At 30.7% G+C, this 115,343-nt stretch carries 109 protein-coding genes, 5 tRNA genes, 3 rRNA genes and 1 riboswitch (2 of these 118 running past the window's edge); of the genes, 59 read left to right on the top strand and 58 right to left on the bottom strand.

Annotated elements, in window-relative coordinates:
• The 3 genes from ACULEV_RS04425 to ACULEV_RS04415 form a co-directional block, all read left to right on the top strand.
• On the top strand, positions 1–173 hold the end of the coding sequence (locus tag ACULEV_RS04425) for a GNAT family N-acetyltransferase (protein WP_445457460.1). It extends 346 nt beyond the left edge of the window; 173 of the gene's 519 nt are visible here — the last part of the coding sequence; its start codon lies off the left edge, out of view; the stop codon is at positions 171–173.
• Between the two features lie 143 nt (positions 174–316).
• Entirely contained in the window at positions 317–1,135 is an 819-nt protein-coding gene (locus tag ACULEV_RS04420; protein WP_445457459.1) for a peptidoglycan-binding protein, read from the top strand.
• Between the two features lie 131 nt (positions 1,136–1,266).
• The gene (locus tag ACULEV_RS04415; protein ID WP_445457458.1) at positions 1,267–1,911 is read left to right on the top strand and encodes an alpha/beta hydrolase; all 645 of its coding nucleotides are present in this window, start codon (positions 1,267–1,269) and stop codon (positions 1,909–1,911) included.
• A 301-nt stretch (positions 1,912–2,212) separates the two neighbouring features.
• On the opposite strand, the gene ACULEV_RS04410 is transcribed toward ACULEV_RS04415, so the two are convergent.
• Positions 2,213–2,782 (bottom strand): fasciclin domain-containing protein, encoded by a 570-nt coding sequence (locus ACULEV_RS04410; protein ID WP_445457457.1) that lies wholly within the window; start codon positions 2,780–2,782, stop codon positions 2,213–2,215.
• A gap of 154 nt (positions 2,783–2,936) precedes the next feature.
• Here ACULEV_RS04410 and tpx point away from each other — a divergent pair, with 154 nt between their 5' ends.
• The 6 genes from tpx to ribB are packed head-to-tail and all read left to right on the top strand — an operon-like array spanning position 2,937 to position 9,549.
• On the top strand, positions 2,937–3,434 hold the full coding sequence (gene tpx, locus ACULEV_RS04405; protein WP_445457456.1) for a thiol peroxidase: 498 nt from the start codon (positions 2,937–2,939) through the stop codon (positions 3,432–3,434).
• Between the two features lie 8 nt (positions 3,435–3,442).
• Entirely contained in the window at positions 3,443–3,817 is a 375-nt protein-coding gene (locus ACULEV_RS04400; RefSeq protein WP_445457455.1) for a diacylglycerol kinase, read from the top strand.
• Between the two features lie 32 nt (positions 3,818–3,849).
• A complete protein-coding gene (locus tag ACULEV_RS04395) occupies positions 3,850–6,321 on the top strand; it encodes a DNA translocase FtsK (protein WP_445457454.1) in 2,472 nt (823 codons plus the stop codon).
• 5 nt (positions 6,322–6,326) lie between these two features.
• The gene (locus tag ACULEV_RS04390) at positions 6,327–6,971 is read left to right on the top strand and encodes a LolA family protein (RefSeq protein WP_445457453.1); all 645 of its coding nucleotides are present in this window, start codon (positions 6,327–6,329) and stop codon (positions 6,969–6,971) included.
• Positions 6,972–6,974: 3 nt separating this feature from the next.
• Complete coding sequence (locus tag ACULEV_RS04385; RefSeq protein ID WP_445457452.1) at positions 6,975–8,408, top strand: LptF/LptG family permease; 1,434 nt, start codon at positions 6,975–6,977, stop codon at positions 8,406–8,408.
• A gap of 7 nt (positions 8,409–8,415) precedes the next feature.
• The gene (ribB, locus tag ACULEV_RS04380; RefSeq protein ID WP_445457451.1) at positions 8,416–9,549 is read left to right on the top strand and encodes a 3,4-dihydroxy-2-butanone-4-phosphate synthase; all 1,134 of its coding nucleotides are present in this window, start codon (positions 8,416–8,418) and stop codon (positions 9,547–9,549) included.
• Here ribB and ACULEV_RS04375 read toward each other — a convergent pair whose 3' ends face one another.
• Complete coding sequence (locus ACULEV_RS04375) at positions 9,550–10,302, bottom strand: sulfite exporter TauE/SafE family protein (RefSeq protein ID WP_445457450.1); 753 nt, start codon at positions 10,300–10,302, stop codon at positions 9,550–9,552.
• 170 nt (positions 10,303–10,472) lie between these two features.
• On the opposite strand from ACULEV_RS04375, the gene ACULEV_RS04370 reads away from it, so the two are divergent.
• Together ACULEV_RS04370 and gloA2 are read left to right on the top strand one after the other, a co-directional pair.
• Complete coding sequence (locus ACULEV_RS04370; protein WP_445457449.1) at positions 10,473–11,495, top strand: M28 family metallopeptidase; 1,023 nt, start codon at positions 10,473–10,475, stop codon at positions 11,493–11,495.
• Positions 11,496–11,567: 72 nt separating this feature from the next.
• Positions 11,568–11,957, top strand: a complete 390-nt coding sequence (gene gloA2, locus ACULEV_RS04365) for an SMU1112c/YaeR family gloxylase I-like metalloprotein (RefSeq protein ID WP_445457448.1) — start codon at positions 11,568–11,570, stop codon at positions 11,955–11,957.
• A 3-nt stretch (positions 11,958–11,960) separates the two neighbouring features.
• Here the strand turns inward: gloA2 and ACULEV_RS04360 are convergent, their stop codons facing one another.
• Positions 11,961–12,920: an ion channel gene (locus ACULEV_RS04360; protein WP_445457447.1), complete on the bottom strand. Its 960-nt coding sequence runs from the start codon at positions 12,918–12,920 to the stop codon at positions 11,961–11,963.
• Positions 12,921–13,125: 205 nt separating this feature from the next.
• On the opposite strand from ACULEV_RS04360, the gene ACULEV_RS04355 reads away from it, so the two are divergent.
• The 14 genes from ACULEV_RS04355 to ACULEV_RS04290 all read left to right on the top strand — a co-directional run bounded on the left by ACULEV_RS04355 (position 13,126) and on the right by ACULEV_RS04290 (position 25,341).
• Positions 13,126–13,896: an NYN domain-containing protein gene (locus ACULEV_RS04355; RefSeq protein ID WP_445457446.1), complete on the top strand. Its 771-nt coding sequence runs from the start codon at positions 13,126–13,128 to the stop codon at positions 13,894–13,896.
• A 96-nt stretch (positions 13,897–13,992) separates the two neighbouring features.
• The gene (locus ACULEV_RS04350) at positions 13,993–15,900 is read left to right on the top strand and encodes a transglutaminase-like domain-containing protein (RefSeq protein ID WP_445457445.1); all 1,908 of its coding nucleotides are present in this window, start codon (positions 13,993–13,995) and stop codon (positions 15,898–15,900) included.
• 7 nt (positions 15,901–15,907) lie between these two features.
• Positions 15,908–18,064, top strand: a complete 2,157-nt coding sequence (locus ACULEV_RS04345; RefSeq protein ID WP_445457444.1) for a hypothetical protein — start codon at positions 15,908–15,910, stop codon at positions 18,062–18,064.
• 49 nt (positions 18,065–18,113) lie between these two features.
• Complete coding sequence (locus tag ACULEV_RS04340; protein WP_445457443.1) at positions 18,114–18,527, top strand: hypothetical protein; 414 nt, start codon at positions 18,114–18,116, stop codon at positions 18,525–18,527.
• 262 nt (positions 18,528–18,789) lie between these two features.
• On the top strand, positions 18,790–19,113 hold the full coding sequence (locus ACULEV_RS04335; RefSeq protein ID WP_445457442.1) for an ArsR/SmtB family transcription factor: 324 nt from the start codon (positions 18,790–18,792) through the stop codon (positions 19,111–19,113).
• Positions 19,114–19,119: 6 nt separating this feature from the next.
• Complete coding sequence (locus ACULEV_RS04330; RefSeq protein WP_445457441.1) at positions 19,120–19,587, top strand: SRPBCC family protein; 468 nt, start codon at positions 19,120–19,122, stop codon at positions 19,585–19,587.
• Positions 19,588–19,593: 6 nt separating this feature from the next.
• Positions 19,594–19,992: a DoxX family protein gene (locus ACULEV_RS04325; protein WP_445457440.1), complete on the top strand. Its 399-nt coding sequence runs from the start codon at positions 19,594–19,596 to the stop codon at positions 19,990–19,992.
• Entirely contained in the window at positions 19,982–20,563 is a 582-nt protein-coding gene (locus tag ACULEV_RS04320; protein ID WP_445457439.1) for a YdeI/OmpD-associated family protein, read from the top strand. Before ACULEV_RS04325 ends, ACULEV_RS04320 begins: the two co-directional genes overlap by 11 nt.
• A 42-nt stretch (positions 20,564–20,605) precedes the next feature.
• Positions 20,606–21,034, top strand: a complete 429-nt coding sequence (locus ACULEV_RS04315) for a DUF1801 domain-containing protein (protein WP_445457438.1) — start codon at positions 20,606–20,608, stop codon at positions 21,032–21,034.
• Positions 21,035–21,212: 178 nt separating this feature from the next.
• Entirely contained in the window at positions 21,213–21,980 is a 768-nt protein-coding gene (locus ACULEV_RS04310) for a hypothetical protein (protein ID WP_445457437.1), read from the top strand.
• A gap of 135 nt (positions 21,981–22,115) precedes the next feature.
• Positions 22,116–22,910, top strand: a complete 795-nt coding sequence (locus tag ACULEV_RS04305) for a hypothetical protein (RefSeq protein WP_445457436.1) — start codon at positions 22,116–22,118, stop codon at positions 22,908–22,910.
• 73 nt (positions 22,911–22,983) lie between these two features.
• On the top strand, positions 22,984–23,574 hold the full coding sequence (locus tag ACULEV_RS04300) for a helix-turn-helix domain-containing protein (protein ID WP_445457435.1): 591 nt from the start codon (positions 22,984–22,986) through the stop codon (positions 23,572–23,574).
• Positions 23,575–23,664: 90 nt separating this feature from the next.
• Positions 23,665–24,510 carry an alpha/beta hydrolase gene (locus ACULEV_RS04295; protein ID WP_445457434.1) on the top strand — a complete coding sequence of 282 codons (846 nt, stop codon included), beginning with the start codon at positions 23,665–23,667 and terminating at the stop codon, positions 24,508–24,510.
• A 174-nt stretch (positions 24,511–24,684) separates the two neighbouring features.
• Entirely contained in the window at positions 24,685–25,341 is a 657-nt protein-coding gene (locus ACULEV_RS04290; RefSeq protein ID WP_445457433.1) for a hypothetical protein, read from the top strand.
• 486 nt (positions 25,342–25,827) lie between these two features.
• Here the strand turns inward: ACULEV_RS04290 and fabV are convergent, their stop codons facing one another.
• The 9 genes from fabV to ACULEV_RS04245 all read right to left on the bottom strand — a co-directional run bounded on the left by fabV (position 25,828) and on the right by ACULEV_RS04245 (position 33,973).
• Positions 25,828–27,018 carry an enoyl-ACP reductase FabV gene (gene fabV / locus ACULEV_RS04285; protein WP_445457432.1) on the bottom strand — a complete coding sequence of 397 codons (1,191 nt, stop codon included), beginning with the start codon at positions 27,016–27,018 and terminating at the stop codon, positions 25,828–25,830.
• Positions 27,019–27,025: 7 nt separating this feature from the next.
• Positions 27,026–27,550 carry a tetratricopeptide repeat protein gene (locus ACULEV_RS04280; RefSeq protein WP_445457431.1) on the bottom strand — a complete coding sequence of 175 codons (525 nt, stop codon included), beginning with the start codon at positions 27,548–27,550 and terminating at the stop codon, positions 27,026–27,028.
• 13 nt (positions 27,551–27,563) lie between these two features.
• The gene (gene recN, locus ACULEV_RS04275) at positions 27,564–29,216 is read right to left on the bottom strand and encodes a DNA repair protein RecN (RefSeq protein ID WP_445457430.1); all 1,653 of its coding nucleotides are present in this window, start codon (positions 29,214–29,216) and stop codon (positions 27,564–27,566) included.
• Positions 29,217–29,245: 29 nt separating this feature from the next.
• The gene (gene porD, locus ACULEV_RS04270) at positions 29,246–30,139 is read right to left on the bottom strand and encodes a type IX secretion system protein PorD (RefSeq protein WP_445457429.1); all 894 of its coding nucleotides are present in this window, start codon (positions 30,137–30,139) and stop codon (positions 29,246–29,248) included.
• A complete protein-coding gene (gene coaBC / locus ACULEV_RS04265; RefSeq protein ID WP_445457428.1) occupies positions 30,129–31,340 on the bottom strand; it encodes a bifunctional phosphopantothenoylcysteine decarboxylase/phosphopantothenate--cysteine ligase CoaBC in 1,212 nt (403 codons plus the stop codon). The genes porD and coaBC overlap by 11 nt, the downstream gene beginning before the upstream one ends.
• Positions 31,341–31,349: 9 nt before the next feature.
• Positions 31,350–31,664 (bottom strand): DNA-directed RNA polymerase subunit omega, encoded by a 315-nt coding sequence (locus tag ACULEV_RS04260; protein WP_140959839.1) that lies wholly within the window; start codon positions 31,662–31,664, stop codon positions 31,350–31,352.
• 8 nt (positions 31,665–31,672) lie between these two features.
• Positions 31,673–32,479: an outer membrane protein assembly factor BamD gene (locus tag ACULEV_RS04255; RefSeq protein WP_445457427.1), complete on the bottom strand. Its 807-nt coding sequence runs from the start codon at positions 32,477–32,479 to the stop codon at positions 31,673–31,675.
• A gap of 95 nt (positions 32,480–32,574) precedes the next feature.
• Positions 32,575–33,453, bottom strand: a complete 879-nt coding sequence (dapA, locus tag ACULEV_RS04250; protein ID WP_445457426.1) for a 4-hydroxy-tetrahydrodipicolinate synthase — start codon at positions 33,451–33,453, stop codon at positions 32,575–32,577.
• Position 33,454: 1 nt separating this feature from the next.
• Positions 33,455–33,973 (bottom strand): DUF6913 domain-containing protein, encoded by a 519-nt coding sequence (locus ACULEV_RS04245; protein WP_445457425.1) that lies wholly within the window; start codon positions 33,971–33,973, stop codon positions 33,455–33,457.
• A 49-nt stretch (positions 33,974–34,022) separates the two neighbouring features.
• Here ACULEV_RS04245 and ACULEV_RS04240 point away from each other — a divergent pair, with 49 nt between their 5' ends.
• Both ACULEV_RS04240 and ACULEV_RS04235 read left to right on the top strand, forming a co-directional pair.
• Entirely contained in the window at positions 34,023–34,805 is a 783-nt protein-coding gene (locus ACULEV_RS04240; protein ID WP_445457424.1) for a 5'-nucleotidase C-terminal domain-containing protein, read from the top strand.
• An 11-nt stretch (positions 34,806–34,816) separates the two neighbouring features.
• The gene (locus tag ACULEV_RS04235) at positions 34,817–35,734 is read left to right on the top strand and encodes a bifunctional metallophosphatase/5'-nucleotidase (protein ID WP_445457423.1); all 918 of its coding nucleotides are present in this window, start codon (positions 34,817–34,819) and stop codon (positions 35,732–35,734) included.
• A 2-nt stretch (positions 35,735–35,736) separates the two neighbouring features.
• Here the strand turns inward: ACULEV_RS04235 and ACULEV_RS04230 are convergent, their stop codons facing one another.
• The 6 genes from ACULEV_RS04230 to rpsF form a co-directional block, all read right to left on the bottom strand.
• Entirely contained in the window at positions 35,737–36,435 is a 699-nt protein-coding gene (locus ACULEV_RS04230; RefSeq protein ID WP_445457422.1) for a lysoplasmalogenase family protein, read from the bottom strand.
• Positions 36,428–38,428: an NAD-dependent DNA ligase LigA gene (gene ligA / locus ACULEV_RS04225; RefSeq protein ID WP_445457421.1), complete on the bottom strand. Its 2,001-nt coding sequence runs from the start codon at positions 38,426–38,428 to the stop codon at positions 36,428–36,430. Before ligA ends, ACULEV_RS04230 begins: the two co-directional genes overlap by 8 nt.
• Positions 38,429–38,435: 7 nt before the next feature.
• On the bottom strand, positions 38,436–38,909 hold the full coding sequence (locus ACULEV_RS04220; RefSeq protein WP_445457420.1) for a DUF6495 family protein: 474 nt from the start codon (positions 38,907–38,909) through the stop codon (positions 38,436–38,438).
• Between the two features lie 63 nt (positions 38,910–38,972).
• Complete coding sequence (gene rplI / locus ACULEV_RS04215; RefSeq protein WP_445457419.1) at positions 38,973–39,416, bottom strand: 50S ribosomal protein L9; 444 nt, start codon at positions 39,414–39,416, stop codon at positions 38,973–38,975.
• Positions 39,417–39,483: 67 nt separating this feature from the next.
• Positions 39,484–39,780, bottom strand: a complete 297-nt coding sequence (gene rpsR, locus ACULEV_RS04210) for a 30S ribosomal protein S18 (RefSeq protein WP_045971798.1) — start codon at positions 39,778–39,780, stop codon at positions 39,484–39,486.
• A 2-nt stretch (positions 39,781–39,782) separates the two neighbouring features.
• Positions 39,783–40,124, bottom strand: coding sequence for a 30S ribosomal protein S6 (rpsF, locus tag ACULEV_RS04205; RefSeq protein ID WP_445457418.1), 342 nt, complete (start codon positions 40,122–40,124; stop codon positions 39,783–39,785).
• Between the two features lie 149 nt (positions 40,125–40,273).
• On the opposite strand from rpsF, the gene ACULEV_RS04200 reads away from it, so the two are divergent.
• On the top strand, positions 40,274–40,969 hold the full coding sequence (locus tag ACULEV_RS04200; protein WP_445457417.1) for a LytR/AlgR family response regulator transcription factor: 696 nt from the start codon (positions 40,274–40,276) through the stop codon (positions 40,967–40,969).
• On the opposite strand, the gene priA is transcribed toward ACULEV_RS04200, so the two are convergent.
• The 6 genes from priA to ACULEV_RS04170 form a co-directional block, all read right to left on the bottom strand.
• Positions 40,966–43,416: a replication restart helicase PriA gene (gene priA, locus ACULEV_RS04195; protein ID WP_445457416.1), complete on the bottom strand. Its 2,451-nt coding sequence runs from the start codon at positions 43,414–43,416 to the stop codon at positions 40,966–40,968. The genes ACULEV_RS04200 and priA overlap by 4 nt on opposite strands.
• 265 nt (positions 43,417–43,681) lie before the next feature.
• A 5S ribosomal RNA gene (gene rrf, locus ACULEV_RS04190) occupies positions 43,682–43,791 on the bottom strand.
• A 163-nt stretch (positions 43,792–43,954) separates the two neighbouring features.
• A 23S ribosomal RNA gene (locus ACULEV_RS04185) occupies positions 43,955–46,826 on the bottom strand.
• A gap of 115 nt (positions 46,827–46,941) precedes the next feature.
• A tRNA-Ala gene (locus ACULEV_RS04180) sits at positions 46,942–47,015 on the bottom strand.
• Positions 47,016–47,096: 81 nt separating this feature from the next.
• A tRNA-Ile gene (locus tag ACULEV_RS04175) sits at positions 47,097–47,170 on the bottom strand.
• Between the two features lie 82 nt (positions 47,171–47,252).
• Positions 47,253–48,770: ribosomal RNA gene (locus tag ACULEV_RS04170) — 16S ribosomal RNA — on the bottom strand.
• Together the 16S, 23S and 5S rRNA genes with 2 tRNA genes alongside form the textbook arrangement of a ribosomal RNA operon.
• Before the next feature lie 887 nt (positions 48,771–49,657).
• On the opposite strand from ACULEV_RS04170, the gene thrS reads away from it, so the two are divergent.
• The 6 genes from thrS to rlmF all read left to right on the top strand — a co-directional run bounded on the left by thrS (position 49,658) and on the right by rlmF (position 54,739).
• Complete coding sequence (gene thrS, locus ACULEV_RS04165) at positions 49,658–51,598, top strand: threonine--tRNA ligase (protein ID WP_445457415.1); 1,941 nt, start codon at positions 49,658–49,660, stop codon at positions 51,596–51,598.
• A 29-nt stretch (positions 51,599–51,627) separates the two neighbouring features.
• Positions 51,628–52,179, top strand: coding sequence for a translation initiation factor IF-3 (infC, locus tag ACULEV_RS04160; RefSeq protein WP_445458518.1), 552 nt, complete (start codon positions 51,628–51,630; stop codon positions 52,177–52,179).
• Positions 52,180–52,276: 97 nt separating this feature from the next.
• A complete protein-coding gene (rpmI, locus tag ACULEV_RS04155) occupies positions 52,277–52,474 on the top strand; it encodes a 50S ribosomal protein L35 (RefSeq protein ID WP_140964640.1) in 198 nt (65 codons plus the stop codon).
• A 129-nt stretch (positions 52,475–52,603) separates the two neighbouring features.
• The gene (rplT, locus tag ACULEV_RS04150; protein ID WP_445457414.1) at positions 52,604–52,948 is read left to right on the top strand and encodes a 50S ribosomal protein L20; all 345 of its coding nucleotides are present in this window, start codon (positions 52,604–52,606) and stop codon (positions 52,946–52,948) included.
• Positions 52,949–53,025: 77 nt separating this feature from the next.
• Positions 53,026–53,775, top strand: a complete 750-nt coding sequence (locus tag ACULEV_RS04145; protein ID WP_445457413.1) for a hypothetical protein — start codon at positions 53,026–53,028, stop codon at positions 53,773–53,775.
• A 22-nt stretch (positions 53,776–53,797) separates the two neighbouring features.
• Positions 53,798–54,739, top strand: a complete 942-nt coding sequence (gene rlmF, locus ACULEV_RS04140) for a 23S rRNA (adenine(1618)-N(6))-methyltransferase RlmF (protein WP_445457412.1) — start codon at positions 53,798–53,800, stop codon at positions 54,737–54,739.
• 89 nt (positions 54,740–54,828) lie between these two features.
• Here rlmF and ACULEV_RS04135 read toward each other — a convergent pair whose 3' ends face one another.
• The 4 genes from ACULEV_RS04135 to ACULEV_RS04120 form a co-directional block, all read right to left on the bottom strand.
• Positions 54,829–56,025, bottom strand: coding sequence for an asparagine synthetase B (locus ACULEV_RS04135; protein ID WP_445458517.1), 1,197 nt, complete (start codon positions 56,023–56,025; stop codon positions 54,829–54,831).
• 173 nt (positions 56,026–56,198) lie between these two features.
• Positions 56,199–56,882, bottom strand: coding sequence for a response regulator (locus ACULEV_RS04130; protein ID WP_445457411.1), 684 nt, complete (start codon positions 56,880–56,882; stop codon positions 56,199–56,201).
• 70 nt (positions 56,883–56,952) lie between these two features.
• On the bottom strand, positions 56,953–57,741 hold the full coding sequence (locus ACULEV_RS04125) for a sensor histidine kinase (protein WP_445457410.1): 789 nt from the start codon (positions 57,739–57,741) through the stop codon (positions 56,953–56,955).
• A gap of 639 nt (positions 57,742–58,380) precedes the next feature.
• On the bottom strand, positions 58,381–58,707 hold the full coding sequence (locus tag ACULEV_RS04120; protein ID WP_445457409.1) for a hypothetical protein: 327 nt from the start codon (positions 58,705–58,707) through the stop codon (positions 58,381–58,383).
• A 216-nt stretch (positions 58,708–58,923) separates the two neighbouring features.
• Here ACULEV_RS04120 and ACULEV_RS04115 point away from each other — a divergent pair, with 216 nt between their 5' ends.
• The 5 genes from ACULEV_RS04115 to ACULEV_RS04095 all read left to right on the top strand — a co-directional run bounded on the left by ACULEV_RS04115 (position 58,924) and on the right by ACULEV_RS04095 (position 66,097).
• Positions 58,924–59,478 carry a phage tail protein gene (locus ACULEV_RS04115; protein ID WP_445457408.1) on the top strand — a complete coding sequence of 185 codons (555 nt, stop codon included), beginning with the start codon at positions 58,924–58,926 and terminating at the stop codon, positions 59,476–59,478.
• Between the two features lie 81 nt (positions 59,479–59,559).
• Positions 59,560–60,708, top strand: a complete 1,149-nt coding sequence (locus tag ACULEV_RS04110) for an ABC transporter substrate-binding protein (RefSeq protein WP_445457407.1) — start codon at positions 59,560–59,562, stop codon at positions 60,706–60,708.
• Positions 60,708–61,643: a methionyl-tRNA formyltransferase gene (locus tag ACULEV_RS04105; RefSeq protein ID WP_445457406.1), complete on the top strand. Its 936-nt coding sequence runs from the start codon at positions 60,708–60,710 to the stop codon at positions 61,641–61,643. Before ACULEV_RS04110 ends, ACULEV_RS04105 begins: the two co-directional genes overlap by 1 nt.
• Before the next feature lie 40 nt (positions 61,644–61,683).
• Positions 61,684–65,487, top strand: a complete 3,804-nt coding sequence (locus tag ACULEV_RS04100) for a beta strand repeat-containing protein (protein WP_445457405.1) — start codon at positions 61,684–61,686, stop codon at positions 65,485–65,487.
• Between the two features lie 94 nt (positions 65,488–65,581).
• Positions 65,582–66,097, top strand: a complete 516-nt coding sequence (locus ACULEV_RS04095) for a hypothetical protein (protein WP_445457404.1) — start codon at positions 65,582–65,584, stop codon at positions 66,095–66,097.
• Positions 66,098–66,151: 54 nt separating this feature from the next.
• Here ACULEV_RS04095 and ACULEV_RS04090 read toward each other — a convergent pair whose 3' ends face one another.
• The 7 genes from ACULEV_RS04090 to tgt form a co-directional block, all read right to left on the bottom strand.
• Entirely contained in the window at positions 66,152–68,098 is a 1,947-nt protein-coding gene (locus ACULEV_RS04090; RefSeq protein ID WP_445457403.1) for a tetratricopeptide repeat protein, read from the bottom strand.
• 54 nt (positions 68,099–68,152) lie between these two features.
• Entirely contained in the window at positions 68,153–68,872 is a 720-nt protein-coding gene (locus ACULEV_RS04085) for a glycosyltransferase family 2 protein (RefSeq protein WP_445457402.1), read from the bottom strand.
• Positions 68,873–68,939: 67 nt separating this feature from the next.
• Complete coding sequence (gene dnaB / locus ACULEV_RS04080) at positions 68,940–70,496, bottom strand: replicative DNA helicase (protein ID WP_445457401.1); 1,557 nt, start codon at positions 70,494–70,496, stop codon at positions 68,940–68,942.
• Positions 70,497–70,648: 152 nt separating this feature from the next.
• The gene (locus tag ACULEV_RS04075; RefSeq protein ID WP_445457400.1) at positions 70,649–71,602 is read right to left on the bottom strand and encodes an acetyl-CoA carboxylase carboxyltransferase subunit alpha; all 954 of its coding nucleotides are present in this window, start codon (positions 71,600–71,602) and stop codon (positions 70,649–70,651) included.
• Positions 71,603–71,652: 50 nt separating this feature from the next.
• Positions 71,653–72,564 carry a DMT family transporter gene (locus tag ACULEV_RS04070; protein ID WP_445457399.1) on the bottom strand — a complete coding sequence of 304 codons (912 nt, stop codon included), beginning with the start codon at positions 72,562–72,564 and terminating at the stop codon, positions 71,653–71,655.
• Positions 72,551–73,630: an LptF/LptG family permease gene (locus ACULEV_RS04065; protein WP_445457398.1), complete on the bottom strand. Its 1,080-nt coding sequence runs from the start codon at positions 73,628–73,630 to the stop codon at positions 72,551–72,553. Before ACULEV_RS04065 ends, ACULEV_RS04070 begins: the two co-directional genes overlap by 14 nt.
• Before the next feature lie 15 nt (positions 73,631–73,645).
• Positions 73,646–74,776 (bottom strand): tRNA guanosine(34) transglycosylase Tgt, encoded by a 1,131-nt coding sequence (gene tgt / locus ACULEV_RS04060; RefSeq protein WP_445457397.1) that lies wholly within the window; start codon positions 74,774–74,776, stop codon positions 73,646–73,648.
• A gap of 179 nt (positions 74,777–74,955) precedes the next feature.
• On the opposite strand from tgt, the gene ACULEV_RS04055 reads away from it, so the two are divergent.
• The 4 genes from ACULEV_RS04055 to ACULEV_RS04040 all read left to right on the top strand — a co-directional run bounded on the left by ACULEV_RS04055 (position 74,956) and on the right by ACULEV_RS04040 (position 78,631).
• Entirely contained in the window at positions 74,956–75,255 is a 300-nt protein-coding gene (locus ACULEV_RS04055; RefSeq protein ID WP_445457396.1) for a hypothetical protein, read from the top strand.
• 26 nt (positions 75,256–75,281) lie between these two features.
• The gene (locus ACULEV_RS04050) at positions 75,282–76,664 is read left to right on the top strand and encodes an NAD-dependent succinate-semialdehyde dehydrogenase (RefSeq protein ID WP_445457395.1); all 1,383 of its coding nucleotides are present in this window, start codon (positions 75,282–75,284) and stop codon (positions 76,662–76,664) included.
• A gap of 143 nt (positions 76,665–76,807) precedes the next feature.
• A complete protein-coding gene (locus ACULEV_RS04045; RefSeq protein ID WP_445457394.1) occupies positions 76,808–77,656 on the top strand; it encodes a transketolase in 849 nt (282 codons plus the stop codon).
• An 18-nt stretch (positions 77,657–77,674) separates the two neighbouring features.
• Complete coding sequence (locus ACULEV_RS04040; protein WP_445457393.1) at positions 77,675–78,631, top strand: transketolase family protein; 957 nt, start codon at positions 77,675–77,677, stop codon at positions 78,629–78,631.
• 95 nt (positions 78,632–78,726) lie between these two features.
• On the opposite strand, the gene ACULEV_RS04035 is transcribed toward ACULEV_RS04040, so the two are convergent.
• Positions 78,727–79,677 carry an FKBP-type peptidyl-prolyl cis-trans isomerase gene (locus ACULEV_RS04035; protein ID WP_445457392.1) on the bottom strand — a complete coding sequence of 317 codons (951 nt, stop codon included), beginning with the start codon at positions 79,675–79,677 and terminating at the stop codon, positions 78,727–78,729.
• A gap of 76 nt (positions 79,678–79,753) precedes the next feature.
• Here ACULEV_RS04035 and ACULEV_RS04030 point away from each other — a divergent pair, with 76 nt between their 5' ends.
• The 3 genes from ACULEV_RS04030 to ACULEV_RS04020 are packed head-to-tail and all read left to right on the top strand — an operon-like array spanning position 79,754 to position 81,212.
• On the top strand, positions 79,754–80,143 hold the full coding sequence (locus tag ACULEV_RS04030; RefSeq protein ID WP_445457391.1) for an RNA-binding S4 domain-containing protein: 390 nt from the start codon (positions 79,754–79,756) through the stop codon (positions 80,141–80,143).
• Positions 80,130–80,708: a methyltransferase domain-containing protein gene (locus tag ACULEV_RS04025; RefSeq protein WP_445457390.1), complete on the top strand. Its 579-nt coding sequence runs from the start codon at positions 80,130–80,132 to the stop codon at positions 80,706–80,708. The genes ACULEV_RS04030 and ACULEV_RS04025 overlap by 14 nt, the downstream gene beginning before the upstream one ends.
• Before the next feature lie 9 nt (positions 80,709–80,717).
• Entirely contained in the window at positions 80,718–81,212 is a 495-nt protein-coding gene (locus ACULEV_RS04020; RefSeq protein WP_445457389.1) for a phosphoribosyltransferase domain-containing protein, read from the top strand.
• On the opposite strand, the gene ACULEV_RS04015 is transcribed toward ACULEV_RS04020, so the two are convergent.
• Positions 81,204–81,722 (bottom strand): shikimate kinase, encoded by a 519-nt coding sequence (locus tag ACULEV_RS04015; protein ID WP_445457388.1) that lies wholly within the window; start codon positions 81,720–81,722, stop codon positions 81,204–81,206. The two genes, ACULEV_RS04020 and ACULEV_RS04015, sit on opposite strands and share 9 nt — an antisense overlap.
• Before the next feature lie 129 nt (positions 81,723–81,851).
• On the opposite strand from ACULEV_RS04015, the gene ACULEV_RS04010 reads away from it, so the two are divergent.
• From ACULEV_RS04010 to galA, 5 genes are all read left to right on the top strand, one after another.
• A tRNA-Lys gene (locus ACULEV_RS04010) sits at positions 81,852–81,924 on the top strand.
• 27 nt (positions 81,925–81,951) lie between these two features.
• Positions 81,952–82,024, top strand: a tRNA-Lys gene (locus tag ACULEV_RS04005).
• A gap of 43 nt (positions 82,025–82,067) precedes the next feature.
• Positions 82,068–82,149: transfer RNA gene (locus ACULEV_RS04000), tRNA-Leu, on the top strand.
• Positions 82,150–82,354: 205 nt separating this feature from the next.
• Positions 82,355–82,654 (top strand): hypothetical protein, encoded by a 300-nt coding sequence (locus ACULEV_RS03995; RefSeq protein ID WP_445457387.1) that lies wholly within the window; start codon positions 82,355–82,357, stop codon positions 82,652–82,654.
• Between the two features lie 97 nt (positions 82,655–82,751).
• On the top strand, positions 82,752–85,574 hold the full coding sequence (gene galA / locus ACULEV_RS03990) for a beta-galactosidase GalA (protein WP_445457386.1): 2,823 nt from the start codon (positions 82,752–82,754) through the stop codon (positions 85,572–85,574).
• Positions 85,575–85,817: 243 nt separating this feature from the next.
• On the opposite strand, the gene ACULEV_RS03985 is transcribed toward galA, so the two are convergent.
• The 8 genes from ACULEV_RS03985 to ACULEV_RS03950 all read right to left on the bottom strand — a co-directional run bounded on the left by ACULEV_RS03985 (position 85,818) and on the right by ACULEV_RS03950 (position 95,211).
• Positions 85,818–86,261 (bottom strand): PaaI family thioesterase, encoded by a 444-nt coding sequence (locus ACULEV_RS03985; protein WP_445457385.1) that lies wholly within the window; start codon positions 86,259–86,261, stop codon positions 85,818–85,820.
• Positions 86,262–86,482: 221 nt separating this feature from the next.
• Positions 86,483–86,719, bottom strand: coding sequence for an SDR family NAD(P)-dependent oxidoreductase (locus ACULEV_RS03980; protein ID WP_445457384.1), 237 nt, complete (start codon positions 86,717–86,719; stop codon positions 86,483–86,485).
• Positions 86,720–86,766: 47 nt separating this feature from the next.
• Positions 86,767–87,768, bottom strand: coding sequence for an NADP-dependent oxidoreductase (locus ACULEV_RS03975; protein WP_445457383.1), 1,002 nt, complete (start codon positions 87,766–87,768; stop codon positions 86,767–86,769).
• Positions 87,769–87,789: 21 nt separating this feature from the next.
• Positions 87,790–88,689 carry an alpha/beta fold hydrolase gene (locus ACULEV_RS03970; protein WP_445457382.1) on the bottom strand — a complete coding sequence of 300 codons (900 nt, stop codon included), beginning with the start codon at positions 88,687–88,689 and terminating at the stop codon, positions 87,790–87,792.
• A gap of 344 nt (positions 88,690–89,033) precedes the next feature.
• Complete coding sequence (locus ACULEV_RS03965) at positions 89,034–92,084, bottom strand: efflux RND transporter permease subunit (RefSeq protein ID WP_445457381.1); 3,051 nt, start codon at positions 92,082–92,084, stop codon at positions 89,034–89,036.
• Positions 92,085–92,091: 7 nt separating this feature from the next.
• Entirely contained in the window at positions 92,092–93,183 is a 1,092-nt protein-coding gene (locus tag ACULEV_RS03960) for an efflux RND transporter periplasmic adaptor subunit (RefSeq protein WP_445457380.1), read from the bottom strand.
• Positions 93,184–93,202: 19 nt separating this feature from the next.
• Positions 93,203–94,540 carry a TolC family protein gene (locus tag ACULEV_RS03955; RefSeq protein WP_445457379.1) on the bottom strand — a complete coding sequence of 446 codons (1,338 nt, stop codon included), beginning with the start codon at positions 94,538–94,540 and terminating at the stop codon, positions 93,203–93,205.
• Positions 94,541–94,593: 53 nt separating this feature from the next.
• The gene (locus ACULEV_RS03950; protein ID WP_445457378.1) at positions 94,594–95,211 is read right to left on the bottom strand and encodes a TetR/AcrR family transcriptional regulator; all 618 of its coding nucleotides are present in this window, start codon (positions 95,209–95,211) and stop codon (positions 94,594–94,596) included.
• 999 nt (positions 95,212–96,210) lie between these two features.
• Here ACULEV_RS03950 and ACULEV_RS03945 point away from each other — a divergent pair.
• Together ACULEV_RS03945 and ACULEV_RS03940 are read left to right on the top strand one after the other, a co-directional pair.
• Positions 96,211–96,981, top strand: coding sequence for a helix-turn-helix domain-containing protein (locus ACULEV_RS03945; RefSeq protein ID WP_445457377.1), 771 nt, complete (start codon positions 96,211–96,213; stop codon positions 96,979–96,981).
• Between the two features lie 88 nt (positions 96,982–97,069).
• Positions 97,070–97,837, top strand: coding sequence for an SDR family NAD(P)-dependent oxidoreductase (locus ACULEV_RS03940; RefSeq protein ID WP_445457376.1), 768 nt, complete (start codon positions 97,070–97,072; stop codon positions 97,835–97,837).
• Between the two features lie 91 nt (positions 97,838–97,928).
• Here the strand turns inward: ACULEV_RS03940 and ACULEV_RS03935 are convergent, their stop codons facing one another.
• Genes ACULEV_RS03935 through ACULEV_RS03920 form a run of 4 tightly spaced genes read right to left on the bottom strand, consistent with a single transcriptional unit; the run spans position 97,929 to position 99,929 of the window.
• Entirely contained in the window at positions 97,929–98,456 is a 528-nt protein-coding gene (locus tag ACULEV_RS03935) for a DUF4252 domain-containing protein (RefSeq protein WP_445457375.1), read from the bottom strand.
• A gap of 4 nt (positions 98,457–98,460) precedes the next feature.
• Entirely contained in the window at positions 98,461–99,027 is a 567-nt protein-coding gene (locus ACULEV_RS03930; protein WP_445457374.1) for a DUF4252 domain-containing protein, read from the bottom strand.
• Positions 98,996–99,433 (bottom strand): hypothetical protein, encoded by a 438-nt coding sequence (locus tag ACULEV_RS03925; protein ID WP_445457373.1) that lies wholly within the window; start codon positions 99,431–99,433, stop codon positions 98,996–98,998. The genes ACULEV_RS03930 and ACULEV_RS03925 overlap by 32 nt, the downstream gene beginning before the upstream one ends.
• A complete protein-coding gene (locus ACULEV_RS03920; RefSeq protein WP_445457372.1) occupies positions 99,414–99,929 on the bottom strand; it encodes an RNA polymerase sigma factor in 516 nt (171 codons plus the stop codon). The genes ACULEV_RS03925 and ACULEV_RS03920 overlap by 20 nt, the downstream gene beginning before the upstream one ends.
• 190 nt (positions 99,930–100,119) lie before the next feature.
• Here ACULEV_RS03920 and ACULEV_RS03915 point away from each other — a divergent pair, with 190 nt between their 5' ends.
• On the top strand, positions 100,120–101,556 hold the full coding sequence (locus tag ACULEV_RS03915; protein WP_445457371.1) for a S41 family peptidase: 1,437 nt from the start codon (positions 100,120–100,122) through the stop codon (positions 101,554–101,556).
• A 62-nt stretch (positions 101,557–101,618) separates the two neighbouring features.
• Here ACULEV_RS03915 and ACULEV_RS03910 read toward each other — a convergent pair whose 3' ends face one another.
• On the bottom strand, positions 101,619–103,550 hold the full coding sequence (locus ACULEV_RS03910; protein ID WP_445457370.1) for a TonB-dependent receptor plug domain-containing protein: 1,932 nt from the start codon (positions 103,548–103,550) through the stop codon (positions 101,619–101,621).
• An 80-nt stretch (positions 103,551–103,630) separates the two neighbouring features.
• Positions 103,631–103,888: riboswitch (cobalamin riboswitch) on the bottom strand.
• A gap of 61 nt (positions 103,889–103,949) precedes the next feature.
• Between ACULEV_RS03910 and ACULEV_RS03905 the strand changes: the two genes are divergently transcribed.
• The gene (locus ACULEV_RS03905) at positions 103,950–104,474 is read left to right on the top strand and encodes an energy transducer TonB (protein ID WP_445457369.1); all 525 of its coding nucleotides are present in this window, start codon (positions 103,950–103,952) and stop codon (positions 104,472–104,474) included.
• Between the two features lie 117 nt (positions 104,475–104,591).
• Here ACULEV_RS03905 and cobC read toward each other — a convergent pair whose 3' ends face one another.
• The 7 genes from cobC to ACULEV_RS03870 all read right to left on the bottom strand — a co-directional run bounded on the left by cobC (position 104,592) and on the right by ACULEV_RS03870 (position 110,069).
• Positions 104,592–105,116, bottom strand: coding sequence for an alpha-ribazole phosphatase (gene cobC / locus ACULEV_RS03900; RefSeq protein WP_445457368.1), 525 nt, complete (start codon positions 105,114–105,116; stop codon positions 104,592–104,594).
• A complete protein-coding gene (locus ACULEV_RS03895; RefSeq protein WP_445457367.1) occupies positions 105,101–105,883 on the bottom strand; it encodes an adenosylcobinamide-GDP ribazoletransferase in 783 nt (260 codons plus the stop codon). Before ACULEV_RS03895 ends, cobC begins: the two co-directional genes overlap by 16 nt.
• A gap of 7 nt (positions 105,884–105,890) precedes the next feature.
• Positions 105,891–107,567, bottom strand: a complete 1,677-nt coding sequence (gene cobT, locus ACULEV_RS03890; protein WP_445457366.1) for a nicotinate-nucleotide--dimethylbenzimidazole phosphoribosyltransferase — start codon at positions 107,565–107,567, stop codon at positions 105,891–105,893.
• Between the two features lie 230 nt (positions 107,568–107,797).
• Entirely contained in the window at positions 107,798–108,445 is a 648-nt protein-coding gene (locus tag ACULEV_RS03885) for a Dph6-related ATP pyrophosphatase (RefSeq protein ID WP_445457365.1), read from the bottom strand.
• A gap of 5 nt (positions 108,446–108,450) precedes the next feature.
• Entirely contained in the window at positions 108,451–108,957 is a 507-nt protein-coding gene (locus tag ACULEV_RS03880) for a bifunctional adenosylcobinamide kinase/adenosylcobinamide-phosphate guanylyltransferase (RefSeq protein ID WP_445457364.1), read from the bottom strand.
• A 64-nt stretch (positions 108,958–109,021) separates the two neighbouring features.
• Positions 109,022–109,390, bottom strand: a complete 369-nt coding sequence (locus tag ACULEV_RS03875) for a four helix bundle protein (protein ID WP_445457363.1) — start codon at positions 109,388–109,390, stop codon at positions 109,022–109,024.
• A 316-nt stretch (positions 109,391–109,706) separates the two neighbouring features.
• Positions 109,707–110,069, bottom strand: a complete 363-nt coding sequence (locus ACULEV_RS03870) for a DUF5522 domain-containing protein (protein ID WP_445457362.1) — start codon at positions 110,067–110,069, stop codon at positions 109,707–109,709.
• Positions 110,070–110,150: 81 nt separating this feature from the next.
• Between ACULEV_RS03870 and ACULEV_RS03865 the strand changes: the two genes are divergently transcribed.
• Positions 110,151–111,287: an ABC transporter substrate-binding protein gene (locus ACULEV_RS03865; RefSeq protein ID WP_445457361.1), complete on the top strand. Its 1,137-nt coding sequence runs from the start codon at positions 110,151–110,153 to the stop codon at positions 111,285–111,287.
• 1 nt (position 111,288) lies between these two features.
• Positions 111,289–112,311 (top strand): iron chelate uptake ABC transporter family permease subunit, encoded by a 1,023-nt coding sequence (locus tag ACULEV_RS03860; protein WP_445457360.1) that lies wholly within the window; start codon positions 111,289–111,291, stop codon positions 112,309–112,311.
• A 191-nt stretch (positions 112,312–112,502) separates the two neighbouring features.
• On the opposite strand, the gene ACULEV_RS03855 is transcribed toward ACULEV_RS03860, so the two are convergent.
• Positions 112,503–113,366 carry an alpha/beta fold hydrolase gene (locus tag ACULEV_RS03855; RefSeq protein ID WP_445457359.1) on the bottom strand — a complete coding sequence of 288 codons (864 nt, stop codon included), beginning with the start codon at positions 113,364–113,366 and terminating at the stop codon, positions 112,503–112,505.
• 522 nt (positions 113,367–113,888) lie between these two features.
• On the opposite strand from ACULEV_RS03855, the gene ACULEV_RS03850 reads away from it, so the two are divergent.
• Positions 113,889–114,455, top strand: coding sequence for a Crp/Fnr family transcriptional regulator (locus ACULEV_RS03850; protein ID WP_445457358.1), 567 nt, complete (start codon positions 113,889–113,891; stop codon positions 114,453–114,455).
• A gap of 112 nt (positions 114,456–114,567) precedes the next feature.
• Positions 114,568–115,343 carry the 5' portion of an L-dopachrome tautomerase-related protein gene (locus tag ACULEV_RS03845; RefSeq protein WP_445457357.1) on the top strand. 346 nt of this gene lie beyond the right edge of the window, so the window shows 776 of its 1,122 coding nt (coding positions 1–776); the start codon lies at positions 114,568–114,570; its stop codon lies beyond the right edge, outside the window.

Below are 115,343 nucleotides of genomic sequence, written 5' to 3'. Positions count from 1 at the left end.
CAATCCAAATTGCTAAAGAAAAAAATGTTGATTATGTTTGGTTAGGTGTATGGGAAGAAAATACAAGAGCTATTAATTTTTATAAAAAAAATGGCTTTATGGAGTTTGACAAACACATTTTCAAATTAGGCAATGAAGAACAAACAGATCTCATGATGAAACTCCATCTATAAATTTTCTTACTTCAAAAACAAATAAACACCTTAAAAAACCATTTAAAACACTATAAATCAGTGTAATTACCCTCAAAAAATAGGTTTTTTCCCCTAAATAAAATAAAAAGCTATGACTAATTTTATGTTTTAAAATTAGTGTCATGCAAAAAAAATCATATCAAAAGGAATTAAGCATTAGTAATACACAAAAAAGGTTTGGTACTACTAATGTAAAAAAAGACGTGGAAAAAATTCAATCTTGGCTTACCCTCTTTGCCATGCAAAATTCAAATGCAGGAACAGCAACAGGGATTGATGGAGATTTTGGACCAGCTACAGAGCAAGCAGTAATCAATTTTCAAAAAGCGAAAGGTTTACCTCAAAATGGAATAGTAGATCAAAATCTATTTCATGTACTAACATTACCTCTTCAAAAGGCATTTGAAAATACCATTCTTGGAAACAATCTTAGAGAATTAGTCGTAAACACTGCTAAAAATCATGCAGAAAATAACCCTTATGAGTTGGTTATCAAAAATCAAAGTAATACAGGACCATGGGTTCGGGCTTACATGGATGGACATGAAGGTTCTTCTTGGTTTTGGTGTATGGGTTTTGTACAAACCATTATTGATCAAGCGGCTTCTATACAGGGGAAAAACTTTAAAACCCTAATGCCTTTATCTTATAGTTGTGATACAATAGGAACAACTGGTCTTCAAAAAAAAATCCTTACACGTTATCAAACAGCAAGAAATAATCCAGCATTAATCAAACCAGGCGATTTATTCTTACTCCAAAAATCCACTTACGATTGGTATCATACAGGTATTGTAATTAAGGTACAAGGAGATGTAATAGAAACCATAGAAGGTAACACAAATGCAGGTGGTTCTAGTAATGGAAATGCGGTTTTAAATAGAATTAGAAATTTCAAACAATCTAAAATCGATTTTTTCTCTATTGAATCTTTAGTGTAATTAAAATTCCTAATAAGTGAGGATGATGTCAAAAGATGACAACTTATTTTTATTTAAAATTATTGCTTCAAAACATTATAAATTGAAATTTAGTAATAATTTTGAAGAAAAATAATTAGAATACACTAAAAATGAACCTACATTACCTCATTAGAGAACCAAAAATAGTACAAGCACAAAATCCAGTATTAATTCTATTACACGGCTACGGCAGCAACGAAGAAGATTTATTTTCCTTCGCTACCGAATTACCAGACGAATATTACGTTATTTCTGTAAGAGCTCCTTATGATTTACAACCCTATGGTCATGCTTGGTATGCCATACACTTTGATGCTGATGAGAACAAATTCTCAGATGATGTACAAGCCAAAGAATCAAGAGATTTGATTGTTACTTTTATTGATGATTTGGTAGCCAAATATCCTATTGATAAAAGCAAGGTAACATTAATTGGCTTTAGCCAAGGAAGTATTCTAAGTTATGCCACTGCTCTATCTTATCCTGAAAAAATTGCAAGAGTAGTTGCCTTAAGTGGCTATCTAAATGAAAAAATTATAACTGAAGACTTTAAAAATAAAGATAACAAGCACTTACAATTCTTCATCTCACACGGAACAGTAGACCAAGTAATTCCAGTAGATTGGGCAAGAAAAGCAAAACCTTTTATAGAAAATTTAGGACTGACTGTAACGTATAGAGAATATTCTGTTGGACATGGAGTTGCACCACAAAACTTTTATGATTTCAAAAATTGGTTAGAACAAACAAAGTAATATTTTGAAAGAAAGTTTTTGAATGCTTTATAAAAGCTACTATTTATAATCGAAAAAGAAACTGACTGTTAATGATGAGCTCGTTGTGTTTGAAGATAATGATTTATCAACTAAACAATATTATAATAAAAACTTACTTTCATTAAAGTCAAATAAAAGCACTTAAGTAATTTTTGAAAATAAAACTGATTGGAATACTGCTGTATTATTTTCCGTAGTTGAACAAATACTTGTAGATAAAAAAAGAAAGCTCTGCTATATAGTAGAGCTTTCTCCAAAAAAACAAACTAAAACTAAACAACTATGAACGCGGTAACAAAACAGTATCTACCACGTGAATGATTCCGTTTTTCTGATTTACATCAGCTATTGTAACTTTTGAACTGTTTCCGTTCTCATCAGTAATATATACTTCTTTTCCTTTCATCCAAGCAGTTAAAGTTCCACCACTTACAGTTTTGAAAGCATATTTCCCATCTCCTTTTTTAATAGCTGCCACAATATCTTTAGCTGACCATTTTCCAGCAGCTACATGATATTTTAAAATAATTTGCAACATTTCCTTATTTTCTAATTTCAATAAATTTTCAACAGTTCCTTCAGGTAATTTTGCGAAAGCATTATTTGTTGGAGCAAAAACCGTAAATGGTCCATCTGATGATAATACATCAACTAAATCTGCTGCTTTAACAGCTGCTACTAAAGTAGTATGATCTTTAGAATTTACTGCATTTTCAACAATGTTCTTACTAGGATACATAGGTGCTCCACCAACTTCAACCGTTTTTTCTTTCTTTTGTGCATTTATTTCTGTACCTGCTAAAAGACAAAAAGCGATAACCACAATTGCTACAATTTTTCTTGTTTTCATTTTAATTATTTTATGTTATGATATATGTTATAATTGCATTTACGAGAAAAATTAAATCTTGGTTTTAAAAAAGTAAAAAAAAAGTAAAAGAACGCGATAGATAAATAGCAATTCAATAATATTTATTACTTTTGAGCTTCTAAAAAAAGACATTATGGCAACAGTAACATTAGGCGGAAACGCAATACATACATCAGGAGAATTACCACAAATAGGATCAAAATCACCTGATTTCAAATTAGTTAAAACCGATTTAGGGACAACTACTTTAGCAGATTTTGCTGGAAATAAGTTAGTTTTAAATATTTTCCCTAGTATTGATACTGGAACATGTGCCGCTTCAGTTAGAGCTTTCAATGAAAAAGCAAGTAAATTAGAAAACACTAAGGTATTATGTATTTCTCGAGATTTACCTTTTGCTCAAAAACGTTTTTGTGGTGCTGAAGGATTAGAAAATGTAATTAACTTATCTGATTTTAATACTGGAAGCTTTGGAAAAGATTTTGGTTTAGAAATTACAGATGGTCCATTAGCTGGTTTACATTCAAGAGTTGTAATCGTAGTAGATGAAAACGGTACAGTTAAATATACAGAACAAGTAGCTGAAATTGCTAACGAACCAAATTATGAATCTGCTTTAGCTTCTTTATAAACGAACGTATGGCTTTTGAAAAGGACAATACTTTCGTAAAAGGAAGATTAAAAAGTATTTTATTTGCTGTTAAAGGAGCATTCAAATTAGCTACAACAGAACATAGTGTAATGGTTCAATTAAGTATTGCACTTACTTTAATCGTAGCTGGTTTTTATTTTGGAATTACAAAAGAAGAATGGCTTATACAAACTTTAGCAACTGGACTAGTATTAGGAATTGAAGGTATTAATACAGCTGTAGAAAAAATTGCAGACTTTATTCATCCTGATTATCATAAAAAAATTGGCTTCATAAAAGATATTGCTGCTGGGGCTGTATTTTTTGCAGCATTAACCGCAATTACAATAGGAAGTATTATATATATTCCTTATTTATTTTAAATTCTCTATTTTTGTAAAATAGTGTTTGCTACATGGCTAAAAAAAGTAAAAAAGAAACAGAAAATAAGACTCCTTCAAAAGAAAAGAAATCGTTGAAACTTTCAAGACAACAAAAGTTCACTATTGGTGTATTGTTGGTTTTGCTTTCAATTGCATTGTTGTTGTCCTTTATTTCTTATTTCATAACTGGAAATTATGATCAGAGTCAAGTAAACGATGTCTTTGATAGAGCGATTCAAACAAAGAACTGGTTAGGAAAATTTGGAGCTTACTTAGCCGATTTTTTCTTATACCAAGGTTTTGGTGTAGCTTCTTTTCTATTTGTTAGAATTTTATTCTTAACTGGCATCTATTTAATACTTGACATTAGCATTGGTAAACTTAAAAGAATATTATTTTGGGATTTATATCTAATCATTGTTCTTTCAGTTATTTTTGGATTCTTTTGGGATTATCTTCCTGAACTTGCAGGAACAATAGGTTTTGAAGTTAATTCTTATATTCAAGATTACATTGGTAAAATTGGTACAGCTTTAATATTATTTTTTAGCACTATAATCTATTTAATTTTTAAAATTAAAATTTCTCCAGATGCTGTTAAAAATATTTTTGAGAAACCAAACAAGACTTTTCAAGAAGAATTAATAGAAGAAAAAAATAACACTAACGAAACCTCAAATAAAATTATAGAGAATAATTCTTCTATAGAAAATGATTTTATTATTAGAGAGGATGATGAAGCCATTTCTAAAATTGAATTGAAGCCTTCTATTTTTGAAATTAATAAAGAATCATTAAAACCTACTATTTCAAATGCTTCAGAACTTAATTTAGACCCAAAATCTAAAAAAGATGACAATTTCAGTATTACTGAAAAAATTAGTTCCACTGCAATAAATACTGAAGCAGACAATGATTTTGTAATTGAAAAAGTGGAAGAAGAAGAAATTATAGAAGGAAATTTATCTGCCAAATTAGTACAAGATTTTGGAGAATTTGATCCTACATTAGAATTATCCAATTATCAATTCCCTCCTATTGATTTACTGAAAGAATATACAACTGGTGGAATTACAATTAATCAATCCGAATTAGAAGAAAATAAAAACCGAATTGTAGAAACTTTAAAGAACTACAGTATTGGGATTTCACAAATAAAAGCAACTGTTGGTCCAACAGTTACCTTATACGAAATTGTTCCAGATGCTGGAATTCGTATTTCAAAGATTAAAAATTTAGAAGACGATATTGCCTTATCATTAGCCGCTTTAGGTATTCGTATCATTGCTCCAATTCCAGGAAAAGGAACAATTGGTATTGAAGTCCCTAATAACAACCCAACTATGGTTGCAATGAAAAGTGTTATTAGTTCACCTAAATTTCAACAAGCAGAAATGGAACTACCTATTGCTTTAGGTAAAACTATTTCAAATGAAACTTTTGTGGTCGATTTAGCCAAAATGCCTCACTTATTGATGGCTGGTGCCACTGGACAAGGAAAATCAGTAGGTCTGAATGCCATTTTAGCTTCTCTTTTATACAAAAAACATCCTGCTGAAGTTAAGTTTGTTTTAGTTGACCCAAAGAAAGTAGAATTAACATTATTCAATAAAATTGAACGTCATTATTTAGCTAAACTTCCAGATACAGAAGATGCTATTATCACAGATAACACTAAAGTAATCAATACTTTAAACTCATTATGTATTGAAATGGACAACCGTTATTCTTTATTAAAAGATGCTATGGTTAGAAATATAAAAGAATACAACGATAAATTTAAATTGCGTAAATTAAATCCAGAAAATGGACATCGATTTTTACCCTACATTGTTTTGGTAGTAGATGAATTTGCCGATTTGATTATGACAGCAGGAAAAGAAGTAGAAACACCTATAGCTCGTTTAGCACAATTAGCCCGTGCTATTGGAATTCATTTAATTATTGCAACTCAACGTCCTTCTGTAAATGTGATTACAGGTATGATAAAGGCCAATTTCCCCGCTAGGATTGCTTTTAGAGTAATGTCAAAAATAGATTCAAGAACAATATTAGATGCCGGTGGAGCAGATCAATTAATTGGTCGTGGAGATTTATTGTATACCAATGGTAATGATATGGTGCGTGTACAATGTGCATTTATAGATACTCCTGAAGTAGAAAAAGTTTGTGACTTTATTGGAAGTCAAAAAGCTTATCCTGAAGCCTATCAATTACCAGAGTATATAGGGGAAGAAAGTGGCACGACTCTTGATGTTGATATATCGGACAGAGACACCTTATTTAGAGAAGCCGCTGAAGTAATTGTAACGGCTCAACAAGGTAGTGCCTCATTAATTCAAAGAAAATTAAAATTAGGATATAATAGAGCTGGTAGAATAATTGACCAATTAGAAGCGGCTGGCATTGTAGGCCCTTTTGAAGGAAGTAAAGCACGCTCGGTTTTAATTACCGACTTGGTAGCACTCGACCATTTTTTAAACAACGAACAAAATAATAATTAAATAAGATGAATAAAATTTTGAAATTAGTATGTTTTCTTTTAGTAAGTTTTTCAATTCAAGCGCAAGATGCTGCTAAAGCTAAAGGTCTTTTAGATGAAGTATCAGCTAAAGTTAAGACTTATGGAAATATAGTTATTGATTTTAAGTATGCATTAAATAATCCGACGGAAAATATAAATCAGGAAAGTAAAGGAAATGTAACACTAAAAGGAAATTTATACAATTTAAACTTTATGGGTGTAACTAAAATTTTTGATGGCAAAAAAGTATACACAATTGTTCCTGAAGATGAAGAAATATCCATTTCAAAATTTGATGACAAAGATGAGAATGCTGTAACTCCTTCAAAAATGCTTACCTTCTTTAACTCTGGGTATAAATACTCTTGGGATATTTTACAAGACATAAAAGGTAGAAAAATTCAATACATTAAACTAATTCCTATAAGTTCTAAAGATCAAAGAAAAGAAATACTTTTAGGTATAGACGTTCAAACCAAAAACATTTATAATCTTATAGAAACTGGAAAAAATGGAACGAGAACTACATTAACTGTTAATTCTTTTAAAACAAACCAACCTTTGTCAGATAATCATTTTACCTTTACAGAGTCAAAATACCCAAATTACTATATCAATAGATTAGACTAAAAGGTGAAAATCTTAGACAAATACATTATAAAGTCCTTCATGATTACATTTACTTCGGTATTTGTAATCCTTTTTTTTATATTCGTTTTACAAGGAATATGGTTATTCATTTCTGAATTAGCAGGGAAAGATTTAGACTTTTTTACCATAATAAAGTTTCTGTCTTTTTACGCACCCACAATTGTTCCTCTTGTATTGCCTTTATCAGTTGTACTCGCTTCCATAATGACGTTTGGTAGTTTTGCAGAAAATTATGAATTTGCTGCAATGAAATCTTCTGGAATTTCATTACAAAGAGCTATGAGAATGTTAACATTATTTATCATAGGTTTAAGTATTATTTCTTTCTTATTTGCAAATAATGTAATCCCAAAAGCACAATACAAATTTTTAAATCTCAGAAAAACAATTGTTCAACAAAGACCTGCAATGGCAATTGCAGAAGGACAATTCAACCCTATTGGAACTGCAATTAATATCAAAGTAGAGAAAAAATCTGGAACAAACGGACAATTTCTTGAAGATGTAACCATGCACGTTAAAAATACAAATGCAGGTTTAGGTGCAAATACAGTTATAAAAGCAAAAAATGGTATTTTAAGGAGTGATGAAAATTCGAATTATCTTCAATTAGAATTATTAGATGGAAATTATTATGAAAATATAATTCCTAAGAAATATGAAGAACGAAACAAACAACCTTTTGCGAAAAGCAGTTTCAAAAAATATACTTTAAATATAGATTTAACAAAATTAGATGAAAACTCAGGTGATAATTCAGATATCACCTCAGAAAAAATGCTAACCTTAAACGAATTAAATTACACTATAGATTCTTTACAAACTAATTATAATAAAGATATTGTTTCCTTTGCTGAAAATACAGTTCAAAGAAATGATTATGTTTTTCAGTTGAATCGATTACAAGATATTGATAAAGAAAAAAAAGAAAACGATTTACTTTCTATCTACAGTAATAAAGAAAAGCAAAAAATACTAGAAATGGCTAAAAGTAATACTTCTAGTACTGAATTTAGTATCCAAAACAGCCAAAATGATTTAGAATACAAAAAGAAAAATATAAATTCACATTGGGTTGTTGTGCATGAAAAATTTATCATTGCTTTTTCTTGCCTACTTATGTTCTTCATTGGTGCTCCATTAGGGGCTATCATTAGAAAAGGTGGTATTGGTTTACCTATTGTTTTTGCTATCGCTATTTTCATTGGATTTCATTTCATGAATACTTTTGGAAAAAAATTATCAGAAGAAGACACTATTCCTATCGTTTTAGGAATGTGGTTATCCTCTATTCTTTTAACGCCTTTTGCTATCTTTCTAACGTACAGAGCCACAAACGATATAGGAATTATGATTAATTTTGACTGGTTGACTGATCCTATAAAGAAAATATTTTTAAGATTCTCAAAAAATTAAAACTACAATGTCAAAAAACATACAACTCAACACCATTGAAGAAGCCATAGAAGATATCCGTCAAGGAAAAATTATAATAGTCGTCGATGATGAAGACAGAGAGAATGAAGGTGATTTTTTAGCTGCTGCCGAAAAATGTACCCCAGAAATGATTAATTTCATGGCAACTCATGGAAGAGGGTTAATTTGTACTCCTCTAACAGAAAGCAGATGTAATGAACTAGATTTACATGCAATGGTTAGAAATAACACTGACCACATGGAAACTGCTTTCACCGTTTCGGTAGATTTAAAAGGAAATGGTGTTACCACAGGAATTTCAGCTGCTGACAGAGCAAAAACAGTAATTTCTTTAATTGATAGTGAAACAAAACCTTTTGATTTAGCCAGACCAGGTCATATTTTTCCCTTAATAGCTAAACAAGGAGGTGTTTTAAGAAGAACTGGTCACACAGAAGCTGCTATTGATTTTGCGAGACTTGCAGGTTTTAAACCAGCTGGTGTTATTGTTGAAATTATGAATGAAGATGGAACCATGGCACGTTTACCTCAACTTGTTAAAGTAGCTAAAAAATTCGATTTAAAGCTAGTTTCTATTGAAGATTTAGTAGCCTATAGAATGCAACATGATAGCTTAATTCAAAAGAAAGAAGATTTTGAAATCGAAACTCGCTTTGGTACTTTTAGATTAAGAGCTTACCTTCAAACAACAAATAAACAAGTTCATCTTGCTTTAACCAAAGGGACTTGGAGTACAGGTGAATCAATCCTTACCCGAATCAATTCTACCCAAGTTAATAATGATATTTTAGGAACATTAACTAATGATGCTGATAAAAAACTTGATGTCATGTTTAAAAAAATTAATGAAGTAGGAAAAGGAGCTATAATTTTCATTAATCAGGAAATAAAATCATTAGAATTACTATCACGATTATCAGAATTGAAAAAACTACAAGAAAACGGTATTATTAAAGCACCACAAATAAAAATGGATTCAAAAGATTTTGGAATAGGTGCTCAAATTCTTCATGACATAGATATTTCTAGAATAAAATTATTATCTAATAATCCTGACCATTCTAAACGTGTGGGTATGATAGGATATGGTCTAGAAATTACTGAATATGTAAATTACTAATTAGAAAAACCATAATTTAATAGCGAGAGAGGACACCGTAATAATAAGAAATAATCGAATTACTTTGTCCTCTTTTTTTACAGACCATCGACTTCCAAACCAAGCTCCTGAAGCATTTCCAGTGGTTAAAATAAGTGCTAACATGTAATTAATTTTATCTTCTAAAGCAAAAACAATTACTGCTCCAATTGTATAAATAAATACCACAAGAACTTTTGTTACATTCGATTTCAACAAAGACAATCCATTTACATAAGGTAAAATCAATAGCATTAAAAAACCAATTCCTGCATTTATAAAACCTCCATAAATCCCTAAAAAAAAGAAAATAAATAAAGAAATATATAAAGACTTTCCTGTTGTTTTTTCTATAATCTCAGTATAATTCTTTTTTGGATTAAATAGAATTGTGATTAAAACCATTATCATAATAACGGCTAAAATTCTATTAAACAATTCGCCTTTTATATCAATTGCTAATTTGGCACCAATAAAAGATCCTACTAAAGCGGATAATCCTAAGTACAAACTAAATGGATAAGTTGAAATACCTTTGCTTTTAAAACCTCTAACAGCTGTAAATGTTTGAACTAAAATTGCTATTCTATTGGTTCCGTTAGCTAAAGGTGCTGGTAGACCCATGAAAATTAAAGTAGGTAAAGTTAGTAATGTTCCTCCACCAGCTATAGTGTTTAAAAAACCAGCAATAAAACCTATAGGAATTAAAAGAAGGTATTCATATTGAAAATCCATAAAAGATATAAATTGACAGTAAAGATATTGAAATAATAGTTAGCATAAAGTAGAAAAACTAGCCTAAGCGGACATTTATTTATTTATAAAAAAATGTTAACAAACATCTAATTTCTATAATAAATAAGCTATTTTTACTTCCTTATTCAACAAAAACTAGTCCTAATAAAATGAAGAAAAAATTAATTTCTGGAGCACTATTAACCCTACTTTTAGTAAGTTGTAATTCGGTTCCAAAAGCTAAAAAAGAAGCCGATGTTTCTAAATATATGAATACCATTACTTCTGACGAATTAAGTACACATTTACATATTGTTGCTTCTGATGAAATGGAAGGAAGAGATACAGGAACAGAAGGTCAAAAGAAAGCTGGAAAATATCTTATTGAGCAATATAAAAAGAATGATATAAGTTTTCCTACAGGTGCTGAAAATTGGTACCAAAAAGTTCCTTCAGAGTTTATGGCAAAAGGGTTTTCTCCAAAATTAAATGATTCAGAAAACATTTGGGCTTTTATAAAAGGTTCAGAAAAACCAGAAGAAATTTTAGTCGTTTCTGCACATTATGATCATGTGGGAACAAAAAATGGTGAAGTATATAATGGTGCAGATGATGATGGTTCAGGAACGGTAGCTTTACTTGAAATTGCTGAAGCATTTGCACAAGCAAAAAAAGAAGGATTTGGCCCAAAACGATCTATTCTTTTCTTACATGTTACTGGTGAAGAACACGGTTTACATGGCTCAAGATTTTATTCAGAAAATCCATTATTCCCATTAGAAAACACTATTGCAGATATTAATATTGATATGATAGGAAGACGCGATGCAATTCATTCAGACACAAATAACTATGTTTATGTAATTGGTTCAGATAGACTAAGTTCAGAATTACATACTATTAATGAAGAAGTAAATAAAAAATATACTAATCTAACTTTAGATTATAAATACAATGATCGTAAAGATCCAGAAAGAATTTATTATCGTTCAGATCATTATAATTTTGCTAAAAAAGGAGTTCCGGCTATCTTTTTCTTTAATGGTGTTCATGCAGATTACCACATGGCTTCTGATACACCTGATAAAATTGAATATGATGCATTAGCCAAAAGAGCACAATTAGCTTTCACTTTAGCTTGGGAACTTGCTAATAGAGAAGAAAGAATAGTTGTTGATAGAGACGGAAAATAATTTATCTATCTATAAAAATAAGTCCTCATTAAATAAATGGGGATTTATTTTTTTTAAAAAATGCTATTTTTTATGTCAATGCTAAATAAAATTCATCACATTGCTATTATTTGTTCTAATTATGAAGTTTCAAAAAAATTCTACATTGATGTATTAGGTTTAGAAATAATTAAAGAAACATACAGAACAGAAAGAATGTCATATAAATTAGACCTTTCTATAAATGGTCAATATTGTGTTGAATTGTTTTCTTTTCCAAATCCTCCCAAAAGACCTTCAAGACCAGAAGCAACTGGCTTAAGACATTTAGCTTTTGAAGTAGAAAATTTAGAAACCATAATTGCTCATTTAAATCAATTTCAAATAGATGTTGAACCTATTCGAATAGATGAAATAACAAATAAACGGTTTACTTTTACTCAAGATCCAGATGGATTACCTATAGAATTTTACGAAAAGTAATATTTAAGGCAATACTACTTTTTCAAAAGAATTCAATTTTTGCAAATCTAAAATTGTTTTACTATCGTCATGATTTCTATTATACATGATATTAAATTTAGCACCATAAACCACCTCTTTAAAAATATAAGAAGTTCGTTTTACTAAATGCGTACTATAGATATCATCAAATACTTTTATAAATACTAATATTTCACCATCAATTGAAGCATAGTCTTCCGCTGTAAAATTATACAACGGGCTTTTTTCTGTTATTGGGTGAACCAAAGTCCAACTAAGCGTTAGCGCATTTACTTTACTTAATTCGAGTGGTAATTCAAAAAATTTATTTACCATTGCACCCTTTTCTTCAATACTTAAACCAAGTGTCACCCTTGCTTCAGCATCAGTTAAATTAGCATTTTTATAAGGAGTCATTCGAAGCATTAAAGCTATTCCGTCTCCATAAGGTGCAATGACTGCATTTTCGGAAAACTTTACAAAAGCTTGAGGCTTACTAAAACGTCCATAAAATAATCCTGTTGCTATGGCAAAAGTTAACAAACCAGTTAATGCTTCAACAGAAGAAGTAAAACTTGCCCAAAAGCCTATTGGATTAATATGTCCATAACCAACAGTAGTAAAAGTTTGTATACTAAAAAAGAAAGCTTGTCCAAATTTTTCAAGTTTTGTATTAGCAACAATTCCGTTTAAATGTTCTACTCCAATCCAATAATAAATTGAAGCAAAAAACAGATTGGCTACAAAATAAAATAAAACTATTATACCTAAAAAATGCCATCTCGGAATATTTAGCATAAAGTGATGCCAACTAATACTTTCTAGAAGAGCAATTCCTTTTTTTCTAACATTTGCATCACCGTTTTTATTCACAAAACGACCTCCATAATTAGAAGCACTGGTACCAAAACCTGAAGAATTAATTGTTTTTGCCTTAGTATTTATCTTTTTAAACAATGCCATTTTTATTACTTTATTCACAAAATTATAAAAAATTATCGCTATCAAAGGTAAGATTTATTATGCATCACCAATCATTTGTAGTACATTTACTGTTATGAAATCGCCATTAACATCAAGTTTGCATAAACAAACTACCAATGAGTAAAAGGAGATAACATATGCGACCGCTAAAAACAATACTTACACAGATGAAACAAAATGAAAAATGGAAATTAAAAAAGACTTAAAATTAGCCGTTCTTATTGATGCAGACAATGTGCCTTATGCAAATGTAAAAGAAATGTTTGAAGAAATAGCAAAATACGGAACACCTACCTTTAAAAGAATCTATGCTGATTGGACAAAACCAACGGTTTCAGGTTGGAAAAATGTTCTATTAGAAAATGCCATTACTCCTATTCAACAATATAGTTATTCAACTGGTAAAAATGCTAGTGACAGTGCTCTCATAATAGATGCTATGGATATTTTATACACTGGAAAAGTAGATGGTTTTTGCATAGTATCAAGTGATTCCGATTTTACACGATTAGCCACTCGTCTTCGAGAAGCAGGAATGACAGTAATAGGTATAGGCGAAAAGAAAACATTAAAACCTTTTATTACAGCTTGTGATAAGTTTATATATATTGAAATCTTGAAAAAAGACGATTCAGAAATTCAAATAGAATCTTCTTCTAACTCTAAAAAAGCAACAAAAAATAATAACTCAAAACAAAAAACACCATTAAGTAAAATAGATCCTAAGATCATTAATCTTTTCGCAACTAGTATAGACGATTTAGAAGATGAAAATGGTTGGGCTTTTTTGGGTGATTTAGGAAATCTTATTTTAAAAAAGAAAACCGATTTTGATCCGCGTAATTATGGTTTCAGTAAACTCTTACCTTTAATTAAAAGCATGCAAAAATTTGATATAGATGTCAGAGATACTAACAATCCAAATGTGAAACACATATATATTAGAAAGAAATAAAAGAAAAAATAAGCTAAAAACCTATTTAACACCATCTTATCACAAAAAAAACACTTACGAAGCGATATTTTTTCTAATATTGCACAAATCTTAAGAATGAAAAAAATTAACCTACTTTTCGTTTTTTTAATTTCACTAAACATGTGGAGTCAAAAAAACATAGAACCTACTCCTACTGAAATAAAAACTGCTAAAGAATTAAGAGAAAAATTTGACAAATCTGATGTTGCCATTTTAAAAAGCACAGAAACCGTTAATTTTGAAATAGCAAAAGATAAAAAGAACGTAGAAGTTAACTATGCTATTTCAGAAATATTATTAAATATTAATCATAGAGCTGATATTCAAAAATATGAATTTTATGATAGTCAGTCTTCCATTAATACTTTTTCATTAAAGTATAAAAATAAAAAACCAGCTAATATTTATCCTTTAGATGAATTTTACAAAAGCAACGATTTGTTTTACAATGACGCAAGAGTAAAATATTTTGACATTGATTTTCCAATTCAAGGTTACACCTATTTATATGATTTAGAGAAAAAAATTAAAGATGTAAAATACTTTACTTCCATCTATTTCAATGATGAATTTCCAGTTGTAGATAAAGAAATTGTGATTACTATTCCAAAATGGTTAAACCTTGAAATTAAAGAATTTAATTTTGATGGTTTTGATATAACAAAAACGGAAACTAAAAATACAGAAGCAGTAGTATACAAATACACTATTAAAAACATTCCTCCTATCGCAAAAGAAAAATTAACTCCTGGACCAAGTTATATTTACCCTCATATCTTGTTTATTGCCAAATCATTTACTAATAAAGAGGAAAAAATTACTTTATTTAATGAAACAGCCGATTTGTATAAATGGTACAAATCATTAGTAGATGATATGAAAGATGATCCTGCAATTTTTGAATCTAAAGTAAAAGAATTAACAAAAGGAGCTAAAACTGATGATGAAAAAATAAAAAATATCTATTATTGGGTACAAGATAATATTAGATATATTGCTTTTGAAGACGGAATTGCCGGTTTTAAACCAGATGATTCACAAAATGTATTCAATAAAAAATATGGAGATTGTAAAGGAATGGCAAACCTTACAAAACAAATGCTAAAAGTAGCAGGTTTTGATGCAAGATTATGTTGGATTGGCACAAAACACATTGCATATAATTATAGTATTCCTTCTTTATCGGTGGATAACCACATGATTTGTGTAGTTATAAAAGACGGTAAAAGATACTTTTTAGATGGAACTGAAAAATTCAATTCTTTTAAAGAATATGCAGATAGAATTCAAGGGAAAGAAGTTTTAATTGAAGATGGTGATAAGTATATAATTGATAAAATCCCTACACACGATGCTCTTTTCAATAAAGAAATTTACACTGTCAATTATACTCTTGAAAATGAAACCCTAAAAGGTAAAGTAAAAAAAGAATTTTTTGGAGAAAGTAGAGCTTCATTTCTTTATACTTACAACAACATTAAAAATGATAAGAAAGAAGAAGCTTTAAAATGGTATATTAATTCTGGAAACAAAAATTATAATGTAAGTAATATTATAACTTCAGATTTATCGAATAGAGATGACAATGTAAAAATTAGTTATGATCTTGCATTAGACAATCATGTTTCTTCATTTGATGATGAAATATACATTGATTTAGATTATGACAAAGAATATAATTATTTAGATTTTTCTGATAGAAAAGAGAATATATTATTTGGTTACAAAAGTTATGATGATGTTACTATAACATTAGAAATTCCTATAGGCTATTCGGTAAAAAAAATACCCGAAAATGTATCTATTAAAACCAACGATTATGAAATAGCTTTAAATTTTGAAGTTAAAAATAACACCATTATTTACCATAAAGTTTTCAATTTTAAAAATGGAATGATTAAAAAGAATGACTTTGAAACATCCAAGAAAAATTTTGAAAATATAAAGAAAATATATGCGGAACAAATTGTCTTAACCAAATAAAAATTAAATGAAACACCATTACCTACTACTCTTCTTTGTTTGTTTTTCAATTACAAATGCCCAAAATAAAGAAGAAATAAAAAACCTTTTTTGGAATAAAAATGACCCATTTGGCAATGTAATTACTGTGCCAGAAAAATACAAAAATGAATCGGCAGTAATAATTTATAAAAACGAAAATTACGATTTCCATAAATTTGGAAAAAGTGTAACTTATACTTCTTCTGTTAGAAAAAGAATAAAACTACAAGATCAAGCAGCTGTAACTGAATTTTCTGAGTTTTCATTTAAAGAACGTTTCTATAGTAATAAAGGATTTTCTTTTAAGAGAGGAACTATTACATTAGGAATTAAAATTATAAAACCAGACGGAAAAGAAATAGAAATTGATGTTGATAAAGAATCTGTTAAAGAAGACGAATCTAAGAAAGTGGCTATTTCAAATTTAGAAGTGGGTGATATTATAGATTTCTATTATCATTTTGTTGAACCATTTAAGTCTTTTACCGAATTTGGTTTTGAACCTGTAGAAACTACACTAGGTGAAAATTATCCCATTTTAGATTTAAAAATTACATTTGAAACAGAAAATGATTTCTTTGTAAACTTTAATTCTTACAATGATGCACCCGAATTAAAAAAAGTAGAAACTAAAAAAAGTAGCGAAAGAAAATATGAACTTTTAGCATCAGATGTTACAAAAAACGATTTTCCTAGATGGTTTTTACCACTAGTAGAATTACCTTGTTATAAATTCCAAGTATTTTTTGCACGTTCAGGAAAATTTGAACAAAGAGCTGATGCTTTTCTATCCAATAAAGAAAGTGAAATTAAAAAAACAGTTTCAAAAGAAGATATCTTAGATTACTACAATACAAAATTTTATCCAAGCGGAAATTTAAATGATGTAAATGATTTTTTAAAAGGAAAAACATTTAGTTCAGATGAAGAAAAAATTAAAGAAATCTATTACTTTGCACGTCATCAATTCTACACTAGATATATTGAAGCATACATTTTAAGCGAAACAAAAATAATGGCTTATCCGTATGAACTATATCAGTCTTATCCTGTTTTTTTCAATTCTGAAGAACAATTTATTAGATACTTCATGGCTTATTTGAAAAAAAATGATATTGAATATGATATTATTGTGGCTACAGGAAGAGAAAACGGACCTATAAAAGATATTTTAATCCAACAAAATGCAAGAGTTTTATTAAAAATAAATACTAAAGAGCCAATATACTTTGGAATTTTCACTCCATTTTCATTGCCAAATCAATTTGATAATTCTTTAGAAAACACAAATGCTTATGCTTTAAAAGTATCCAAAAACAAAAAAGTAACCGATATTGAAGAAATAAAATTACCAGCTTCAACAAATGAGGATAATATTTCTAAAGTAGCACTAAATGTGTCATTTGATATTGATTCTAATGCGCTAAAAATAAACAAAGAAACCTCTCTTTTTGGTTATAATAAAAGTTTTGAGCAATCTAATAAATTAAACTTTTATGACTATGTAACCGAAGATTACGAAAAATACAACACTACACCTCTATTAGACCTAGTACGAAATAAAAAAATGAAAGAAAAGTACAAAAAGGAGTATGATGCTTTATTGAAAAAAATGAAAGACAATCAAAATGAAAGTCTAAAAAAAGCAACAGAAGGTGAATATAATACAAAGATTGACAATTTTTCATTTGAAATAGTAAACACTGGTAGATATGGAGAAACAGAACCTTTGCATTACAAAGAAAATTTTACCATTAAAGATGATTTCATTAAAAAAGCAGGATCAAATTTCATTATAGAAATTGGAAAACTAATTGATTCTCAAGTTGAAATAAGTGAAAAAGAACATAAAAGAGAAAATAATATTTATACCGTTTTCCCAAGATCATTTCACTATAAAATTGAATTTTCAATTCCAGAAGGGTACTCGGTTACAGGTTTAGACAAGTTGAACAAAACTGTAGAAAATGAAACAGGAAGTTTTACAAGTAAAGCCATAATAAAAGACAATAAATTACAACTTGAAGCATTAAAAAAATACAATCATTCTTATGAACCCGTTGCAAACTGGCAAAAAATGATAGCCTTTTTGGATGCTGCTTATCAACTAACACAGGAAAAAATATTGCTTAAAAAAAATTAATCAAAACGGAGAAAAATTTTCTCCGTTTTTTTATTAAAAAAACACAATTATGGAAAATCATTTTAACCTATCAGATTATGAATTTGAACAAAAATTTATTAATTGTGAATTACAGCCTTCAGATTTTTCACATACAGCTCATTTAAGGTTGGCTTGGATTAATATTAAACAATATGGAATGAAACAAGCTGAGAAAAATATTCAAAACCAATTACAGAAATTTGTAGAATTTGTTGGAGCAAAAGATAAATACAATGTAACTTTAACTTTGGCTGCAATAAAAACTGTTCATCATTTTATGCAAAAATCGCGTACAAACAATTTTATAGACTTTATGGCAGAATTTCCTAGGCTCAAAAATAATTTCAAAGAATTAATGAGCTGTCATTATGGATTTGATATTTACAATTCAATCAAAGCTAAAACTGAATTTTTAGAACCCGATTTAATTCCATTTGACTAAAAAATGGAATAAATGTTGCTAATACAATTTGATAAATTAGTACTTACCTTTCACTTTTCCCTAAAAAGCATTCGATTTTTTTCTGGTTTTATCTCTTAAAATAATTTCAAATCTAAACAATGGTACTTAAGCAAACACATTGTTAGTAATTATAAAAAAACTACACTTAAAAATACCACCTTCTTTTTATGAAGTAAAAAATCCTTGAAAAAATTGCGCAGTTAAATAATTGCATATATATTTGCAGTCAAATAACTGCTAAATGAAATTAAGAAGAGATGTTTTTCAAGCAATAGCCGATCCAAGCCGAAGAATGATAATTTCATTACTTTCTGCTCAAGCTATGACACCAACTGCAATTGCAGAAAATTTTAACTCATCTAGACAAACTATCTCCAAACACATACAAATTCTCACTGAGTGTGAAATAGTTAAGCAAGAACAAAAAGGAAGAGAAATTTATTATAGATTAAACCCAAATGGAATGAAAGAAATAGCCGATTTTATTGAACCTTTTAGACAAATGTGGGATAATCGATTTGATAAATTGGAGAATTTAATGAAAAAACATCAATCAAAAAAATAGCTTATCATGAAACAGAAAACTAAAATAAATGCTTTAGATGGCAAACAAGAAATACATATAACAAGAGAATTCGAATTACCATTAGAATTACTTTTTAAAGCCTATGTTGAAGTAGAACTAGTGGAACAATGGATGGGAACAAAAGTACTAAAACTTGAAAGTAAAAAACATGGTACTTATCTATTTGAAACAAAAGATGAAAATGGGAATATAGTATTACGTTCCAATGGAGTAATTCATGATTTTATACACAATCAAAAAATAATAAGGACATTTGAAATGGAAAATACTGCCTTTCCTGTTCAATTAGAGTTTTTAGAATTTGAAAAAATGACAGAAAACACTAGTAAACTCAATATGCATGTTGTTTATAAATCAGTTGCAGATAGAGACGTCATTTTGAAATTACCTTTTGCGTTTGGTATTAATAGAGCTCATAACAAATTAGAAGAAATTGTAACTAAATTAAAATAATTACTTATGTCAAAAAGAAACAAAATTATTTACTGGATAGCAACGATTTGGCTTGCTCTTGGAATGATCTCTACCGGAATTGTTCAGTTAATTAAAATGGAAGAAGAAGTTGAAAACTTTACAAATTTGGGTTATCCTATTTACCTAATGACAATACTTGGAATATGGAAAATTTTAGGAGTTATAATCATACTTATTCCAAAATTTACAATACTAAAAGAATGGGCTTATGCTGGATTTTTCTTTGCAATGTCAGGTGCAATAATTTCTCACTTAGTTGTTGAAGATAAACTCTCTTCAATTTTTGGACCAACACTCCTTCTTATTCTTACAATAATATCTTGGTATTTAAGACCATTAGAAAGAAAAAATAATTCACTTAAACCATTAAAATATGAATCCTAAAGTTGTTGATCGATTTTTAGACAGATCCAAAAACTGGAAAGATGAGATGAAGTTATTAAGAAAAATCTGCCAAGATTGTTTACTAACCGAAGATTTCAAATGGATGCATCCTTGTTATACATTTCAAGGCAAGAATATTGTTTTAATTCATGGATTTAAGGATTACTGTGCACTTCTTATTTATAAAGGTGCTTTACTAAAAGACACTGAAAATATTTTAATTCAACAAACAGAAAATGTACAATCAGCTCGTCAAATTCGATTTACTAACTTACAAGAAATAATAAATTTAGAACAAACTATCAAAGCTTATATTTTTGAAGCTATTGAAGTAGAAAAAGCAAGTTTAGAAGTAAAAATGAAAACAACTGAAGAATATAATATGCCTGAAGAATTTAAAAAAGCCATAAAAGAAGATTCCAAACTTAAAAAAGCTTTTGAGACGCTTACACCTGGACGACAAAGGGGTTATTTATTATATTTCTCACAAGCCAAACAATCAAAAACACGTGAATCGAGAATAGAAAAATGCATTCCAAAAATTTTAGATGGAAAAGGATTAACTGATTAATATAACTAAAATATTTTTTTAATTTAGTTGAAAAACAATAGAATGGGAAAATTGAACGTAATAACGAACCCAAAAGTAGACGAAATCTTTACTAATTATCCGGATTTTGTTAAGGATAAAATGCAACAATTAAGAGAATTAGTAATAGAAACAACCGAAGAAATCGAAGGAATTTCCAATTTAGAAGAAACACTAAAATGGGGAGAACCAAGCTTTGTAACAAAAAACGGTAGTACTTTACGAATGGATTGGAAAGAAAAAACACCCAATCAATATGCTATGTATTTTCAATGCACAAGTAGATTAGTAGATACATTTAGATTAGTTTTTGGAAATAAATTTCAATATGAAGGAAACCGAGCAATCATTTTTCAAATAAATCAAAAAATTCCTAAAGAAGCATTAAAAGAATGCATTAAAGCTACCTTAAACTACCACAATGTCAAAAATTTAATAACATTGGGAATTTAAAATTACAATGATTATTATTCTAAACAAATTAAAATTATTTTTAAACATACATCCCTCTTTTTTAGCATTCAGAAAATTTAGTTTCTCTCTCAATGAAACTTAATATCTTAATGATTTACCCAAAAAACACATTTTTTAAATAAAAGAATTGTTTAACTTTGAGTAAACAAATGAAAAAATGAAAAAATACATCATCCTTTTAGTAAGCTTTTGCCTTGTTTCTTGTATCTCTGAGAAAAAAAAGGAAGAAGAAAATTCTGATTCTGAAGAAGAAATAATAATTCAAAAAGAAACTGAGCCAACTATTGGAGAAAGAATTAATGGTCCAGCTAATGTGAGAGATACGATTGATGGTGAAATTCTTTTCACGTTAAACGATAATGTATGGGTTGAAAGCACTCTAGAAGAAAATGATTGGAATATTATAGGTATTATGCCAACGAATCCTAAATCGGATTTTGTAAATAATCATTTAAAAAAAGGAGTCAAAATTTTAGTCAATGGAGAGGTTATTGGAGAAACCAAAAAAGAAGTAGAAGTGTCAATGGGTTTAATAGGTTACACTCATAAAGAAAACATAAAAACCAATACAGTTATAGAAAATGCTTTAATGAATCATTTCGAAAAGCAAAAAGCTAAGAGAAATCTAGAAGATTTTAAAAATTTTATAACCAACTTTAAATTGGAACAAGACGATCAATTTGAAGGAATGAACGTTTATTATAATTATGAAAGTTGGATTGATGACCCTTCTCCTATGATTAGAATTGGTCTAGTATTTAAAAATGAAAAACTGATTGCTATTTTACACTCAAGACCATTAACAATTGAAGGAACAAAAGACCATAAATTAGATTATGCTTTTGATTGTTTAACATTTACAGATACTGAAAATTCAGATGAAATTATAAAAACATTCAATCAATTTGTCAATTCAGTAGATTAAACTATTTTAAAAAAGGCAGTATCACATTAGCTCTGCTATTATAAAAAACAATGCGTTTTAAAAGAAATAAGAATGGTTTAAATTCTCTTTTCAATATTTAAGAAAACAATAAGTAATACACGTTTGCCACTAATTATGAAAAAAGCAATATTTACAATTTTCATATTAATTTCAAAATTATTATTTGGACAACAATATGACAGCTTAGAAATTGAGAAAAATAAGATTGATAAAAATAATACTATCTATTCTTTAGGAAAAGAGTTCGTTTTTAATATTGAAATCATTAAAGATAATAAAAATCTCAGTCTAAAAAAGAATGATATAAATACATTTGAGCTTACTGACAATATTGATTCTCTCAAAATTTCAGAAATCCATTTAACAGTAATTAAACCAAAGCTGTTTCAGCGAACTAACAGAAATCAAACAGAAGCCTATTATAGTTACGAACCTAATTCTAAATTTATATCATCTACAGGAATTGTGGAGAATAAAAATAACGTTTGGATACATCCAGCCAGAGATGGCTTCTTTAAATCACTAGAAACTTGTCCATTTCCATATTTAATATTAAATAAACCTATTGGTTATAAATGGACTGATAGTATGAAGATTGGAAACTATTGGTCAAATAAAATGTGGGGAGAATGGGAAGGACAACTATTATTAAAATATGAATATGAAATAGTTGGCAAAGAAATTGTTGATACAAAAATGGGAAAGATAGATTGTATCGTAATTGAAGCAATTGCAAATTCTAGCATCGGGAAATCAAAATTAAGAGCATACTTCTCCGATAAATATGGTTTTATAAAATTAAATTATATTTTATTCAATAGAATAGAAATTAAACTAAACCTTGAAAAAGTTATAAATGGACCAATATTCAGAAGCGAAAAAGATTTTTTAAAAAATAGATATAAATAATTGATAGTAACATCATATAAAACTTCTTACACTGAACCGTTGGTAAATATTTTAAAAAAGATTTCAATAAAAAATGAACCTTGGAAAAAAAATTAGACTTGAAAGAAAAAACAAAGGACTTTCACAGGAATTACTTGCTGAGAATTCTAGAGTTTCTTTGCGTACAATTCAAAGAATAGAAAACAATGCTTCTAAACCAAGACCTTATACTTTAAAACTCATTGCAAATGCCTTAAATATAGAAGTAACTGAATTAATTGAAGAACAAAATAGTGATTCCAAATCTCCAACAGGCACAGATTCTATTTCAAAAATCAATTTGATTAATTCTTCGGCATTATTAGGTTGTATAATTCCTGTTTTTAATATAATTGCACCCGTCATTTTTTGGAAACTTAACAAGCATAATTTAATAGTAAATGAAAAAGGAAAGAGAGTTATCAGTTTTCAAATCTTATGGTTTTTATTTTCAATATTAGTATTATTTGCTGTCCATTTAATTAACTATAAAATAACTGGAGAATTTGTAAAAGGTCGTTTACCAATTGTAGTTTTGATTTACGGTTTGCTTCTTTTTGTAAACGTATTCTTTATTATTAGAACTTCAAATCAATTAAAAAAAGGTCAAACTGAAATCTACCCTTTTACACCTAATCTTTTCTAAAAATAGCCAAATGACCTAAAAAAGACACAGAAATGTCGTTAAAAAAAGACTTTATAACGGGTAATTTTGCTCAAAATAAAATCTTTTAAAATGAAAAAAATAATCTTATTTAGCTTTACTGTTTTACTCACAGCATTAATTTCAATTATCTTATTTTCCTATTTAACAGGTAATCCCACTTATCCAAAATCTGTCATACAAACCAAACTATATTCAAAAATATTAGATGAAGAGAGAGAAATAATCATACATCTTCCAAGAGATTATGATAAAAACAAAAAATATATGGTTATGTATGTTCTAGATGGCAGTTCACAAGACAAACATATTGCTAATAAATTTGACATCTTAGCAACAACAGGTTATGTAGAAAATGCTATTGTCGTAGGGATTCCAAATGTAAGTGGAAAAGGTAGACAAAGAGATTATACACCTCCGTATATGAAAATGGATATTGATGAAAAAGATAGTCCACTAGGTGAAGGGGATAATTTTTTGACATTCATGGAGAAAGAGCTTTTTCCTTTCATTGAAAAAAATTATTCCGTTTCAGAAAACCGCACTATTGCTGGTAATTCACGAGGCGGACTTTTGGTAATGTATTCATTGCTTTTCAAACCTGACTTATTTCAGGGTAGATTTTGCTTTAGTCCAGCTATATGGAGAGACGATAATTTAATCGTAAAAAAAGCTTCTGAATTTCTCACTAAACAAGACAGTTTAAATTCTTTTTTATACATAAGTATGGGTGACCAAGAAAATAATAAAATGAAAAAAGGATTTAATGAAATAACAAAAACATTAAAGGAAAAAGCAGTTAAACAATTCATTTGGCATTCCGAGTACACAAAAAATGCCAATCATCAAAACAATGCAGAAATATCAGCTTCAGTTGGAATTAGAAAATGGACTGAATATCTGAAATTGAAAAATTAAAAACAATTTCAATTATTTATTTCTAAAAGTATTTTTGAAATAATTTTACTACCATTTATCAAACAACTTAGAATAAATTATATCCAAATAAACCATTAATTTAGAATCCCAATAAATAAACCGCAATCCTATTTCAATTTACAAATAATTCTATTTTTGTAAAAAAGAATATTAATGACAAGAAGAGAACAATTACTTTTCTGTGAAAAATGTACTCACAGAAAAATGGACATGAATCAAGGAATTTTGTGTGGATTAACTAATGAAAAAGCTACTTTTACTGATAGTTGTTCTGATTTTACAGAAGATATATCTATTCAAACCACAAATCAAGAAGAACGCATTATTTATCATTCAGACTTAAAAGGTAATTTTTCTGATAAGAATATAGAAAAATTTAAAGCAGAACAAAACTTTTCTCTTGGACTTATTTTATCTATTTTAACTGGAACTTTAGGAGCAATTTTATGGGCATTAATAACGGTTTCGACTAAATTCCAAATTGGTTATATGGCTATAGCCATTGGTGCTGCTGTTGGATTTACTATGCGTTATATTGGCAAAGGAATTGATCAAAAATTTGGAATTGCTGGAGCTATAATTGCAATTTTTAGTTGTGCGCTAGGCAATCTTTTAAGTATTATTGGTTTTATAGCTGAGAATGAAGGTCTTTCCTATTTTCAAACATTAATTTATATTGATTATTCTTATATACCAAGATTAATGAAAGAAGGTTTTAGAGTAATGGATTTGCTTTTTTATGGATTTGCGGCTTATGAAGGATATCGATTCGCATTCAGAGTATTTAAAAACGAAGATTTTGTAAATTAATTCAAATATATATAAACAGAAAATCCCGATATTTAATCGGGATTTTTGTTTTCATCAGCGTTTGTTTGTTTGTAATGAAAATTAATTTTAGAAATAACTAACTCTAAAAAAATGTATTTTTATATATTCTTAAAAGAATTTAAATCGTTTTGCTTGCCTTTTTATTTCCCATCTGACTTTGTCACTAGAACTATATTAACGTAAATTTTATTAATATATTTTATAAAATGTAATAAAAAATAAATTATTTATGAATTCTTAATTTATCTAAAATTAAAATTAAAAATATTCAATATTTAGTTAAAAAAATGTTCTTTTGTTAATAAAAACAAAGCCAATTCCATACCTTTTTAAAGAAATTCATTTTATGATAAAGTCTCTATAAAATATTTTTTTATTGGAATTTTATTAAGCTTAAAAAAATGACATTAAAAAGTTGCAAGAATTAACTTGCAACTTTTTAAAATTGTCTTGTTGCAATTTTCTCTATTTTATACTTGGCACTTGTACCATTTCATCTACATCTGCTAAATAATCTACTCCATCAAATCCAAAACCAAATAGATTTAGAAAATCTTGTTTATAACCAGCTAAATCACCTAATTCAACTAATGTTTCGGTTGTAGATTCTTCCCAAAGTTTAGCAATACGGTTTTGTACATCATCTCTCATTTCCCAATCATCAATACGAATTCTTCCTTTATCATCTGTTGGGACTGATTTTCCAGTATATAATCTATCTGCATATAAACGTTGTATTTGCTCAATACAGCCTTCATGAATGCCTTCTGCTTTCATGATTTTATACAACAATGAAATGTATAATGGAATTACGGGAATAGCAGAACTAGCTTGAGTAACTAAAGCTTTATTTACGGAAACATATCCTTTACCATTAATATCTTTTAACTTGTCAGTTATTTCAAAAGCAGTAGCTTCTAAATGATCTTTAGCTGCTCCTATTGTTCCTTTTCTATAAACAGCTTCAGTAACTTCAGGACCAATATATGAATAAGCAATAGTTGTTACTCCATCAGCTAAGACATTTGCTTCTTTTAAAGCATCAATCCACATAGACCAATCTTCACCACCCATTACTACTACTGTATTTGCAATATCTTCTTCATTTGCAGGCTCAATAGAAACTTCGCTTACCTTTCCTGTGTGAAAATCAACTGTTTTATTGGTAAACTTATCTCCTATTGGCTTTAATGTTGAACGATGCAAAACTCCAGTTTCTGGATGCATTCTTACAGGCGAAGCTAAACTATAAATAATTAAATCAATCTGACCTAAATCTGCTTTAATCATATCTATAGTTTCTTGCTTTACTTCTTTAGAAAAGGCATCACCATTAATACTTTTTGCATATAACCCCGCTTTACTTGCTTCTTTTTCAAAAGCAGCTGAATTGTACCATCCTGGTGAAGCTGTTTTTCCTTCAACTGGTGGTTTTTCAAAAAATACTCCTATAGTAGAAGCATTTGAGCCAAAAGCACTTGTTATTCTTGATGCTAAACCAAAACCTGTAGAAGCTCCTATAACTAAAACACGTTTAGGTCCATCTATTTCACCTTTTGATTTAATATATGCTATTTGATTTTTTACATTTTGTTCACATCCTACTGGGTGAGATGTTAAACAAATGAATCCTCTCATTCTAGGTTCTATTATCATCTTTATTTTATTTGTTGAATTTAATTTTTAACTTTTCAAAAATAGTCATTTTATCATAAACTCTTTTGGTATTAGTATTCATATTTTCAATAAACTGTGGGCTAAAGGCTAAGTTTTTTGATTTTAAATAATAATTAAATGCAATACTATAATTACCTTCTAATTCGCTAATTCGACCTAATTCACAATAAAAATTACAATAATCGACATTTTCTAATGTTTGAAACGCAAAATTGATATGTTCGTGTGCTTCTTTATATTTCCCTAAATCTACCAATAAATAAGTATAATTAAGATACGGAGCTTGATATTTTGGATCAAACTTCATAGCTAATTTATAATGATAAATTGCTCTATCATAATTACCTAATTTATTGTAATGAATCCAACCTAAATGGTTGTGTGCTTTACCAAAATCTGGACATTGTGCTAGAATATCTTCTAACATTTCCTTTGCATCGGAAACTTTACCTTCATTTATTAAAGTATCTGCTTTAATGAATAGGTTTTCATATAAACTCAAATTCTCCATGAAGTAAAAAAGTTTAATTTAATAATTCTTTTGCATGATTAATAGCAGAATCAGAAATGTTTTTCCCAGATAGCATTTCTGCAATTTCTGTAATTCGCTCTTCATCATTAAGTAATTTTAATTCGGAAAGTGTATCATTATTGACATTATATTTAAACACTTTATAATGTTGGTTTCCTTTAGCTGCAATTTGAGGCAAATGAGTAATTGCAAAAACTTGCATATTTTTACTCATTTCTTTCATGATTTCTCCCATTTTTATAGCAATTTCTCCCGAAACACCTGTGTCTATTTCATCAAAAATAATAGATGGTAATTTAGAATAATTTGCTAAAACTGCTTTTACTGCTAACATTATTCTTGACATCTCTCCTCCTGAAGCCATTTTTTTTATCGCTCCAATTTCCATTCCTTTATTAGCAGAAAACAATAGATTAATATTGTCTTTACCAAATTTTGTGAAATTTTCCGTTTGTTGAATATCAAAAACTATTTTTGCATCTACCATTCCTAGTTGAGACAAAATACTTTCTATTTGTTGAGACAGAACTGGAATCGCTTCTAATCTAGCATTAGTAATTAAAGTAGCAACTTGATTTACTTTTTCAATTATTTCGTCTTGTTCTTGTTGTTTTTTAATTATTTCTGCATCTAAGTCATCAAAACGAAGCAATTTACCGTCTAAATCATTTTGGATAATCAATAATTCTTCAACAGAATTCACCTGATGCTTTTTTTGCAAAGTATAAATAGTCTGTAGTTTGTTTGAAACAAATTCTAATCGTTCTGGGTCGTTAATTATTTTTTCAGCATTAGAAAAACATTCATTAATAATGTCTTGTAATTCAATTGAAACGCTCGTAATACGCTCATGAAAATCTGTATAATCTTTGGAAAATCCAGCTATCTTTTGTAAAGACTGTTTTATTTCATTCAAAGTAACTAATGTTCCCAGTTGTTCTTCATTAGCTACACTTAAAACTTTGTCTAAACTTTCTTTAATAAACTCTACATTACTTAATTGGTCTAACTCCGTTTCTAATTCTAGCTGTTCTCCTTCTTTCAATTTAGCAGCAAATAATTCTTCTAATAAAAAGTTATTATATTCTTGCTCTTTAGAAAGCGATTCTTTTTCAGCGATTAGCTTAGTTAGCTCTTTTTTAGATTTATTTAATACATCTAAACCTTTTCTATAACTCGCAATTCGTTTTTCGTTTTTAGCGACAGCATCTACAATTTTAAATTGATAATCTTCATTTAACAACTCTCTAGTTTCATGTTGCGAATGTATATCAATTAGAAAAACACCTAATTGTTGCAGTTCACTTAAATTAACTGGACTATCATTAACAAAAGCTCTCGATTTTCCAGATGGCAGAATTTCTCTTCTAATAATTGTTTGCTTTTCATAATCCAAATCGTTTTCAGAAAAGAAATCTTCAAGACTATAATTTGCTAAAGAAAAATTAGCTTCTATAACACATTTCTGATTTTTATCTTTTAAGACCGTTAAATCGGCTCTATTTCCTAAGACAAGCCCAAGTGCACCTAATAAAATAGATTTACCTGCTCCAGTTTCACCAGTAATAATAGAAAACTGATTAGAAAAATCTATTTCTAATGATTCTATTAATGCGTAATTTTTTATCGAAAGTGATAAAAGCATAATGTGTTTGCTATAAAAAGTTTAAGAAATTATCTTATTTTATTCCACTTCATAGAATTTAAGGGAGAAATTCTATTTAAGTTTTCTAATAAATTTGCATTATTTGTTTGTGGTCCACCCGAAAAGATTTGAACTATTTCATCGGTCTTCGCGTCAAAAAAAGTTCTTGTCAATAATGCATTTGGTCTTGATTTTTGAATTTGAGCAAGTGTTTCTATTGAACTTGAAACACCTTCTTTCCCTTTCTTAAGATCATCAGCCATTAAATCTAAACCATTTAAATGATATTGATTTAATGATTTTCTATAAGGAGCATAAGTATTTGATAATAAATCAGAAATTAAAAAATAACGATTATTGTTATTTCCTTCCGATTGTGACCATCCTTTATAACCACTAGATTGAGAAATATTCATTATGTTTGACGCAATCTCTAAATATTTTGTTCCTCCTAAATCGCTATAAGTATCCATATCAATTCCTATAATAATATTAGCATAAAAAGCTAAAACGGAAATTAGATTAGAATTAAAAGTGTTTTGATCATATATTAACTGCTCAAATTCGATAAATCGAAAAGCAAAATCTTTATCATTTAAATTTAAAATAGGTGAACTATAAGTAGAATTAAAAACAATTCTTGAAGATTGAATTTGTAGAGTAGCAACTATATTATTGGAATTAAATTCAGATACATTAATAAAAAAATTACATGCTATTTTTTCGTTTAATTTGTATTCTCTATTTGTCCATTTTGTGTTATTTAAGAATTCAGTAATTTGCTTTTCTAAATTTTTAAATATTTGTGGGTTAACATCCGTCATTCTATCAGCATTAACTGATACTGTTGCATTTAACTCTTGCGCACTATTCATTTGAAATGAAAATACGATAATAAATATAGTTAACCAGTTACGCATCATAATGTTGAATAATTTTATTAATAATATCTTGAGCTACTTCTTCTTTACTTTTTAAATCCATAGATTCAATACTAAAGTTCCTATCTATAAAAGTTACTTTATTAGTATCATGACCAAAACCAGCACCTTTATCATTTAATGAATTTAAAACTATCAAATCTAAGTTTTTTTTCTGAATTTTCAATTTTGCATGTTCAATTTCATTCTCTGTTTCTAATGCAAAACCTATCAAGAACTGATTTTTCTTCACTTTTCCTAAAGAAGCTAAAATATCTTTCGTTTTTTCTAGTTCAATTATAAACGTAGTATCATCTTTCTTTATTTTCTGTTGTGCTACATTTTTTGGTCTATAATCAGCAACAGCTGCAGCTGCAATAGCTACATCAACATTCTCGAAGTAAGAAAAACAGGCTTCATACATATCTTGAGCTGATTTTACACGAACTAAAGTAATTAAAGAATGATTAACATTAAGATGAGTTGGTCCAGTAACTAAAACAACTTGTGCTCCACTCTGTGCGGCTTTTTTAGCAATGTCAAATCCCATTTTACCTGAAGAATGATTCCCTATAAAACGTACAGGATCAATAGCTTCATAAGTTGGTCCAGCGGTAATTAAGATTTTCTTTCCTACTAATGGCAATTTAGAAGTTATATCTTTTTCTATATAATCGATAATATTTTCTGGTTCAGCCATTCTACCTTCACCAGAAAGTCCACTTGCTAATTCTCCACTTTCAGCAGGAATTATAGTATTACCAAATTGTTTCAATTTGTGAAAACTATCTAATGTAGAAGGATGTTTATACATATCTAAATCCATTGCTGGTGCAAAATAAACTGGGCATTTAGAGGATAGATATGTAGCAATTAATAAATTATCGCAGTTGCCATTGGCCATTTTGGAAAGCGTATTGGCAGTTGCTGGAGCAATAATCATATAATCAGCCCAAAGAGCTAATTCTACATGATTATTCCAAACACCGTTTTCTTGATTTTCGTCGAAGAAAGAAGAATAAACAGGATTTTTTGAAAGTGTAGATAGTGTTAAAGGAGTAACAAAATCTTTAGAAGCAGGTGTCATTACTACTTGTACTTGAGCACCTGCTTTTATAAAAAGTCTAACTAAATGCGCTGTTTTATAAGCGGCAATTCCACCAGAAACACCTAGTAAGATTTTTTTACCACTTAATACAGACATATTCATGTATTATTTTGCTTCTCTATGATAAATTTTTTCCTCTAACCATTCTTGTACTGCTAAAGCATGTGGTTTAGGTAATTTTTCATAAAATTTTGAAACCTCAATTTGTTCTTTATTTTCGAAGATTTCTTCTAAGCTGTCATTATAAGTTGCAAACTCTTCTAATTTTTCAATTAATTCCTTTTTAATTTCAGAATTAATTTGACCAGCTCTTTTAGCCATAATTGTAATGGCCTCATATATATTACCTGTTGGCTCTTCAATTACACTTTTATTATAGGTAATTGTATTTACTGGAGCAGTCGTCTTTTTTAAATCCATGATTTAATTTATTTAGAAAATTGTTGTAATTCTTTATCAATTGTAGCTAACATTTGGTCAGCTTTGCTTTTAAACTCTGAATCTGGCTTAAATTTTGTAAAACTATTATAAGTTGTTTTTGCAAAATTTAAACGATCTTCTTTTTTATATTGAACACTATTCATTGCTAGTTTATAAGCAGTACTAAACTTTAAGAATAAAGCTTCTTCTTTAAATGGTGTTCCAGGATAATCTGAAATAAAATTATCTAACGCCGTTAATGCTGCATTATATTCTAATCTATGATCTGAAATAGTGTAATATTGCTTAGCAATTTCAAATGCTTTTTTCTCTAACTTCTCTCTTAGCTCTTTCACATATTCATTTGCTTTCGGCAAATATTCAGAATCTGGATAAGTATCTATAAAACTTTGCAATTTAGTTAAGGCCTTTTCAGTATCGGTTTGATCTAAACTATATCTAGGAGACAATCTGTAAAAACATTCAGCCGATAAAAAAGCAGCCTCTTCTCTTTTTTCACTCTTAGGATAATTTGAAGCAAAACTTTCAAATTGATAACCTGCTAAATAATATTGTTTTGTATTATAATATGATTTAGAAAACATATAAAACAATCTTTCTGCATTAGGCTTTCCTCTATAAGCAGGAACGATTTGTTCATAAACTCTTATTGCTTTTGCATACTTCCCTTTATCATACATTTCATTAGCTACTTTATTTTTAAATGCTAAATCTTCACTTTTTAAAGCTTTTTGATATTCACTACACGATGAAAGTGAAATTATAATAAGGAGAACACTAATAATTTTATTCATTGATTTGTTTTTTTACTCTTTTAAATTCATACTTTTAGGCATCTAAAAAAGCAACTGCAAATTTAGACATTATTTATATACTATGGAAATCTTTTTTAGCTATTTTTTAATATAAAATTGTGCAATCTTTCTGCTAAATTATTATCTACATTCACTAAAGGTAATCGAACTATATTTTCTATTAACCCTAGAATTTTAAATACTTCTTTTATTCCCGCAGGATTACCCTGTTCAAAAATCATATCTATAGAATCAGCTAACTGATAATGTAACTGATAAGCTTCTTTTATATTTCCTTCTACACCTAATCGAACCATTTGAGAAAACTCTTTTGGAAATCCTTGACCAATAACAGAAATAACTCCTGAACCACCTGCTAAAACTATTGGTAAAGTTATCATATCATCACCTGATATTACTAAAAAATCTTCTGGTTTATTTTGGATTAATCGCATAGCTTGAACAATATCTCCTGCTGCTTCTTTTATGGCGATTATATTTTCAAAATCATTTGCTAATCGTATAACTGTTGCTGGCAACACATTGCTTGCAGTTCTTCCTGGTACATTATATAAGATAACTGGAATAGGTGATGCTTCAGCAATTGCCTTAAAATGCTGATAAATACCTTCTTGTGTTGGTCTATTATAGTAAGGAGAAACCGAAAGAATGGCATCAAATTTTGAAAAATCTCTAGTTTTTAATTCTTCAACAACCTTTCTTGTATTATTTCCGCCTACACCTAACACTAATGGCAATCTATTTGCATTTGCTTCAATTATAGTATCTATTACTAACTCTTTCTCTTCCTGAGTTAAGGTAGCAGTTTCAGCTGTAGTTCCTAGCACAACTAAATATTCTACTCCTCCTTCAATTACATAATTTACTACTCTTTTTAAACCATCAACATCAACAGAGAAATCTTTTTTAAATGGAGTAACTAGTGCAACACCAGTACCAACAAATTTTTTCATTCTATATTTTATTAAGTATTTTTAAATATTTAAACAATTCTGAAACAAAGTCTTTATAATTTTTTACATCTGATTTTATTAGTAAATGATTACCTATATTACTATCCACATCAGTAAAGCCTACTTTAAATTTCGCTTTTGAAAATAACGACACATATAATAATGATTGTTTTTCTTCATTATAAAAATTAACTAATAAATCAAAGGGATAAGTTATAAAATCTTGAACTTCTGTTACTTTTATTTTTCCAAATAGACTCACATCTTTTAAAGAAAAACTTAATTGTGACAAACTATCTTTATGACCTACTTTATCATTATAAAACAATACCTTAATCTCTTTAAAGTCGTTTTTTTTAGATTTTATTTCGGTTAATAATTTCTCAGTATCAAAAAAACGGGTTGAATCTATAATTATTCCTATTGTATTTATCTTATCATTTGAAGCTTCAGTTATTTTTGTTAACTTTTTATTAATATTTTTTTTTAGGAAAAAGTCCTTTATAATTCTAGAAAACATAGTAATTTTACGTGTTTGACAAAAGTAAATATTTAAACCTATTTAAAGGATGGTAAATGTAAAAAAGAAAAGAGTAAATACTAGTTATTTTGTTATATTATTAACATTACTAGCTCTAATATCTTGTAAAACTCATAAAAATAATGTCTATGAAATAGATGGAAAAAGGATTAATATAAATGAGCAGTATACTAGTGATTCCAATATTGAAAATTTTATTACTCCTTATAGAAAACATATAAATAATGATTTAGATAGTGTTTTAGCATTCAACCCAGTCACTCAGGAAAAAAGTACAGGAAAATGGCAAACTAATATTGGCAACTTATTTGCTGAAACTACAATTGCATTAAGTAATCCCATTTTTAAAAAAAGAGAAAATAAAGAAATAGATTTTTGCTTATTAAATCATGGTGGAATTAGATCCATTATTCCAGAAGGAAATATCACTACTCGAACAGCTTTTGAAATCATGCCATTTGAAAATAGTGTAATGATTGTTGGATTAACATCTGATGAAGTTAAAACTCTTGCTTCCTATTTCTTAAAAGAAAAAAAACCACATCCTTTAGCTGGACTTACTATTTTCACAGATTCTAATGAAACAAATATTGTTGATCTTTTAGTAAACGGTAAACCTATTGAAAATTCAAAAATTTACTATGTTGCTACAACTGATTATCTAGCAAATGGAGGAGACAACATGAATTTCTTTAGAGACAGCAAAATTAAATATGACTTAGATTACAAACTAAGAAATTTATTTATCGATTATTTTAAAAAAATAGACACATTACCAAATATTACTACTGAAAGAGTTATTATTAAATAAAGTTAGAGATTATGGAAAGAAGAGATTTTTTACAAAAAACGGTTGCAAGTTCAGCTTTATTATCTTTAGGAGGAATATCCTTAAGTAGTTTTTCAACAATAGAAACAAAAAAGATTACCATTCTACATACAAATGACGTTCACAGTCATATAGATCCTTTTCCTGCTGATCATCCTAGAAACCCTAATATGGGTGGAGCGGCTAGAAGAGCAACTATTATTAACCAAATTAGAAAAGAAGAAAAAAATGTTGTTCTTTTAGATGCTGGAGATATTTTTCAAGGCACTCCATACTTTAATTATTATGGTGGCGAGCTAGAATTTAAATTAATGAGTATGATGCAATATGATTTAGCTACTATAGGAAATCATGATTTTGATAATGGCATAGATGGTTTTCATGCACAATTAGATCATGCAAATTTTGATTTTGTTTCTGCTAATTATGATTTCAAAAACACAATTCTAGACGGAATTGTTAAGCCCTATAAAATCATAAACAGAGATGGAATTAAAATTGGAATCTTTGGATTAGGTGTTGAGCTAGAAGGATTAGTAGATAAAAAATTATACAAAGAAACTGTTTATAATAATCCTATTGAAGTAGCACAAAGTATATCAAGAATACTAAAAGAAGATAAAAAATGTGATTTAATTATTTGCTTATCTCACATAGGATTTAAATATAGAAATGAGCCCGAAAGAGTGTGTGATATAACTCTTGCACAACAAACCAAAGACATAGATTTAATTATTGGTGGACATACACATACCTTTTTAGACAAACCTGTATTAGAAAAAAATTTGGAAGGTAAAGATGTATTAATCAATCAAGTCGGTTGTTTTGGTATTAACTTAGGAAGAATTGATTTTCACCTATCAAATGATACAAAATATGACAACACAACTAGAAACATTATTTTAGGATAAGATTATTTAAGATATCTTCTTTTTAAAGAACTTCTTTCTAAAAAATACATTACATAAAAATAATATGAAATGGTTTGTGCCAATGTATTAACTAATTTAAAAACAACTAGCTCAAACTGTTTATCCAACATAAAAAAGACATCAGATAAAATAAATGAGAGAACTGTAAAGGCTAAATAAACATTCTTTCTGTAAGTAGAATATAAAAACACTAAAGCTGTTAGTACAGACATTAAAAGTAGTTCTAAACTAAAGATTATAACATATATAAATTCTTTATTTGAACTGTATTCAATCAAGCTTAGCATACTATAAATCAAATAAATCATTGTTAAGAAAACAATAATTAATGAAAGGTCAATTTTTTTAATTTCCCTAACCTGAAGTAGCAACTTAAAATCTTTGTAAATAAAATGAATTATTATTAGATAAGGTATAAGAAACAAAAAAAGACCAAAATAATAATAATCTTCTACATTAATTAGATACAAAATATCACCTAAAAAAAACAAAATAAGAGATAAAACAAACAAATCATCGCTCGTTCTTCTTCTTATTTGTGTAAAATAATAAAATACAATTGATGGAATAATTATTGGCTTCACTATTAAAGTCAGAGATTCATTATACATACACGATGATATAACATATAAAACTCCTGTTATACTATATAATAGTAACGAAGCATTTAATTTAGGCATCAATCATCTTATTAAATTCATATTCATTAAGTATTGTAATTTTTAATTGATTTGCCTTTTCTAATTTTGCTGGCCCCATATTTGCACCTGCAATAACATAATTAGTTTTAGAAGAAATGGAACTACCTACTTTTCCTCCATTATCTTCAATAGCTTTTTTCAAATCGTCTCTAGAATAAGTTTCGAAAACACCAGAAACAACAAAAATATTCCCCTTCAATTTATCTGAAACAGTTGAGTTATTAATTTCATTTAATTCAAATTGAATTCCATATCTCTTAAGCCTTTCAATAATTTCAATATTCGCTTTATTTTCAAAAAACTGAACAACACTTTGTGCAATTTTATCACCTATTTCGTCCACTAAAATTAAATCCATTATAGTTGCAGAAGCTAAAGCGTCTATAGATTTATAATGTTTAGCCAATTTCTTCGCAACAGTTTCACCTACATAGCGTATTCCCAAAGCATATAAAACACTTTCAAAAGGGATCTTTTTAGAATTTTCTATTCCATTGATTAGATTTTCAGCCGATTTTTCAGCCATTCGTTCTAAAGGAATTACTTGTTCTTTTCTTAATTCGTATAAATCAGCATAATTTGAAACTAATCCTGCATTATATAACAAAGCGACAGTTTCTCCTCCTAATCCATCAATATCCATTGCTTTTCTAGAGATATAATGCTGAATTCTACCTATAATTTGTGGTGGACAGCCATAAAAATTAGGACAGTAATGGTTTGCTTCTCCTTCAATTCTAATTAATTCTGTATTACATTCTGGACAATTTGTAACATAATGAGTAGGATTACTATCCAATTTTCTTTCGTTAAGATTAACTCCAATAATTTTTGGAATAATTTCTCCTCCTTTTTCAACAAAAACAGTATCACCAATTCTAATATCTAATTTTTGAATTTGATCTGCATTATGCAATGAAGCTCTCTTAACAATTGTTCCAGCTAATTGCACAGGTTCTAAATTAGCAACAGGAGTAATAGCACCTGTTCTACCCACTTGATAAGAAATAGAATTTAAAGTTGTTGTTACTTGTTCTGCTTTAAACTTATAAGCCATTGCCCATCGAGGAGATTTTGAAGTATATCCAAGTTCTTCTTGAAATTGAACTTGATTTACTTTAACCACTACACCATCCGTTTCGTAAGGCAAATTATGTCTGTGTGTGTCCCAATAATTTATAAACTCAAAGACATCATCTATACTATTCACTAACTTTGATTCATTAGGAACTTTAAATCCCCAATTTCTTGCTTTTTGCAAACCTTCAAACTGACTTGAAATAGGTAAGTTATTTCCAACTAAAGTATATAACAAACAATCTAATGGTCTTTTTGCTACTTCAGCACTATCTTGCAACTTTAAACTTCCTGAAGCAGTATTTCTTGGATTAGAATAAGGAGTTTCACCAATTTCAATTAAATCTTGATTCATTTTTTCAAAGCCTGCAAACGGAAGAATAATCTCACCTCTAATTTCAAATTTATCAGGATAATCACCCTTTAATTGAATAGGAACAGATTTAATTGTCTTAATATTATTTGTTACATCATCTCCTTGAAAACCATCTCCTCTTGTAACCGCTCTTTTTAATTTTCCGTTTTCATATAAAATACTAATAGATGCTCCATCATATTTTAATTCGCAAGTAAATTGCAACTTAACATCTCCTAATATTTTTTGACAACGTTTTTCCCAATCCAACATATCATCTTTTGAGTAGGAATTCTCCAAAGAATACATTCTATATTCATGCTGAATGGTTTCAAAATTTTTAGTAATAGTGCCTCCTACACGAACTGTAGGTGAATTTTCATCATAAAACTCTGGATGTTGCTCTTCTAAATCTTGTAATTGTTTGAGCTTTGTATCAAATTCAAAATCTGAAATGGTTGGCTTGTCTAACACATAATAATTATAATTATGCTGATTTAATTCATTCCTTAATGATTGTAGAGTTTGTAAAACGTTCATATAAAAACTATTGATTTAAAAGATGGTCTAATTTAGTAAACAATTCACCTTTGCTGATAATTCCTCCCTGTTTAATAATTGAAAACAAAGAACCATTTCTGTCTTCTGAAATATCCTTTTTCCCTTTTTTTATTTCTATGTCATCTGAAAAAATATTTTCACTTAACCAATTAATCCCTTCAGCAGAAAGAAAATTTATCTTTTCAACATTACTATTAATAACATAAGAATAAACTACATTTTCAACACATTTAAACAAGAAAATATAATTCTTTGAAAAATGATCTATAAAATTCACATTAGAAATTGCTCTATCCCAAATCATGTCCGAAAAAACATCTATTTCTTGTTCGGCTATTTCTGGTTTATTCATTTTTAAATCATCCCATTCCTTTTTATCAATTGATTGTGTTGCTAAAAAAGTAATAAACTCTGGATGAAGTTCTTCTAATTGCTCTTTGGTAAGTCTAACATACTTCATGCCGTAAATATAAAAAAAAAGCCCTCCAATTATGAAGGGCTTTCTAATATTTTTTTACAAAAATTATGCTTTTTCTGCAATAATTTCATAAGGCAATTCAACAATTACATTTCTGTGAAGTCTCACGCTTGCAGAATATTTACCTACACGTTTAACAATTCCACTTGTAATGAATTTCTTATCGATTGAATGTCCATTAGCCTGCAAAGCTTCAGCAATGTTATTATTTGTGATTGAACCAAATAATTTATCACCACCTGCTTTTGCACTAATTTTAATTTCAAGAGCTTTTAATGCTTCAGCAATTTTATTTGCATCGTCAACTAATTTTTGCTCTTTGTGTGCTTTTTGTTTTAAGTTTTCAGCCAATACTTTTTTAGCTGATGGAGTTGCTAATGCTGCAAACCCTTGAGGAATTAAATAGTTACGACCGTATCCATTTTTCACAGTTACGATATCGTCTTTAAATCCTAAATTTTGAACGTCTTGTTTTAAGATAAGTTCCATGTTGTTGTCCTTTTATTTTAGAAGTTAGGTTTCATTTTAATGAAAACCAACAACTGTAATTTATAAATTATTTTAATAAATCAGCTACGTATGGCATTAAAGCTAAGTGACGTGCTCTTTTAACAGCTACAGACACTTTTCTTTGATACTTTAATGAAGTTCCTGTTAAACGTCTTGGTAAAATTTTACCTTGCTCATTTACAAACTTCAATAAGAAATCTGCATCTTTATAATCGATATATTTAATACCAGATTTTTTAAAACGACAATATTTCTTTTGTTTATTAGTCTCTATATTTAAAGGAGTAAGATATCTGATATCCCCTTCTTTTTTTCCTTTTGCAGATTGTTCTAAAGTTGACATGATTAGTTTGATTTAGCTTTTAATTTTACTCTTCTTCTTTCTGCCCAAGAAATTGCATGCTTATCTAAAGAAACAGTTAAAAAACGCATGATTCTCTCATCACGACGAAATTCAGTTTCAAAACCTGCAATAATTTCTCCTGGTGCTTTAAATTCAAATAAGTGATAAAATCCACTTTTCTTGTGTTGGATTTCATAAGCTAATTTTTTTAAGCCCCAATCCTCTTTTGATACCATCTCAGCCCCTTTAGAAGTAAGAAAATCTTCAAATTTGCTTACTGTTTCCTTTATCTGTTGTTCAGATAAAACGGGATTCAAGATGAAAACAGCTTCATAATGATTCATAATAATAAATATTAATTTTGTTTAAATTGGGTGCAAATGTATAAAATTTATTTTAAATAACAACACATTTGCGATTAATTGCATAATATTTACGTTTTTATTTGTTCCATTAATTTTTTTAGTATACTTTTAACTTTAAATTTAGATATATGAAGTTGAATTGTATAGTGGTCGATGATAGTGCGATACAAAGAATGACAATAACAAAGCTAGTTAATGAATCAGCTAATTTACATTTAGTTGGAGATTTTGCTAATGCATTAGAAACTAAAAACTCTCTTAATAACAATAATGTTGATTTAATTTTTCTAGATATTGAAATGCCTCTAATTAGTGGCTTTGATTTACTAGATGGTTTAAAAATAAAACCACAAATCATTTTTATTACTTCTAAAGCAGATTATGCCGTTAAAGCTTTTGATTATGAAGCTACTGACTTTCTTCAAAAACCTATTTCCAAAGATCGTTTTCTAAAAGCTGTTAAAAAAGCTATTGAACTCCATCAATTAAGAAATGAATCTCATGAAGAATTAGGAGAAGCAATAATCATTAAAAGTAATTTAAAAAAATTAAAAGTTTTTACACATAAAATTAAATGGATTGAAGCCTATGGTGACTATATAAAAGTAGTTACAGATGAAGAAAGCCATTTAGTTTTATCAACGATGAAATCATTTGAAAATGAACTCCCACAGGGAAAATTCATAAGGGTTCACAAATCATACATTGTAAATTTAGATAGGGTTGAAAAATTCAATAGTAAATTTGCAGAAATTGACGGTCAAAAAATACCTATAAGTAGAAACAAAAAAGATGTCATAAGTAAAGCAATTGAAGCGATTTAGTAATTATCAACATTTATTGAAACTTTAATTGCTCTATATTGAGCAATAGCATCAAAACTAAATATTACTTTCTCGATAATTTTCTTAGTTTTACCTAAATGGGTATTAGTAGGAATTTTTATTATTATATTTCTTATATACTCATTCCTAATTCTACTAATTACTGGTTCTTCAGGGCCAAGCACAGGAATTTGCAGTTGTTGAATCAATACATTATATAACCATAAAGAACCTTCTTTCAATTTCTCAAAATCTCTATGCTTTAAAGTAAGCTTTATAAGTCTATAAAATGGTGGGTATTTAAAATTTTGCCTATCGTATATTTGTTCACGATACATCCCTTTAAAATCATTAGAAACTACTTGTTGAATAGTGTTATGATAAGGATTATAGGTTTGAATAATTACTGTTCCCTTTTTCTCTTTTCTACCAGCTCTTCCTGCCACTTGTGTCATCATTTGAAAAGCTCTTTCATAAGCTCTAAAATGTGGCTGATTCAACAGATTATCTGCATTTAATATCCCTACAAGTGTGACATTATCAAAATGTAATCCTTTAGCTAACATTTGAGTTCCTATTAAAATATCATATTCATGATTCTTAAAAGCATCAATAATTTTCTCATACCCATATTTTCCTCTCGTTGTATCTTGGTCCATTCTACCAATAGATTTATCAGGAAACAAATTTTTTAATTCCATTTCAATTTGCTCTGTACCAAAGCCCTTAGTTGACAATTCAGTAGATTGACATTGGTGACAATGTGTTGGATTTGCCATAGAATAACTGCAATAATGACAACGCAATTGGTTTTTAAACTTATAATAAGTTAAACTTACATCACAATTTGGGCAATGAGGAACGTGTCCACATGTAAAACATTCCACAAATAGCGAAAAACCTCTTCTGTTTTGAAATAAAATTATTTGCTCTCCAACTGATAACGCTACATTCATAGATTCAAGTAATTCATCAGAAAAATGACCTTGCATCTTTTTTCTAAAATACTTATCCTTAATATCAACTAACTTGATTTCTGGTAAAAGAACATTTCCGTAACGCTCCATTAATTCAACTAAACCATATTTACCAGTAATAACATTATAATATGATTCTAAACTTGGAGTAGCACTACCTAACAATACTTTGGCATTATGTAGCTTAGCTAATACGATAGCAGCATCTCTTGCATGATATCTTGGAGTTGGATCTTGTTGTTTAAAAGTTTGCTCATGTTCTTCATCTATTACAATTAATCCTAAATTAGAAAAGGGTAAAAACAAAGCGCTTCTAACACCAATAACAATTTTAGCTTTTTCAGAATTTTGCAAAACATTATTCCACACTTCTATTCGTTCATTATTAGTATATTTAGAATGAAAAACTGAAATTTGATTACCAAAATAAGCAGACAAACGCTGAACCAATTGAGCAGTCAAAGCTATTTCTGGTAAAAGAAATAAAACTTGCCTATTAGCTAACAAATAATCTTCAATTAACTTTATATAAACTTCTGTTTTACCTGAAGCTGTTACACCATGTAATAAAGTAACATCGAATTTCTCATTACTTTTCTTAATTTCATCTAATGCCTTTTCTTGAGTAGCACTTAAAACAAAAGAAATATCATTATCCTTTTCAAATATTATTCTATCTTCATGTAAATAATATTCTTCAAAAACTCCTTTATCAATCAAAGCTCTCAAAACAGATGAAGTAGAATTAGAAAATTCTAGCAATTGTTTAACTGTAATAGGCTTCTTTTCAGCTGCATAAAGTTGAAAAAAAGACAAAACCATTTGATGTTGTTTCTTTGCTTTAGAAATAATACTCAACAATTCTTGAAGTCTTTCCTGATTCAAAAACTCATCTTGTATTTTTATATATCTAACTAATTTAGGCTTATAAATCTCTTTAATTTCTTCTTGTATAACCAAAACTCCTTTAGATAACAAGTGGTTAATTAAAGGAAAGACAGTCTTTTTTCCTACTATTTTTATAATCTCTTTTACTGTAATTGAAGATTGTAATTTTAAAGCCTCGTAAATCAAATACTCATCATCTTTTAAATCCAAAACAGCAATTTCAGAATCTTTTTTCTCAGAGATTATAGTTTCACTTTCTAACATATAACCAGAAGGTAAAGCACTTCTGAAAACTTCACCCAAAGAACACATATAATAACTTGAAATCCAGCTCCAATGCTCTAATTGCATAGAATTAACAATAGGTTCCTCATCTAAAATACAATCAATCTCTTTTGGCTCATAAAGCAAAGGAGAGATATTATGCTTGTTAACAACTAATGAGGTATAAATTTTACTTTTACCAAATGGAACAGCAATTCTCATCCCATCAATTATATATTCAAATTCAGCTTCTGAAACTTTATAAGTAAAAGTTTTTTTAACAGCTAATGGTAAAATAACATCTATAAAATACTGCATAATACAAATATAAATGAAAAAAGATAAGTAAAAACAATCTAAATAATCTTAATTATAACGTAATCCTTTAAATCATACAATTCACACTTGTTTTTTCTGGAGCAAAAAAACAACTTAAATAAAGATTCTATCTCTCATTTATTTAATTCCAAAATTACTTTTCCTCTTTAGAATAATATAGTTTTTGTACTTCCAATTTAGGGCAAGACAACATTAATATTAAAACAAAAAACCCTCATCAATTAAATGATGAGGGTTTTTAAAAGAAAGGCGACGACATACTCTCCCACAAGATTGCAGTACCATCTGCGCAGTCGGGCTTAACTTCTCTGTTCGGAATGGGAAGAGGTGAGCCCCGACGCAATAATCACCTTAAGTTTTAAGTCTAAAGTCGATTGTCATAAAGTCTAAAGTTTCCTTTTTAACTTTGGACTTTCGTCTTTAAGACTGCAACTTCGTTGCAAATATCTTAACATACTGAGACAAGAAAATAATTAATATAGAAAGTTTCTTCCCGAGTCTTGCGACTCGGGATGACGTACATAAGCTTACGGGTTATTAGTACTACTCGACTATGACATTACTGCCTTTACATCTATAGCCTATCAACCTAGTCATCTTCTAGGACCCTTAAAAGAAATCTCATCTTGTGGTGGGTTTCGCGCTTATATGCTTTCAGCGCTTATCCCTTCCAAACGTAGCTACTCTGCAGTGCTCCTGGCGGAACAACAGATACACCAGAGGTTTGTCCAATTCGGTCCTCTCGTACTAGAATCAGATCCACTCAAATTTCTAACGCCCACAGTAGATAGAGACCGAACTGTCTCACGACGTTCTGAACCCAGCTCGCGTGCCACTTTAATGGGCGAACAGCCCAACCCTTGGGACCTTCTCCAGCCCCAGGATGTGACGAGCCGACATCGAGGTGCCAAACCCCCCCGTCGATATGAGCTCTTGGGGGAGATCAGCCTGTTATCCCCGGCGTACCTTTTATCCTTTGAGCGATGGCCCTTCCATGCGGAACCACCGGATCACTATGCTCTACTTTCGTACCTGATCGACCTGTATGTCTCTCAGTCAAGCTCCCTTATACCATTGCACTCTACGCACGGTTACCAAGCGTGCTGAGGGAACCTTTAGAAGCCTCCGTTACTCTTTTGGAGGCGACCACCCCAGTCAAACTACCCACCAAACAATGTCCCCCACAATCGCGGGGTTAGGCCTCAGACAAGCAAAGGGTGGTATTTCAACAATGACTCCACAACGCCTAGCGACGCCACTTCATAGTCTCCCACCTATCCTACACATCACGTGTCCAAGGTCAATATTAAGCTATAGTAAAGGTGCACAGGGTCTTTTCGTCCCACTGCGGGTAATCGGCATCTTCACCGATACTACAATTTCACCGAGCTCATGGCTGAGACAGTGTCCAGATCGTTACACCATTCGTGCAGGTCGGAACTTACCCGACAAGGAATTTCGCTACCTTAGGACCGTTATAGTTACGGCCGCCGTTTACTGGGGCTTCAATTCAATGCTTCTCCGAAGATAACATCTCCTCTTAACCTTCCAGCACCGGGCAGGTGTCAGGCCCTATACTTCATCTTACGATTTTGCAGAGCCCTGTGTTTTTGATAAACAGTCGCCTGGACCTTTTCACTGCGGCCCCGATTGCTCGGGGCGACCTTTCTCCCGAAGTTACAGGTCTATTTTGCCTAATTCCTTAGCCATGAATCTCTCGAGCACCTTAGGATTCTCTCCTCAACTACCTGTGTCGGTTTACGGTACGGGTACTTATAATCTAAGTTTAGAAACTTTTCTTGGAAGCCCTTAGGCACACTATCCCTTTGTCCGAAGACTCCGAGTACTATCGTATTTCACCATTCTCTACGGATTTGCCTATAGAGAATATAGTTAGGTACTTCAACGAACTATTCCGTCAGTTCGCGGTGCTTTCATCACTCCGTCATTCCATCACAACTATAAGTAGTACGGGAATATTAACCCGTTGGCCATCGACTGTTCCTTTCGGATTCGCCTTAGGACCCGACTAACCCTCAGCTGATTAGCATAGCTGAGGAAACCTTAGTTTTTCGGTGTGCGGGTTTCTCGCCCGCATTATCGTTACTTATGCCTACATTTTCTTTTCTAAACAGTCCAGCAATACTCACATATCACCTTCAACCCAGTTTAGAATGCTCCCCTACCACTCCTTAGAGTCCATAGCTTCGGTAGTATACTTATGCCCGATTATTATCCATGCTCGTCCGCTCGACTAGTGAGCTGTTACGCACTCTTTAAATGAATGGCTGCTTCCAAGCCAACATCCTAGCTGTCTATGCAGACAAACCGCGTTTTTTCAACTTAGTATACATTTGGGGACCTTAGCTGATGGTCTGGGTTCTTTCCCTCTCGGACATGGACCTTAGCACCCATGCCCTCACTGCTGAGCATCATTATATAGCATTCGGAGTTTGTCAGGAATTGGTAGGTGGTGAAACCCCCGCATCCAATCAGTAGCTCTACCTCTATATAACTAATTCAGCGCTGCACCTAAATGCATTTCGGGGAGTACGAGCTATTTCCGAGTTTGATTGGCCTTTCACCCCTACCCACAGGTCATCCCAAGACTTTTCAACGTCAACGGGTTCGGACCTCCACTTTGGGTTAACAAAGCTTCATCCTGCCCATGGGTAGATCACACGGTTTCGCGTCTACCATTACTGACTATAGCGCCCTATTCAGACTCGCTTTCGCTACGGATCCATACCTGAAGTACTTATCCTTGCCAGCAACGGTAACTCGTAGGCTCATTATGCAAAAGGCACGCCGTCACCCCACGAAAGGGCTCCGACCGCTTGTAAGCGTATGGTTTCAGGATCTATTTCACTCCGTTATTCACGGTTCTTTTCACCTTTCCCTCACGGTACTGGTTCACTATCGGTCTCTCAGGAGTATTTAGCCTTAGCGGATGGTCCCGCCAGATTCACACAGGGTTTCACGTGCCCCGCGCTACTCAGGATACTGCTATCTATATCTTCTATTACCTATACGGGACTATCACCCTCTTTGGTTAACCTTTCCAGGTTATTCTAATTCTATCCGCATAGAATATCGCAGTCCTACAACCCCAAAATTGCCGTAACAACTTTGGTTTGGGCTAATCCGCGTTCGCTCGCCACTACTTACGGAATCACTTTTGTTTTCTTCTCCTCCGCCTACTTAGATGTTTCAGTTCAGCGGGTTTGCCCCCTATCGGGTACTATGTCTTCAACATAGTGGGTTGCCCCATTCGGATATCTACGGATCAATTCGTGTGTGCCAATCCCCGTAGCTTTTCGCAGCTTATCACGTCCTTCATCGCCTCTGAGAGCCTAGGCATTCCCCATACGCCCTTATTTTGCTTATTGTACTTTTTTATAAACAATCCACTTGCGTAGACTGCCCAAAATTTGTGCTTTCTATTATATTTTTAATTTTCTTTTCTCAATATGTCAATGAACTTCTTTCGCTTCTAGCGAATCGTGGAGAATATCGGAGTCGAACCGATGACCTCCTGCGTGCAAGGCAGGCGCTCTAGCCAGCTGAGCTAATCCCCCAATTTAAATTCAGAATTATGAATTCAGAATGATGAATTGTGAATCCCAACTTCTAGAATTTCCTTTAAAACTTAAAATAAGTAGTCCCGGGCAGACTCGAACTGCCGACCCCTACATTATCAGTGTAGTACTCTAACCAGCTGAGCTACGAGACTCTGTATTTTTAGCTTCTTTAAATCTTGAACTAACAGCGAGAGTAAAATCAAATATCTTAAAATTATCCTTATCTTTCTCTAGAAAGGAGGTGTTCCAGCCGCACCTTCCGGTACGGCTACCTTGTTACGACTTAGCCCTAGTTACTAGTTTTACCCTAGGCAGCTCCTTACGGTCACCGACTTCAGGCACCCCCAGCTTCCATGGCTTGACGGGCGGTGTGTACAAGGCCCGGGAACGTATTCACCGGATCATGGCTGATATCCGATTACTAGCGATTCCAGCTTCACGGAGTCGAGTTGCAGACTCCGATCCGAACTGAGACCGGTTTTAAAGATTCGCATCCTATCACTAGGTAGCTGCCCTCTGTACCGGCCATTGTAGCACGTGTGTGGCCCAGGACGTAAGGGCCGTGATGATTTGACGTCATCCCCACCTTCCTCGCGGTTTGCACCGGCAGTCTCGTTAGAGTTCCCGACATCACTCGCTGGCAACTAACGACAGGGGTTGCGCTCGTTATAGGACTTAACCTGACACCTCACGGCACGAGCTGACGACAACCATGCAGCACCTTGAAAGACGTCCGAAGAAAAATCTGTTTCCAAATCTGTCGTCTCCCATTTAAGCCCTGGTAAGGTTCCTCGCGTATCATCGAATTAAACCACATGCTCCACCGCTTGTGCGGGCCCCCGTCAATTCCTTTGAGTTTCACACTTGCGTGCGTACTCCCCAGGTGGGATACTTATCACTTTCGCTTAGCCACTCAATCCGAAAATCGAACAGCTAGTATCCATCGTTTACGGCGTGGACTACCAGGGTATCTAATCCTGTTCGCTACCCACGCTTTCGTCCATCAGCGTCAATCGTTTGTTAGTAACCTGCCTTCGCAATTGGTATTCCATGTAATATCTAAGCATTTCACCGCTACACTACATATTCTAGTTACTTCACAAAAATTCAAGCCCTACAGTATCAATGGCAGTTTCCTAGTTGAGCTAGGAGATTTCACCACTGACTTATAAGGCCGCCTACGGACCCTTTAAACCCAATGATTCCGGATAACGCTTGGATCCTCCGTATTACCGCGGCTGCTGGCACGGAGTTAGCCGATCCTTATTCCTACAGTACCGTCAAGTCTCTACACGTAGAGATGTTTCTTCCTGTATAAAAGCAGTTTACAACCCATAGGGCCGTCTTCCTGCACGCGGCATGGCTGGATCAGGCTTGCGCCCATTGTCCAATATTCCTCACTGCTGCCTCCCGTAGGAGTCTGGTCCGTGTCTCAGTACCAGTGTGGGGGATCTCCCTCTCAGGACCCCTACCCATCATTGTCTTGGTAAGCCGTTACCTTACCAACTAACTAATGGGACGCATGCTCATCTTGTACCGTTGGAACTTTAATTATAAAATGATGCCATTTCATAATACCATGAGGTATTAATCCAAATTTCTCTGGGCTATCCCTCTGTACAAGGTAGATTGCATACGCGTTACGCACCCGTGCGCCGGTCTCAAAGTTGCAAGCAACTCCTACCCCTCGACTTGCATGTGTTAGGCCTGCCGCTAGCGTTCATCCTGAGCCAGGATCAAACTCTTCATCGTATATTTTTAATTTTGTACGATAAGCTAACTTTAATTCTATTTGCTTTACTCTCTTAAATTTTACAATCTAAATCCGAAGATTTAAATCGTGCTGTCAATCCAATATGTCTATGAACGTGTCTTCTTATGTTTCGCTTGTTTCTCAAAGCGGGTGCAAAAGTACAACTTCTTTTTTATCTGGCAAGCTTTTTTGAAAAAATTTTTAATCTTTTTTCGCAATCACTAAACCTCAATATATTTTATGAACGTTGCCCTATTTGCGGGTCGCAAAGGTAAATCCTTTATTTGATTCTGACAAACTTTTTTTGAGAAATTTTTTCCCTTTTTTTTATCAGTCGATAACTCTCATTATCGTAATCAATATTTGTATGAACTTCCCTGTTAATGCGGGTGCAAAAGTAATCCTTTTTTTGAATCTGACAAACTTTTTTGAAAAAAAATTTTCTTTTTTTTGTCTTCTCAATAACTCGCGTTATTTATTCAAAATGTAATAAGAACTTTGCTTCATTGCGGGTGCAAAACTAATACCTTTTTGTTACAATCCTAACCTTTTTATAACTATTTTTTAATCTTTTTTTCTCTACCTTGATTTTGAAGAACTTACATTCTTAAAAAAAAGAACATAGAGGAAAAACTGAAATCAAACATATACTATATATAAGGAGTAATCGGTTTACGTCTTCTGAAATAGCTCTCTCCTAATATAGCCCTGATTGGAGTGGCATCCTTTTTATTTTATCCAAAATAAAAAGATAGAACGGAAAGCAGGAATAATAGTCTTGCATAACTATATATAAGTGCTACTAATATTTTAAAATATCTATACCTATATATATTGTGTTTGTTTTTCTATTGTATTATATTTGCACTTCATTAAATTTTAACAAATGATAAAGATTACTTTACCGGATGGTTCGGTTAGGGAGTTTGCAAAGGACACAACTCCTATGGATGTCGCTTTAAGTATAAGCGAAGGTTTGGCTAGAAATGTGATTTCAGCATCTTTTAATGGTACAACTATTGAAACCTCTACTCCACTTACCACCGATGGTTCTCTTGTTTTGTATACATGGAATAACGATGAAGGTAAAAAAGCTTTTTGGCATTCTACTTCTCACGTTATGGCTCAAGCATTAGAAGAATTATATTCTGGTATCAAATTAACTATTGGTCCAGCGATTGATAATGGGTTCTATTATGATGTAGATTTTGGTGATAAAAAAATAACTGATGCTGATTTCAAGAAAATTGAAGATCGTGTTTTAGAAATTTCTAGAGAAAAACATGAATTCAAGATGCGTTCGGTTACAAAAGCGGAAGCATTATCCTTATATAAAGACAATGAATTTAAAACAGAATTGATTGAAAATCTAGAAGACGGTACTATTACTTTCTGTGATCATTCCACTTTTACTGATTTATGTCGTGGTGGACACATTCCAAATACAGGAATTATTAAAGCGATGAAGATTCTTTCTGTTGCTGGTGCTTACTGGAGAGGAAATGAAAAAAACAAGCAATTAACTCGTGTTTATGGAATTTCGTTTCCTAAGCAAAAAGACCTGACAGAATACTTGCATCTATTAGAAGAAGCTAAAAAACGAGATCATAGAAAATTAGGAAAGGAATTAGAGTTATTTCATTTTTCGCAACGTGTAGGCCAAGGTTTACCTTTATGGTTACCAAAAGGAGCTGCATTAAGAGATCGTTTAGAACAATTTTTAAAAAAAGCTCAAAAGAAAGCAGGTTATGAACAAGTAGTAACTCCGCATATTGGTCAAAAAGAATTATATGTAACTTCTGGCCATTATGCTAAATATGGAGCTGATAGTTTTCAACCGATTCATACACCAGCTGAAGGTGAAGAATTTTTATTGAAACCTATGAACTGTCCTCATCACTGTGAAATTTACAATGCTAGACCTTGGTCCTATAAAGATTTACCAAAACGTTATGCAGAATTTGGTACTGTATATAGATATGAACAAAGTGGAGAATTACATGGTTTAACTCGTGTAAGAGGTTTTACACAAGATGATGCCCATATTTTTTGTACGCCTGATCAATTAGATGCTGAATTTAAAAATGTTATTGATTTAGTATTATATGTATTTGGTTCCTTAGGATTTGAAAACTTTACAGCACAAGTTTCTTTACGTGATAAAGAAAATAGAGATAAGTATATAGGTAGTGATGAAAATTGGGAAAAAGCAGAGCAAGCTATCATCAATGCTGCGAAAGACAAAGGTTTAAATTATGTAATTGAATATGGTGAAGCGGCTTTCTACGGACCTAAGCTTGACTTTATGGTTAAAGATGCTTTAGGTAGAAGTTGGCAATTAGGAACTATCCAAGTGGACTATAATTTGCCTGAACGTTTTGAATTGACATATAAAGGTAGTGACAATGAATTACACAGACCTGTAATGATTCATAGAGCTCCATTTGGAAGTATGGAACGTTTTATAGCTATTTTATTGGAACACACAGGAGGAAATTTTCCAATTTGGTTAATGCCTGAACAAGCTATTATATTGTCTTTGAGTGAGAAATATGAAAAATATGGTGAAAAAGTTTTAAATTTGCTAGAAAATCACGAAATTCGCGCCCTATTAGATAATAGAAACGAAACTATTGGTAAAAAAATTCGTGAAGCAGAAACTCAAAAATATCCATTTATGTTAATCATAGGTGAGGAAGAGGAGAAAAATGGTACGATTTCTGTGAGACGTCATGGTGATGACGGAAAATCGAATGAGACAATGACTATTGATGCTTTTGCAGAAATAGTTAAAGAAGAAATAAATAAAACATTAAAACAGTTCTAAGTTTAACTTAAATTTTTAAAGCCATAGCAATTAGAAACAACAGAGGCTATAAACCTCGCGAAGAAAAAAAAGCAGCACACAGAATTAACAATTTAATTCGTGTTCCTGAAGTACGTTTAGTAGGTGAAAACATTGAACCAGGTATTTACAAAATAGGTGAAGCATTACGTTTTGCAGAAGAGCAAGAAGTAGACTTGGTAGAAATATCTCCAAATGCAGAACCACCAGTTTGTAAGTTAATGGATTATGGTAAGTTTCTTTATGAACAAAAGAAACGTGAAAAAATGCTTAAAGCAAAATCATCTCAGGTTGTAATTAAAGAAATCCGATTTGGTCCGCAAACGGATGAACATGATTATGAATTTAAAAAGAAAAATGCGATTAAATTTTTACAAGATGGTGCCAAATTAAAAGCATTTGTATTCTTTAAAGGTCGTTCTATTATCTATAAAGAACAAGGACAAATTCTTTTGCTTCGTTTAGCACAAGAACTTGAAGAATATGGTAAGGTAGAGCAAATGCCTGTTTTAGAAGGTAAGCGTATGATTATGTACCTTGCTTCTAAAAAGAAAGTAAAATAAATGAGTCCTTTTTAGAAGCTCATGATAATAAGAAATGATGTTGAGCTAAGTTCAACATGAGAATAAATAAGTAAGATAAATTAAATACAGGAAGAAAATGCCTAAAATGAAAACAAAATCTAGTGCTAAGAAACGATTCAAAGTTACTGGTTCTGGAAAAATTAAAAGAAAGCATGCTTTTAAGAGTCATATCTTGACAAAAAAATCTAAAAAGCGTAAATTAGCTTTAACTCACTCTGGATTAGTTCATAAAACAGATGAGAAAAGTATTAAACAACAATTGAATATTATTTAATTAGTTGTTTAGGTTTAAGTAAAATTAATAACCATGGAGTGGGCGAATTGAAATTAGAATTCAGAAATTAGAATTTAGAAAATTCGGAAGTGTTTAAAAACCGCCTTACTACAAAAAACATTTAAAATTATGCCAAGAGCAAAAAACAGAGTAGCTAGTAGAGCTAGAAGAAAAAGAATATTAAAACAAGCCAAAGGATTCTTTGGAAGACGTAAAAACGTTTGGACAGTAGCGAAAAACGCGGTTGAAAAAGCAATGGTTTATGCTTACCGCGATAGAAAGCAAAAAAAGAGAAACTTCCGTGCTTTATGGATTATGCGTATTAACGCTGGTGCTAGATTACACGGTATGAGTTATTCTCAATTTATGGGAAAAATCAAAGCTAATAATATCGAATTGAACCGTAAAGTTCTTGCTGATTTAGCTATGAATCACTCAGAAGCTTTTGAAGCTATCGTAAAAAAAATTAAATAATACGTCAAACCAATTTATCTTACTTATATAGAATCCCAATCTTTTGATTGGGATTTTTATTTATATTTGAATAAAAAATGAAAAAACTAATACTTCTTTTCTTTTTCATATTAATTTTTATTAGCTGCAAAAAAGAAACTTCTACAAATCAAAATGAAATTAAAGACTTTATTTTAGAAAAAGACTCTGTAAAAGAAATCGAAATAACGTTAAGAGATACAGTTTCATTTAAGATTCCTGAAAATCTTTTATCTACTATACAAAAAGAATATGAAGGAAAAAAATTTACTATACTTAATGTAGCATTAGGAAATATTGATTACAATGATACGGAAGATGCTGTCATAATTATACAAACTACTACTGAAGAAAAAGTATCTGAAAGTATTTCAGTATACCAAAACAGGAATGACTCTTATAACTTAATGGCACAAAATCGTTCTATTATAACTGAAGAATATTTTTTTACCGATGAACATACAAATAGTTCAAAAGAAATTGAAATAGTAGATAATCTTTTAAAAATATCTTTATTTTGTTATGGCCCTTGTGGGAATACTTTTTTAGATTTTAAATTTGACAATAATGATCTTTTATTAAAAAACTTTTCCACTTATGATGCAGGTGCTGGAGCTCAAATTGAAAGAAATTTTGATGTTGAAAAAGACATTGTAACAATTACAACTACAAATACAATGACGGAAGATATGCCAATAACTGAAGAGCAATTTAAATTTAAGTATACTAAAGGAGTTCGTTTTTTAGATTTAAATACAAAAAGTCTATTCTCGGATTTATCTGAATTAGAGTCAAAAACCATTTTTTAACAGTAATAAAAATACACCACTATTGGAAACTAAAAAACAATTACACCCAAGAAATAAGCATATTAATGGTTATAATTTTAAGGAATTAACAACTATTTACCCGAAGTTAAATGAATTTGTATTTACTAATCAATATGGAAACGAAACGATTGATTTTGCAAATCCTGATGCAGTAAAGGCTTTGAATAAAAGTTTATTATTAACGTACTATTCTATTTCATTTTGGGACATTCCTAAAACTAATCTTTGTCCGCCTATTCCAGGAAGAGCAGATTATGTTCATTATATTGCAGACTTATTAGCTTTGGAAAACAAAAACAAGATACCAACTGGTAGAAATATAAAAGGATTAGATATAGGTGTTGGTGCCAATTGTATTTATCCAATAATAGGAAATAGTGAATATGGTTGGCAATTTGTAGGAACTGAAACTGATGTTCCTTCTTTAAAGGCTTGTGCCAAAATTGTTGAAAACAATGAAAAATTACAAAAAGACGTTATTTTAAGAATACAACAGAATAGAAGAAATGTTCTGAAAAACTGCATTCTAGAAAATGACCGATTTGATTTTGTTATTTGCAATCCTCCTTTTCATGCCTCTAGAGAAGAAGCTACTAAAGGTTCTCAAAGAAAATTGAGAAATCTTGGTAAAGCCAAAGATGGGAAACCTGTTTTAAATTTTAGTGGTCAAAACAATGAATTATGGACTGAAGGTGGTGAGCTAGCCTTTATCACAAATATGATTTATGAAAGTGTTCATTTTAAGAAACAATGTTTATGGTTTACCTCATTAGTATCTAAGAAAGAAAACTTAAAACCTTTCTATAATCATCTTAAAAAGGCAGGAGCAGTTGATATAAAAACGATAGATATGGAACAAGGAAATAAAATAAGTCGTTTTATAGCTTGGACGTTTTTGAGTAATCAACAAAAAGAAAATTGGGCAATTATTAATTGGGATTAAAAAGTAATCATCCTATTTAATATTTATAAATAAAAAAGCTTTAAATGATCATTCATTTTGTTATTTAAAGCTTTTATTTTTAGAAAAAATTAAGTTTTTTGCTTTTTCTTTCTAGCCGCTGGAAACAAAACGTTATTTAAGATTAAACGATATCCTGGAGAATTAGGATGTAAATCTAAAACAGTTGGTGCATCACCTACATGATGTTGATAATCTTCTGGATCATGACCACCATAAAAAGTAAACATTCCTTTACCTTTTGTACCATGAATATATCTGGCTTCTCCATTAATTTTACATTCCCCTAAAGTTAACACATTGGCCTTTACTCTATCTTCAGAAAAAGCAGTTGTTTGCCCCATAAATCCTTTAACTAATTGGGTATGATTTTGACAAAGCATGGTAGGAATTGGATCCCATTTTGCAGAAAAATCCATTAAAGTAAAATAATCTTTTTCAAAAGGAACTATGTTTTTTGATTTTCTATCCTCAGTAGTATCAATATCTGAGAACTCATATCTTTCTGGGCTTCTTTCTAAAATAAAATTCTTAAAAGCAAAAGAATTATTATAATTTATTTTTGATTGATAATTAGGTGAACTACCATCACCATCAAACATAGGCTCACAAATATCAACTCCGTCAGCAGCTAAAGCAATATCAAAACTATCAGTAGCCGAACACATTGCAAACATGAATCCTCCCCCTATTACATAATCACGTATTTTTATAGCTACTGCTAATTTTTCTTCAGAAACTTTATTATAGCCTAGTTTTTTAGCTAAATCTTCAGCATCTTTTTTTTGTTCTATATACCAAGGTGCATTTCTATATGCTCCAAAAAATTTACCATATTGTCCTGTAAAATCTTCATGATGTAAATGAAGCCAATCATATAAAACCAGTTGGTCGCTTAAAACTTCTTCATCATATATTTCTGTGTAAGGAATTTCTGCATAGGTCAAGACCATAGTAACTGCATCATCCCAAGGTTGTTTTCCTTTTGGAGTATAAACTGCAATTTTTGGTGCTTTTTCTAAAATAACTGTTTCCATATTTTGTGATGGACTACTTATTTCTTCTAAAATAACATTTGCATTTCCATCTGATAAAACTTCAAAAGTCACTCCTCTTATTTGACATTCTCTTCTAATAGCATTATCATCTGGTAAAAGAAATGAACCTCCTCTATAATTCAACAGCCAACTTACTTTATAATTTTTATCTAATGCCCAATAAGTGATTCCATAGGCTTTTAAGTGATTTTGTTGACCTTCAGCTTCCATTGGCAACAAAATAAAAGAAGCTTTTACTGATAATGTGAATAGTAAAAGAAATATGTAAAAGTATTTTTTCAATGTAATGACAGTTTTTTCAAAGATAAGAAATACTATTATAATGATTTAAAAAAGTATCATAAATAGATTATAAACAAATTTGCTTCTATATATTTAAAAAATCACATTTTATTTGTAATGTTTTTTAAAGCTACAACTTTATTTTGAATCGCATATACTACTAAGCCTGCAATATTTTTTGATTCAGTTTTTAATAATAAATTGTTTCTGTGTCCATCAACAGTTCTTGGACTTATAAATAATTTTTCCGCAATTTCAATGGTACTTAATTGCTCACAAATTAACTCTAAAATTTCTTTTTCTCGAGTAGTTAAATATTCTTCATCAAAACTACTTTTTGTTTTTTTATTTCCAAAAATTAATCCTTCATGAATAATATTCATAATTAAATCATTGTAATAAAACCCTTTTGAAGCAACTTCATTAATAGTATAAATCATTTCTTTAGGTGAAGCATTCTTAACTAAATAAGAACATGCACCTTCTTGAATCATATTAATAATAAAAGGTTTTGTATCATAACTTGTAAGAGCAATTATTTTTATGTTTGGAAACTTTTTATGTACTTTTTTTGTTGCCTCAACACCATTTAGTAAAGGCATTTTTAAATCCATTAGAATAATATCTGGCAAATTATCTTGATTTTTATTTAAGTATTTAACTAATTCGTCACCATTTGAAGCTTCAAAAACTATTTCAATATTTTTTTCACGCTCAAGCATAAAAAGAATTCCTTTTCTAAAAAGAAGTTCATCATCAGCTAAAATAATTTTTATAGTGTCCATTGCAGATAGATTTTTTTAATCAAATACTTATTATTCAAAGGTATCTACTTAAACAATAAAATTGATTCTTTTAAAAACTTAAAATTACTTGTACTCCTTGGTCAATAGCACTATTCATTTCAAATTTTCCATTTAAAAACTCCACTCTACTTTCAATGTTTTTCATTCCTAAACCTTTTTTCAAATTTGTTTTTTGTACATCAAAACCATTGCCATTATCCTTATATTTTAAAACTCTCTTCTTTTTCTTTTTCTCAAAATTAATATCAATTTCTGTTGCCATACCATGCTTAATTGAATTATTTATTAATTCTTGCAAAATTCGAAAAATATGCAAATGGTTTTTTTTATCAATCTCATCAAAAATATCTTGTTCAAGAATATTATTATAATTAACTATAAGATTATTAGATTTTAAATAATTACTGCAAAGTTCTTCAATTGCAACGTGAATTCCAAATTCTTCAAAAATAGGAGGCAACAAATCGTGAGAAATTCTTCTAGTGCTTTCTAAAACTTTTGCAGAAACATCAATTATATTAGATGTAATTTGTTTTATTTCTTTTTCAGATAAATTAGGAACAGTTAAAAAATGACTATTTAATGAAATAATGTTTATTTTAGAACTAATGTCATCATGCAAATCTCTTGCTATTCTTTTCCGCTCTTTCTCTTGAGTAAGAATAGCAGCGTTAAGCATTTCCTTTTGGTATTTAATTTCTAAATCTTTTTTTTCAATCTCTTTTTGAATAATTTTTTTTCTCGAATAATATATAAAAACTAATAAAGAAACTGTTAACAAAATAAAAGCTATAAAAGTATATACTATTGCTAATACAAGATCTCTATCATTTATCATATCATTTGTCAGATTTTTTTATAAAAATTTCCCTCCATTCTATTACTATAAAAACTTGATAAACAATATATAAAACAGAGTTAAGTATCCATACAATTTTACTTGGTGCTAAATCTAACTTCGAAATTAGGTTCCCAGATATAAACAATACTGTACTTCCAAACAAATATAATAGTATTCCTGTATTAATATAGTAATATTTCTTTTTTTCATTTAAAATATTATAAAAATGAAACATTGAAAAAATGATTATGAGAAAAGAAGTTATAAAAATTTCAAATAAATTAAATTTATAAAATAAATCTGTATTAAAATAATATTGAACTCCTAAAATTATTAAACAAGAAGGTACTGCAATTTTTATAATTTTCTTTTGAAAATCATTATTTACTATTTCTAGATAGAAAAGGCTTAACAAAAGAAATTGAAGAATGAAATAAAAATGAGATAGAAATAAATTATTTTGATGAATACTTTTTAAGTAGCTCGTATATGCTTGAATAATAATCATTACCAATAAATATATAGTAAATACAAAAAAGGATCTGGGCATTTTTTTATTTAATTTTATAGCAAATAAAATAAAGTTAATGCCCAGTAATAAATATCCTATATATATTATAAATTCAAACAAAATAATTATTGAATTATAAAGGGTGCCTTCTGATTACATGTGTTTGGGCATGGTTCAGAAAAATCATAAATATACCAGCCTTTTTCAGAATCAATCATATCATTCCCTTCTGCATCAACTCCTACAATCATTAAATGAGGTTCATTATTCTCATCTATTCCTAAATAAGACCTCACATTTACAACTCCTTCTTCAGCCATAACTTGTGTTACATCATCTCCAGGTATCAGAAAAGCTTTCAATTGGTTTTCTGCTAAGTAATTTGCACCTTCTTTTTTCCATCTTGCTGCCCATTCTTGAGCCGTTTGCAATGTAATTGTGTCTTTTGCCATAAAAAAATATTATTTGTTTATATTAAAAGCAAATTTAGTATTAAAAATGAATAATTAATTACCTGAACTTAAAAACAGGTATTTTTACGGGTATAGATTAATCGTATAAATCATAAATTAGCAAAATGTTAAAAAAATATATTTTGTAAGTAATAACTTATCGGATTTTTAATTAACTTAGTAAAAAAATAAATATTAACTATAAAATTTATCAATATGTCAACAGAACCGTTTATTGGAGAAATTAAAATTTTCGGCTTTAACTTTGCTCCTCAAAGCTACCAACTGTGTAGCGGTCAAATTATGTCCATTGCACAAAACACTGCTTTATTTTCTCTTTTAGGAACAACATACGGTGGTAATGGTCAAACTACTTTTGCTCTACCAGACTTAAGAGGAAGAATGCCAATAGGACAAGGACAAGGTCCTGGATTACCTAATTATGTGATGGGGCAACTTAGTGGAACTACAAGTGTTACCTTATTAACAGCAAACTTACCTGCACATACTCATGCTGCACAAGGAATCACAGTTAATATGCCTGTTTCTAATGCTGGTGGAGATACAGATTCTCCACAAGGAGCTTATTTAGCAAACAATGGTAGTGAAGTGTTTTCTAGCGAATCTACTCCTGGAGCAAATTATGGGCCATTAAGTGCATCAGGTCAAACTAGCATAACTGGATCAAATATTCCAATTTCAATATTAAATCCATATTTAACTATTAATTATTCGATTGCTATATACGGAATTTTTCCAAGTAGAAATTAAATCAATATATAAAAGGGTACATTAAGAAATGTACCTTTTTTAAATATAACTTTGATGTAACTTTTATTAATATAAAAAAACATGCAAAAAATTGGAGTTCTTTTACCTAGATCAACATACTATGAGACAATCAGTTTTGATATTTATGAAGGACTTAAGTTAGGGTTAGAAGCAATTGGAGAAAAAGACATCAAAATAGTAACAGAGAATATTGGTTTTGGAGCTGATAAACAACAATGTTATCGTTCAGCGGAAAAGTTACTATTAGAAGAGAATGTAAGTTTAGTTCTTGCGTTTATTGGTCATCGTACAGCTGAATTACTTAGACCTCTTTTTCTAGCGGCTAATAAAATTTTAATTGTTTTAGATGCTGGAGCTAATTTGCCCAACGAATGGCCAACATGTCCTAATATCTTCTATCATTCGCTTCATAATTCTTTAGGAGCTTGGCTTACAGCACAAAAAGCATCTAATGATGGCTATAAAAAAGGAGCTATGGTAACAGGATATTATGATGGAGGATATTTGCATACTTATAGTATTTCAAAAAGTTTTGAAGATGCAGGTGGAAAGATTTTTTTTAACCATGCTACTGGATATAAAGAAAATGATTTTACTATGGAACCTCTTCAAAATTATATAAATGAAAATTCAGATAGTGCATTTTTAAGCCTTTTTAGTGGAGACTTTGTACAGTGGTATTTTAAAGAAATAAAAAGTAGATTTAATAATCAAAATTTACCAATATATTTAACTCCATTTGGCTTTGAAGAAACAATGATAGAAAGTGCTGTTTTTCCCAGTAATTTAGTTAGTGGAATCGTTTCTTGGTCAAAAAAAATAGAAAATAAAGAAAATAAGATTTTTATTGAAACTATTGAATCATCAGGTAGAAAACCAAATTTATTTTCTTTAATTAGTTGGGAAGCTGCATCAATTATAGCAAAAGTACTTGAGTTACTAAGGGAACAAAAAAACAATATCCCTAAAATAGCAAGTGAACTACAAAAATTTGAATTTAACGGACCAAGAGGAAAAATTTATTTTGATGCAAAAACAAATACTACTATTTCTGACCTATATGAAGCAAGACTAATTGAAAATAATGGAATGAGTGAGATAGAATTAGGTAAAAAAATAAAGAATATTAAAGAAGAATTTGACAAATTATGTCAGCTATCTCTCAATAATGTAACTTCGGCTTGGTATAATAGTTATACTTGTATTTAATGGAAAATAAAAAAAAAATAGTATTACTCTGTGGTGGAAAGTTTGCTTTTAAAGCTTTGCAACTATTAGCTTATGAAAAATTTCTTTTTGGAGTAGCAATTGGTAAAGGAACAGAAATCATTAATGATGCATTAGAAAGAGAATGTGAAGAAAACAAAATAGCCTTTAAATCATTTCCAAACAAAAATAGTATTTCAGAAATGAAGACTTGGATAAACAACGTACAGCCTGACTATGTTTTTTCCATTTCATTTCCCTTTTTAATTCCTGAAGAAGTTTTATTATTTGGTAAAGATAAATTTATTAACTTTCATCCTGGTCCGTTACCAAAATATAGAGGAGTTATGCCTATCTTTGAAGTTCTAAAGAATCAGGAAACAGAAACAGCTATTTGTGTACATTTCATGAATGCTAATTTTGACGAAGGAAATATTATTTTCAATGACCCTGTAATAATAGAAAAAGGTGATACTTATGGAAAATTAACTGTAAAATTAAGTAATAGAGTCGCTCAAGTAGCTCTGAATATGGCTAATATGCTTCAATTTGCTAGTAAAATACCTAATTTTCCACAAGATAAGAGTGAAGCCTATTACTATGAGAAGCCTCAATTTTCGGATACCTATATAAATTGGAAAAGAATGGATTCAGAAGAAATACTATCACTTATAAATGCATGCAACCCATGGAACAATGGAGCAGACACAACATTTATGGGTGAACAAGCAAAAATTATATCAGCAAAAAACTTTAACAAACCACATAATAATATACATCCGGGTACAATTATAGAAATTACTGAAGAGAACACTATCACTGTGGCTTGTTCAGATAATAAACAAATTGCAATAGAGATACTAAGTACAGATGAGGGTATAATGACCGCAAAACAATTAAGTAGTAAAATAAACATAATAGGCAATATATTTAATTAAAAATCAGAGTCTTAAACAGTAATAAATAAATTAATATCATATGAAACAAAAAATTACTTTACTTTTAGTCATGATGTGCTTATTCTCAATAGGTACCTATGCACAAACTCAATTTTGGAGCGATGACTTTGAAAGCAATCCCTCTAGTGGTACTAGGACTCCTGAAGTAAATGGAGGAACAACTTCTTCTTACTTCAGGCTAACTGATGGATCTAATATATCACAAGTAGTACCATTTACTGGTAAAGAAGGAAACTCTTTCTGGGCAGGTGAAGATCACAATGGTCCAGGAACTGGTTTTCCTTCTGAAGGGGCTACACCAGCAAGTAATCCATTAAATGAACTTCAAATCGAATGGACAGGTATTAATATTTCTGGAAAATCTGATTTAAGTTTTAGAGGTTTAATTGCGGCAGCAAGTACAAATGAGCCTTGGGACAATCAAAATGCATGTATTAGTGGTGTAGGAACTACTAATACAGATTATATTATTGTTGAATATAGCATTGATGGCGGGGCTTATGTAAACTTAATTCGTTTTTACAACAGAGGAAGTGCTTCTGGAACTGGAGACAAATATCTATTTGAAGATACAAATAATGATGGTTGTGGAGATGGTACACAATTAACAAATGTATTTGGAGAATTCACCAAGACTATTGTAGGCACAGGAACTACAATGAGTTTACGTATTCGTGTTTTCTCTGAAGGAAGTAACGAAGAATGGGGAATAGATAATTTCAGATTATTTGAAGCTCCAGTATGTAATGTTGCCTTAACACCTGCTTCACAAACTAACATCGCTTGTAATGGTGGTGCAACTGGTGCTGCAACAGTAAATACTGCAACTGGTGGAACTGCTCCTTATACTTATGACTGGACACCTGGAAACCCAACTGGTGATGGAACAACTTCTGTTTCTGGATTAACTGCAGGAACTTGGACTTGTACTGTAACGGATGCAAATGCTTGTACAGCTTCTGTTAACTTTACAGTTACTCAACCAACGGCAATTTCGTTGACAGCTGCTTCACAAACCAATATTTCTTGTAATGGTGGTGCAAATGGTGCTGCTTCTGTAAATACTCCAACTGGTGGTGCTGGTGGTTATACCTATAACTGGACTCCTGGAAACCCAACTGGTGATGGAACAGCTTCTGTTTCTGGATTAACTGCAGGAACTTGGACTTGTACTGTAACGGATGCAAATGCTTGTACAGCTTCTGTTAACTTTACAGTTACTCAACCAACGGCAATTTCGTTGACAGCTGCTTCACAAACCAATATTTCTTGTAATGGTGGTGCAAATGGTGCTGCTTCTGTAAATACTCCAACTGGTGGTGCTGGTGGTTATACTTATAATTGGACTCCTGGAAACCCAACTGGTGATGGAACAGCTTCTGTTTCTGGATTAACTGCTGGAACTTGGACTTGTACTGTAACGGATGCAAATGCTTGTACAGCTTCTGTTAACTTTACAGTTACTCAACCAACGGCAATTTCGTTGACAGCCGCTTCACAAACCAATATTTCTTGTAATGGTGGTGCGAATGGTGCTGCTTCTGTAAATACTCCAACTGGTGGTGCTGGTGGTTATACCTATAACTGGACTCCTGGAAACCCAACTGGTGATGGAACAGCTTCTGTTTCTGGATTAACTGCTGGAACTTGGACTTGTACTGTAACGGATGCAAATGCTTGTACAGCTTCTGTTAACTTTACAGTTACTCAACCAACTGCAATTTCGTTGACAGCTGCTTCACAAACCAATATTTCTTGTAATGGTGGGTCGAATGGTGCTGCTTCTGTAAATACTCCAACTGGTGGTGCTGGTGGTTATACTTATAATTGGACTCCTGGAAACCCAACTGGTGATGGAACAGCTTCTGTTACTGGACTAAGTGCAGGAACTTGGACTTGTACAGTAACGGATGCAAATGCTTGTACAGCCTCTGTTAACTTTACAGTTACTCAACCAACAGCTATTTCGTTAACAGCTGCTTCACAAACCAATATTTCTTGTAATGGTGGGTCGAATGGTGCTGCTTCTGTAAATACTCCAACTGGTGGTGCTGGTGGTTATACTTATAATTGGACTCCTGGAAACCCAACTGGTGATGGAACAGCTTCTGTTTCTGGATTAACTGCTGGAACTTGGACTTGTACTGTAACTGATGCAAATGCTTGTACAGCCTCTGTTAACTTTACAGTTACTCAACCAACAGCTATTTCGTTAACACCTGCTTCACAAACTAATATCGCATGTAATGGTGGTGCTACTGGAGCTGCAACAGTAAATGCTGCAACTGGTGGAACTGCTCCTTATACTTATGACTGGACACCTGGAAATCCTATTGGGGACGGAACAACTTCTGTCTCTGGATTAACTGCTGGAACTTGGACTTGTACTGTGACAGATGCAAACTCTTGTACAACTTCTGTTAACTTTACAGTTACACAACCAACTGCTTTAGTAACTAGTGCAATTGTTGATGACAATGTTTCTTGTAATGGTGGTACGAATGGTGGTGCTACTGCTTCCGCAACTGGTGGAACTGCTCCTTACTCTTATTTATGGAGTAATGCTGCTACAACTGCTACAATAACTGGGGTTGCTGCTGGAACATATAATGTAACAATTACTGATGCGAATGGTTGTACTGATATAGCTTCGGTTACTATTACTGAACCAACTGCTTTAGTAGCTAATGCAGCTAGCGATAGTAATGCTTCATGTAATGGTGCTACTGATGGTGGTGCTACTGCTTCCGCAACTGGTGGAACTGCTCCTTACTCTTATTTATGGAGTAATGCTGCTACAACTGCTACAATAACTGGTGTTGCTGCTGGAACATATAATGTAACAATTACAGATGCGAATGGTTGTACTGATATAGCTTCGGTTACTATTACTGAACCAGTTGCTTTAGTAGCTGATGCAGCTAGCGATAGTAATGCTTCATGTAATGGTGCTACTGATGGTGGTGCTACTGCTTCCGCAACTGGTGGAACTGCTCCTTACTCTTATTTATGGAGTAATGCTGCTACAACTGCTACAATAACTGGTGTTGCTGCTGGAACATATAATGTAACAATTACTGATGCGAATGGTTGTACTGATATAGCTTCGGTTACTATTACTGAACCAGTTGCTTTAGTAGCTGATGCAGTTAGCGATAGTAATGCTTCATGTAATGGTGCTACTGATGGTGGTGCTACTGCTTCCGCAACTGGTGGAACTGCTCCTTACTCTTATTTATGGAGTAATGCTGCTACAACTGCTACAATAACTGGTGTTGCTGCTGGAACATATAATGTAACAATTACTGATGCGAATGGTTGTACTGATATAGCTTCGGTTACTATTACTGAACCAGTTGCTATTGATGATACTATATCTGAATTAACTACAGGTATATTAACGGCTAATGAAGTTGGTGCTACTTACCAATGGTATGAATGTCCTAACAATTTATTGACTGGGGAAACAAATCAAGATTTTACACCAACAACTCTTGGTGATTATAAAGTCGAAGTAACAGTTGGTTCTTGTACAGTTCAATCTACTTGTTATACAGTTACTGCTTTGGGCACAAGTACTTTTGAAAACAAATTACAATTTGCAATATATCCTAATCCAACTAGTGGATTGTTAAATATTGATACTAATTTTGATGGTGAGTTTTTAATTGTTAATCAATTAGGACAAACAGTTAAAACATTTAAGGTAAATTCTAACATAGAAAATATTATAAATGTTGAAAATTTAGCTGATGGTATTTATTATATCAAAGGAACAAATGGAACTCAAATTAGTTCTCAAAATCTAATAATAAAAAAATAATCTAGATAAAAGGACTGTTATGATATCATAACAGTCCTTTTTTATTTTATTTATTGATTAGAAAAATTACTATAACCACTATTAATCAAAAAAAATGGAAAGAAGATTATTCGTAAAGAGACTTAGTGTTCTCACCACAGGTACTTTAGCATTATCTGGATCTAACATATATGCTTTAGAAACAAATACGATCTCAAATAATATTGATTTCACGCCCTTTTCTTTAGTAAACAATAAAATTACTTTGAAAGGAAACTTCATTGATTCAAAAACTTTTGAGCCGATAAGTTCAGTAAAATTAATTGCTAAAATTAAAAAAAATCGATTTTTCCCGTTGAATCAATCATTAGAATCTACGGATAGTTCTTATTCAATTGAATCTGGTTTTAATGTAAGTAATACTAAAGTGAATGAAAAAATAAGCATTCAAATAGAGGCGGAAGGTTATAAACCTTATAAAAATACTATTTACTTGTCTGCCAAAGGATGTTATATTCATTCTGAAGAATGGAATTATAATCCAAATTTTAAACCAGAGTTCATTCCTAAGAATAGTAGCTCTGAAAATGAAACAATATCCTCTTTTAATTTTCATTTAGTTAAAATCTAAATTAGTAAAAGAGTAATTTCACAAAAGAGGTTTCAATAAAATGAAGCCTCTTTTTTATTTCTTAACAAATTCTGAATAATAAAAATTTGCCTTTTCTATATTTCCTAATTGTTGATAAGCCATTGCTAAAAACTTTAATGAATTTTTCTCATTTGGATTTAACTCATAGGCTTTTTCAAATGCAGTTATGGCTTCTTTAAGATTTCCTGATGCTGCTAAAGTATTTCCATAATTCATCCATAATTCAACTGAACTGGAATTTTGTTTAATTCCTTCTTTAAAAACAGTAATTGCTTTTGGGTACTCTTTTTTATTAAACAAAGCTACTCCATAATAATTATAAGTGTTTTCTTGACTATAATTATTTTGAACCAATTCTTTATAATTTGCAATAGCCTCATCAAAGTCATTATTTCTAAAATAAGCATCGGCTAAATTAGATTGCAAAGAATAATCGGTTTTTGCTAATGCTAAAGCTTGTTTTGTATAATATATTGATGTTTTGTAGTCTTTTAATTTATAATAACAAACTCCTAAATTCGTCAAAGCTCCTTTTTCATTGGGATCAATTGCTAGAGCCTTCTTATAAGAATCAATTATGAAAGGTAATTGTTGTTTTTGAAGCTCAACATCTGATGATAATTGGTTAAAAAATACTGTTGCATAATTAAAATTTACTCGTGCACTGTTTGGCGAATTCAATAAATCCTTGGTAAACAAAGTGGCATTTGATTTCCAATCTTTATTTCTATTAAATGTTTTAAATGAAAACAACAAAACAACAACAGATAAAAAATAGATTAATGGATGAGAAAACTTTACTATTCTTATATTTTTTGAAAAATGAAATAATAAAAAAACCAAGGCAATAATAATTCCTAAAACTGGAGTATATAACAATCGATTTCCCATTGTAGTTCCAATAAAAACAACAATATTACTAGCCAAGAAAATAGTAATTAAAAAAAAGAGTATGCCAAAACTGACCAAGCTATTCCTTTTTCTGAAAAAATACATCACGAAGAAAACCACTCCCACAAGCAATAAACTTATTATAAATGAAAAGGAACTTACCGTTACACAAGGAATTTGATTAAAAGAATAATCATAACTCAAATTATAAGGGTAAATGGACTTGACAATATATCTGGCAAATATGGTAAATCCTGTTGCCATTTTAGAGATTAAATCATTGCAACCAAATAAGGAATTATCTAAATAAGTATATTGAATTCTTTTAAAAGGTGAACTTAAAATAATATAACGATGCAAAATAAGCCAAAATGCACTAACAGAAATAATTGGAATTGTTTTGATAAGGAAAACACTTATGTCTTTTCTGAATTTTAACCAAACCAAAAATAAAAGGATTGGTAAAAATAAAATTCCTGCTTCTTTAGACAACAAACAGAATAAAAAAGACACTATTCCAAGAACTTGATATATTTTCCTTTGTTTGATTAAAAGAAAGTATATAGTTAGAATAAAAAAGAGAAAACAAAAAATTTCATCTCTACTCTTAATATTGGCAACCACTTCAGTATGAATAGGATGAGCAGCAAATAGTAGTACTATAAAAAAAGTAATCCAGATGGAATACTCTTTCAAATAATAATGCAAGACTTTAAATAGCAAAACAATGCTTAAGACATAATAAAAAACATTAAAAAAATGATGTATAAAAGGATTGTTTGGAGTCAATTGCCATTCCATAGCAAAAAATACTAATGACATTGGTCTGTATAATCCAGCATTCGAATCCCAATATCCTTGCCAATAAAGAGTTGAAAATAATTCTGAAATTCCTGCAAAACCTTTTTTGACAAAACTATTTTGTTCAATTACAGCTATATCATCTAGAACAAATCCGTGGTTCAAAGTATTGGCATACAATAAAAATGAAACGATGGCTAAAAACCAAACCATTTTTTTTGAAATATCCTTTTTGTTCTCATCCACTATTTCATTGGAATTTAGAACAGTTATCTTCTTTTTTGCCATAATAATTTTATAATCAATTTCTATTCCTTTAATTTTTTTATCACAATAGCTAAATTAACTTGCTTTAAAAAGTCCATATTTAACAATGCAATAAATAGCATAAAAACCGTCTCTCCATCCTATTTTTTTTCCATCTGCATAAGTTCTCCCATAATAGGAAATTCCAACTTCATAGATTCTTATATTAGGAAACCTGACCATTTTTGCAGTAACTTCTGGTTCAAAACCAAATCTTTTCTCTTTCAAAGAAACATTTTTAATAATGGGAGAAGTAAACATTTTGTAACAAGTTTCCATATCTGTTAAATTTAAATTCGTCATCATATTTGATAAAAATGTTAGAAATTTGTTTCCAATGGTATGCCAAAAAAACAAAATTCGATGCGGCTTGCTTCCCATAAACCTCGAACCATATACAACATCGGCAAATCCATCCAGTATAGGTTTTAATAATACATTATATTCATTAGGATCATATTCTAAATCAGCATCTTGAATAATGACAAAATCCCCTGTTGCATGTTTAATTCCCATATGAATAGAAGCTCCTTTTCCTTTATTGCTCTCATTTTTAAAATATTTTATGGAAAGTTCTAGATGTTCATCAATAAACTTTTTAATTAATTTTTCCGAATGGTCTGTTGAACAATCATTAATAATTAAAATTTCTTTATTGGTATTTTCCAATAAATCAACATCTTTAATTTTTGATAATATTTGAACTATTGTTTTTTCCTCATTATAACAAGGCATTATAATTGAAAGTTTCTTCATAGATTCTAAATTAAATAAAAAAACCATCATAAAGATGGTTTTTTATATATTTTCATAAATGTACAAATTAAAAAGGAACATCTGAATCATCATCATAATTATCTCCATTAAAATTACTTCCGAAAGCTTCATTTGCAGTTGGAAGATTTGGAGTAATAAATGGATTAGTTTGATCATCTAAATTCATTTTTGAAGGCAAAGCATCAAAAGGAGAACTAAAATCATCCAAATTATCAAATTTACCTAAATTTCCAATAAATTTCAATCGAATATTATCTAAACCACCATTACGATGTTTGGCTACAATAAATTCTGCTTGACCTTGAGTAGGCGTTCTTTCTTCATCATCCCATTCATCTATTTTATAATATTCAGGTCTATAAATAAAAGATACAATATCAGCATCTTGCTCAATTGCACCAGATTCACGTAAATCTGAAAGTAAAGGTCTTTTACTAGACCCACGAGTTTCAACGGCACGTGATAACTGAGAAAGCGCAATTACTGGAACATTTAATTCTTTAGCTAAAGCTTTTAAATTTCGGGAAATAGTTGAAATCTCTTGTTCACGATTTCCACCACCTTTACCATTTCCACCAGCTGTCATTAATTGAAGATAATCAATAACAATCATTTTAATTCCATGTTGAGAAGACAAACGTCTCGCTTTGGCACGCAAGTCAAAAATTGATAATGAAGGAGTATCATCTATAAACAATGGAGCTTTTTCTAAATCTTTTACCTTAATTGAAAGTTGTTCCCATTCATGTTTTTCTAATTTACCTGTTCTTAATTTTTCAGAAGACAATCCTGTTTCAGAAGAAATTAAACGTGTAATTAATTGTACCGAAGACATCTCTAAAGAGAAAAAAGCAACAGGAGCACCATAATCAATTGCCATATTTCTAGCCATTGACAAAGTAAAAGCTGTTTTACCCATACCAGGACGTGCAGCTACAATAATTAAATCAGAAGGTTGCCAGCCAGAAGTTAGTTTATCTAAGTCATGAAAGCCAGTTGGCACACCACTAAGTCCTTCCTTTCCTGCAATTTCTTCAATACGTTTCTTAGCTTGTATTACTAAACTTTGAGCTGTTTCTGAACTTCTTTTTATATTTCCTTGTGTTACTTCATAAAGTTTTGATTCGGCTTTATCTAATAAATCAAAAACATCAGTACTTTCATCATAGGACTCTTCAATTATTTCGCTTGAAATTTTAATTAAACTACGTTGAATAAATTTCTGCAGGATTATTCTTGAGTGAAATTCAATATGTGCAGATGAAGATATCTTTTGTGTTAACTGAATTAAATAAAAATCTCCACCAGCTAAATCTAATTTTCCATTCTTTTTTAATTGGGCAGAAACCGTTAATAAGTCAATTGGCTGTGTATCATTAAATAATTCAACAATCGCTTCAAAAATATGCTTATGAGATTCTTTATAGAAGGCATCAGGTTGTAAAATATCAATTACCTCATCCACTCCTTTTTTATCAATCATCATTGCACCTATAACTGCCTCTTCTAAATCTATGGCTTGAGGTGGAAGTTTTCCTTTTTCTAAATTAATTATAGTAGTTTTATCAACTTTTAAAGGACTACTATTTCTGATATTTTCCATATTGCGAAGGTAACCAAATTTTAATTATTATGAATCGAACTTTGTTAAAAGGAATAGGTTAATAACCTGTTCATAATTGTTTTTTTTTGTTTATAACACAAAAAAAATCCGAAACTATGAGGTTTCGGACTTCATTTATAAAAAAATATGAATTATTCTTTAAATTCACCCATTTTACTATATTTATCCATTCTCTTCATTATCAAATCTTCTGTTGATAACTCTTTTAATTCGTTGTAAGCTTTAATAATATACTCTTCAACCGTTTTAAAAGTTGTACCTCTATCCTGATGAGCACCACCTAACGGCTCTGGTATAATATCATCAATTAATTTTTGCTTTTTCATATCAATCGCTGTTAGCTTTAATGCTTCAGCTGCTTGCTCTTTATATTCCCAACTTCTCCATAAAATAGAAGAACAAGACTCAGGTGATATAACAGAGTACCAAGTATTCTCTAACATAAATACCTTATCTCCTACTCCTATTCCTAGTGCTCCACCAGATGCTCCTTCTCCAACAATAACAGTTATAATTGGAACTTTTAAACGAATCATTTCAAAAATATTTCTAGCAATTGCCTCACCTTGTCCTCGTTCTTCAGCTTCAAGACCTGGATAAGCTCCTGGAGTATCTACTAGAGTAACAACTGGAATACCAAATTTTTCAGCCATTTTCATTAAACGAAGAGCTTTTCTGTATCCTTCAGGATTAGCCATTCCAAAATTACGATATTGACGTGTTTTAGTATTGTATCCTTTCTGCTGGCCAACAATCATAAATGATTGTCCATCTATTTTTCCAAGTCCTCCTACCATGGCTTTATCATCTTTAAAACCTCTGTCTCCAAACAATTCTAAAAAAGTATCACCACATAACGCCTTAATGTGATCCATTGTATAAGGGCGATTAGGATGTCTTGACATTTGAACACGTTGCCAAGCTGTTAAATTTTTATATATACTTTTCTTAGTTTCTTCTAATTTTTTTTCAATCTGTTTACATGTATTTGTTACATCAACTTCAGATTCTTGACCTATGATCACACATTTATCTAACTGATCTTCAAGTTCTTTTATTGGTAATTCAAAATCTAAATATTCCATTGGACTAAATTTTGGTTTTCGTTTGTAATTACAAAGATAAAATTTTCAAATTAATTAACGTTTAATTGATGCTGTTTTAGCTTTCTTTTTTTATAATTTTTCACAACTCCATTAGCTATAACCGTTGCAAGTATAATTGCTGCTCCTACATAGAACAACGAATTCATATGTTCTGAATCGCTAAAAATAAGTAAGGCTAAGACAATTCCATAAATAGGTTCTAGATTAATTGTTAACATAACCGTAAAAGGGCTTAATACTTTCATTACTTTTATTGAGGCAGAAAATGCATATGCAGTACAAACTGATGATAAAACTAAGAGCCATAAAAAGTCATTTAATGATAAAGAAAAAAAGACTGCATCGAATTTTTCATTAAACAACATTACAATGCTTAAAAAAATAACACCAACTCCTAATTCATAAAAAGAAATAATATTTGCCTCATATTCTTTTGCATATTTACCATTAATTACTGAAAACAAAGCAGAAAGAAAAGCAGAAGTAATTGCTAAATATATTCCATTTTTATACTGGGTTTCAACCTCAAAGATTATACTAAGTCCTATAATAGTTATTATTCCAAATAAAACTTCATAACCTACAATTTTTCTTTTATATAAAATAGGTTCTATTAAGGATGCAAAAAATGCTCCAGTTGATAAACAAACTAATGTAATTGATATATTAGAAACTTTTATAGCCTCATAAAAAGTGAACCAATGTGTGGCTATTATAATTCCTGATAGTGCAAACCCTAAAAAAGTCTTTAAAGGAATTTTTAAAGATTGTCTCTTTATACAGATATAACAAATTATAAAAACTGTAGCAAAAAACATTCTATACCAAACCAAATCTAAAGCTTCTAAAGAAATTAATTTCCCTAAAATTGCTGTAAATCCCCAAATAAAAACTATTAAATGAAGATGTAAATAATTTTTTAAATAATTACCGTTTTGCATTGCGAAGTAAATAAAAAGCTAATATTCCAAAAACAATATTAGGAATCCAAACTGCTAATAATGGAGAAAAATCTGAATTTTCAGCAATTGTTCCAAACACTTTATCAAAAAATATAAATGTAAAAGCGATTACGATTCCTATGGCTAAATTTACTCCCATTCCTCCTCTTCTTTTCATTGAAGAAACTGCAACAGCTATTATAGTTAATATAAAAGCCGAAACTGGTAAACTATATTTTTTATAGAGAACTACCAAATAGGCATTTATTCTTGTATTTCCTTTTTTCTTTTCTTTATTAATGAATGTATATAATTCACCAATCGTCATTGTTTCAGCAATATAGAAAACGGGTGTTAATTCGTCTGGTTCAAAATTAAATTTTACAATTTTCTTATCTACTGACTCTAAAATATCATCATTTTTACCAACTGATCGTTTAATGTAATTAAATAATGAATATTTCTTTGTTTTCTCATCATATTTAATTCTATTGGCGTTTACTTTTTCAACTAATTTATTTCCTTTAAATTTTTCGTAAGTAAAATTAAAACCAGTTTTTGACATGAAATTATAGTTACTTATGTAAATATATTCTCCATCTCCTATTTGTCTAAAAATATCAGAAGTTTCCATGGTTTTATAACTACTTCCTCGCAAATAAGTGTTTCTAAAATCTAAAAAACCTTTACTTGCCTTTGGAACTAAGAAAAAGCCCATTAACAAAGCAAAAACACAAACAATTGAGGCTCCTATTAAAAAAGGTCTCAGAAAGCGTTTGAAAGAAATTCCCGAACTTAATATTGCAATAATTTCTGTATTATTAGCTAACTTTGATGTAAACCAAATAACTGATAAAAAGAGAAATATTGGAAACAATAAATTGGCAAAATAGATAATAAAATCTCCGTAATAAACAATAATTTCATCAAAAGGAGCTTTTCTTTCAATCATTCTATTTACCTTTTCAGAAACATCAATTACTATCCCAATTGGAATAAATAAAAGCAACATTACTGAAAATGTAACTAGATATCTTCTTAAAATATACTTATCTATTAACTTCATTTCTGAATTTAGAATTTATAATCGTTGACTCATTTGTATAACCATTTTATCTTTCCACTCTCTAAATGTTCCAGCTATAATTTGCCTTCTTGCTTCACGCACTAACCACATATAGAAACCCAAATTATGAATAGTAGCAATTTGTTTTCCTAAATATTCATTTGCTGCAAATAAATGTCTTAGATATGCTTTCGAATATTCTAAATCAACAAAAGTATGTCCCATTTCATCAATTGGAGAGAAATCTGCTTCCCATTTTTTGTTTTTTATATTAATAGAACCATGAGCCGTAAATAACATTCCATTTCTAGCATTACGAGTTGGCATAACACAATCAAACATATCTATACCTAGTGCAATATTTTCTAAAATATTAATTGGAGTACCTACACCCATTAAATATCTAGGTTTATCTTCAGGCAAAATAGCCGTTACTACTTCAGTCATTGCATACATCTCTTCTGCGGGTTCACCTACAGATAATCCTCCAATAGCATTTCCTTGTGCACCAGCATTTGCAATATATTCTGCAGATTGTTCTCTTAAGTCTTTATAAGTACTTCCTTGTACAATAGGAAAGAAAGTTTGCTCATAGCCATATTTAAAAGGCAATTTTTCTAAATGCGTAATACATCTATCTAACCAACGATGAGTCATGTGCATAGAACGTTTTGCATAACGATAATCACAAGGATAAGGTGTACACTCATCAAATGCCATTATGATATCTGCACCAATAGTTCTTTGTATTTCCATTACATTTTCTGGTGAAAAAAAATGATACGAACCGTCAATATGTGACTTAAATTTCACTCCTTCTTCTTTAATTTTTCTATTTGAAGAAAGTGAATATACTTGGTAACCACCAGAATCAGTAAGAATATTTCTATCCCAATTCATAAATTTATGCAATCCTCCAGCTTTTTCTAAAATATCAGTTTGTGGACGTAAATATAAATGATAAGTATTTCCTAATATAATATCTGGATTAATATCATTTTTTAATTCTCTTTGATGTACTCCTTTAACAGAAGCAACAGTCCCAACAGGCATAAAAATAGGAGTTTCAATCACTCCATGATCAGTTGTTATTTTCCCTGCTCTTGCTTGGCTTTTAGTATCTTTGCTTAATAATTCAAACTTCATATAAAATTTTTACAGGGCAAATATAATTGTTTTCCAAACGATGGATTATAATTTATTATATTATTTAACAGATAAACATGTAAAAAACATACTAATTATAGAATTTTTAATTAAAAAAATGTAACTTAAACAACGTTAAAATGAAGAACTTTGTATTATTAATTCATAAATTAAAAATCATGAAAAATTCAAAAAAAAATAAAGAAGCTAGCATAGAGTCCAAATTAAAAGCGATGAACTATCCTGCATCTGAAGACATTTATAATAAAGACAAAGAAGAAAAAGAGATAAACCCTGAAGATATCTCTAAAAAGAAGTCGAATAAAATTATTGTTGGCAAAATGAATGACAAATCATTTGAGGATGTAAAAACAGGTGTTGATTTAGATATCCCTGGTGCTGAGTTAGACGATGTACAAGAAAACATTGGAAGCGAAGACGAAGAAAACAATTATTACAGTCAAGCAGATACAAAATAATTTATTAAATAAAATAGAACTAAGAAATGGCAATAAAATCTATAAACCCTTATACTTTAGAAATTTCAAAATCATATGATGAAATGACTAATAAAGAAATAGATGAAGCTGTAAATGTAGCCTATTCTACTTATCAAAATTGGAAAAAAACTACTTTTGAAGAAAGAGCAGCAATTCTGAATAACGTTGGTTCTATTCTTCGTTCCAAAAAAAACGAATTAGCTAGACTAATCACATTAGAAATGGGTAAACTAATCAAACAAGCAGAATATGAAATTGATTATGCTGTATCTATTTTTGAATATTACGCTGAAAATGCAAAAGATTTTTTAGCAGATGAATCTTTAAAAGTTGATGTTGGTGAAGCATTTATTAAAAAAAGTCCGATTGGAGTTTTGCTAGGTGTAGAACCTTGGAACTTTCCATTTTATCAAGTAGCTAGATTTGCAGCACCAAACATTATGATTGGAAATACAATTTTATTAAAACATGCTTCTAACGTGCCTCAATGCGCTAAAGCCATTGAAGATATATTTAAAGAAGCAAATGCACCAGAAGGATTATACACCAATCTATTTATTCGTGGTTCAAAAGTTACTAAATTGATTGCCGATAAACGCATTCAGGGAGCTTCTTTAACAGGTAGTGAAAAAGCAGGCTCAGAATTAGCAATGATGGCAGGTAAATATATAAAGAAATCCGTTTTAGAATTGGGAGGAAGTGATCCATTTATTGTCTTAGAAGATGCTGATATTGATAGAACGGTAAATTTAGCCATAATAGGTAGAACTATAAATAATGGACAAAGTTGTATTGCTGCTAAACGATTTATTATTGTTGAAAAAATTGCAAAAGAGTTTTTAACCAAATTTAAAACCAAAATGAGCACTCTGCAATTAGGCGATCCAATGAATATGGAAACTCAACTTGGTCCTGTTTCAAGCGAAGATGCATTAAACACATTATTGAATCAAGTAAATAAAGCAGTTTCAGAAGGAGCAAAAATTGAAATTGGTGGAAAACGTGCTAATCTAAAAGGTTTTTTTATGGAGCCCACTATAATTTCCAATATAACTTCAAAAATGGAAATTTATAAAGAAGAACTCTTTGGTCCTGTAGCTAGCTTTTATGTAGTTCAAAATGAAGAAGAAGCAATAACTTTAGCAAACGACACCGAATTTGGATTAGGCTGTTCTATTTTTACCAAAAATTTAGAAAAAGCTAAAAAATTAGCAAATCAGATAGATTCCGGAATGGTTTTCATAAATCATCCTACAAAATCATCCATAGAGCTTCCATTTGGAGGAACTAAAAATTCTGGATATGGAAGAGAATTGTCTCCATTAGGGATAGATGAATTTGTAAACAAAAAACTAATTAGAGTGTTAACCGAAGAAGATAAATTATAAAATTTAAATAATTCATATTGCGAATGTCTTACTAAATAGTAAGACATTTTTTTTGTAGATAACTTTTAAAAAGTCAAGACAGTAAATTAGAAATTAATAATTTTAAACTACTTATATTTGCATTTTCAAATTTTAACATTAAAATGAAACCAAACACACAACAACTACAAGAATTAACAGTTCAAGTAAGAAGAGACATTTTACGAATGGTACATGCTGTAAATTCTGGTCATCCTGGAGGTTCTCTTGGCTGCACCGAATTTTTAGTTACACTTTATCAAAACCTTATGACACGCAAAGAAGGATTCGATATGGATGGAATTAATGAAGATGTTTTCTTCTTATCAAATGGTCATATTTCACCTGTTTTTTATAGTGTTTTAGCCAGAAGTGGTTATTTCCCTGTTAGTGAATTAGCAACTTTTAGATTATTAAATTCTAGATTACAAGGTCATCCTACAACTCACGAAGGTTTACCTGGAATTAGAATGGCATCAGGCTCTTTAGGTCAAGGTTTAAGTGTTGCTTTAGGAACAGCTCAAGTAAAAAAATTAAACAGCGATTTCAATTTAGTATATACACTTCATGGAGATGGAGAATTACAAGAAGGTCAAAACTGGGAAGCGATAATGTATGCATCTGCAAAAAAAGTTGACAATTTAATTGCAACTATAGATGTTAATGGAAAACAAATAGACGGAACTACTGATGAAGTTCTTCCAATGGGAAGTTTAAAAGCAAAATTTGAAGCTTTTGGATGGGATGTATTAGAAATAAAGGACGGAAACAATATTGACGCTATTATTGCAGGAATGACTGATGCAAAATCAAGAACTGGAAAAGGAAAACCTGTTTGTGTATTGTTGCATACAGAAATGGGTAATGGAGTAGATTTCATGATGCATACTCACGCTTGGCATGGTAAAGCTCCAAATGACGAACAATTAGCAAACGCATTAGCACAAAATCCAGAAACTTTAGGTGACTATTAATCTTCCAACAAAATTACAATGAAAAAATATACAAATACAGGAAATAAAGATACACGTTCTGGTTTTGGTGCTGGACTTACAGAACTGGGTCAGAAAAATGAAAATGTAGTGGCACTTTGTGCAGACTTAATTGGTTCATTAAAAATGGATGATTTTAAGAAAAATCACCCAGAACGTTTTTTCCAAGTAGGAATTGCTGAAGCAAATATGATGGGAATTGCTGCAGGTATGACAATTGGTGGTAAAATTCCTTTTACAGGAACTTTTGCAAATTTTTCAACAGGCAGAGTTTATGACCAAATTCGTCAATCTATTGCTTATTCTGACAAGAATGTAAAAATCTGTGCTTCCCATGCTGGTTTAACTTTAGGTGAAGATGGTGCAACGCATCAAATTTTAGAAGATATAGGATTAATGAAAATGTTGCCTGGAATGGTGGTAATCAATCCTTGTGACTATAACCAAACAAAAGCCGCTACAATAGCAATTGCAGATTATCATGGTCCAGTTTATTTGCGTTTTGGAAGGCCAAGTGTTGCCAACTTCACTCCTGAAAATGGAGAATTTATAATTGGAAAAGCTATTATGCTAAATGAAGGTACTGATGTAACAATTGTTGCTACAGGACATTTAGTTTGGGAAGCTTTAATTGCTGCTGAAAAATTAGAAGAAAAAGGTATTTCAGCAGAAGTAATAAATATCCACACTATAAAACCTTTGGATGAAGAAGCAATTTTAAAATCAGTTACAAAAACTGGTTGCATTGTTACTGCAGAAGAACATAATATTTTAGGAGGTTTAGGAGAAAGTGTTGCTAGAACATTATCGCTAAACAAACCAACTCCTCAAGAATATGTTGCTGTTAATGATAGTTTTGGAGAAAGTGGAACTCCAGCACAATTAATGGAAAAATACAAATTAAATGCAGATGCAATTATTAATGCTGTAGAAAAAGTTATAAAGAGAAAACAATAAATTCTTTATATTTTACATTATAAAAGAATGCCCAATTGAAGTTTCAATTGGGCATTCTTTTATAATGTAAAAAGCACTAGTGCTTTTTACATTAATTAATGACAATTAGCATCTAAATGCTTCTTAATAGATCCTGAATTACAGAAAGGAATATTATCAAATGAATAATAAGTTATATTTCCATTTCCATCATTAGTCTCAATAATTTCAGTTTTAGTAACTATTCCATCACCATCATCATCGATATCTAAGAAATTAGGAATTTTATCACCATCTGAATCATCATTATAATAATCATTATCTCCATTTAAATCTTCATTATTACTCTTTATTCTATCTCTATCATGATCGTTTTGCTTACGACTAAATAGTTTTATTTGAAAAACAATAGGATTATAAGATTTACCAGAAATCGAAGAATTAAAATAGGCTAAACCAGAAGGAATAAAAACTAAAACATTTCCATAATCAGTATGAGTTGTTGTTCCATCTCCATTAAGTGTAGATGACGCTTCTGTTTTAATTTTTGATAAAACCTGTCTGTATCCAGAAATCGAAAGAGGATCAAACTGTGTTGTTTGAGGATATGTGAACCAAACACCTTGATTATTTTGATCAAAAACTTTGTTTTCAAAATCCCAACCTTTATAAGCAGTAAAAACAGAATCAACTTGAGTTGGATTAACTCCTCCTCCTTCATTTAAGATAACATAATATAATTTATAATCCACAACATCTGTAGATACACCATCAGTAAAGTTAGATGTCCTTACGTCATTTTTAACCATCATTGATTGTAAGGGATAAGTCGCATCATCCCAAATAGAAGTTTGTGAACCATCAATCTCTTTTACTGTAGCATTTAAATCTGCATCAAGTTCTAAATAATTTGACTGTAAATAACTTTCTATTTCTAAAATATTCTCATCATAAACCTCTTGCCTATCTCTTAAAACTATTTCTGAACTTGTTGAATCATCCTTTTTACAAGAAATAACAGATATAAGTATTATTAAAAAAAAACCAACTCTTAAAATATTCTTCATTTTCATAAAATTTGAGTCGCAAGATACAATTTTCCTTTATTTTTGTATAAAAATTAACATTGATTTTTGATTAAAAATGAGAGTAGATAAATTTTTATGGTGCACGAGGTATTTCAAAACACGAAATATAGCTGCTGAATCGATTAAAAAGGGTCACGTTACTGTAAATGGTCAAGTAGCGAAAGCCTCAAGAGAAGTATATCCTACTGACAAAATTGTTCTAAGAAAAGATCAAATCAATTATCAGTTTACTATTTTAGATATACCACCTAACAGAGTAGGTGCAAAACTTGTAGACATTTACAGAAAAGACACAACACCAGATGAAGCTTTTGCACATTTAGAACTACTTAAACTTAGCAAAGAATATTACAGAGCAAAAGGAGAAGGCAGACCCACAAAGAAAGACCGAAGAGACATAGACGATTACACAACTGATACTGATTTTAACGATGAATCTGAATAAAGAATATTGGGAAAACAGATACCAAAACAATGACATTGGATGGGACACTGGATCAATTACAAAACCCTTAAAAGAATATATAGATCAAATTAATGACAAAAATCTAAAAATATTAATCCCTGGTGCAGGAAACAGTTACGAATTTGATTACCTAATAGAAAATGGATTTAAAAATGTTTATGTTATTGACATTTCATCTCAACCCATAAATAAATTACGGTCTAAAAATCCAAAATTTGAAAACCAAATCATACTAGGTGACTTTTTTGAACACAAGGGAGAATATGATATAATCATTGAACAAACCTTTTTTTGTGCTTTAAATCCAATTCTTAGAAAGAATTACATCACTAAAACGCATTCTTTATTAAAATCAAAAGGAAAGATAGTTGGCTTGCTCTTTGATTTCCCTTTGACCAAAGAAGGACCGCCTTTTGGAGGAAATATTGACGAATATAGAGATTCTTTTTCAGAGCTATTTGCAATAAAAATTCTTGAAAAAGCATATAATTCTATAAAACCTCGCCTAGGAAGAGAACTCTTTTTTATCTTTGAAAAAAAATAATTTCACAACATGCAAAATATAATTTTAACTCATAAAGAAATAGAACATAAAATAAAACGAATTAGCTATCAAATTTTTGAAACATTTGTAGATGAAAAAGAAGTTATTATTGCAGGTATTTCTAAAAGTGGATTTATTTTAGCAAAAAAAATAGCAACAGAATTAGAAACAATTTCTGATTTAAAAGTTCTTTTATGCGAAGTTTACATTAACAAACAAAATCCACAAGAAACAATTACTACATCTATTAGTAGTGAAATTTATAAAAACAAAGCACTAATTCTTGTTGATGATGTTTTAAGTTCTGGCACAACATTAATATATGGTGTAAAACACTTCTTAGAAGTTCCTTTAAGTAAATTTAAAACTGCGGTACTTGTAGACAGAAACCACAAAAAATATCCTGTAAAAGCAGATTTTAAAGGTTTGTCTTTATCAACATCTTTACAAGAACACATTCAAGTTGTTTTTGAAGAAAATAACAGTTATGCTTATCTAAGCTAATAATTTTTGTTCTATTTCATCACTAATAGTTTCAATTGATTTATTATCTATTAAAACAACTTCTTTTGATTGCAAATAATAATAGCTTCTATCGAAAAGATGTTTTCTAATATATTCTTCTAATTCATTTTCTGACAATTTTGAAATCAGAGGTCTATTCTCATTCTCTTGAAACAATCTATGTGTTAATGTATCTATAGAACCTTTTAAATAAAAAGAGTGTATATCTTGTTGTTGAAGAATTTCATGATTATTAGCATAGCAAGGAGTACCTCCTCCTAATGCCAAAATAAAATCATTTGTATTTTTAATAAAACTTCTAAAAATAAGACTTTCAATTTTTCTAAAATAAACTTCTCCTTTTGTTTCAAAAATGTATTTTATTGTTTCATTTTCTGTTTTTTGAATTATTTCATCCAAATCGTAAAAGGGAATTCCTACATTTTTAGAGAGTTGTTTCCCAATTGTAGATTTCCCTGACCCCATATAACCCACTAAAATTATTTTCATATTTTAATAATTCCTTTAAAATTAAGTAGTTAAAAAATAAATTAAAAAAAAAGACAAATTTATAAGAAAAAACCATTGGAAAATAAATTTTAGTTAATATATTTGCACCCGCATTCAAGGAATCAAAATGACTTGGTAGCTCAGTTGGTAGAGCACATCACTTTTAATGATGGGGTCCTGGGTTCGAGCCCCAGCCAGGTCACTATTTTTTTTATCCTAACAATGCATCGACTTGGTAGCTCAGTTGGTAGAGCACATCACTTTTAATGATGGGGTCCTGGGTTCGAGCCCCAGCCAGGTCACTACTAAAAGTTATCCATTATATGGATAGCTTTTTTTATTTAAGGCCATGTGGAGGAATTGGTAGACTCGCCATCTTGAGGGGGTGGTGTCGCAAGACGTGTCAGTTCGAATCTGATCATGGTCACATAAAGCCATATGGTGCCAAACAGTGCCATGTGGCTTCTTATTTTATTTATTGAACCACATACGTATTGTTGCTCTTATTTCATTTAAAAAATGGTTCGAAATACTGTAAGAGTAAACATTGCTTGGTTGCACCCACATCGTCTTCAGTTACTTTTACCTATGTCTTGAAAACAACAAGGTACAGATGGAACAGTTGGTAAGAAGTGCACGAAAATATAAAAAAATCAGGACTAGCTTTTTGGGATAATGATGTAAAGTTAGATAATGTAAAGCAATTTTTAGATGAAGAAGAGTTTGAAAGAATGAAAGCCTATAAAGATATGGCAACTCAACTCATCAACCAACAATCTAGATATCTCATTCAGTCACATGATAAAGAACATCTTACCCAGTTTCAGCATAATGAAATGGAAGAAATACTGCGAATTTTTATGAGTTGCAAGGAAGAAACAGAACAAAAAAATGTATCAAAAACCGTTCTTAATGATGATTTTTACCACTAAAATCTAGTATATTTTGATAAAATACTATTAATTCCTGTAATTCAAAAAGGGTATATTTATAACCTTTGAGTAACTATCAAATTAACTGGAATTATTTATGAAATCTATTTCTCTTAATCGATTTTTTTTCTTTTTACTATTTTCAATATCTTTTAGTATTTCGGCACAAAACCACACCGAAAGAGATTTGACTTTAATTGATAAAGACTGGCGTTTTTCATTTGGTCATTTATATGATACCCAGAAAGATTTTAATCATGCAACAGGATATTTTTCCTATTTAACTAAAACCGGATATGGTGATGGACCGGCAGCCCAGGGTTTCGATGACCGTGCATGGAGAAAGTTAGATCTTCCACATGATTGGGCTGTCGAGCAGTCTTTTAGCGAAAAAGCCAGTTTCAGTCATGGATTTAAAACTGCTGGAAAAAATTTTCCTGAAAAAAGTATCGGCTGGTACCGAAAAAAAATCAGTATTCCGGAAATGGATAAAGGCCGAATTATTTCTTTAAAATTCGATGGTGTTTTTAGGAATTCAAAAGTGTTTTTTAACGGACACTACCTCGGAACTGAAGAAAGCGGTTACAATGGTTTTGAATATGATGTAACGGCCTATGTAAATTATGGCGGAGAAAACACAATTGTGGTGCGTGTTGATGCCTCGATGGAAGAAGGCTGGTTTTATGAAGGTGCCGGAATCTACAGACATGTTTATTTACAGAAAACGAATCCGATTCATGTTGCAGAAAATGGAACTTATGTAACCTCAGAAATAAAAGAAAATAACGCTGAAGTTACAGCCGAAGTTACCATTGAAAACAAAGGCAATTATAAAGGTTCAATCGAAATTATTCAGAGCGTTTTGGACGCTTCTGGAAAACAAATTGCAACTGTTTCTGAAAACGCGACAGCACCTGCTTTTTATAAAACAACAAATTACTCTTCAAAATTACAAGTAAATAATCCATCATTATGGGATATTGAAAATCCGAATTTATATCGTTTAGTAACTCAGATTAAACAAGAGGGAAAAATTATTGATCATTATGAAACTTCTTTCGGAATAAGAACAATAAGATTTGATGCCGAAAAAGGTTTCTTCCTTAATGGAAAAGTGTTAAAACTAAAAGGAACCAACAACCATCAGGATCATGCGGGAATAGGAACTGCTTTGCCAGATGAATTGCAGTATTTCAGAATCAAAAAACTGAAAGGAATGGGTTCGAATGCGTATAGATGTTCGCATCACCCTCCAACACCTGAATTGCTTAAAGCTTGTGATGAATTAGGAATGCTGGTTATTGATGAAACCCGATTGATGGGAATTAATGATTATCACTTACATGATTTAAAACGAATGATCGAGCGCGACCGTAATCATCCGAGTATTTTTTGCTGGTCTGTTGGAAATGAAGAATGGAATATTGAAGGTGGAATTGTTGGTGAGCGAATTACGAATGTCATGCAGGGATTTACAAAAAGTATCGATTCAACTAGACCTGTCACTGTTGGAGTCAGCAGTGGTTTTAGAAGCGGAATATCATCTGTAGTCGAAATTATGGGTTATAATTATATGGGCAACGGTGATATTGATGCACACCGAAATGAATTTAAGCAACAACCCGGAATGGGTACCGAAGAAGGTTCAACATTTGCAACACGCGGTATTTATTTTACAGATGATACCAAACATTATCAAAGCGCTTACGACAGAAAACCTCGTCCCTCTTTTTACAGTATTGAAGAAGGCTGGAAATTTTATGCAACCCGTCCATATTTGGCTGGAATGTTTATCTGGACTGGTTTTGATTATCGCGGAGAACCAACTCCTTACGGCTGGCCATCGGTAACTTCTTATTTTGGAATGATGGATGTTTGCGGTTTTCCAAAAGACAATGTTTTTTACTTAAAATCCTGGTGGGGAAATGAACCTGTCCTGCACATCATGCCACATTGGAACTGGAGCGGAATGGAAGGTAAGGAAATCGACGTTTGGGTACATTCAAATTGTGATGAAGTAGAGCTTTTCCTAAACAAAAAAAGCCTTGGAAAAAAGAGAATGGAGCAATACGGACATTTAGAATGGAAAGTAAAATATGTACCGGGAAATCTTGAAGCGATTGGATATAAAAATGGTAAAAAAATACTTTCGGAAATTCAGAAAACAACTGATAATCCTGAAAATATAAAACTTTTGGTTGATAAAGAAAACCAGACAAATAGTAATGTTGTTGTAGTAACGGTTGAGACAACAGATAAAAAAGGCGTGCATGTACCAACAGCAAATCATGAAATAACATTTTCTATAAAAGGCGGAAAGATTCTTGGAGTTGGAAATGGAAATCCGACATCTTTAGAAAAAGACCAGTTTATTGATGATATTGAACTTGTTACTATCAGTAATTTTGAAGAAAAAAAACTGGCTTCTGCAGATTCAAATCAAAAAGTAACAGATTCTGATAATAACTGGTCAGCAGCGTTTAAAGACCGTGATTATAAAAATCAGGCTCTGGCTTATGTGTACAGAGGTAAATTTGATTTGAAGAACAATCTTAAAAGCAATACAGTTACTTTCTTTTATAAAAAAATTGGAGTAAATGCGGTAATTTTTGTCAACGGAAATAAAATTGCGCCAACCATAGAAGATGACCAAAAATATGTTTTTGATACCCGTGTTTTAAAACAAGGAACAAACACCATCCAAATTATTGCACCGCCATTACAAAAAGTAAGAGATTGGGATGTGATGAATACAGATCCCGGAATTATTCAGGTAATTACACCGGCAGAATCATGGAAACGAAAGTTATTTAACGGATACGCACAAATCATTATTCAAAAAGAAGAAAATGCAAGTGAAGTAATTTTAACGGCTACGGCCAGAGGATTACAAGCGGGAAATTTAGTATTGAAAAAATAGTTTTATGTAGTTTAACCGCAAAGTATAGAAGTTGCAGGAGGTCATTACATTTAACACCTTAATTTAATTAAATTGAAAAAAGAGCTGCATCATTGTAGCTCTTTTTGTATTAATTGTAAATTTATCTTTCATTATTCTTGTATCCTTACTTACTTTTCTATCCAAAACTTTAGCATAATTATAAATCATATATATCCACAAAAAGGTCTAAGTATTTGGAAAATTAAGCAATTTACCTAAGTTCTAATCTGGAATTTTAATAGAACTAATTACTAGATTAGAACTTGCTTTAGCAACCAGTTTCCTACTGTTTTGATTTATGACTACCGCATTGAAATTGATAACAGTTCTCCCTAACTTGATTAATTCTGTTCTAACCAAAACAGTATCATTTTCAGAAGCTGAATTAAAAAAATCAACACTTAAATTAATAGTTGGATAGAAGTTTTCTAAACCAAGTATCATAAAATTAACTCCTATACAATCGTCAATCATGCTTGAAGTAACACCTCCATGAAGCATCCCAATAGGGTTGGTCATTTCTTTTCTAACTGTAAATTCAAATTCAACTGAATTTTCATCAACAGAAATCACCGTCCCGCTTAGCCATTTGGCAAATGGGGACGGACTTCCTGAAAATGGTTTTCCAATAAAACTTTGAACTAACTGCAATCTTTTATTTTCCATTTTATTTTGATTTATTTATTCCTTTTAAAACAACACTCTCAAAAGCATTATATGCAAATCGTTGCAAAGTTAGAATCATTGATGTCCCATCTCTAACTGGATAACTGAATTTTGGGTTTTTGGAATCAATAATTTTAATAATTGTATCTACAACAACTGTTGGCCTGAGAGATTTTTTGAATTCGTCGTTATAGTATGATTGAACTTTTTGTCTAAACTCATCATAATCTTTTAATATTTCCGTGGGTTGAAACTGAATTATTAATTAAATTAGTTTTATGAAACAACGGTTCAACCATACTAATCTTGATATTAAATTGATTTAATTCAAACCTCAATGATTTAAAATATTCTTCTAGTGCGTGTTTAGAAGATGAATAGTAACTATAATTGGGATGCCCAATTAACCCTAGAAATGAACCTACAGTTATAATTTCACCCTGCTTTAACTTACTCATATTTGGTAGTTAGCTGCAACTTTAACAATACCGTTCAACCGACAAAACTACTTGACTTTAACGACAACTTTTCCTTTGGCACGACCACTTGAAACGTAAGACATTGCTTCGTTCATTTGTTCAAACGAAAACACTTTATCAACTACAGGACGAATGACACCTGTTTCAATAAGCTTTCCGATTTCAGACAACTGCTTTCCGTTGGCTTGCATATACAGAAACGAATAATCAACACCAAGTTTCTTTGCTTGATTTCTGACTTTCCTACTCAGAAAGAAAATCGCTGTTTTCATAAACCACGACAACCCTACTTCTTTTGCGAAAGCAGGATCGGGCGGACTTGAAATAGAAACGACTTTTCCGCCTGACTTCAATATTTTCATGGATTTCTCAAGCGTTTTTTCGTCCTGATTATTAAGCACCAAGTCGTAATCTTTTAGTATCGTTTCAAAATCTTGTGTTTTGTAATCAATCACAATATCGGCACCCAAACTTTTGACTAATTCAAAATTACCGGCACTTGCTGTTGTAGCGACAGTCGCACCCAAATGTTTTGCCAACTGAATGGCAATCGTTCCGACACCACCTGAACCTGCCTGTATAAATACTTTTTGATCCTTTTTGAGTTTTGCTTTTTCGACGAAAGCTTGCCAGACCGTTAAAGCAACCAAAGGAATGGAAGCTGCCTGTTCCATTGAAATATTTTTTGGTTTCAAGGCTATATCGTTTTCATGGATACTAATGTATTCCGCAAACGCACCGATTTTGAAATCGCTAGGACGAGCAAAAATTTCATCACCAACTTTGAAACGACTAACTTTTGAACCCACTTTTGTAATAATGCCTGCAACATCGTGTCCTAAAATCAACGGAAATTTATATGGAAGTAACAACTTAAACTCACCACTTTTTAGTTTGACATCTAACGGATTGATACTTGCCGAATGGACTTGAACCAACACATCATTTTCATTAATGACAGGTTCGGCAACTTCTACAAGTTGCAATTTATCTTCTTTGCTGTAACGATTTATTGTATATGCTTTCATTTTCTATTCTTTGTTTGTTATTTATTTAGTTAAAAATTCTAATGCTCTTTTTACAAAATCTTCGTGATTTTGGAATATGGAACCGTGACCTGCATCCTTGTAAATAATTATCTCTGAATTTTTTATGCGATTTTTTAATTCGTATGAATTACTGGCAGGAACCATTTTATCGTTGTCACCGTTTACAATTAAGACAGCTTGTGTAATTACTGATAAGTCTTGCGGAGCTTGCAATCCATAAGCCTTTATTGCTTCGAGCTGATGTGTCAAATGTTTCATTTTTAATTTCTCGCCTCTATTTTCTTTTCTTTCTTTTAGCCTTTTGAGATAGCTTTTTGCCGCTTTGTGTCCATTGGCATTGCTGTTAAAGAATAAATAGAATTTTGGATTTCTGAAGGTAAAACTCCCTTTGATTACATCTTTGATAACTACGGGTGTCATTTTGCTAATACCAGCACCACCAGCAGGTCCAGTACCAGCAAGAATTACTTTGCGTACAAGTTGTGGCTCACGAAGTAAAATTTCCTGTGAGATGAAACCACCCAATGAAAACCCGAAAAGGTCAACTTTTTGATAACCGAGTGCTTTTATAAAAGCTATTGCATCTGTAGCCATTTCTGCAACGTTTTTTGGAGTTACTCCTCCTGTAGAACCTATGCCTCGATTATCAAAGCAAATGATTGGATGTTCGGAAGCGAAGCCTTCCATAATTTTTGGGTCACAATCATCCATTGTAGCGGTTAAGTGATTTAGAAAAATTATTGGTAAGCCTGGTTTATCTTCGCCTAGTTTGCGATAAAAAAATTCTGTTCCTTCAATATTAATTGACTGTGTTTTTACATTTTTAAATTCCATAATTGTAGTTTTTAATAAATTATTGTTATTTGTGTTATTTGTTTGTCCTGTTGATTTCGCCATCATTGTTATGATTAACAAAAAGAAGATTGAATATTTTCTTATTATTTTTTTCTATTTAAAATTTGAGCTTATTCGTTTTAATCCTTTTCTTTTCAGTCTTTCACAAAACCAATTGTTTTCATAAATCCCCGAAAAATTAAAGATATAAACAAAATCTTCAATATCTAATTTGTGCTCTTTAAAAAAGCTGTATAAAAGCTCAACAATATTTTTAAAGTTTAATTTCTCAGGTTCTATTAAAACAAGATTGTCCATCCAATATATTTTGTCTATTTTGGACTTAATTGTCTCCTTTAAGTTATTGACAATCAAATCGTCTTTAATATTATAATAGATGACATTCATTTTTATATCTCATCTAGTTTAGGTGGAATTAATTTATACATTACAGGTGTTACAATTCTTGCCAGGATTGTTGAACTAATGAGTCCTCCAATTAATACAATCGCCAACGGAGATATTTGAGGATTGGAATTTAGGGCTAAAGGAATCAAACCGCAGGTTGCCGTAAGGGATGTTAATACTACCGGAAGAAAACGGGTTTCTCCAGCAATGGCAATCGCTTCATCAATCGACTTTCCTTCTTGTCTTAATTGGTTTGTAAAATCGACCAGAAGAAGGGAGTTCTTGACTTGAATTCCAGACAATCCGATGAAACCGATAATAGAAACCAACGACATTGGGTTTCCTGTAGCTATTAAAAATAGTACGCCTCCCAAGACACCTAACGGAATGATTGACATGACGATGATGATTCCTTTGAATGTTTTAAATTGCAACAACAAAACAGCAATGAATAAAAACGTGCTCAATATTATTACAGATAGAAAATTGCCTCCCAATGCATCACCTTCCGATTCTTTTTCTCCAGATAATTTGTAATAATAGCCTTTAGGCATTTCGAGCTTATCCAATTTCGGAATAATATCTACCAACAGGTCATTCGCTAAATAACCTTCTTTTGTCATGGCACTAACTTTTGAAAAGCGTGATTTGTTAAAGTGATTGATTGCTGTGGGTGCCGTTTCAAAAGATACTGTTGCAATCTGATTTAGTGCAATTGGTGTTCCTTGAACATTATTGACATATAAATTTTTTAAGGCATCCAGATTGGAAAATTTATCTCTTGGCAGTGTGATCGTTACGTTTCTGGCATCGCCACGGTCATCAATATAATCTCCAACTGTTAAACCAGCAACGGCAAGACGAATTACTTTGTCAATTTCGCTTGTTAGCACACCCAATGTTCTTGCTTTTTCTTTATTAATTTTTACCTTAACATCGGTTTTATACGTATTTAACTCGTTGTTGATATAAACCGTTCCTTCTTGATTTCGTAAAATAGTCTCTACTTGAGAAGATAATTTGCGTAAAACTTCCTGATCTTCGCCAAATAATCGCACAACAATATTGGCTTCCAATGGTGTTCCTTGCTCAAAATCTTTTACTTCTACTTTGGCATAAGGCATCGTTTTGAATTTTTCTCGCAATTTTTCAATTAGTGCTGTTTTCTCCGAAGGTTTTGCTTCATCTTCCAATTGAACGAAAATTTGAGCAAAATCAGATTTTCTGTCCTGTGGATGTACGTTGTAGTAAATCTGTGGATTTCCTTTTCCAACATTTGAGGTGAAATACACAATTTCTTTATGGTTTTTCAACTCGGCTTCCACAATTTTTGTCACCCTGTCACTTTCCGAAATATTGGCTTGAAGGGGCATTTTTATGTTGACTAAAAACATTGGTTTTTCAGAAGTCGGGAATAACTTAAATCCGGCTACAGAAAACAGTCCAAAAGCGATAACACTTAAAAATATAGAAATGGCAATCGTAGTTTTTGGAAACTTCAATGCTTTAGGCATAATATTTTTGTACGATCTCGTAAGGAATTTTTGCAAATACTGAAGAAATATGTTTCCTCCTTCGTGTTCGTGTGTTTTTAAGAACCGACTTCCTAAAAACGGAACCAATGTCAAAGCCACAAGCATAGAAGCCAATACACTCGTGATAACCGCCATAGGTAAACTTCGGATGAATTCACCTGCCATGTCAGGAAGAAAAACCAGTGGTATAAAGGCAATCACCAATGTTGCAGTACATCCCACAACTGCGATTCCTATTTGTTTTGTTCCTTTTAAAACAGCATCCATTTTAGAATGCCCTTCACGAAGCCAACGTTCAATATTTTCGACAACCACAATACTATCATCTACCAGTAAACCTAAAGCGACCACCAATCCAACAATGCTTAATTGGTTTAAGGAATACCCTAAAGCATTCATCGCAATTAATCCCAACGCTAAGGATAATGGAATGGAAATCATAACAATAACAGATGCTCTTGAGCCTAAAGGCAACAGCGTAATAATAACCAAAACGATTGCAATTGTAAACTCAATACCCAAGTGTCCTAATCGTTTAGAAACCATATCGGCTTGGTCAAAGTTTTTAATTAGTTTGATATTTGAAGGCAGTTCTTTTGAAAATTCCTCAATTAATGGTAAATATTCTTTCTGAACATCGCTTATGTTTACATTGTCTTTCATTCCGGCAGACACCAAAACGCATCGATGTCCATTGATTCTGGTGATATGGTGTACCACTTCAGATTTGTAACTTACCTCGGCTACATCTTTCATATAGATGATTTTACCGTTGGCATTGTAAACAACCGTGTTGGCAACATCATCGGCATTTTTGAATTTACCGCTCGTTTTTACGTTGAAAACTTTGCTACCAAGATCGATGCTTCCTCCAGGAATATCGGCAGCTTCACTTTGTAAACTTCCCATCACTATATTTAATGGGATTTTTAATTGTGCCAATTTTTCCATGTTCAAATCCACTCGAATTTCCTGTTCCGGAATTCCAGCATATTCTACGTCCTTAAGATTGGTTATTTTTTCAATTTTTGTCTTTAATTTGTCCGCTTCATCACGTAATTTTTTATCAGACGCATTTTCAGAAACCAAAGCAATTTGAAGAATATTAACATCTGAAGACGCTATTTTTTCTGTTTTAATTTGATAAATGTCTTTTGGAAGTTCGCTGCTTTTAAGTGCGTTCATTTCCGTGGAAATCTCCTGATATTTGTTATCAACATCAACTCCATACTTGAATTTTACCTGAAAAGCGGCAACACCATCTTCTACGGTTGTCAATATTTTTTCGATGTTCTCCAGTCCGTAAATTTTATTTTCAATAGGTTTTACGACCTGTTCTTCCATATCTTTTGGACTCGTACCGGGATAAATAACCGTAATTAAGTATTGTGGTGGTTCCGTGGAAGGATCTTCTGCTCTTGGCATCGTAAATAAGGTAAGAAACCCTACGACTGCAACAAGAAGAAAGATAATCAGTGTGAACTGATAATTCTTAACGGCAAAGTTTGTAATCTTCATGATGTTATTATTTAATGATCTTTATTGTTGATTGTTCGTTTAGATAGGCACTGTTGGAAGTCACTATTTGGTCTGTTTTTTGAAGACCATCTTTTACAAACACCTTGTCATTGTCGAATTTATTAATCGTAATGGGTTGACGTTTCACTTTGTTATTTTCCACTACAAACACAAAGGCTTTGTTACCGTCAGCCTCAATAAGTGAATTATAAGGAATGACCATAAAATCTTCGGCTTTATCGGTTTGTATTTCCGCTTTCCCAAACATCCCCACAGCAGGTTTTCGGTTTTTCATATTTAGTTTGAGTTCTATTTGAAAAGACCCAAGGGCAGCATCTGACGCTTGCGATTTTCTAAAAAGGGTAGCTTCAAATTTTTCATCAGGAAATCCGTCAAGGGTAACAATGGCTTTCTGACCTATTTTTACCGAAGCCCATTCTTTATCCGTCAAACCCACTTTCAAAAGATAATTGTTGTTTTTCGATGTTTCGTTGATTGCCAAAATTGGAGAGCCAGAACCAACTACCTCACCTTCATTTGCTATTTTATTGGCTACAAAACCATCAGCCATAGCATATATTTTAGCGTAGCGGGAATTAAAAGCAACGGCATCTTTTTGCTTTCTGGCAATGTCCAGACCTGTTTTTGTGTTTTGAAGCTGTTCTAAAGTATAGACGCTGTCTTTGTATAGATTATTTGCGCGTTCATAATCCCTTTCAAATTTTTTCAAATTCAAATCTGCTTGATTCAAACCTGCATTGATTTCGGTTTGATCTAATGAGGCTAAAAGTTGTCCTTTTTTGAAAAATTGACCTTCTTCTACATAAATTCGGTTTATAACACCACCTATTTTAAATCCATAATTAGCTTGGTTTTCTGTGGTTACTAACCCCGATGCACTTATAGTACTTGTAAGTGCTAAAGATTCAACTGTTGCTGTTTTTATTGAAATAATATCAGCAGTTTCAAATGGATTGTTTTCCTTTTTTTCTTCTTTACAAGAGAAAAAAAGTGGTAAAGTCAAAAGGGAAACTAGTATCGTTGTTTTACTCACAAGTGTAAAATTATTTTTTTGGTGTTCGTCAATCTTTGATTTCATAATCTTATGTTTTTTTGATTTATTTAAAAGTAAAAGTTGCGTTGGCTCTTTCCATTTCAGCGAAAGCGATCCAAGAATTATAAAGAGAGATATTTGCATTAAGCTGGGCATTTACCCATTGGTTTTGTGCATCCAGAAGCTCGATATAAATAGCCTGTCCTTCTTTGTAAAGTTTGGTTATATCGGCATTGTATTTTTTAGCTGATTCTTTTTGATTTTTATCGGCATGGAATTGCTCCAAAGCTGATTTCAAATTATTTTGTGAAATCTGAAACTGAAGCAGTAATTGCTGTTTTACATGGTCAATCTGTGAACTGATTTTTTTTGTTTCCTGTTCTACTTGTTTGAGTTTGTATTTATTTTTGTTTCCAGAAAAAATATTCCACTCAAGAGACAAACCTGCAAAGTAATAGCGAGAATCTTTATTTACTTCAAAATCAAAATCCTGAAATCCAAAATCGGCAAAACCGCTTAATGTTGGAAACCAGCGTGACTTTGTGAGTTTGCTAACGTTATCGTTTATTTCTTTTACTTGTTCCAGCTTTTTGATTTCCTCTCTGTTTTGAGTATTCTCTTCCACCAATGCATCAGGTACGTTATCCTTGTTTTCATCAACTATTATTTGAGTATCAAGTTTTTGATTGAGCAGGAAATTAAAATATGCTCTGGCATTATTGCTAACTTGTTTCGCCGTTTCCAAATTGGCTGCAATACGAATGACTTCGTTATCACTTCGTAAGACAGCTGTACGGTTAATTTTATCATTTTTAAATAAGGAATGGTTTACTCTTTGGTTTTCCTTAACAAGTGCCAAAGCATCTTCGTAAATTTTAATTCCCTCTAACGATTGTAAATATTTGTAATAGGCAATTTTTATATCCTTGACCAATTCTCTTTGGTAGATTTCCAATTCTATTTTTTGTAAAGTCGTTTGTTGGGTTATAATCCTTTTGTTATAAATGATTTCAAAATTCAGTAAAGGCATTGTAGTATGAATTTTTGCATCATAGAAGTTATCTGGATTAATAAGGACAGATTGATTTTCTAAAGTTGGAAAAGCATTGGAATTAGTAATTTGATTCAAGGTATTATATACCGGATTTAGCATATCACCTATAGGAATGTCAATCGTTCTTCCACCTTCTGCCTTGGTATAACTTCCATTTAAGGAAACGGTAGGGTAGAACAAGGAACGTGCTTCTTTTAAAGCCCACATACTTTTGTTGATATCAAAGTTGTGTTGCTTTATTACTTCATTATTTTTTAGTGCGACTTCAATATAGCCGTCAAGCTTACTCTGAGAATATCCTAGATATCCAAGTAAGGCCAGTACCAGAGTTAGTGTTTTGTTTATCATTTTATACGTTGTTTATTAATTGAACGTTGTTCATTTTTTAGTCAAAAAAAATATTATAGTTTTTTTATTATTTTTAAATATTCATTGTATCCATCAAACAGAATAGTGTCAGGATTAGTGAACTTCACACCTGTGATTCTCTGACGAATTTGGAGACAACACATACCGTGTACTAAGCTCCAAACCATGAAAGAAAGGGGTTCTACATTATGTCCAACGAAATGCCCTTTGTCTATACATTCCTCAATTGTTTTCTTAACATGACCAAACGTCACTGCTCCTTCGTCCCAATCGTCATTATTGGAGTTTTCCAAAAATTCCATAGGTGCTTTAACATTAAACATCAAATCATACATTTCTTGATTTTCGAGTGCAAATTTGATATAGATAAATCCCATTTTTCGAAGTCGTTGCATTGGGTCTTCTATACTAAACAATTCCTTAAAGTAGCCGCCCAATTCCTGAAAACCTATAGAATGTAAATCGTGTAAAATGGCATTTTTATCTTTAAAATAGACATATACAGTACCAACGCTATAATCTATTTCATCGGCAATGTTTCTAATAGTGGTTTGTTCAATTCCTTTTTCCAAAAAAAGCTTTTTTGCTCCTTTTAGAATAAGCATTTTTAACGCTTCTTTTTCTTTTGCCTTTCTATCTGCTATACTCATAACTAGTAAATTCTTTTGCAAATATATGTTTATTTTTTGAACAACGTTCATTTTTTTTGTAATTATTTTACTTTTTTAATTAAATGTGATGAGTTTACTGTGCTTAAAATGATAAACTTCTTTATTAAAACCTGTATATTCTCACTCACTTTTCTATCCAATATTTTGGCATAATGCTGGGTAGTTCCCAAGTTTTTGTTTCCTTGCATTTTGCTTACACTTTCAATTGGAACACCATTGGTTAGCGTTACAGTTGTTGTAAAGGGAAGTCGGGCAATATGAAGGTTAGTTCTTTTTCAATTTCACAAACTCCAGCTATTTCTTTTAAATAGACGCTCATTTTTTGGTTGGATATAATAGAGAAGAATCTGTCTTCTTAAATTCACTGTTTAGTATATAGAAAATTAATTAAGCTGGTAGTAAGTTAAGTTTATTACCAAAACTTAATCATATTTCAAGGTCTTCATATAAAACTTTAACTGATATAATTCTCGTTCTGCTTCATATGGGGTTTTATACTCCAATCCAATAAAGAATGTAATCGTTTTTTTTATACTATTTGATTGTAGATAGATATGAATTGAGCAGGTAAAGTGAAATCATCTTTGTCAAATTATAATATGAATTCTCTTAAAGCTAAATTCCTTAAATCCTGTAAAAAATGATCCGACAATTGCACAGTGAGTGTCACATAAAGCCATATGATGCTAAACTGTACCATGTGGTTTTTTATTTATAAATTAAATGATACTTAAATAAAATTTCTTTTCAAATATTTCAATAACAAATACAAGTATCTCAATAAATGTCTACTTTTGACATTATTTGAATTTTACAAAGATGAAAAATATTAGTATAAAGGAATTTTATAAAGAGGTATGTAGTGATAGTGGTTGCCAGCTTGATTACTTTTTGGATAATAAAAGCAATAATGACTTAGGACACTTTAATGTTTTCGACACAGCAAAATTCTACCATTGCGACAACAAAAAACCAAAGATGACCTATAATCGAAGGTTATATTACAAAATCAGTTTGATAAAAGGAAGCAACCTTGTAGAATATGCAGATAAAACCGTACTTATAGATAAACAGGGCATATTGTTTGCCACACCAAAAATCCCTTATCGCTACACGCCCCAAAGTCAAGACCAGTCTGGTTCTTTTTGTGTTTTCACTAAAGAATTTTTATCCAAATCCAAAACAGGATTGATTATTGATGAGTTACCTATTTATCAACCCAATAGTGATTTTGTATATCAGCTAAACGATGAGCAATATCAGGAAATGGAAGAAGTATTCAAGAAAATGAATACTGAATTATCTTCAGACTATGCCTTTAAATATGATTTACTTCGTAATTATGTTTTAGAGCTCATTCATAAGGGGCAAAAATTAAAATCAATGGAAAGTATTCCTAATGCAGCCAATGCCGCTAGCAGGATTACATCATTGTTTATAGAATTATTGGAAAGACAGTTTCCTATTGAAAGCAACGCCCAAGTGATACAACTCAAATCGCCACTTGATTTTGCTACTTCACTTGGCATCCATGTAAACCATCTTAATAAAGTATTGAAAGAAACTACCAGTAGAAGTACCATCGAAATTATCAATGGTAGAATAGCCGAAGAAGCCAAGATATTGCTGAAGCAAACCAAATGGAATGTTTCGGAAATTGCATTTGCACTTGGGTTTGATGAAGTATCCCATTTTTCTAACTTTTTCAAGAGACATACCAAACTTTCTCCATTAAAATATAGAAATTGATTGAAATTTGTAAATATTGGATTGCTTTTTACAAGCAAGTTATTTACTATTAAGCTGACCTTTGTATTCAAATTTAATAGTAAAAAATATGACAAGTAATTCAAACAAAGTAGCTCTAGTAACTGGTGGTAGCCGTGGACTAGGTAAAGATATGGCCCTACAATTGGCTAAAAAAGATTTTAATGTAATTATCACTTACCATAGTAATGAAAGTGAAGCTAATAAAGTTGTAGCGGAAATAATTGTCTCTGGTAAAAAAGCAATTGCGTTACAATTAGATGTTTCAAAGAGCAAGGGTTATGACGCTTTTGTAAGTCAGGTAAGAGAAAAATTGGCAAATAACTTCGGTACAGATCACATTCACTCCTTAGTAAATAATGCTGGTACAGGTGTTTATGCTTCTTTTGACAGCACTACTGAAGAACAATTTGATGATATGGTGAACATCCATCTAAAAGCGGCATTTTTCCTAACACAAAAAATGCTTCCTCTATTGGCTGATGGCGGTAGTATTGTAAATATTTCATCAGGCTTAGCAAGATTTAGTTTTGAAAACTATTCCGCATATGCCATAATGAAAGCTGCCATTGAAAGTTTGAGCAGATACCAAGCCCTCGAATTAGGAAACAGAAAAATTAGGGTAAATACCGTAGCACCTGGTGCCATAGCAACTGATTTTGGTGGCGGTGCAATAAGAGATAACAAAGAGCTAAATGATATGATTGCAAATAGTACTGCACTAGGCAGAGTCGGATTACCCGATGATATTGGTAGTGTAGTTGCCTTTTTATGTAGTGATGATGCTAAATGGATAAACGCCCAAAGATTAGAGGTTGCAGGAGGTGTTTACATTTAATACCTTAATTAAATAAAAAAAGAACTACATAATTTGAAAATACCCCAAAAAGTTAGACACTATTTGGGGTATGTTCATTTTAGCTCTTTTTTTAATTCATAAAACCTTTTAGGGGTTTGAGTTGATCCAAATCAACATTTGCCTTTTGCATTAAGTTTATCAAGTTCATTATTTGGCTTGGATTCATATCGTTTCCAAGAATACGCACCACAGCAAATCCATTTTCTTTTCCATTAGCAAACAAAACAAACTCATCTATATGCTCTTCTTCTCCTACAAAATAAATAGCTCCTCCACTATTCCCTGAACCCATTCTCATTAACTCTTGATACTTTTCTGCTTTTAAAAGATTTTTTACTTTTTTACTTTCCAACTCATATTTCTCTTCATTTAAAGAATCTTTTTTAAAAGCTATAATATTCATTTTTTCAAAAGATTTTAAAGCTTCTTTATCTTCCTTCGACAAAGTCATTTTTTCAGTGTTAATTATTGAAGAACCTAGATCAACAGCTATAAAATCTGAAGATTCTGAATTTTCTACAAAATATTTTTGCAAACTTGATTCATTATTACAACTAAAAAGAAAAAAAGAAAGAATAACTGTTATATATGATTTCATAAGATTATTTTTTTGATGCTTTTTTCAATTCCTTACCACCAGGCAAACTCATTTTTTCAGTTAAAGCAGAAATTTCATCTAAATTAAAGTTACCTGTTAAAGACAGAACAATTGCTTGATTATCTTTATCATCTGGTGACTCAATAAACATTAAAAGCTCTCTTACAATGTTTTCTGACGCTCCAGATTTAACATAAATATTAACTTTTTTACCATCATCATTCACTCGCATTAATTCCTCTAAAGGATTCGATTTTAAATAACTTGCAACGGTACTTTTCATCTCTCCTGCTAACTTTATATTACCAGTCATAAAAACCTTTAAATTATCCAGTTTTTTTAATAAATCCATATATTGTTGAGCTTCTTTGTCTTTTACATCGACCTTAACTTTACTCATCAACTCAAACATTTTTTTATTTACAATAACCGTTGTAACATCATCTTTATCCTCATACTTGTCAAATACAGATTGCGAAAATGTCACAGTTGTAAAAGCAATAAATACTATACTTAAAATTAAATTTTTCATCTTTTTTTTATTTAAAAATTGTTTTTTTTGTTTTTTCATACTCTTTTAAAATAGAAACTCCTTCTACTCCATGGTTTACTTCTTCTGAAAGCATTTCAAGAGCTTTTTGTGTTCCTACAAATGCTTCTTCAGGACTAGAGTAAGTTCCTAAATCTTGTTTTGAATTCTCATTATAAAAATAATTTATTGTTCCAAAAAGAACCACAATTGCTGCAGCTACACCTATCCATTTAACGTACGATTGTTTTTTAGTTTGTAATGGTAGTGCTTTAGTAAATCGTTCCTCTTTTTGGTTTTCAAAATAACTAAACAACGGCTTGTACTGAACCAAATGTGAAGCTATTTCATTTGAAGAAAAATAGGCCTTTAATTGTTTTTCTTCAGCTATACTTGAAGTGCCCTCCAAATATTTATTTACTAGTATTTCAACTAATTTTAATTCCATAATTGTGTTTTTCTATTAGCTTCTCTCTTATTGTTTTTCTAGCTCTTGAAAGTGCTACTCTAATAGCAGTTTCGTTCATATCTAAAACAGAAGCTATTTCATTAAACTCATACTCTTCTATATCTCTCATTTGAACAATAATTTTTTGTTGTTCGGGTAAATTATCTATAATTTTTTCTACCCAGTTCCAACTATCATTATCTTCAACTTGCTTGTCTATCCCTGGAGCATTATCTCCATAATTACTATGCACTAATTGCAAATTTGATGCCCTTTTCGATTTCAATTGATCCAAACAATAATTTTTGGTCATTGTCATAGCTAAAGCTTCCACACTATTATACTTTTCTAAACCATCGTTTTTATTCCACAATCGAACTAAAACTTCTTGTGTAGCATCTTCAGCTTCCTCAATACTAACCAATAATCGTTTGGCTACTCTGAAAATTTTATCTTTAAAAGGAGATATAATATGTAAAAACTCCTGTTGTTTCATTTTAATTAGCTTGGTTTAAAGTAAAGACGAATGTAAATTAATTTTGTTACATTAAAAAATAAGCTTATTTTTATTTGATAAATTTCAAATGCTATGAAATCGTGCTTAAAACTAGGTTTTACTCTTACAATACTTATGTTCTAGGAATGCGACACATAAAAGATTTTAAAAAAAAGAAAATAATTTATATATGAAAAAGAAAATATTTTTGCTTTCAGGATTACTGATTTTAATTCTTTCAACATGGAGTTGCGCAGATGATTATGACGACTTTCCTCAAAGCGGTTCTATTAATGAATTCATTTGGAAAGGTCTTAATCAATATTATTATTGGTTATCAGATTCCCCAGATCTAGCAGACAATCGATTCTCTACCAATTCTGAGTATCAAAATTTTCTAAATTCTTATTCTCCTCCTGAAAGTTTATTTGAACATTTACTTATAGATAGACAAACAGATCGTTTTAGTGTTATTTATTCTGATTATACTGCTTTAGAACAAGCCTTATCTGGAACACAAAAAAACAATGGAGTTGATTATGAATTACGTTATAAAAATGGCAGTTCAACTGAACTTTTTGGTTGGGTGAGATATATTTTACCAGGTTCTGACGCTGCTTCAAAAAACATACAAAGAGGAGACTTTTTTTATGCTGTAAATGGCACATCTTTAAATGTTAACAATTATAGAAATTTATTAGCCAATGATAATTATACATTAAATTTAGCGGATTATGATGGTGGCAATATTACTCCTAATGGAAATTCTGTAGCTTTAACTAAGACTGCTTTTTCAGAAAACCCTGTACATATTAAAAAGACTTTTACAGTTGGCTCTAAAAAAATAGGCTACTTGATGTACAATGGATTCTATTCGCAATATGAAACAGAACTTAATAGTGCTTTTACTTTTTTTGCTTCTGAAGGTGTGACTCATTTAATCTTAGATTTAAGATATAATTCTGGTGGTTCGGTAAGTACTGCTACTAGACTTGCCAGTATGATTACAGGGCAATTTGGTAATGATATTTTTGCAAAACAGCAATGGAATTATAAAATACAGGCTTTATTTAATGATAATCCAGAAGATTTAATAAATAGATTTACTACAACATTAGGAAACGGAGCAAGTATTCAAAATTTAAATTTAGATAAACTTTATGTCTTAACCTCTAAAAGAACAGCTTCTGCTAGTGAACTTGTAATTAATGGATTAGAACCTCATATTAATGTTACACAAATTGGAGATGAAACTACGGGTAAAAATGTAGGTTCTATAACTATATATGATTCTCCAAACTTTAGAAAAGAAAATATAAATCCTAATCATAAATATGCGATGCAACCTATTGTTCTAAAAATTGCGAATAAAAATAATTTTAGCGATTATGTAAATGGGTTACAACCAGATGTAAATCAATTGGAAGATTTAGCAAATTTAGGTGTGCTAGGAGAAACTAGTGATCCTTTACTAAACACAGCTTTAAACTATGTAGATACTAACGGAAGATTTGCTATTCCAGAACCTCAACATCGTTTTGAACATTTTCAAGATGTAAAATCGATAGTTCCTTTTGGAAATGAAATGTATTTAGAAAAAGTTCCTGACTTTAATATAACTCGATAAAATATAAAAAACGCTCCTCAAAAGGAGCGTTTTTTTTTACAAATTAAGTATTCAGATTTAATTTAAAACTGAAGATTGAAGCCTAGTTTAAAATTTCTTCCTCTTGTAGAATAACCGTTCTTTTCCATAAAATCAACATCTAACAAATTAGTTACATTTCCAAAAACTGAAACATTTTTATTCAATTTAAAGGAAACATTGGAGTTTATGATTTGATATGATTTTAAAACAACTTCATCATTTGTAAAAGTTGAAGAATTATAAAATAAATCAATTTTATCATCTGTATATTGATATTGAGCTGACCATGATAATCGTTTAGTAACAGTATAATCAAAACCTGCATTAAATTTATGTTTAGGTATCAATTGTAACTGACTAATATTGGTTTCAACCTGAGTAAAAGTATAATTAGCTGTTAATTTAATTTTATCAAAAGGCAAATAAGCAATATTAGACTCAATACCCTTTGCATTTATCCTATCTTCAATATTTTGATATTGTCCCCAAGGAGCAACATTTAAAGAAATAAAATCGATTTTATTTACTTCTTCTCTATAAAAACCTACAGCATTAATTTTTAATTTATTATTTAAAAATCCTTTTTCAAAACCAATTTCAGCTGTTTTATCTTCTTCTGGTTTTAAATCTAAATTCCCATAAGCAGAATATAATTGGTACAATGTTGGAGTAATATAAGCCGTACTAAAAGAAGACAACAATCTAAGGTTATATTTTTCTAAATAAAAAGACGGATTTACATTATAAACCAAACTATTACCATACTCACTATGAATATTCAAACGAGCTCCTGCATTGACATTCAATCCAAAAGAGCTATTATAAACAGCTGTAAAATAAGGATCTATACTATTAAATTTAGTTGATTTATTATCAACTTCTCCCCAAGCACCCGTTTGATACATGTCCATAAATTGAGATTGCACGCCTGTAATTAAATGGGCTCCATCAAATAAATCAAGTTTGTTCACTAAATCAGTATTAATAGTTCTCGATTTATAATAGGTTTCATCTAAAGTCATTGACCAAGAGCTAAACGATTCATAGTAACGTTCTAAATTAGCAAAAGCGGTATTCAAGTAAATTTCTCCTTTTTTATAACGATATTGAGGTTTAATTCCTACTCTTACTTGTTCTGCTGTATATTTATTTAAATCAGAATCTTGAAAAGCTCCATCATCGTAATCTGAAATAAACTTATCATAATTTACGAATGATTCTAAATTAAATCTTTCAGATGCATTATATCCTATTTTTTGATTCAAATTAATTCGTGAGAAATTATTCCTTTCAAAATTCTCACCTTTAGCCTCACTAATACCATCAACCTCAGTACTATTTAAAGTAGTATTAAAATTAAGTTTACCAATGTTTCCATTTACTCCAAAACCTTGATTGAATTCTTGTCCGTTTAAATTTGTTTTTTCAGACGTATTTTGAGTTCCTAGATTAAAATAAGCATTTCCTCCAAAACTATCTTTTTTAGCTTTTTTTGTGGTAATACTAATAACTCCTGTAGCTGCACCAGATCCATATAAAACACTAGAAGAACCTTTTAAAACCTCAATTTTTTCAATTTGTTCGACAGGCAACAATCTCAAATCATAAATTGAAGCAATTGTTGTAGCATCGTTAACAGGATTGCCATCAATGACAATTAAAACCTGACGACTTCTTCCACCTCTTACGTAATATTCTAAATTTTTTCCTGCAGAACTATTACTTCCATTAATTTCCAAACCAGCAACCTGATTTAAAACTTGAGCAACTGATTGCCCTTTTCTAGCTTCTAAATCTTTTGCAGTAATAACTTCAATAATTTTTCCAGATTTTTCCTTTTTTTGTGCAAATTTCGTATCCGAAACAACAACTTCATTTAAAGAAGTCACTTTTAAAGAATCTTTTTCTTGTGCATAAGAAAAGCTTGTTAAGAGTATTGCACACACACTCCATTTAATAAACTTAGTGTTCATTTTTGGTTAAAAATAATTTTTAATAAATAGGGAGAAAAGCACAGAATTTACCCATACTCAAACTTTTTTTCCCGAAAGTTTGTTACTCAATGAATATGGCAGGTCTCCTGGCTTGCGTCTTGTTATTCACCTTCCCATTTTGAAGGCAGAAATTAGAAGGTAGAAGTTAGAAAAATCTAAATTCTGAATTCTAAATTCTGAATTCTTAACAGTGGTTATGTAGATAATAACAAGCTTTATAGCTTACAGTTGCGGGTACAGCTTAGGCATTTCACCTAATTCCCTTTTAATGTTGTTTTGAAAATTCAGAAACAACAACCAAAATTCGAGTGCAAAAGTACATATATTTTAGTCTATTACAAGATTTAATTCTATTTTTGAAATTATATATTTATAAATATGAAATCTGTATTTACGTTTTTTACTTTTTTAGTAGTTTTAAGTAGTTTTTCACAAACTACAAATGAACCCGCTATTGACAGACATGATTTTGAACCTGTTCTGGTTCAACCAACTATTGCAAAAGCAGATGATTTTGATGAAGATTTACTATTTCCTTATGCTATTTTAGACAAAACACCCACTTTTGCAAATTGTAAATACACTATCGAAGCTGAAAACAGAGCTTGTTTTCAAGAAAAACTACAAGAACATATTAAAAAACATTTAAAATATCCTAAAGCCGCAAAAGAAAATAAAGTTGAAGCAAAAGCAATTGTGCTATTTGAAATTTCAAAAGAAGGGAAGATTACCAATTTAAGAACTAAAATCAAATCTACAAATCAAGATTTTTATACTCTTTTTGAAGAAGAAGCCATTAGAATTATATCAAAGTTACCAAAATTCATTCCAGGTGAGCAAAAAGGTAAAATTGTAACGGTAAGTTATGCTTCAATAATTACTTTTAGTTTATCTGATAAATAAAATACTTTTATTTCTTCTTTCTCATTTTACGCACTAAAATAATAATGCCAATAATTACGTGAAAAGCAATTACAGTATATAACGCATACATAAATTCTCTAGAGTCGGTATTCATATTTAAAGTATTATTTTTATAATTTGACCAAAGTTAACTTTATTTTGAAAAGCTTCTTTTAAAGATAAATTTTGTTGGTAACACAAAAAACTTCTAATCACTCCTGCATGAGTTACAATGGTAATTTTATCAAGATTATTATCTTTTAAATCTTTAATAAAAGAAAGTACTCGTTCATATAAAATTTCAAAAGATTCTCCATTGGAAATTTGAACTGAAACAAAATCTTCCATCCAAGGATTGAGTTCTTCTTTTGGAATATCATTCCAAGGTTGTAATTCCCAGTTGCCAAAATGCATTTCCATTAAACGGTTGTCTTCTTCAAATATTCCATTCGAAAGAAAATCGGCTAGAATAGTACATCTTTTTAAGGGACTAGAAATTACTTTTATTTCTTCTACAGGAAGTTGGTTCTTTATTTCTTGAAATAAGTGTTCAAATGGCTCTTGAACAGCAACATCAGCTTGACCATAACAAATTCCTTTTTCACAAACAGTTTCTGTATGTCTAACTAGATAAACTTCCATAAAGCTAATAATGATATATAAAATACTACTTCACAAATTTGTTGGGTTGCTCCCAAACAATCACCCGTATAACCACCAATCCACTTTTTGAAATAGCGAGCTAAATACCAACGAAACATAAAAACAGGTAAAAGAACTAAAGCTATTTTATAATTATAATAAACAAAATATAACAAAGGTACAATTCCAAAAAAAGCAGTCCCAAAAATTTCTTTCCATGAATAAGCCTTTGCAATGGGTTTACTCTTACTCAATTCGTCTTCACGAACATACTCATGGGTAAAAATTATAGTTGCTGCAGCCCAACGACTTAAAGCATGAGCCGCAATAAATGTTAAAATTATAGGAATAATATTAGATTGAATCGATAAAATTTCGACTAAAAGTATATATTTTAATACTAATAAAAGTATAATTCCAATTGCGCCATAAGCACCAATTGCACTGTCTTTCATTATTTTTAATATTTTCTCTTTAGTCCAACCACCACCAAAACCGTCACAAACGTCGGCAAAACCATCTTCATGAAAAGCACCAGTGGTTAAAACACTAGCTATCATACTTAACAGAACTGCAATAGTTACTGGCAAAATTTGAGAAAAAGCAATAAATACTATTCCAGAAATAAGACCTACAATCCATCCAATTAATGGAAAATAACGTGTGGCTTTGTTTAAATAATCAGGGTCGTGTGTGATATCCTTTGGACAAGGAATTCTGGTATAAAACATCATTGCTGTGAAAAATATATCAATTTCTTTTCTCATTTTAAATTTATTTATTACTCACTCCAGCACTTTCAAAACTAGCCATTTCATTCAAAAAAGTTACTGCTGATTGTATAATTGGGAAAGCAACTGCACAACCACTTCCCTCTCCTAGTCTCATTTTTAAATGTAAAACAGGCTCAACTTCTAAATAATTAAGCAATGTTTTATGTGCTTTTTCTTCAGAACAATGACAGAAAACAGCATTTGATTTTATGTCAGGATTCTTTTTAAAAGCAATTAAAAAGGCTACACTAGAAATAAATCCGTCAACTAAAATTAACATGTTGTTTTTAAAAGCTTGCAACATTCCTCCTGTCATTTGTAGGATTTCAAAACCACCAAAATAAGTAATCAATTCATTTAAATCGTTTGAACCTGTGTAATTCTCAATGGCTTTTGATAGTATTTTTATTTTATTTTCCAATTTCTCATTGGTAACACCCGTTCCTTTTCCTACACATTCTTCAATTGAAAAAGAGGTTAAAACAGCCATTATAACCGAAGCTGTTGATGTATTTCCAATTCCCATTTCTCCAAAACCAATACAGTTAGAACCTTTTGAGTAAATTTCGTTTACAATTGTAGCTCCATTTTTTAAACACAACTCCATTTCTGCGTGACTCATGGCTGCCGTTTGTAAAAAAGATTGAGTGCCTTTGGCTACTTTTTTAGGAATTAGTTTTGTGTTTGTCGGAAAATCATAATTCACTCCAGCATCTACAATCTCTAAGGCAATGTTGTTTTGTTTACAAAAAACATTAATCGCTGCACCACCTTCTAAAAAGTTCATCACCATTTGTCGGGTTACTTCTTGTGGATATGCACTTACTCCGTGATTTGCAATTCCATGATCGGCAGCAAAGACAATAATATGTGGTTTTTGGATTTGTGGTGTTTCAGTTTTAAAGATTAATCCTATTTGTAGGGCTAACTTTTCTAAAAGACCTAAAGCACCTTCTGGTTTGGTTTTGTGATCAATTTTATATTGTAACTTCTGAACTAAATCTTCATTATTACTTACTTTTTCAGTAGTAAACTGCAAATTCTTTTTTTGAATTTCTTGTATTTCATCTATCTTAATTACATTGGCAACAGCCGTTTTTTCCTTCCAATGCAATTGTTGTAACATGGGTTGACTACCGTAATCTGTTGCTGGCTTTCCAATACAAAAATAACCTAATGGCTCAATATGTTCTGGAATATTTAAGATGGTTTTAAAATCGTAGTAATTTAAAATAGAAACCCAACCCATGGAATAACCCTGTTCGGTTAAAGACAACCAAATGTTTTGCGCAGCACAAACCGCACTGAATTTTATAGCTTCATTACTTCCAACTGTTCCAATCGTAAACGAATCTAAAACAGAACGATCATAAGCAATTACCATTCCTATAGGTGCTTCTTCTATCGCTTCTAGCTTTAATTTTAAATAGGATTCTTTTTGCGCTTCATCATCAGTTGCATTAGCCGCTTTTTCATGGTAAGCCAAAAACAATTCTTTTATCTTCTTCTTTATACTTTCTGATTCAATTACATAATAACGAGTTGCGTCTGTTAAACCTACAGATGGTGCGTGATGACCTGCATCAATAGCTTTTTTAAGTACTTCTTGAGGCACTTTATCTGTTGTAAAATGGCGAGTATCTCTACGTGAAGTTATTATTTCGTATAAATCTTTCATTATTACTTTTAAAGTCTTATTCTGAACATTTGTCTGTTTTAATGTTCTCGATACATTTTTTATTCTATTCCATTCCATAAAAAACACTCGAACTGACGTAGTGCTTGTAACAACATTCTCCAATTCACACAATCCACGTCACTTCTATTGCGAAGCGTATCGAGAAGCTAATTCCATACACGAAAATCAGTAAAATCTGCGTGAACTATTATTTCGTATAAATCTTTCATTTAATTTTCTTCCCAAACTACAAAACAGTAGTTATCATAGGTTTTTACTTCAAATTTAGGTAATTGAATTTGGTTTTTAAATAAAGGACAATTAATAACTAATGTGTGAAATTCTCCATTTTCTCCACAAGGGTCAATTCCTTTTTGTTCTAATTCTAAAGCTAATTCTTTGGTTAAAATTTTACCTAAATATCTTTCTCCCATTTCTAAATTGCAGGAAACAATCATGGTTTCAATACCATTATGTAGCATTTGGTTAACCAAATCGATTCTATTTTGTTGCCACAGCGGTAAAAAAGCTTCCAGATTTGCTGCTTTACATACTTTTTCTTCCCATTCTCGGTGTGGTTCTAAATCAATATCTCCAAAAACAACTCCTTCTATTTGATGGTCTTCTTTAATTTTGTGTAATGTTGCAATGTAATTCTCTTCATATTGCGACCAAGATGCTGGAACTGCCACCAAAGACAAATTCATTTGAGCCGCTTGTTGTTCCAAAATAGCCAATGGAATACCATGAGAACGTGATACTTTTCCGTTTTCATTCATCATGTTTAAAAGTACAGTTGGTTTCAACCCTTCTTCTACACTTTTCATTAGAGCAAAACAACTGTCTTTTCCTCCACTCCAAGAACTTAAAACTCTCATACTTTTTATTTAATTGGCACTGGAATTCCTGAAACCATTAGTACTACTTTATCTGCTTTTTTGGCTAAATATTGGTTCATCCAACCTTGTAATTCAGTGAATTTTCTACCTACATGTGTTGCTGCATGAACACCCATTCCTATTTCATTAGTAATAACAATAATAGTAATATCTTTTTGTTGCATGACCAATTCAATTTCCTTTTTAGCTTGCTCCATACACAATTCCACATCGTTTTTAGTATCTACAAAAAAATTGGTTAACCAAAGTGTTACACAATCAATTAAAGCTACTTTTCCTGAAAAATCAATTTCGCTTAATTGTTTTTCTTTTTCAATATTTACCCAATTTTCATCTCTATCTTTTTGATGACGGTCAATTCTCTTTTGAAAATCACCATCCCAGTTACGTGCTGTTGCTACATACATAGGATTTTTAGACAATGACATTGCTAAATCTTGTCCGTAACCACTTTTTCCTGAGCGTTCTCCTCCTGTTATTAAGTAAAACATTGAAATTAATTATTAATGGTTGATAATTGATTATTAATGGATTTGGATTGTGTAGACATTATTGTCATTGTTTTTTGGGGATAATTTGTGATTTTGTTGTTTTGATTATGCTTGTTATTAGTTTTAGTATTGATGTTGCATCATTTACCATATTTTCATATTCTTTTTCATTTAAATAGTCGGTTGCTTTTAATAACTCTAACCAATAGATTGTCTCATTTGCTTCTTTTTGGGCAATTGCAAACTTATGTATAAAATCTAATTTACTTTCTGCATGTTCTGCTTCTCGAACCATTGCTCCAATACTTGTTCCACTTCTTAACAACTGCTTTGAAAGTGTATATTCTTTTTTATCATGAGATAAATATTGATATAATCTAACAATTTGTATCGCAAAATCAAAACTCTTGGTTTTTACAATATTATCACGCATAGGGTTAATTGTTGATGGTTAATTGTTAATGGTTGATTGTTAATGGTTGATTGTTAATGGTTGATTGTTAATGGTTGATTGTTGATGATTAATGGTTGATTTGGATTGTGTGTCTTTCATTGTCATTATTTTTTGTGTTGATTTGTGATTTTGTTGTTTTAATTATACTTGTTATTTAGTTTTAGAATTGCTATTATTTATACAAACAAGTTGCTATTTTGGTTTTCTATATTGTTATCACTTATAAATTTATAATTAAACACTAATCATCATCAACGCAATTCCCCATTAATAATTAACCATCAACAATCCATAATTAATACGGACAATGTCTGCATCCTTTACCACAACATTCTCCTCTTTTTAAATGAAACCATTTGGTAAAAACATAATTTCCTCCTTCTGAATAATAATCAATATCTTCTACCAAATGATTCGTCTTTGGTAAATCTTTTGCTTTATTTGTCAGGCTGTTTTCGGGTGTAATGGTTGCCACATAGTCATCAATCTTTTTGATGGTTGCTTCTTTTAAGCATTTTGGACACAAACAATCGGTGATTTTATCTAATGAAAAAATAGGTGGTAATTCATTACACCAACATCTAATTTCTTTAGATTGATTACCACAACCAAAGGTTGCATCACAAATTACACATCTTTTTTCTTTAACCAAATCCATGTTGTAAAGATAGTATTTAAAATTTTTAATAAAATGGAAGCGTAGAATTTTTCATACATTTGTGCAAACAGAATATACAGGATGAAATTATTTTTTAAAACCCTTTTCTTAACTTGTTTTTTATTAGTTAGTTGTAAAAAAAATAGCGAAACTAAAACGCAAATAGCAATAAATTCGGAAAATCAAATTAAACATGCTTCTGGATTAGCCATTTATAAATATGAAGGTTATTCTATAGTAAAAGTTTTAAATCCATGGCCAAAAGCAGAAAAACCATTTACTTACATTTTAAAAAATAAAAACGGAATTATTCCTGACAGTTTACACAATTATACTACGATAGATGTTCCTGTTAAAAAATTAGTAGTTACTTCTACAACGATAATTCCATTTCTGGAAATGTTAAAGAGTGAAAATAAACTCATTGGTTTTCCTCACACTTCTTATATTTCTTCTCCAAAAACAAGAGCTTTGATTAATGATGGGAAAATTAGAGATGTTGGTCAAAATGAAAGTTTAAATATTGAATTATTGTTTGATATGCAACCCGATGTTATTGTGACTTTTGGAATAGATAATACCAACAAAATGGTTGACAAGCTTACTAAAAATGGGCTAAAAGTGATGTTTCAAGGTGATTGGATGGAACAATCTGCACTGGGAAAAGCCGAATGGATTAAATTTTATGCAGCTTTGTTAGGCAAAGAAAAAGAAGGTGAAATTATTTTTACTGATATTGAAAAAAACTACAACAATGCACTTGCATTAATAAAAAACACTAAAGCTACACAAACCGTTTTATATGGTTCATTGTATAAAGATCAATGGTTTGTTGCACGAGGAAACAGTTGGATTGCCCAATTTTTAAATGATGCTAAAGCCAATTATTTATGGAAAGATTTACCAGGAATGGGTAGCGAGCCATTAAGTTTTGAAAGTGTTTTCGATAAAGCTGAGCATGCTGATATATGGATTACCAATGGTTCTATAATGACTTTAAGTCAATTATTAGAAGAAAATCATCATTATCAAAAGTTTGATGCTTATCAAAAAAGTGAAGTATACACTTTTGAAAGTCAAAAAGGAGAAACTGGTGGAACGGTTTATTATGAAACAGCTCCAAGTAGACCTGATTTGGTTTTAAAAGATTATATTAAAATCTTTCATCCTGAAATACTTCCTGATTATCAATTTACCTTTGCAAAAAAGTTAGAATAGCGTGACTAGAAAATTCTCCATATTATTTATAAGCTTACTAATATTATTAGTATTTCTAACTATTTTAAATATTAGCTTAGGATCTATAAAAATACCTTTTAAAGAAGTTGTTAATTGTTTATTAGGAAATGACGCTTCAAAAAGTTCTTGGGAATACATTATCTTAAACTTTAGATTGCCCAAAGCTATTACAGCTATTTTAGTAGGTATTGCTTTGTCTATAAGCGGTTTATTAATGCAAACTTTATTCCGAAATCCATTGGCTGGTCCTTATGTTTTAGGGTTGAGTTCGGGTGCTAGTTTAGGAGTTGCCATTGTTTTATTAGGTGCTGGAATTCTACCTTTAAGTCTTTCAAAAGTATTTACTTCTTCTTACGGATTGGTTTTAGCTTCTGGAATAGGAAGTTCGTTAGTTTTATTGGCTGTTTTATTTGTTTCCCAACGTTTAAAAGACACTATGTCCATTTTGATTGTTGGGTTAATGTTTGGTAGTTTAACCAGTGCTATTGTTTCTGTTTTATCCTACTTTACTACTGCTGAACAACTTCAGAAATACACTTTTTGGCAAATGGGAAGTTTAGGCAACTTGAGTTGGCACGATGTTAGTTTTTTAGCTATCTTAACTTTTTTAGGAATAAGTTTAAGTTTTTTAGTAATTAAACCTCTAGATGCTTTGTTATTAGGTGAAAAATATGCTAATAGCTTAGGAGTTAACTTCAAGAAAACACGCTATATTATTCTTTTTGCTACTAGTATTTTAGCAGGAAGTATTACTGCATTTGTTGGTCCAATTGCATTTATTGGTTTAGCAGTTCCTCATATTGCTAAATTAATATTTCAAACAAGTAATCATTTTGTATTGTTTTGGAGTACATCTTTACTTGGAGCTATTATTTTGTTGTTTTGTGATATTGTAGCACAATTTCCTGGCAATGATATTACATTACCTATTAATGCGATTACTTCTATTATTGGTGCACCAATTGTGGTTTGGTTGTTGGTACGAAAAAGAAGGCTTAGTTAATTATTAATGGTTAAAAAACACTTCGTCTGTTCAAGTGTGAAGTCTATACAGAGCCTTACACAAGAAAACTTTTTCTGCTTACAGTTTCCTATAATTGAGAAAAATATAAGTAGATAATATTATTTATATAAGTCATTTATTAAAATAACACTTAACTATTTTCCAAAACAAATTTTAAAGCTGATCCTACATTAAACCATCCTTTGATCTCCATTAATTTTCTCATAATTGAGATCACTTAAAACAGTTAAGAAATCGAGAAGGTGTTTGTTGAATTCATGAGGTTGTTCAAGATTAGATACATGACCTGCATTGTCAATTACGTGTAGTACTGATCCTTTAATATTTGCATTCATAAATTCAGATTGAGCAAGTGGTGTTACTACATCTTCTCTTCCGCATAAAATCAAGGTTGGAATGGTTATTTCATTCAAAGTAGAACAAGTTTCTGAACGCTCAGCTAGTGCTACTAATCCTTGTTTGATAATATGTTCTGAATTAGAAAATACAACACTTCTCAATTGCTCCACCAATTCCTTTTTATTTGTTATTGAATCCTTGTGGAAAACACTTTTAATAAATCCCTCGTTGAAATTAGTAACTCCCTCAATTTCTATTTCATCAATAGTTTTATAACGTTTTTCTTTTACTTCGGCAGTATCGGCAATACATTGAGTATCGCATAAAATTAGAGCTTCAAAGCGATTAGGGAATCTTTTTACTGCATTCAACGCTATAAATCCTCCCATAGACAGTCCACAAATAATTGCTTTTTCAATGCTTAACTTGTCCATAAAATACATTAAATCATCAGCAAACAAATCAATGCTTAGGGATGATTCCTCGTCTGTTGATTTCCCAAATCCTCTAATATCACAAGGAATTAAGCGATAAGAATCTTTTAAAAAATCTAACTGACCTTCCCACATCGATTTGTCGAAAGGAAAGCCGTGCAAGAAGATAACTGGAATGCTTCCTTCTCCAATATCATCATAAGATAAATGAAAATCATTTACTGGTATAGTTAAATCGTAACCTTTAGTTTCAGTTTCCATAGTATTTTGTTTTTAAATAGTTCTTTTGTAATTAGATTTTTATTAGTTCCTAAATGGATTAAGTATTTTTCTGCGTTCTTTATTTCTAATCTCATTTTGCTACTTATAAAAGTATTTAATCAAGACATTTTTCTGTGTTACCAAATATTCTCTACTATTTGTAAAGTTACTACTTGAATTATGGAGATGCCTTACATAATTTGCGACAACAACTACATAATTCACATTTAAACCGCCACCTTTTTATTCTTTTTATAACAGTAAACCAAAATCCGTATGATTTTGACATACAAAATAAATCGTAATTTTTAGTTTAAACTCAAAATAGTATTAACCCAAAACTGTAAACTAAAACCAGTACGAGACATAGTGTAAACTCAAAATAGTATTAACCTAAAACTGTAACCTAAACTGGTACAAGACAAAGCTTAAAAAAATTAGTCTAAGCATTTAAACTGCCCCAACCACAAACAAATAATACAAGCAAATAAAACTTTTGAATTAATTTTCTATTTTTACAAAATGAGCATTACACTTAGACGCCATTTCGAAGAACTTATTTCATTGACTGACCAGGAGTTTGATTATATACTTTCACATTTTACCTCTAAAAAATTAAAAAAACATCAATTTCTTGTTCAAATTGGTGACGAAGTAAAACATACCTATTGGGTCAATAAGGGTTTACTTAGAGCAGTATATACAGATGATAAAGACAAAGAATACATTTTGCAATTTGCTATGGAAAATTGGTGGATTACAGACTATCAGGCCTATTTCATGCAGACCAAAGCCATTGTAAATGTTGATTGTTTAGAAAATACTGAATTACTTTGTCTATCATACGAAAACAGGGAAAAACTTTGTGCAGAAATGCATAAAGTAGAATATTTTTTTCGAAAAAAGGCCAATAACGGTTACGTAGCACTGCAAAAAAGAATGCTTTCTTTTCTTACTCAAAATGCAAAAGAACGCTACGAAATCCTTCTTCAACAATACCCCAATCTTTTTCAGCGGGCATCCAAAACTATTATAGCTACATACCTTGGGGTATCTAGAGAAACATTAAGCCGTTTCAATAATAAATAACAAAACTACCTTGTGACATACATCACTATAAAATAGTGATATACCTCCTTTGACACCTTACTACTTCATAGTAATTTTGTTTCGAACAATTTATAACAAAAAACACTTAAGTATGATACCATTTAATAAACTTGCTTATTTTTCTTTATTGGCTTTCCCTTTTACCAATATATTTAAAATGAAATATAGGAAGCTTCTTTTTTCCACCCTATCCCTCTTATTTACATTTCTCTTATTTTCACAAGATAAAAAGCAACCAACTTCTAACGTTTCAATGTCCTTGTTTGCTCAAAGTAAAAATCAATGGACAGGAATAGCTATATCAAAAAAAAACAGGGTTTTTGTAAACTTTCCAAGATGGTCAAAAGAAACACCTATTTCTGTAGCTGAAATAATTAACGGAAAACCAATAGCCTATCCAAATATCTCTTGGAATAACTGGGATACAAAAATGGTAGAGAAAAGAAAGTTTATTTGTGTACAAAGTATATATGTGGACGATACTGATTTTCTATGGGTTTTAGATACAGGGTATGAATTACAAACCGATTCAACTAAAGGAGCATATTTGTATTGTTTTAATCTGCTAAATAACACTTTGCATAAAGAATATTTTTTTTCTGTTGAAAAAATATCTGGGAAAGCGTATTTGAATGATTTTCGTATTGACGCTAAAAAACATATTGCTTATTTTACAGATTCACAAGTGGGGGGGCTAGTACTATTCGATTTAAAGACAAATGAAATTCGTAGAGTAATTGCAAAACACCCATCCACCTTAACCGAAGTCCATAAAATTGAAATTGAAGGATATGAAAGGACTCATCCTGTACATTCTGACGGTATTGAATTAGACATTAAAAACGAATATTTATATTATTGCTCCTT

The sequence above is a fragment of the Flavobacterium sp. HNIBRBA15423 genome, from assembly GCF_052655965.1.
This window is presented reverse-complemented; position numbering and strand designations above follow the sequence as displayed.

Bases quoted from the DNA above. Each gene is read 5' to 3' on its own strand.
- porD (WP_445457429.1), bottom strand. From the start codon at position 30,139: ATGATGCGTAACTGGTTAACTATATTTATTATCGTATTTTCATTTCAA.
- ACULEV_RS04345 (WP_445457444.1), top strand. From the start codon at position 15,908: ATGAAACACCATTACCTACTACTCTTCTTTGTTTGTTTTTCAATTACA.
- ACULEV_RS04070 (WP_445457399.1), bottom strand. From the start codon at position 72,564: ATGCAAAACGGTAATTATTTAAAAAATTATTTACATCTTCATTTAATA.
- rpmI (WP_140964640.1), top strand. From the start codon at position 52,277: ATGCCTAAAATGAAAACAAAATCTAGTGCTAAGAAACGATTCAAAGTT.
- ACULEV_RS03940 (WP_445457376.1), top strand. From the start codon at position 97,070: ATGACAAGTAATTCAAACAAAGTAGCTCTAGTAACTGGTGGTAGCCGT.
- ACULEV_RS04330 (WP_445457441.1), top strand. From the start codon at position 19,120: ATGAAACAGAAAACTAAAATAAATGCTTTAGATGGCAAACAAGAAATA.
- ACULEV_RS04245 (WP_445457425.1), bottom strand. From the start codon at position 33,973: ATGTTTTCTAGAATTATAAAGGACTTTTTCCTAAAAAAAAATATTAAT.
- ACULEV_RS04075 (WP_445457400.1), bottom strand. From the start codon at position 71,602: ATGGAATATTTAGATTTTGAATTACCAATAAAAGAACTTGAAGATCAG.
- ACULEV_RS04235 (WP_445457423.1), top strand. From the start codon at position 34,817: ATGGAAAGAAGAGATTTTTTACAAAAAACGGTTGCAAGTTCAGCTTTA.
- rplT (WP_445457414.1), top strand. From the start codon at position 52,604: ATGCCAAGAGCAAAAAACAGAGTAGCTAGTAGAGCTAGAAGAAAAAGA.
- coaBC (WP_445457428.1), bottom strand. From the start codon at position 31,340: ATGTCTGTATTAAGTGGTAAAAAAATCTTACTAGGTGTTTCTGGTGGA.
- ACULEV_RS03960 (WP_445457380.1), bottom strand. From the start codon at position 93,183: ATGAAATCAAAGATTGACGAACACCAAAAAAATAATTTTACACTTGTG.
- ACULEV_RS04335 (WP_445457442.1), top strand. From the start codon at position 18,790: ATGAAATTAAGAAGAGATGTTTTTCAAGCAATAGCCGATCCAAGCCGA.
- ACULEV_RS04395 (WP_445457454.1), top strand. From the start codon at position 3,850: ATGGCTAAAAAAAGTAAAAAAGAAACAGAAAATAAGACTCCTTCAAAA.
- ACULEV_RS04135 (WP_445458517.1), bottom strand. From the start codon at position 56,025: ATGGAAGCTGAAGGTCAACAAAATCACTTAAAAGCCTATGGAATCACT.
- ACULEV_RS04100 (WP_445457405.1), top strand. From the start codon at position 61,684: ATGAAACAAAAAATTACTTTACTTTTAGTCATGATGTGCTTATTCTCA.
- ACULEV_RS03885 (WP_445457365.1), bottom strand. From the start codon at position 108,445: ATGAGAGTTTTAAGTTCTTGGAGTGGAGGAAAAGACAGTTGTTTTGCT.
- ACULEV_RS03915 (WP_445457371.1), top strand. From the start codon at position 100,120: ATGAAAAAGAAAATATTTTTGCTTTCAGGATTACTGATTTTAATTCTT.
- ACULEV_RS03925 (WP_445457373.1), bottom strand. From the start codon at position 99,433: ATGGAATTAAAATTAGTTGAAATACTAGTAAATAAATATTTGGAGGGC.
- ACULEV_RS03850 (WP_445457358.1), top strand. From the start codon at position 113,889: ATGAGCATTACACTTAGACGCCATTTCGAAGAACTTATTTCATTGACT.
- rplI (WP_445457419.1), bottom strand. From the start codon at position 39,416: ATGGAACTTATCTTAAAACAAGACGTTCAAAATTTAGGATTTAAAGAC.
- tpx (WP_445457456.1), top strand. From the start codon at position 2,937: ATGGCAACAGTAACATTAGGCGGAAACGCAATACATACATCAGGAGAA.
- ACULEV_RS04325 (WP_445457440.1), top strand. From the start codon at position 19,594: ATGTCAAAAAGAAACAAAATTATTTACTGGATAGCAACGATTTGGCTT.
- cobC (WP_445457368.1), bottom strand. From the start codon at position 105,116: ATGGAAGTTTATCTAGTTAGACATACAGAAACTGTTTGTGAAAAAGGA.
- ACULEV_RS04030 (WP_445457391.1), top strand. From the start codon at position 79,754: ATGAGAGTAGATAAATTTTTATGGTGCACGAGGTATTTCAAAACACGA.
- ACULEV_RS03955 (WP_445457379.1), bottom strand. From the start codon at position 94,540: ATGATAAACAAAACACTAACTCTGGTACTGGCCTTACTTGGATATCTA.
- ACULEV_RS04420 (WP_445457459.1), top strand. From the start codon at position 317: ATGCAAAAAAAATCATATCAAAAGGAATTAAGCATTAGTAATACACAA.
- ACULEV_RS03920 (WP_445457372.1), bottom strand. From the start codon at position 99,929: ATGAAACAACAGGAGTTTTTACATATTATATCTCCTTTTAAAGATAAA.
- ACULEV_RS04360 (WP_445457447.1), bottom strand. From the start codon at position 12,920: ATGGCATTGTTTAAAAAGATAAATACTAAGGCAAAAACAATTAATTCT.
- ACULEV_RS04375 (WP_445457450.1), bottom strand. From the start codon at position 10,302: ATGGATTTTCAATATGAATACCTTCTTTTAATTCCTATAGGTTTTATT.
- ACULEV_RS04255 (WP_445457427.1), bottom strand. From the start codon at position 32,479: ATGAATAAAATTATTAGTGTTCTCCTTATTATAATTTCACTTTCATCG.
- recN (WP_445457430.1), bottom strand. From the start codon at position 29,216: ATGCTTTTATCACTTTCGATAAAAAATTACGCATTAATAGAATCATTA.
- ACULEV_RS04085 (WP_445457402.1), bottom strand. From the start codon at position 68,872: ATGAAGAAACTTTCAATTATAATGCCTTGTTATAATGAGGAAAAAACA.
- ACULEV_RS03865 (WP_445457361.1), top strand. From the start codon at position 110,151: ATGAAATTATTTTTTAAAACCCTTTTCTTAACTTGTTTTTTATTAGTT.
- ACULEV_RS03895 (WP_445457367.1), bottom strand. From the start codon at position 105,883: ATGAGAAAAGAAATTGATATATTTTTCACAGCAATGATGTTTTATACC.
- ACULEV_RS04295 (WP_445457434.1), top strand. From the start codon at position 23,665: ATGAAAAAAATAATCTTATTTAGCTTTACTGTTTTACTCACAGCATTA.
- ACULEV_RS04320 (WP_445457439.1), top strand. From the start codon at position 19,982: ATGAATCCTAAAGTTGTTGATCGATTTTTAGACAGATCCAAAAACTGG.
- fabV (WP_445457432.1), bottom strand. From the start codon at position 27,018: ATGATAATAGAACCTAGAATGAGAGGATTCATTTGTTTAACATCTCAC.
- ACULEV_RS04260 (WP_140959839.1), bottom strand. From the start codon at position 31,664: ATGGATTTAAAAAAGACGACTGCTCCAGTAAATACAATTACCTATAAT.
- ACULEV_RS03975 (WP_445457383.1), bottom strand. From the start codon at position 87,768: ATGAAAGCATATACAATAAATCGTTACAGCAAAGAAGATAAATTGCAA.
- ACULEV_RS04415 (WP_445457458.1), top strand. From the start codon at position 1,267: ATGAACCTACATTACCTCATTAGAGAACCAAAAATAGTACAAGCACAA.
- ACULEV_RS03935 (WP_445457375.1), bottom strand. From the start codon at position 98,456: ATGAAATCATATATAACAGTTATTCTTTCTTTTTTTCTTTTTAGTTGT.
- ACULEV_RS04120 (WP_445457409.1), bottom strand. From the start codon at position 58,707: ATGGCAAAAGACACAATTACATTGCAAACGGCTCAAGAATGGGCAGCA.
- ACULEV_RS03930 (WP_445457374.1), bottom strand. From the start codon at position 99,027: ATGAAAAAACAAAAAAAACAATTTTTAAATAAAAAAAAGATGAAAAAT.
- ACULEV_RS04040 (WP_445457393.1), top strand. From the start codon at position 77,675: ATGAAAAAATATACAAATACAGGAAATAAAGATACACGTTCTGGTTTT.
- dapA (WP_445457426.1), bottom strand. From the start codon at position 33,453: ATGAAAAAATTTGTTGGTACTGGTGTTGCACTAGTTACTCCATTTAAA.
- priA (WP_445457416.1), bottom strand. From the start codon at position 43,416: ATGCAGTATTTTATAGATGTTATTTTACCATTAGCTGTTAAAAAAACT.
- ACULEV_RS04230 (WP_445457422.1), bottom strand. From the start codon at position 36,435: ATGCCTAAATTAAATGCTTCGTTACTATTATATAGTATAACAGGAGTT.
- ACULEV_RS04390 (WP_445457453.1), top strand. From the start codon at position 6,327: ATGAATAAAATTTTGAAATTAGTATGTTTTCTTTTAGTAAGTTTTTCA.
- ACULEV_RS04055 (WP_445457396.1), top strand. From the start codon at position 74,956: ATGAAAAATTCAAAAAAAAATAAAGAAGCTAGCATAGAGTCCAAATTA.
- ligA (WP_445457421.1), bottom strand. From the start codon at position 38,428: ATGAACGTTTTACAAACTCTACAATCATTAAGGAATGAATTAAATCAG.
- ACULEV_RS03970 (WP_445457382.1), bottom strand. From the start codon at position 88,689: ATGATGGCGAAATCAACAGGACAAACAAATAACACAAATAACAATAAT.
- ACULEV_RS04065 (WP_445457398.1), bottom strand. From the start codon at position 73,630: ATGAAGTTAATAGATAAGTATATTTTAAGAAGATATCTAGTTACATTT.
- ACULEV_RS04130 (WP_445457411.1), bottom strand. From the start codon at position 56,882: ATGGACACTATAAAAATTATTTTAGCTGATGATGAACTTCTTTTTAGA.
- ACULEV_RS04290 (WP_445457433.1), top strand. From the start codon at position 24,685: ATGACAAGAAGAGAACAATTACTTTTCTGTGAAAAATGTACTCACAGA.
- ACULEV_RS04400 (WP_445457455.1), top strand. From the start codon at position 3,443: ATGGCTTTTGAAAAGGACAATACTTTCGTAAAAGGAAGATTAAAAAGT.
- ACULEV_RS04110 (WP_445457407.1), top strand. From the start codon at position 59,560: ATGCAAAAAATTGGAGTTCTTTTACCTAGATCAACATACTATGAGACA.
- ACULEV_RS04145 (WP_445457413.1), top strand. From the start codon at position 53,026: ATGAAAAAACTAATACTTCTTTTCTTTTTCATATTAATTTTTATTAGC.
- ACULEV_RS03945 (WP_445457377.1), top strand. From the start codon at position 96,211: ATGACCTATAATCGAAGGTTATATTACAAAATCAGTTTGATAAAAGGA.
- rpsR (WP_045971798.1), bottom strand. From the start codon at position 39,780: ATGTCAACTTTAGAACAATCTGCAAAAGGAAAAAAAGAAGGGGATATC.
- ACULEV_RS04020 (WP_445457389.1), top strand. From the start codon at position 80,718: ATGCAAAATATAATTTTAACTCATAAAGAAATAGAACATAAAATAAAA.
- ACULEV_RS03910 (WP_445457370.1), bottom strand. From the start codon at position 103,550: ATGAACACTAAGTTTATTAAATGGAGTGTGTGTGCAATACTCTTAACA.
- ACULEV_RS04105 (WP_445457406.1), top strand. From the start codon at position 60,708: ATGGAAAATAAAAAAAAAATAGTATTACTCTGTGGTGGAAAGTTTGCT.
- rpsF (WP_445457418.1), bottom strand. From the start codon at position 40,124: ATGAATCATTATGAAGCTGTTTTCATCTTGAATCCCGTTTTATCTGAA.
- cobT (WP_445457366.1), bottom strand. From the start codon at position 107,567: ATGAAAGATTTATACGAAATAATAACTTCACGTAGAGATACTCGCCAT.
- ACULEV_RS04280 (WP_445457431.1), bottom strand. From the start codon at position 27,550: ATGGAGAATTTGAGTTTATATGAAAACCTATTCATTAAAGCAGATACT.
- ACULEV_RS04300 (WP_445457435.1), top strand. From the start codon at position 22,984: ATGAACCTTGGAAAAAAAATTAGACTTGAAAGAAAAAACAAAGGACTT.
- ACULEV_RS04340 (WP_445457443.1), top strand. From the start codon at position 18,114: ATGGAAAATCATTTTAACCTATCAGATTATGAATTTGAACAAAAATTT.
- ACULEV_RS03870 (WP_445457362.1), bottom strand. From the start codon at position 110,069: ATGGATTTGGTTAAAGAAAAAAGATGTGTAATTTGTGATGCAACCTTT.
- ACULEV_RS04090 (WP_445457403.1), bottom strand. From the start codon at position 68,098: ATGGCAAAAAAGAAGATAACTGTTCTAAATTCCAATGAAATAGTGGAT.
- ACULEV_RS04310 (WP_445457437.1), top strand. From the start codon at position 21,213: ATGAAAAAATACATCATCCTTTTAGTAAGCTTTTGCCTTGTTTCTTGT.
- ACULEV_RS03905 (WP_445457369.1), top strand. From the start codon at position 103,950: ATGAAATCTGTATTTACGTTTTTTACTTTTTTAGTAGTTTTAAGTAGT.
- ACULEV_RS03985 (WP_445457385.1), bottom strand. From the start codon at position 86,261: ATGGAAAATAAAAGATTGCAGTTAGTTCAAAGTTTTATTGGAAAACCA.
- ACULEV_RS04095 (WP_445457404.1), top strand. From the start codon at position 65,582: ATGGAAAGAAGATTATTCGTAAAGAGACTTAGTGTTCTCACCACAGGT.
- ACULEV_RS03880 (WP_445457364.1), bottom strand. From the start codon at position 108,957: ATGTTTTACTTAATAACAGGAGGAGAACGCTCAGGAAAAAGTGGTTAC.
- galA (WP_445457386.1), top strand. From the start codon at position 82,752: ATGAAATCTATTTCTCTTAATCGATTTTTTTTCTTTTTACTATTTTCA.
- ACULEV_RS03980 (WP_445457384.1), bottom strand. From the start codon at position 86,719: ATGAGTAAGTTAAAGCAGGGTGAAATTATAACTGTAGGTTCATTTCTA.
- ACULEV_RS04355 (WP_445457446.1), top strand. From the start codon at position 13,126: ATGGAAATTAAAAAAGACTTAAAATTAGCCGTTCTTATTGATGCAGAC.
- ACULEV_RS04035 (WP_445457392.1), bottom strand. From the start codon at position 79,677: ATGAAGAATATTTTAAGAGTTGGTTTTTTTTTAATAATACTTATATCT.
- ACULEV_RS04315 (WP_445457438.1), top strand. From the start codon at position 20,606: ATGGGAAAATTGAACGTAATAACGAACCCAAAAGTAGACGAAATCTTT.
- ACULEV_RS04220 (WP_445457420.1), bottom strand. From the start codon at position 38,909: ATGAAGTATGTTAGACTTACCAAAGAGCAATTAGAAGAACTTCATCCA.
- thrS (WP_445457415.1), top strand. From the start codon at position 49,658: ATGATAAAGATTACTTTACCGGATGGTTCGGTTAGGGAGTTTGCAAAG.
- ribB (WP_445457451.1), top strand. From the start codon at position 8,416: ATGTCAAAAAACATACAACTCAACACCATTGAAGAAGCCATAGAAGAT.
- ACULEV_RS04305 (WP_445457436.1), top strand. From the start codon at position 22,116: ATGAAAAAAGCAATATTTACAATTTTCATATTAATTTCAAAATTATTA.
- dnaB (WP_445457401.1), bottom strand. From the start codon at position 70,496: ATGGAAAATATCAGAAATAGTAGTCCTTTAAAAGTTGATAAAACTACT.
- ACULEV_RS03875 (WP_445457363.1), bottom strand. From the start codon at position 109,390: ATGCGTGATAATATTGTAAAAACCAAGAGTTTTGATTTTGCGATACAA.
- gloA2 (WP_445457448.1), top strand. From the start codon at position 11,568: ATGTCAATGCTAAATAAAATTCATCACATTGCTATTATTTGTTCTAAT.
- ACULEV_RS04410 (WP_445457457.1), bottom strand. From the start codon at position 2,782: ATGAAAACAAGAAAAATTGTAGCAATTGTGGTTATCGCTTTTTGTCTT.
- ACULEV_RS04125 (WP_445457410.1), bottom strand. From the start codon at position 57,741: ATGATAAATGATAGAGATCTTGTATTAGCAATAGTATATACTTTTATA.
- ACULEV_RS03950 (WP_445457378.1), bottom strand. From the start codon at position 95,211: ATGAGTATAGCAGATAGAAAGGCAAAAGAAAAAGAAGCGTTAAAAATG.
- tgt (WP_445457397.1), bottom strand. From the start codon at position 74,776: ATGAAGTTTGAATTATTAAGCAAAGATACTAAAAGCCAAGCAAGAGCA.
- ACULEV_RS04115 (WP_445457408.1), top strand. From the start codon at position 58,924: ATGTCAACAGAACCGTTTATTGGAGAAATTAAAATTTTCGGCTTTAAC.
- ACULEV_RS04240 (WP_445457424.1), top strand. From the start codon at position 34,023: ATGGTAAATGTAAAAAAGAAAAGAGTAAATACTAGTTATTTTGTTATA.
- ACULEV_RS04370 (WP_445457449.1), top strand. From the start codon at position 10,473: ATGAAGAAAAAATTAATTTCTGGAGCACTATTAACCCTACTTTTAGTA.
- ACULEV_RS04200 (WP_445457417.1), top strand. From the start codon at position 40,274: ATGAAGTTGAATTGTATAGTGGTCGATGATAGTGCGATACAAAGAATG.
- ACULEV_RS04050 (WP_445457395.1), top strand. From the start codon at position 75,282: ATGGCAATAAAATCTATAAACCCTTATACTTTAGAAATTTCAAAATCA.
- ACULEV_RS04350 (WP_445457445.1), top strand. From the start codon at position 13,993: ATGAAAAAAATTAACCTACTTTTCGTTTTTTTAATTTCACTAAACATG.
- ACULEV_RS04025 (WP_445457390.1), top strand. From the start codon at position 80,130: ATGAATCTGAATAAAGAATATTGGGAAAACAGATACCAAAACAATGAC.
- ACULEV_RS04045 (WP_445457394.1), top strand. From the start codon at position 76,808: ATGAAACCAAACACACAACAACTACAAGAATTAACAGTTCAAGTAAGA.
- ACULEV_RS04015 (WP_445457388.1), bottom strand. From the start codon at position 81,722: ATGAAAATAATTTTAGTGGGTTATATGGGGTCAGGGAAATCTACAATT.
- ACULEV_RS03965 (WP_445457381.1), bottom strand. From the start codon at position 92,084: ATGAAGATTACAAACTTTGCCGTTAAGAATTATCAGTTCACACTGATT.
- ACULEV_RS03855 (WP_445457359.1), bottom strand. From the start codon at position 113,366: ATGGAAACTGAAACTAAAGGTTACGATTTAACTATACCAGTAAATGAT.